At 69.5% G+C, this 107,889-nt stretch carries 114 protein-coding genes (2 of these 114 running past the window's edge); 46 read left to right on the top strand and 68 right to left on the bottom strand.

The window, feature by feature from the left end:
- From ACODR1_RS02820 to ACODR1_RS02775, 10 genes are all read right to left on the bottom strand, one after another.
- A protein-coding gene (locus ACODR1_RS02820; protein ID WP_488879096.1) for a hypothetical protein crosses the window boundary here: on the bottom strand, window positions 1–467 show its 5' portion. 361 nt of this gene lie to the left of the window's left edge; the window shows 467 of its 828 coding nt (coding positions 1–467); its start codon is at window positions 465–467; its stop codon lies off the left edge, out of view.
- A gap of 172 nt (window positions 468–639) precedes the next feature.
- Window positions 640–2,556 (bottom strand): hypothetical protein, encoded by a 1,917-nt coding sequence (locus ACODR1_RS02815; protein ID WP_488879095.1) that lies wholly within the window; start codon window positions 2,554–2,556, stop codon window positions 640–642.
- Entirely contained in the window at window positions 2,553–3,764 is a 1,212-nt protein-coding gene (locus ACODR1_RS02810) for a DUF7146 domain-containing protein (RefSeq protein WP_488879094.1), read from the bottom strand. The genes ACODR1_RS02815 and ACODR1_RS02810 overlap by 4 nt, the downstream gene beginning before the upstream one ends.
- Window positions 3,764–4,039: a hypothetical protein gene (locus ACODR1_RS02805; protein ID WP_488879093.1), complete on the bottom strand. Its 276-nt coding sequence runs from the start codon at window positions 4,037–4,039 to the stop codon at window positions 3,764–3,766. The genes ACODR1_RS02810 and ACODR1_RS02805 overlap by 1 nt, the downstream gene beginning before the upstream one ends.
- On the bottom strand, window positions 4,036–4,761 hold the full coding sequence (locus tag ACODR1_RS02800; protein WP_488879092.1) for a hypothetical protein: 726 nt from the start codon (window positions 4,759–4,761) through the stop codon (window positions 4,036–4,038). The genes ACODR1_RS02805 and ACODR1_RS02800 overlap by 4 nt, the downstream gene beginning before the upstream one ends.
- The gene (locus ACODR1_RS02795; protein WP_488879091.1) at window positions 4,758–5,249 is read right to left on the bottom strand and encodes a hypothetical protein; all 492 of its coding nucleotides are present in this window, start codon (window positions 5,247–5,249) and stop codon (window positions 4,758–4,760) included. Before ACODR1_RS02795 ends, ACODR1_RS02800 begins: the two co-directional genes overlap by 4 nt.
- Complete coding sequence (locus ACODR1_RS02790; protein WP_488879090.1) at window positions 5,246–5,617, bottom strand: hypothetical protein; 372 nt, start codon at window positions 5,615–5,617, stop codon at window positions 5,246–5,248. The genes ACODR1_RS02795 and ACODR1_RS02790 overlap by 4 nt, the downstream gene beginning before the upstream one ends.
- A 1-nt stretch (window position 5,618) precedes the next feature.
- The gene (locus tag ACODR1_RS02785; RefSeq protein ID WP_488879089.1) at window positions 5,619–5,975 is read right to left on the bottom strand and encodes a hypothetical protein; all 357 of its coding nucleotides are present in this window, start codon (window positions 5,973–5,975) and stop codon (window positions 5,619–5,621) included.
- Complete coding sequence (locus tag ACODR1_RS02780; protein WP_488879088.1) at window positions 5,972–6,511, bottom strand: hypothetical protein; 540 nt, start codon at window positions 6,509–6,511, stop codon at window positions 5,972–5,974. Before ACODR1_RS02780 ends, ACODR1_RS02785 begins: the two co-directional genes overlap by 4 nt.
- Window positions 6,508–6,765, bottom strand: a complete 258-nt coding sequence (locus ACODR1_RS02775; protein ID WP_488879087.1) for a helix-turn-helix domain-containing protein — start codon at window positions 6,763–6,765, stop codon at window positions 6,508–6,510. The genes ACODR1_RS02780 and ACODR1_RS02775 overlap by 4 nt, the downstream gene beginning before the upstream one ends.
- 54 nt (window positions 6,766–6,819) lie before the next feature.
- Between ACODR1_RS02775 and ACODR1_RS02770 the strand changes: the two genes are divergently transcribed.
- Window positions 6,820–7,488, top strand: coding sequence for an XRE family transcriptional regulator (locus ACODR1_RS02770; protein ID WP_488879086.1), 669 nt, complete (start codon window positions 6,820–6,822; stop codon window positions 7,486–7,488).
- Here ACODR1_RS02770 and ACODR1_RS02765 read toward each other — a convergent pair.
- Window positions 7,485–7,829: a hypothetical protein gene (locus ACODR1_RS02765; RefSeq protein ID WP_488879085.1), complete on the bottom strand. Its 345-nt coding sequence runs from the start codon at window positions 7,827–7,829 to the stop codon at window positions 7,485–7,487. The genes ACODR1_RS02770 and ACODR1_RS02765 overlap by 4 nt on opposite strands.
- A 319-nt stretch (window positions 7,830–8,148) precedes the next feature.
- Between ACODR1_RS02765 and ACODR1_RS02760 the strand changes: the two genes are divergently transcribed.
- Window positions 8,149–8,670, top strand: coding sequence for a helix-turn-helix domain-containing protein (locus ACODR1_RS02760; RefSeq protein WP_488879084.1), 522 nt, complete (start codon window positions 8,149–8,151; stop codon window positions 8,668–8,670).
- 1 nt (window position 8,671) lies between these two features.
- Here ACODR1_RS02760 and ACODR1_RS02755 read toward each other — a convergent pair whose 3' ends face one another.
- Window positions 8,672–8,923 (bottom strand): hypothetical protein, encoded by a 252-nt coding sequence (locus tag ACODR1_RS02755; protein ID WP_488879083.1) that lies wholly within the window; start codon window positions 8,921–8,923, stop codon window positions 8,672–8,674.
- A 74-nt stretch (window positions 8,924–8,997) separates the two neighbouring features.
- Here ACODR1_RS02755 and ACODR1_RS02750 point away from each other — a divergent pair, with 74 nt between their 5' ends.
- Genes ACODR1_RS02750 through ACODR1_RS02730 form a run of 5 tightly spaced genes read left to right on the top strand, consistent with a single transcriptional unit; the run spans window position 8,998 to window position 13,000 of the window.
- Window positions 8,998–9,339, top strand: a complete 342-nt coding sequence (locus ACODR1_RS02750) for a hypothetical protein (RefSeq protein WP_488879082.1) — start codon at window positions 8,998–9,000, stop codon at window positions 9,337–9,339.
- A complete protein-coding gene (locus tag ACODR1_RS02745) occupies window positions 9,336–9,845 on the top strand; it encodes a hypothetical protein (protein ID WP_488879081.1) in 510 nt (169 codons plus the stop codon). The genes ACODR1_RS02750 and ACODR1_RS02745 overlap by 4 nt, the downstream gene beginning before the upstream one ends.
- Complete coding sequence (locus tag ACODR1_RS02740) at window positions 9,842–12,148, top strand: ParB N-terminal domain-containing protein (RefSeq protein WP_488879080.1); 2,307 nt, start codon at window positions 9,842–9,844, stop codon at window positions 12,146–12,148. Before ACODR1_RS02745 ends, ACODR1_RS02740 begins: the two co-directional genes overlap by 4 nt.
- Complete coding sequence (locus tag ACODR1_RS02735; RefSeq protein ID WP_488879079.1) at window positions 12,138–12,560, top strand: hypothetical protein; 423 nt, start codon at window positions 12,138–12,140, stop codon at window positions 12,558–12,560. The genes ACODR1_RS02740 and ACODR1_RS02735 overlap by 11 nt, the downstream gene beginning before the upstream one ends.
- Window positions 12,560–13,000, top strand: coding sequence for a hypothetical protein (locus ACODR1_RS02730; RefSeq protein WP_488879078.1), 441 nt, complete (start codon window positions 12,560–12,562; stop codon window positions 12,998–13,000). Before ACODR1_RS02735 ends, ACODR1_RS02730 begins: the two co-directional genes overlap by 1 nt.
- Before the next feature lie 11 nt (window positions 13,001–13,011).
- Here the strand turns inward: ACODR1_RS02730 and ACODR1_RS02725 are convergent, their stop codons facing one another.
- Window positions 13,012–13,749: a hypothetical protein gene (locus tag ACODR1_RS02725; RefSeq protein ID WP_488879077.1), complete on the bottom strand. Its 738-nt coding sequence runs from the start codon at window positions 13,747–13,749 to the stop codon at window positions 13,012–13,014.
- A gap of 592 nt (window positions 13,750–14,341) precedes the next feature.
- Here ACODR1_RS02725 and ACODR1_RS02720 point away from each other — a divergent pair.
- From ACODR1_RS02720 to ACODR1_RS02695, 6 genes are all read left to right on the top strand, one after another.
- A complete protein-coding gene (locus tag ACODR1_RS02720; protein WP_488879076.1) occupies window positions 14,342–15,328 on the top strand; it encodes a tyrosine-type recombinase/integrase in 987 nt (328 codons plus the stop codon).
- Window positions 15,325–16,062: a hypothetical protein gene (locus ACODR1_RS02715; RefSeq protein ID WP_488879075.1), complete on the top strand. Its 738-nt coding sequence runs from the start codon at window positions 15,325–15,327 to the stop codon at window positions 16,060–16,062. Before ACODR1_RS02720 ends, ACODR1_RS02715 begins: the two co-directional genes overlap by 4 nt.
- Window positions 16,063–16,505: 443 nt before the next feature.
- Window positions 16,506–19,136, top strand: coding sequence for an Ig-like domain-containing protein (locus ACODR1_RS02710; RefSeq protein ID WP_488879074.1), 2,631 nt, complete (start codon window positions 16,506–16,508; stop codon window positions 19,134–19,136).
- On the top strand, window positions 19,133–23,146 hold the full coding sequence (locus ACODR1_RS02705; RefSeq protein WP_488879073.1) for a transglutaminase domain-containing protein: 4,014 nt from the start codon (window positions 19,133–19,135) through the stop codon (window positions 23,144–23,146). The genes ACODR1_RS02710 and ACODR1_RS02705 overlap by 4 nt, the downstream gene beginning before the upstream one ends.
- 14 nt (window positions 23,147–23,160) lie before the next feature.
- Complete coding sequence (locus tag ACODR1_RS02700) at window positions 23,161–25,740, top strand: RHS repeat-associated core domain-containing protein (RefSeq protein ID WP_488879072.1); 2,580 nt, start codon at window positions 23,161–23,163, stop codon at window positions 25,738–25,740.
- Between the two features lie 547 nt (window positions 25,741–26,287).
- Window positions 26,288–26,503, top strand: coding sequence for an RHS repeat domain-containing protein (locus ACODR1_RS02695; protein ID WP_488879071.1), 216 nt, complete (start codon window positions 26,288–26,290; stop codon window positions 26,501–26,503).
- Here the strand turns inward: ACODR1_RS02695 and ACODR1_RS02690 are convergent.
- Window positions 26,500–27,507, bottom strand: a complete 1,008-nt coding sequence (locus tag ACODR1_RS02690; RefSeq protein ID WP_488879070.1) for an AraC-like ligand-binding domain-containing protein — start codon at window positions 27,505–27,507, stop codon at window positions 26,500–26,502. The genes ACODR1_RS02695 and ACODR1_RS02690 overlap by 4 nt on opposite strands.
- 1 nt (window position 27,508) lies before the next feature.
- Window positions 27,509–28,750, bottom strand: a complete 1,242-nt coding sequence (locus tag ACODR1_RS02685; protein ID WP_488879159.1) for an MFS transporter — start codon at window positions 28,748–28,750, stop codon at window positions 27,509–27,511.
- A gap of 758 nt (window positions 28,751–29,508) precedes the next feature.
- Here ACODR1_RS02685 and ACODR1_RS02680 point away from each other — a divergent pair.
- Complete coding sequence (locus ACODR1_RS02680; protein WP_488879069.1) at window positions 29,509–30,696, top strand: OmpA family protein; 1,188 nt, start codon at window positions 29,509–29,511, stop codon at window positions 30,694–30,696.
- A 180-nt stretch (window positions 30,697–30,876) separates the two neighbouring features.
- Here the strand turns inward: ACODR1_RS02680 and mnmC2 are convergent, their stop codons facing one another.
- From mnmC2 to motA, 3 genes are all read right to left on the bottom strand, one after another.
- Window positions 30,877–32,661, bottom strand: a complete 1,785-nt coding sequence (mnmC2, locus tag ACODR1_RS02675) for a tRNA (5-methylaminomethyl-2-thiouridine)(34)-methyltransferase MnmC2 (RefSeq protein ID WP_488879068.1) — start codon at window positions 32,659–32,661, stop codon at window positions 30,877–30,879.
- 69 nt (window positions 32,662–32,730) lie between these two features.
- Window positions 32,731–33,036, bottom strand: a complete 306-nt coding sequence (locus ACODR1_RS02670; protein WP_116487454.1) for a hypothetical protein — start codon at window positions 33,034–33,036, stop codon at window positions 32,731–32,733.
- 156 nt (window positions 33,037–33,192) lie between these two features.
- Window positions 33,193–34,062 (bottom strand): flagellar motor stator protein MotA, encoded by an 870-nt coding sequence (gene motA / locus ACODR1_RS02665; protein WP_101717163.1) that lies wholly within the window; start codon window positions 34,060–34,062, stop codon window positions 33,193–33,195.
- Window positions 34,063–34,222: 160 nt separating this feature from the next.
- Here motA and ACODR1_RS02660 point away from each other — a divergent pair, with 160 nt between their 5' ends.
- Together ACODR1_RS02660 and ACODR1_RS02655 are read left to right on the top strand one after the other, a co-directional pair.
- Window positions 34,223–35,539, top strand: a complete 1,317-nt coding sequence (locus ACODR1_RS02660) for an MFS transporter (RefSeq protein ID WP_488879067.1) — start codon at window positions 34,223–34,225, stop codon at window positions 35,537–35,539.
- An 8-nt stretch (window positions 35,540–35,547) separates the two neighbouring features.
- Entirely contained in the window at window positions 35,548–36,423 is an 876-nt protein-coding gene (locus ACODR1_RS02655; RefSeq protein WP_488879066.1) for an alpha/beta fold hydrolase, read from the top strand.
- Between the two features lie 40 nt (window positions 36,424–36,463).
- Here ACODR1_RS02655 and ACODR1_RS02650 read toward each other — a convergent pair whose 3' ends face one another.
- Both ACODR1_RS02650 and rpoH read right to left on the bottom strand, forming a co-directional pair.
- Window positions 36,464–36,946, bottom strand: a complete 483-nt coding sequence (locus tag ACODR1_RS02650; protein ID WP_488879065.1) for an ASCH/PUA domain-containing protein — start codon at window positions 36,944–36,946, stop codon at window positions 36,464–36,466.
- A gap of 173 nt (window positions 36,947–37,119) precedes the next feature.
- Complete coding sequence (rpoH, locus tag ACODR1_RS02645) at window positions 37,120–38,007, bottom strand: RNA polymerase sigma factor RpoH (protein ID WP_488879064.1); 888 nt, start codon at window positions 38,005–38,007, stop codon at window positions 37,120–37,122.
- 329 nt (window positions 38,008–38,336) lie between these two features.
- Between rpoH and ACODR1_RS02640 the strand changes: the two genes are divergently transcribed.
- Window positions 38,337–38,699, top strand: coding sequence for a DUF805 domain-containing protein (locus ACODR1_RS02640; protein WP_488879063.1), 363 nt, complete (start codon window positions 38,337–38,339; stop codon window positions 38,697–38,699).
- 2 nt (window positions 38,700–38,701) lie between these two features.
- On the opposite strand, the gene ACODR1_RS02635 is transcribed toward ACODR1_RS02640, so the two are convergent.
- Window positions 38,702–40,834, bottom strand: a complete 2,133-nt coding sequence (locus ACODR1_RS02635) for a histidine kinase dimerization/phosphoacceptor domain -containing protein (protein WP_488879062.1) — start codon at window positions 40,832–40,834, stop codon at window positions 38,702–38,704.
- Window positions 40,835–41,043: 209 nt separating this feature from the next.
- On the opposite strand from ACODR1_RS02635, the gene ACODR1_RS02630 reads away from it, so the two are divergent.
- The gene (locus tag ACODR1_RS02630; protein WP_488879061.1) at window positions 41,044–41,400 is read left to right on the top strand and encodes a phage holin family protein; all 357 of its coding nucleotides are present in this window, start codon (window positions 41,044–41,046) and stop codon (window positions 41,398–41,400) included.
- On the opposite strand, the gene ACODR1_RS02625 is transcribed toward ACODR1_RS02630, so the two are convergent.
- The gene (locus ACODR1_RS02625) at window positions 41,397–42,173 is read right to left on the bottom strand and encodes a M23 family metallopeptidase (protein ID WP_488879060.1); all 777 of its coding nucleotides are present in this window, start codon (window positions 42,171–42,173) and stop codon (window positions 41,397–41,399) included. The two genes, ACODR1_RS02630 and ACODR1_RS02625, sit on opposite strands and share 4 nt — an antisense overlap.
- A 379-nt stretch (window positions 42,174–42,552) precedes the next feature.
- Between ACODR1_RS02625 and ACODR1_RS02620 the strand changes: the two genes are divergently transcribed.
- On the top strand, window positions 42,553–42,903 hold the full coding sequence (locus ACODR1_RS02620; RefSeq protein ID WP_488879059.1) for a UrcA family protein: 351 nt from the start codon (window positions 42,553–42,555) through the stop codon (window positions 42,901–42,903).
- Window positions 42,904–43,042: 139 nt separating this feature from the next.
- On the opposite strand, the gene ACODR1_RS02615 is transcribed toward ACODR1_RS02620, so the two are convergent.
- From ACODR1_RS02615 to ACODR1_RS02565, 11 genes are all read right to left on the bottom strand, one after another.
- A complete protein-coding gene (locus ACODR1_RS02615; protein WP_488879058.1) occupies window positions 43,043–44,461 on the bottom strand; it encodes an NAD(P)(+) transhydrogenase (Re/Si-specific) subunit beta in 1,419 nt (472 codons plus the stop codon).
- A gap of 23 nt (window positions 44,462–44,484) precedes the next feature.
- A complete protein-coding gene (locus tag ACODR1_RS02610) occupies window positions 44,485–44,805 on the bottom strand; it encodes a proton-translocating transhydrogenase family protein (protein WP_488879057.1) in 321 nt (106 codons plus the stop codon).
- A 23-nt stretch (window positions 44,806–44,828) separates the two neighbouring features.
- Complete coding sequence (locus ACODR1_RS02605) at window positions 44,829–45,971, bottom strand: Re/Si-specific NAD(P)(+) transhydrogenase subunit alpha (RefSeq protein WP_488879056.1); 1,143 nt, start codon at window positions 45,969–45,971, stop codon at window positions 44,829–44,831.
- 206 nt (window positions 45,972–46,177) lie between these two features.
- Window positions 46,178–46,408: an aa3-type cytochrome c oxidase subunit IV gene (locus ACODR1_RS02600; protein ID WP_488879055.1), complete on the bottom strand. Its 231-nt coding sequence runs from the start codon at window positions 46,406–46,408 to the stop codon at window positions 46,178–46,180.
- A gap of 62 nt (window positions 46,409–46,470) precedes the next feature.
- A complete protein-coding gene (locus ACODR1_RS02595; protein ID WP_488879158.1) occupies window positions 46,471–47,415 on the bottom strand; it encodes a glycosyltransferase family 9 protein in 945 nt (314 codons plus the stop codon).
- Window positions 47,416–47,480: 65 nt separating this feature from the next.
- Window positions 47,481–48,404 (bottom strand): alpha/beta fold hydrolase, encoded by a 924-nt coding sequence (locus ACODR1_RS02590; RefSeq protein ID WP_488879054.1) that lies wholly within the window; start codon window positions 48,402–48,404, stop codon window positions 47,481–47,483.
- 2 nt (window positions 48,405–48,406) lie between these two features.
- Complete coding sequence (locus ACODR1_RS02585; RefSeq protein ID WP_488879053.1) at window positions 48,407–48,880, bottom strand: PaaI family thioesterase; 474 nt, start codon at window positions 48,878–48,880, stop codon at window positions 48,407–48,409.
- Window positions 48,881–49,112: 232 nt separating this feature from the next.
- The gene (locus tag ACODR1_RS02580; RefSeq protein ID WP_488879052.1) at window positions 49,113–49,964 is read right to left on the bottom strand and encodes a pirin family protein; all 852 of its coding nucleotides are present in this window, start codon (window positions 49,962–49,964) and stop codon (window positions 49,113–49,115) included.
- Window positions 49,965–50,086: 122 nt separating this feature from the next.
- On the bottom strand, window positions 50,087–51,445 hold the full coding sequence (locus ACODR1_RS02575; RefSeq protein WP_488879051.1) for an ABC1 kinase family protein: 1,359 nt from the start codon (window positions 51,443–51,445) through the stop codon (window positions 50,087–50,089).
- 137 nt (window positions 51,446–51,582) lie between these two features.
- Complete coding sequence (locus ACODR1_RS02570; RefSeq protein ID WP_488879050.1) at window positions 51,583–53,373, bottom strand: M3 family oligoendopeptidase; 1,791 nt, start codon at window positions 53,371–53,373, stop codon at window positions 51,583–51,585.
- Window positions 53,374–53,434: 61 nt separating this feature from the next.
- Entirely contained in the window at window positions 53,435–53,851 is a 417-nt protein-coding gene (locus ACODR1_RS02565; protein WP_488879049.1) for a MerR family transcriptional regulator, read from the bottom strand.
- Window positions 53,852–53,919: 68 nt separating this feature from the next.
- Between ACODR1_RS02565 and ACODR1_RS02560 the strand changes: the two genes are divergently transcribed.
- Entirely contained in the window at window positions 53,920–54,675 is a 756-nt protein-coding gene (locus ACODR1_RS02560; RefSeq protein WP_488879048.1) for a MauE/DoxX family redox-associated membrane protein, read from the top strand.
- 149 nt (window positions 54,676–54,824) lie between these two features.
- Here the strand turns inward: ACODR1_RS02560 and ACODR1_RS02555 are convergent, their stop codons facing one another.
- Entirely contained in the window at window positions 54,825–56,573 is a 1,749-nt protein-coding gene (locus ACODR1_RS02555) for an acyl-CoA dehydrogenase family protein (protein WP_488879047.1), read from the bottom strand.
- A 196-nt stretch (window positions 56,574–56,769) separates the two neighbouring features.
- Between ACODR1_RS02555 and ACODR1_RS02550 the strand changes: the two genes are divergently transcribed.
- The 7 genes from ACODR1_RS02550 to ACODR1_RS02520 all read left to right on the top strand — a co-directional run bounded on the left by ACODR1_RS02550 (window position 56,770) and on the right by ACODR1_RS02520 (window position 61,526).
- Window positions 56,770–57,393 carry a YceI family protein gene (locus ACODR1_RS02550; RefSeq protein WP_101711541.1) on the top strand — a complete coding sequence of 208 codons (624 nt, stop codon included), beginning with the start codon at window positions 56,770–56,772 and terminating at the stop codon, window positions 57,391–57,393.
- Between the two features lie 24 nt (window positions 57,394–57,417).
- The gene (locus tag ACODR1_RS02545) at window positions 57,418–58,758 is read left to right on the top strand and encodes a YceI family protein (RefSeq protein WP_488879046.1); all 1,341 of its coding nucleotides are present in this window, start codon (window positions 57,418–57,420) and stop codon (window positions 58,756–58,758) included.
- Window positions 58,689–59,666 (top strand): L-threonylcarbamoyladenylate synthase, encoded by a 978-nt coding sequence (locus ACODR1_RS02540; protein WP_488879045.1) that lies wholly within the window; start codon window positions 58,689–58,691, stop codon window positions 59,664–59,666. The genes ACODR1_RS02545 and ACODR1_RS02540 overlap by 70 nt, the downstream gene beginning before the upstream one ends.
- Window positions 59,667–59,699: 33 nt before the next feature.
- A complete protein-coding gene (locus ACODR1_RS02535) occupies window positions 59,700–60,182 on the top strand; it encodes a hypothetical protein (protein ID WP_488879044.1) in 483 nt (160 codons plus the stop codon).
- A 140-nt stretch (window positions 60,183–60,322) separates the two neighbouring features.
- A complete protein-coding gene (locus ACODR1_RS02530; RefSeq protein ID WP_488879043.1) occupies window positions 60,323–60,835 on the top strand; it encodes a hypothetical protein in 513 nt (170 codons plus the stop codon).
- Window positions 60,836–60,948: 113 nt separating this feature from the next.
- Complete coding sequence (locus ACODR1_RS02525) at window positions 60,949–61,227, top strand: TetR/AcrR family transcriptional regulator (RefSeq protein ID WP_488879042.1); 279 nt, start codon at window positions 60,949–60,951, stop codon at window positions 61,225–61,227.
- Window positions 61,149–61,526: a hypothetical protein gene (locus tag ACODR1_RS02520; protein ID WP_488879041.1), complete on the top strand. Its 378-nt coding sequence runs from the start codon at window positions 61,149–61,151 to the stop codon at window positions 61,524–61,526. The genes ACODR1_RS02525 and ACODR1_RS02520 overlap by 79 nt, the downstream gene beginning before the upstream one ends.
- A gap of 130 nt (window positions 61,527–61,656) precedes the next feature.
- Here the strand turns inward: ACODR1_RS02520 and ACODR1_RS02515 are convergent, their stop codons facing one another.
- The 7 genes from ACODR1_RS02515 to ACODR1_RS02485 all read right to left on the bottom strand — a co-directional run bounded on the left by ACODR1_RS02515 (window position 61,657) and on the right by ACODR1_RS02485 (window position 67,823).
- Entirely contained in the window at window positions 61,657–62,418 is a 762-nt protein-coding gene (locus ACODR1_RS02515) for an ABC transporter permease (protein ID WP_058346989.1), read from the bottom strand.
- Window positions 62,415–63,341: an ABC transporter ATP-binding protein gene (locus ACODR1_RS02510; RefSeq protein WP_116487426.1), complete on the bottom strand. Its 927-nt coding sequence runs from the start codon at window positions 63,339–63,341 to the stop codon at window positions 62,415–62,417. Before ACODR1_RS02510 ends, ACODR1_RS02515 begins: the two co-directional genes overlap by 4 nt.
- A 79-nt stretch (window positions 63,342–63,420) precedes the next feature.
- Window positions 63,421–63,780: a hypothetical protein gene (locus ACODR1_RS02505; RefSeq protein WP_488879040.1), complete on the bottom strand. Its 360-nt coding sequence runs from the start codon at window positions 63,778–63,780 to the stop codon at window positions 63,421–63,423.
- A gap of 73 nt (window positions 63,781–63,853) precedes the next feature.
- Complete coding sequence (locus ACODR1_RS02500; RefSeq protein WP_488879039.1) at window positions 63,854–65,710, bottom strand: ATP-binding protein; 1,857 nt, start codon at window positions 65,708–65,710, stop codon at window positions 63,854–63,856.
- A 156-nt stretch (window positions 65,711–65,866) separates the two neighbouring features.
- Window positions 65,867–66,331: an NfeD family protein gene (locus ACODR1_RS02495; protein WP_488879038.1), complete on the bottom strand. Its 465-nt coding sequence runs from the start codon at window positions 66,329–66,331 to the stop codon at window positions 65,867–65,869.
- A 5-nt stretch (window positions 66,332–66,336) separates the two neighbouring features.
- Entirely contained in the window at window positions 66,337–67,296 is a 960-nt protein-coding gene (locus ACODR1_RS02490) for an SPFH domain-containing protein (protein ID WP_488879157.1), read from the bottom strand.
- An 80-nt stretch (window positions 67,297–67,376) separates the two neighbouring features.
- Complete coding sequence (locus tag ACODR1_RS02485) at window positions 67,377–67,823, bottom strand: TIGR02301 family protein (protein WP_488879037.1); 447 nt, start codon at window positions 67,821–67,823, stop codon at window positions 67,377–67,379.
- Between the two features lie 211 nt (window positions 67,824–68,034).
- Between ACODR1_RS02485 and ACODR1_RS02480 the strand changes: the two genes are divergently transcribed.
- The 6 genes from ACODR1_RS02480 (at window position 68,035) to ACODR1_RS02455 (ending at window position 72,564) form a co-directional block, all read left to right on the top strand.
- The gene (locus ACODR1_RS02480; RefSeq protein ID WP_101711549.1) at window positions 68,035–68,244 is read left to right on the top strand and encodes a hypothetical protein; all 210 of its coding nucleotides are present in this window, start codon (window positions 68,035–68,037) and stop codon (window positions 68,242–68,244) included.
- Window positions 68,245–68,314: 70 nt separating this feature from the next.
- Complete coding sequence (locus ACODR1_RS02475) at window positions 68,315–69,076, top strand: Crp/Fnr family transcriptional regulator (protein WP_488879036.1); 762 nt, start codon at window positions 68,315–68,317, stop codon at window positions 69,074–69,076.
- Window positions 69,077–69,283: 207 nt separating this feature from the next.
- A complete protein-coding gene (locus tag ACODR1_RS02470; protein ID WP_488879035.1) occupies window positions 69,284–70,420 on the top strand; it encodes a helix-turn-helix domain-containing protein in 1,137 nt (378 codons plus the stop codon).
- A gap of 128 nt (window positions 70,421–70,548) precedes the next feature.
- The gene (locus ACODR1_RS02465; protein ID WP_488879034.1) at window positions 70,549–71,331 is read left to right on the top strand and encodes a MipA/OmpV family protein; all 783 of its coding nucleotides are present in this window, start codon (window positions 70,549–70,551) and stop codon (window positions 71,329–71,331) included.
- 2 nt (window positions 71,332–71,333) lie between these two features.
- Complete coding sequence (locus tag ACODR1_RS02460; protein WP_488879033.1) at window positions 71,334–72,137, top strand: CPBP family glutamic-type intramembrane protease; 804 nt, start codon at window positions 71,334–71,336, stop codon at window positions 72,135–72,137.
- Window positions 72,138–72,303: 166 nt separating this feature from the next.
- A complete protein-coding gene (locus ACODR1_RS02455; RefSeq protein WP_101711554.1) occupies window positions 72,304–72,564 on the top strand; it encodes a YjhX family toxin in 261 nt (86 codons plus the stop codon).
- Between the two features lie 101 nt (window positions 72,565–72,665).
- On the opposite strand, the gene ACODR1_RS02450 is transcribed toward ACODR1_RS02455, so the two are convergent.
- From ACODR1_RS02450 to ACODR1_RS02430, 5 genes are all read right to left on the bottom strand, one after another.
- Window positions 72,666–73,193, bottom strand: coding sequence for a hypothetical protein (locus ACODR1_RS02450; protein WP_488879032.1), 528 nt, complete (start codon window positions 73,191–73,193; stop codon window positions 72,666–72,668).
- Between the two features lie 18 nt (window positions 73,194–73,211).
- Window positions 73,212–73,748: a hypothetical protein gene (locus ACODR1_RS02445; protein ID WP_488879031.1), complete on the bottom strand. Its 537-nt coding sequence runs from the start codon at window positions 73,746–73,748 to the stop codon at window positions 73,212–73,214.
- 25 nt (window positions 73,749–73,773) lie between these two features.
- Complete coding sequence (locus tag ACODR1_RS02440) at window positions 73,774–74,436, bottom strand: RcnB family protein (RefSeq protein ID WP_488879030.1); 663 nt, start codon at window positions 74,434–74,436, stop codon at window positions 73,774–73,776.
- A 155-nt stretch (window positions 74,437–74,591) separates the two neighbouring features.
- A complete protein-coding gene (locus tag ACODR1_RS02435; protein ID WP_488879029.1) occupies window positions 74,592–75,401 on the bottom strand; it encodes a bestrophin-like domain in 810 nt (269 codons plus the stop codon).
- Window positions 75,402–75,407: 6 nt separating this feature from the next.
- The gene (locus ACODR1_RS02430) at window positions 75,408–76,424 is read right to left on the bottom strand and encodes a 2-hydroxyacid dehydrogenase (protein ID WP_488879028.1); all 1,017 of its coding nucleotides are present in this window, start codon (window positions 76,422–76,424) and stop codon (window positions 75,408–75,410) included.
- A 112-nt stretch (window positions 76,425–76,536) separates the two neighbouring features.
- Between ACODR1_RS02430 and ACODR1_RS02425 the strand changes: the two genes are divergently transcribed.
- Both ACODR1_RS02425 and ACODR1_RS02420 read left to right on the top strand, forming a co-directional pair.
- Complete coding sequence (locus ACODR1_RS02425) at window positions 76,537–76,932, top strand: hypothetical protein (protein ID WP_488879027.1); 396 nt, start codon at window positions 76,537–76,539, stop codon at window positions 76,930–76,932.
- Window positions 76,929–77,933, top strand: a complete 1,005-nt coding sequence (locus ACODR1_RS02420; RefSeq protein WP_488879026.1) for a L,D-transpeptidase — start codon at window positions 76,929–76,931, stop codon at window positions 77,931–77,933. The genes ACODR1_RS02425 and ACODR1_RS02420 overlap by 4 nt, the downstream gene beginning before the upstream one ends.
- Window positions 77,934–78,030: 97 nt before the next feature.
- Here ACODR1_RS02420 and ACODR1_RS02415 read toward each other — a convergent pair whose 3' ends face one another.
- Window positions 78,031–78,996, bottom strand: a complete 966-nt coding sequence (locus ACODR1_RS02415; protein WP_488879025.1) for an NAD(P)H-dependent flavin oxidoreductase — start codon at window positions 78,994–78,996, stop codon at window positions 78,031–78,033.
- A gap of 188 nt (window positions 78,997–79,184) precedes the next feature.
- Here ACODR1_RS02415 and ACODR1_RS02410 point away from each other — a divergent pair, with 188 nt between their 5' ends.
- On the top strand, window positions 79,185–80,267 hold the full coding sequence (locus ACODR1_RS02410; protein ID WP_488879024.1) for a hypothetical protein: 1,083 nt from the start codon (window positions 79,185–79,187) through the stop codon (window positions 80,265–80,267).
- Window positions 80,268–80,302: 35 nt separating this feature from the next.
- On the opposite strand, the gene ACODR1_RS02405 is transcribed toward ACODR1_RS02410, so the two are convergent.
- The 7 genes from ACODR1_RS02405 to yaaA form a co-directional block, all read right to left on the bottom strand.
- The gene (locus ACODR1_RS02405) at window positions 80,303–80,848 is read right to left on the bottom strand and encodes a surface-adhesin E family protein (protein WP_488879023.1); all 546 of its coding nucleotides are present in this window, start codon (window positions 80,846–80,848) and stop codon (window positions 80,303–80,305) included.
- Between the two features lie 441 nt (window positions 80,849–81,289).
- A complete protein-coding gene (locus ACODR1_RS02400) occupies window positions 81,290–81,430 on the bottom strand; it encodes a hypothetical protein (RefSeq protein WP_165260832.1) in 141 nt (46 codons plus the stop codon).
- 110 nt (window positions 81,431–81,540) lie between these two features.
- Window positions 81,541–83,514, bottom strand: a complete 1,974-nt coding sequence (locus tag ACODR1_RS02395; protein ID WP_488879022.1) for an alkaline phosphatase family protein — start codon at window positions 83,512–83,514, stop codon at window positions 81,541–81,543.
- Between the two features lie 136 nt (window positions 83,515–83,650).
- A complete protein-coding gene (locus ACODR1_RS02390) occupies window positions 83,651–84,082 on the bottom strand; it encodes an NUDIX hydrolase (RefSeq protein WP_488879021.1) in 432 nt (143 codons plus the stop codon).
- On the bottom strand, window positions 84,079–85,140 hold the full coding sequence (locus tag ACODR1_RS02385) for a patatin-like phospholipase family protein (RefSeq protein ID WP_488879020.1): 1,062 nt from the start codon (window positions 85,138–85,140) through the stop codon (window positions 84,079–84,081). The genes ACODR1_RS02390 and ACODR1_RS02385 overlap by 4 nt, the downstream gene beginning before the upstream one ends.
- Window positions 85,141–85,238: 98 nt before the next feature.
- Window positions 85,239–86,036: a 3-hydroxybutyrate dehydrogenase gene (locus tag ACODR1_RS02380; protein WP_116569056.1), complete on the bottom strand. Its 798-nt coding sequence runs from the start codon at window positions 86,034–86,036 to the stop codon at window positions 85,239–85,241.
- Between the two features lie 96 nt (window positions 86,037–86,132).
- Window positions 86,133–86,900: a peroxide stress protein YaaA gene (gene yaaA, locus ACODR1_RS02375; RefSeq protein WP_488879019.1), complete on the bottom strand. Its 768-nt coding sequence runs from the start codon at window positions 86,898–86,900 to the stop codon at window positions 86,133–86,135.
- A 155-nt stretch (window positions 86,901–87,055) separates the two neighbouring features.
- Here yaaA and ACODR1_RS02370 point away from each other — a divergent pair, with 155 nt between their 5' ends.
- Window positions 87,056–87,877, top strand: coding sequence for a hypothetical protein (locus ACODR1_RS02370; protein ID WP_488879018.1), 822 nt, complete (start codon window positions 87,056–87,058; stop codon window positions 87,875–87,877).
- 6 nt (window positions 87,878–87,883) lie between these two features.
- On the opposite strand, the gene map is transcribed toward ACODR1_RS02370, so the two are convergent.
- From map to ACODR1_RS02355, 3 genes are all read right to left on the bottom strand, one after another.
- A complete protein-coding gene (gene map / locus ACODR1_RS02365; RefSeq protein ID WP_488879017.1) occupies window positions 87,884–88,630 on the bottom strand; it encodes a type I methionyl aminopeptidase in 747 nt (248 codons plus the stop codon).
- Window positions 88,627–88,842: a ParD-like family protein gene (locus ACODR1_RS02360; RefSeq protein ID WP_101717213.1), complete on the bottom strand. Its 216-nt coding sequence runs from the start codon at window positions 88,840–88,842 to the stop codon at window positions 88,627–88,629. The genes map and ACODR1_RS02360 overlap by 4 nt, the downstream gene beginning before the upstream one ends.
- 68 nt (window positions 88,843–88,910) lie before the next feature.
- The gene (locus ACODR1_RS02355; RefSeq protein WP_488879016.1) at window positions 88,911–90,068 is read right to left on the bottom strand and encodes a lipase family protein; all 1,158 of its coding nucleotides are present in this window, start codon (window positions 90,066–90,068) and stop codon (window positions 88,911–88,913) included.
- 140 nt (window positions 90,069–90,208) lie between these two features.
- On the opposite strand from ACODR1_RS02355, the gene ACODR1_RS02350 reads away from it, so the two are divergent.
- Both ACODR1_RS02350 and ACODR1_RS02345 read left to right on the top strand, forming a co-directional pair.
- Window positions 90,209–90,517, top strand: a complete 309-nt coding sequence (locus ACODR1_RS02350; RefSeq protein ID WP_488879015.1) for a hypothetical protein — start codon at window positions 90,209–90,211, stop codon at window positions 90,515–90,517.
- Window positions 90,514–91,365 carry a hypothetical protein gene (locus ACODR1_RS02345; protein WP_488879014.1) on the top strand — a complete coding sequence of 284 codons (852 nt, stop codon included), beginning with the start codon at window positions 90,514–90,516 and terminating at the stop codon, window positions 91,363–91,365. Before ACODR1_RS02350 ends, ACODR1_RS02345 begins: the two co-directional genes overlap by 4 nt.
- On the opposite strand, the gene ACODR1_RS02340 is transcribed toward ACODR1_RS02345, so the two are convergent.
- The gene (locus ACODR1_RS02340) at window positions 91,340–92,761 is read right to left on the bottom strand and encodes an FAD-binding oxidoreductase (protein ID WP_488879013.1); all 1,422 of its coding nucleotides are present in this window, start codon (window positions 92,759–92,761) and stop codon (window positions 91,340–91,342) included. The two genes, ACODR1_RS02345 and ACODR1_RS02340, sit on opposite strands and share 26 nt — an antisense overlap.
- Window positions 92,762–92,892: 131 nt before the next feature.
- Between ACODR1_RS02340 and ACODR1_RS02335 the strand changes: the two genes are divergently transcribed.
- A complete protein-coding gene (locus tag ACODR1_RS02335; RefSeq protein WP_488879012.1) occupies window positions 92,893–93,186 on the top strand; it encodes a hypothetical protein in 294 nt (97 codons plus the stop codon).
- Between the two features lies 1 nt (window position 93,187).
- Window positions 93,188–93,754, top strand: a complete 567-nt coding sequence (locus ACODR1_RS02330) for a type II toxin-antitoxin system VapC family toxin (protein WP_488879011.1) — start codon at window positions 93,188–93,190, stop codon at window positions 93,752–93,754.
- 116 nt (window positions 93,755–93,870) lie between these two features.
- Here ACODR1_RS02330 and ACODR1_RS02325 read toward each other — a convergent pair whose 3' ends face one another.
- Both ACODR1_RS02325 and ACODR1_RS02320 read right to left on the bottom strand, forming a co-directional pair.
- Window positions 93,871–94,719, bottom strand: coding sequence for a prephenate dehydratase (locus ACODR1_RS02325; protein ID WP_488879010.1), 849 nt, complete (start codon window positions 94,717–94,719; stop codon window positions 93,871–93,873).
- An 8-nt stretch (window positions 94,720–94,727) separates the two neighbouring features.
- The gene (locus ACODR1_RS02320; RefSeq protein ID WP_488879009.1) at window positions 94,728–95,462 is read right to left on the bottom strand and encodes a 3-deoxy-manno-octulosonate cytidylyltransferase; all 735 of its coding nucleotides are present in this window, start codon (window positions 95,460–95,462) and stop codon (window positions 94,728–94,730) included.
- A gap of 169 nt (window positions 95,463–95,631) precedes the next feature.
- Here ACODR1_RS02320 and ACODR1_RS02315 point away from each other — a divergent pair, with 169 nt between their 5' ends.
- Both ACODR1_RS02315 and ACODR1_RS02310 read left to right on the top strand, forming a co-directional pair.
- A complete protein-coding gene (locus ACODR1_RS02315) occupies window positions 95,632–96,336 on the top strand; it encodes a c-type cytochrome (protein WP_101717224.1) in 705 nt (234 codons plus the stop codon).
- Between the two features lie 110 nt (window positions 96,337–96,446).
- Window positions 96,447–97,358 (top strand): hypothetical protein, encoded by a 912-nt coding sequence (locus tag ACODR1_RS02310; protein ID WP_488879008.1) that lies wholly within the window; start codon window positions 96,447–96,449, stop codon window positions 97,356–97,358.
- Between the two features lie 147 nt (window positions 97,359–97,505).
- On the opposite strand, the gene ACODR1_RS02305 is transcribed toward ACODR1_RS02310, so the two are convergent.
- A complete protein-coding gene (locus tag ACODR1_RS02305) occupies window positions 97,506–98,291 on the bottom strand; it encodes an enoyl-CoA hydratase (protein ID WP_488879007.1) in 786 nt (261 codons plus the stop codon).
- Window positions 98,288–98,746, bottom strand: a complete 459-nt coding sequence (locus ACODR1_RS02300; RefSeq protein WP_488879006.1) for a MarR family winged helix-turn-helix transcriptional regulator — start codon at window positions 98,744–98,746, stop codon at window positions 98,288–98,290. The genes ACODR1_RS02305 and ACODR1_RS02300 overlap by 4 nt, the downstream gene beginning before the upstream one ends.
- A 109-nt stretch (window positions 98,747–98,855) precedes the next feature.
- Here ACODR1_RS02300 and ACODR1_RS02295 point away from each other — a divergent pair, with 109 nt between their 5' ends.
- Complete coding sequence (locus ACODR1_RS02295) at window positions 98,856–99,131, top strand: hypothetical protein (RefSeq protein WP_488879005.1); 276 nt, start codon at window positions 98,856–98,858, stop codon at window positions 99,129–99,131.
- A gap of 7 nt (window positions 99,132–99,138) precedes the next feature.
- On the opposite strand, the gene ACODR1_RS02290 is transcribed toward ACODR1_RS02295, so the two are convergent.
- Entirely contained in the window at window positions 99,139–100,218 is a 1,080-nt protein-coding gene (locus tag ACODR1_RS02290; RefSeq protein ID WP_488879004.1) for an MBL fold metallo-hydrolase, read from the bottom strand.
- Window positions 100,219–100,370: 152 nt separating this feature from the next.
- On the opposite strand from ACODR1_RS02290, the gene ACODR1_RS02285 reads away from it, so the two are divergent.
- Window positions 100,371–101,705, top strand: coding sequence for a hypothetical protein (locus tag ACODR1_RS02285; RefSeq protein ID WP_488879003.1), 1,335 nt, complete (start codon window positions 100,371–100,373; stop codon window positions 101,703–101,705).
- Between the two features lie 179 nt (window positions 101,706–101,884).
- On the opposite strand, the gene ACODR1_RS02280 is transcribed toward ACODR1_RS02285, so the two are convergent.
- The 5 genes from ACODR1_RS02280 to ACODR1_RS02260 form a co-directional block, all read right to left on the bottom strand.
- Window positions 101,885–103,423 carry an acetolactate synthase large subunit gene (locus ACODR1_RS02280; RefSeq protein ID WP_488879002.1) on the bottom strand — a complete coding sequence of 513 codons (1,539 nt, stop codon included), beginning with the start codon at window positions 103,421–103,423 and terminating at the stop codon, window positions 101,885–101,887.
- 144 nt (window positions 103,424–103,567) lie between these two features.
- The gene (locus ACODR1_RS02275) at window positions 103,568–105,352 is read right to left on the bottom strand and encodes a feruloyl-CoA synthase (RefSeq protein ID WP_488879001.1); all 1,785 of its coding nucleotides are present in this window, start codon (window positions 105,350–105,352) and stop codon (window positions 103,568–103,570) included.
- Between the two features lie 30 nt (window positions 105,353–105,382).
- Window positions 105,383–106,612: an RNA polymerase sigma factor gene (locus ACODR1_RS02270; RefSeq protein ID WP_488879000.1), complete on the bottom strand. Its 1,230-nt coding sequence runs from the start codon at window positions 106,610–106,612 to the stop codon at window positions 105,383–105,385.
- Complete coding sequence (locus tag ACODR1_RS02265) at window positions 106,609–106,923, bottom strand: YciI family protein (protein WP_488878999.1); 315 nt, start codon at window positions 106,921–106,923, stop codon at window positions 106,609–106,611. The genes ACODR1_RS02270 and ACODR1_RS02265 overlap by 4 nt, the downstream gene beginning before the upstream one ends.
- Before the next feature lie 3 nt (window positions 106,924–106,926).
- Entirely contained in the window at window positions 106,927–107,274 is a 348-nt protein-coding gene (locus ACODR1_RS02260; RefSeq protein ID WP_488878998.1) for a YciI family protein, read from the bottom strand.
- A 181-nt stretch (window positions 107,275–107,455) separates the two neighbouring features.
- Here ACODR1_RS02260 and ACODR1_RS02255 point away from each other — a divergent pair, with 181 nt between their 5' ends.
- A protein-coding gene (locus ACODR1_RS02255) for a T6SS phospholipase effector Tle1-like catalytic domain-containing protein (RefSeq protein WP_488878997.1) crosses the window boundary here: on the top strand, window positions 107,456–107,889 show its start. 1,111 nt of this gene lie beyond the right edge of the window; 434 of the gene's 1,545 nt are visible here — the first part of the coding sequence; the start codon lies at window positions 107,456–107,458; its stop codon lies off the right edge, out of view.

The raw sequence follows: 107,889 nt of genomic DNA, 5'->3' as shown, positions 1-107,889 counted from the left end.
TGGTCTTCGGTTCGGGTCAGGGCGCCGCTCTCGACCAGGGTGAACAGGCCGTCGCGGCTCTTGATGCGCTTGGCCCCTACGTTGTTGAAGTCGCAGCCCTTGCCGTTGCCGCCTTCGGCCGCCCGGATCTCACGATCCAGGGTGCGGGCGGCGAGCAGGCCGGCCTCGCTGAGGTCGCCAGCCAAGCGCTGGCGGTCGGCTTTAAGCCCGGACAGGTGAGCGGCCGCATCGTCGGCCACCGAAGCGGCGGCGGCCGAGGAGATCTCGGCGTCGACCTGGGCGACCAGGGTGCGGGCCTGACGCACGGCGGCGGCTTGGGCGGCCTTGGTCGCGAACGGCCCGATGGTGAGGCGGTAGGCGGCCAGCAGGCGGGAGACCTGATCGTCCGACAGGGCCAGGCGACCGGCATGGCGCAGCAGGTGCTCGACCTGGGCTTCGCCGGGCTGGCGTTCCAGGGCGAAGGACACCTGTTCCACCGCGTTCCGGGCAGCGTTCCACTCTTTCTCTTTGAACTTATTCAAGAAAGAAGAAGGTGGAACGGCTGGAACGGGTGGAACGGACACACCACTCCCTGCACCTGCACGCTCATGCAGGAGAAGGGCGGCCGTTCCAGGCGTTCCACCCGTTCCGGGCGGCGGATTATCCTTCCCAGTCAACGGCTTCTCCTGGAACAGTGGGTGGAACGCTGGTGGAACGGTCGCCCGGCGACTGGCCGGCGAAGCGCTCCAACAAGGGGGTGAGGGGAATGGCCAGGCCGCGCTGCTTGACGCCCGCGCCATAGCGCATGGGCTTGGTCGCCCAGGTCTTGTGGTCGTCGCCGAGCTCGTCGAGGTAGGACAGCGACAGCCGCCAGTTGCCCCAGTGGGTGCCGGCATAGATCCGCTCAAGCGCCGGGTGATGGTTAGCGACCAGCAGCCATGGACCGGGCCGTCCGTCGGGCCCGACGTCCTCCCACATCTGAAGGCCGTAGCCCTTGAGCATCTCGACATAGTCGCGCTCGCCGGCCGCGAGGCGCTCGACCATGACCCCGATCGTCAGCCTTCGGTCGGATCGGTACTGGCTCGTCTCGGCCGCCATCAGGTGCGCGAAGGCGTCGGCGCCGGGGTTGGTGACGACCTCGGCGGCTTCCCGCTGGCTGATCAGCGGACGCCAGAAGACGACCTCGGCGTCAGCGCTGGCGTCGTCGAGCGGCTTGTCGTGCAGCAGCAGCCGCCGGCCCGCTGCGATCATGGCGATCAGGTCGGCGGCGCGGGGTTCCTGGCCGGCGCGGCGCAGGGCGGCCTTGATGGAGGCCACGTCAGCCTTGTAGCGCCTAGCCCCCAGCATCGCCCGGCCCAGCAACTTGGGGGTCAGCTTTTCGGCCTCGAGGCGCGCGGCCTCGATATCGTCATCGGTGACCTGGGGGCCGGGGCGCGGTGGCCCGCCGCCGAGGCGCAGCAGGCGCACCTCGACCATCCGCGTGCCGTCCTGGCTGGTCAGTTTGGGCGGGTTGATCGCGGCCATCAGGGCCGCGCCCACGGCCGTCTGGGTCATGGTCCCGCCGTCGCCGCCGCCCTGCTTGCGGGTGCTGCCCGAGCCCGTCGCCATGCGGCGCAGCAGGGCCAGCGCCTGCTCGACAACGCCGGGTCCAAAGGCGCTGGCAGAAGACTCGGCTTCGTCCAGCAGCACGGGACGAGCGTTGCCCGACAGGTCGCTGCGAAGACCCGCCTCCGAGAAGCTGTCGAGCACCGGCCCGGCCAGCGCCGACAGCAGGGCGTGGATGAAATGGACCAGGGTCGTCTTCCCCGACCCGGCCATGGCGTTGATGATCACGTGCCCCCGGAAGGGCGCGACCGCGCCCAGGAGAGAGGCCATCAGCCAGCCTGCGACCACGTCTGCCCCCGTCAGGCCGTCCAGGCCGATCGCCTCGAAGCGCCACATGTCGAGCCAGTCGCGCACCTTGGCCCCGTCGTCGGCGGTCGAGGGCTTGCCGGGGGCCGGGGCGGCGGGGCGCAGCTGATAGATCGCCGCCGTCTTCTCGCGCATCATTTCGGCGATCGACTTGCGCACGACCTTCTGGCCGCTCTGGAACTTCAGCACCTCGCCGCCCCGGTGCAGCATCAGCGCCCCGGCTTCGCCGGGCCACACGCCCAGGCCGCGCACGGGCCGCGCCGGATCCCACAGCCCAGCCTCGCGGCACTTGCGCACGAAGTAGATCGCCGCGGCTTCGCGCTGGAACTTGTCCTCGGCGTCACGCCAGTAGGTCATGAAGGCCGCGCCGGCCGGGCAGGCGAAGATGTCGGTGCGCAGCATCTGGCCAACCTTGCTGGCCTGCTCGCTGCGCAGCTCGCCCTCGGGCATGGCGAACACCACCTTGGAGCCGTAGAAGCCCAGGGGCACCACCGGGCTTCCCTTGATGTCGGGGTTGGGGAAGCCCTTAAGCTTGGCTTCCGTCCCTTCCGGCGCGTCCTCCATGCCCAGGTTCGGCGGGTCATAGTTGACCGGCTCGGCTGGGCGCTCGTCCATGCCGTCGTCCAGGATCTCGTCCCCGAACTCGTTGTCGACGTCATCGCTCACGCGCACTTACCCCCAAGGCGCGCCAGGTCGGCCTCGACCCGGCGGCGCAGTTCGTCGTTCCAATCGCTATTGATGGGCGGCAGGGCGGGACGCAGACGGCTCTGGCCGATCGCCCGCCATTGCTGGCGCACCAGGCTGGCGCACAGGATCGCCCTGGCCTCGCCGGCCAGCTTCATCGGCACGGGCTTGCCCCGGCCCGTCCGCGCCTTGATCGACCACTCGCCCATGTCGCGGTCGACGGCCACGATGACCTCCGGCCACGGTTGATCGCTGGGGCAGGGCCAGACGAAGGCGGTCGCCGCGGGGCCGACGAAGTCCGCCCGCTGCAAGGTCGCCTGGGGCTTGGCCAGGTCGATGCAACGATCGGCGTCCAGCGCCAGGCGGCCCTGCAGGCGATCCAGCGACAGGGCCGCCGCCGCGCGGGCGCGCCGGCCCTGCAGGCGGATGATCGAAACCAGCGAGAGCACCGTCTCCAGCCCCTCGCCGACCACCAGCGGGGTATTGTCATAACCCTGGCGCACCGGCCCGATCAGCCAGGCGCCGCCGGTCACGCCGTTCAGGTGCTGGGGCCCCCACATGCGTTTTCCCAGGGCCTTGTCGCGGCCCGAGCCGTCGCGCAGCAGGTAGGTGGCGTGAACGCCGCCCGTCGGCCCCTCCGGCGTCTCGATCCGCACCAGCAGCGCCGGCGCGCGCACCCAGTCGCCGCGCCTGTCGTCCCAGCTGTGCCGGGCGGCGGGGTGGTAGCGCATCGAGGGCGCGGCGTCGGCGATGACTGCCGGATGCACGCCCCGCCCCAACAGGTACTTCTCGGCCAGGCTGCGCAGCACGCCTGTCGCGCCGCCCCACATCTCGCCGGCGTAGCGCAGTTTTCGCGCCTCTGCGTCGTCGGGCGCCTTTTCATCCTGGGCGTCGGGGCGCGGGGGAGGGGCGTCGCGCCCCGCCTCACCCACCAGACGGCGCGCGGCCGTCACCACGTCGTCGCCGCGCAGCAGCTGCTCAAGCTCGATGACGTCGCCGTGTCGCCCGCAGCTGAAGCACTTGAAGCGCCCCTCGGCCGGCTTCACGGCGAAGGGGCGTTCCTTCTTCTTCTTCCCGCACTCGTCGATCGGGCACCAGCTGCGATTGCCGACCAGCTTGCAGCCCTGGGCCTCAACCAGCTGGGCGACGGAGACGGCCCGACGAGCGCGTTCGAACAGGTCGCGCGCCATCAGCCGACCCCAGGAATGCGAGCGCCGCTCGCACGGTCGGCCTCGGCCAGACCCTCGTTGTTCACCTCGAACACGACGCGTCCGGCCTGGCGATCACGTCGCGCCAAGCCGAACTGGACCAGCGCGGCCAGCGTGCCGCCGCCGACGTCTCGGCCGGGCGCGAGCGACAACGGCTGGGCATCGACCAGCGCCTTCAGGGCCGCCAGGTGATGCGACGCCAGCTTGTGTCCGGTCACGGTGACGTGGACGGTCTTGGGCGACTTGGGCAGCTTCATGCGGGCTCTCCGGCGAACCGTTCCACGTCTTCGGCGCGGTGCAGGTGATCGCGCGTGCCCGGAATGATCAGGGTCGACCACCAGCCGCCGGCCTCACGGCAGGCGGCCATGACGCCGCCGTACGGGGTCTGGGCCTCCGCATCGCGGCGCATCCAGACGAAGAGGGCGTAGGGGGTGGCGGTGGAAAGCTCGGGATCCCAGCGCCCCAGCCGCATCGAGGGCCGCTCGCAGAACGTCGCCTGGGCCGACAGCCGCATCAGCAGGGGATAGCGCTCGCCGCCCTGCTCGAAGGCCAGGCGGCACAGCAGGGCCACGCCGCGGCGCGCGCGCTTCAGGCCCAGCTGGGCGAACGTCTCGGCCAGGCGGAACGGCGGGTTGGTGATGATCCAATCGCACAGGCGCGGATCCTCGCCACGCATCTCCGGCTCGGTCGGCGCCAGGAAGTCGCGCACCTGGCCGTAGCCGTAGTCATGCACGTCGCTGGCCTTCACCTCGAAGGTCTCGGCCAGCGACGCGGCCATGTGCCCTTGGCCGCAGGCCGGCTCCCACACTGTGCGGGCGGCCGGGTCCAGGCGCTGAATGAACTGCCCGATCGCCCGACCCGTCCAGGGCGGCGTGGGATAGAACTCCAGGCGGCGATAGAGGGCGGTCAGGGCGTCGTCGCTGTCGACGGCGCCGCGATGGCGGCGCTCGACGATCGCGCGGTTGTCGCGGCGGCTCATGCGGGCGTCCGCAGGGCTTGGGCCAGGTCGTCGGCGTCGACGCCGAACAGGCCGGCGACGACCTCCAGGCTCCACCGCGCATCCAGGAAGCGGGCCGCCCAGCGACGGATGTTCGGCGTCACGGCCTTCAGCCGCCGCCCCTGCACCGGCCGCGCCAGGCGGCCAAAGTCGATCGCCGATAACGCGATCAGCGCGCGAAGCGCGAGGCGAACCTGGTCTTGTTCCAGATACGCAGGCGAGGGGGCCGCGACGACCGCAACCGGATCCGGCGCGCCTTCCTCTTCGGCGCAGGGGGCTTTGGCGTCGGGCGCGGGCGGCGACGGATCTTGATCATGGGCGGCCTCTTCGTGGGGCTCTGTAGCCAGCATGGCGAGCTCGCCGAGGCGGCGCTCGACGCGCGCCTCGGTCCAGCCCAGCAGCATGGCGATGGTCCTGTTGCTCATCTTGGCTTGCTTGAAGGTCAGAAGGTCTTGGTCGGCGCGGGTCATCGGCGGTCGCGCTCCATCAGCTCGGCCAGCAGTTCGGCCGCCGCCTTCAGCGGGGCCGCTGCGGCGCGGCGATCGTCCGGGCCGGCCGCCACGAAGGCGCGGGCGGCGGCGCGGAACAGGTCCAGCACGGCGGCGCGGTAGGGCGTCATCCGTGCGAACGGCGTGTCGTGCGCCTGGGCGTTGGCGCTGGCAAAGGCGATCAGGTCCCAGCGCTTGTCGCCGCCGGGATCGGGCGCTGCGCCGGTCAGCTCGCCCAGGGCGGCGGCGGCCTGCTGCTGGGCATGGTGCGCCAGCTTTCGCCAGCGCTTGGCGGGTGAAAGGTCTGCCTGACGGCGAACCTGCTCGACGGCGAAAGGGCGGCTGCGCATCTCAGTCGTCCAGATCCGCGCGGCGACGGCCCGCGCTCGTGGTTGCGAGAACCGCCTTCAGGCGGGCGGCCGAGTAGGCGAGGTCCTCGGCGTGGCGAGCGCGGTCGCCGATGGTCTGGCTTTCGTCGACCAGGCCCTGGGCCAGCCACGCGAACTCGCGGGCGTCCTCCCAGGCCGGGTACGGCAGCTTGGTCACGTCGATGGCGCGCACCTGCCCGCGCAGGGCCGACAGGCGCATGTCCAATCGGGGCGCGGCATGGTCCGCGTCGACGATCAACGAGGCGCGGAAGTCGACCGCCAGCGCGCTGGCTTCGTCGATCAGGGCCGTCCAGCGCTCCAGGCGCTCGGCGGGCGTCATTGGTCGGCCTCGTCGTCGCCGTCCGAGCCGCGTTCCCGCGACTCGGACGGCCGTGCTTCCATGGGCGTCGCGAAACCAGCCACGGAGCAACTGAAGTGAGCGAAGACGACGAACTGCTTATGGACGTCGTGACAGACGTCTACGCCCAGCTCGGGGCCCAGGAGCGCTTGCTCAAGACGCTGGCCGGGCTGGTGCTGCTCAAGGCTGATGATCCAGAGCGGACCTTCGACGCGCTGCGTCGAACCGCGATCGATCGACTGGATGCCGACATACGTCAGGCCGACATGTCCCAGCCCATGCTGAGGCACCTGGAACGAATGTTTTCCCAGATCGAGCATGCGGTGCATTCGCGCTGAGAACGAAAAGCCGATCGAGCTGACCGCGGCCGCCGAAGTGCGGATTTCAGCGATGCGGGCAAGAAGCTTGGCCGCTGCGGCCCCGTGCGCGTCGCGTGGAGGCGAGCGTTCGTCGTCGGGCTGGAGGAGCGCGAGGCAGGCTGCCACCCGCGACTTGAGCGCGTGCGCGGCGGGGGTCATTGACCGCCCTCGCCGTCGCTGGAGGACTCGGCGTCACCGGCAGGCTCGGCAAAGAACCAGTCACCGCTGAAGGGGAGGCCGCGCGCAATCGCCTCGGACCGCAGCCGCTTCATGAACCGGAACGGCGGGTCGTCCTTGCCGCCCTCATATCGCGACACGCGCGATCGGCTCACCCCGCCAATGGCGGCGATCTCCTCCTGGCCGGTCTTGAAGACCTGCCGTCGTACCCAGCGCAGCGGCGAATCATCGGACATGATCCGCATAATGTGCGTGAAACGAACATCATTCTAGTTTATGGCGTTCGTATTATGCACGTGCGCCACGCGAACATTGTGGACATACGTTTGGGCATGCCCGCCGCCCGACGCGCCCCACGACAGGCCCGAGAGGTCATCGATGAGACGACCCTAGCCGGTCGCCTGAAGGCGTTGCGTGCGAGCGCCGGCGGCACCCAGGACGACATGGCCGAAGTGGCCGGCGTCAGTCGCAGCCAATACACCAAGTACGAAGCTGCCGGACACGATCCGCCCGAATACGTGCTGACGCGCCTGGCGGCGCACTTCGGCGTCTCGCCGTCATTCTTGCGCTATGGTCCGTCGGACTCCCGCATGCTGCGGGTCTCCGGACTTGTCGGAGCCGGCGCTCAGATCGAAGCGGGCGAGATCTACAGTGACCGCGTCGTCGAGATCCCGGCCTCGTGGTCCGACGCCACGGCTTATGAGGTGCGCGGCCAGTCGTGCTGGCCGATCTATGACGAGGGCGACGTCATCGTCATTCGTGGCGAGCAGCGCTTCAATGAGCAGGAGTGCCTGGGCCGCATGTGCCTAGTCGAAACCACCGACGGCATTGGCTTGGTCAAGCGACTACGCAAAGGCGCGCGCGAGGGGCTCTTCACGCTGGAAAGCCCCAACGCGCCGCCCATCGACGACGTGGCCATCACTAGCGCCCGGCCGGTGAAGCTGCATCTGCAACGCTAGCGACCGTCGAACCGCTGCCCTGGAATGAGGGGCGGCATGTCGTCGACGGGCCTGGACGTGCGCGCTTGGTCGCCCACCTCGCTGCCGCCCGGCAGGCGGCGCTCGATATCAATAAGGCGGCGCTCGACCAGGCCGAACAGCTTCACCCAGAACCCAACGGCGATCAGTCCGCCGCCTAGAGCCAGCAGCGCCGTCGCAAAGACAGCCCCACCTTCGGCGTCGACTGAGCCGGAGGATCCAGCGCCGATGAAAACGGCCAGGGCGATGCTGATGCCGCCGCAGACGAAGTAGCCCGTTCCGGTTCCGATGCGCGGCGCGACCGCGCCCTCTTGTCTGGACATAAGCGCCCCCAAAATAGCGCCTGCGGCGCTCGATTACCTACAGCCTATGAGCGCGGACGCCTCATGTGCAACGTCTGTAAATGCGCCTAAGCGGTTGTTCAGCGAACATTTTTGCGGACGTGGAGGCCCTTGTGTTGAGCGGAATGTTCGCTAAACGCACTTTTTGGCCTTGACCATCGGTGCGTAAAACGAACATCTAATTCTCAACCCCGCGCCGACCCACGAGGCTCGCTCGCCTCGATCGGATCGCCCGACCGGCGCCCACCGACAGCCACGGTGAGGCGTGACAGGCGGTCGGCGCGGCGGTCGAGGACCCGACATGACGGCCACCCAAGCATCCGCAGACGCCAACTGCGGACGTACCCCCAACCCGATCGACCTGCATGTCGGCGCGCGGATCCGCATGCGCCGCAAACTGGTCGGCATGAGCCAGGAAGCCCTGGCCGACCACCTGGGCATCACCTTCCAGCAGGTCCAGAAGTACGAGCGCGGCGCCAACCGCATCAGCGCCAGCAAGCTGTTCGAAGCCGCTCGCGCCCTGAAGGTCACGGCCGCCTTCTTCTTTGAAGGCTTGGACGTCGAGGCCGAGCCCGGATCGGGCGACGCGCCGTCGTCGGCCGACCTGCTGATGGGCGTCGCCGGCGGCATGGAACTGGCGCGAGATTTCGTCACCCTGCCCCATGCCGACCGCCGCCTGGTGCTGGACCTGGCCGAGCGCCTTGCCGGGCTGCGCGAACGCTCCGCACGCCGGCCGGCCAACGAGAGCGGGGCGCAGGCTCCGATCGGCGGACGTTCGACCGGCGAGATCGTGGCCGACCTCGGAAACGTCCGCCATGCGTAGGTCAGCTAGGATCCGAAAGCCGGCTGCGCACGAAGGCCAACTGGCTACGCAAGCCCTTATGCCAGCCCTCCGGAAGCTGAGCGTATTGGGTGCCAGGGCCGGCGTTTCGAGCGACGCGGGCCTCGAGCTCCGCCAGCACGGCCGCGCCGTCTGGGATCGCGCGGTAAAGGGCTGCGATCAGCTCCGCGAGAGCCGCCACCTCGCCCATCTTCTCCGCCTCCCTCTCGCGCAGGCGTTCAATCGCTTCGGTCACTCGGGCTTCTCCTCGGTTGTGAAGTGCAACCTTAAGGCCGAGCTTGGCTTGCGCAAAGCGGGGACGGTCTAGCTATGGCCAGCCCCGCCGAGCTCGCCCAGGACACCCGCGTCGCCGAGGTCATGCTGGCCATCGACACGGCGGGGCGCCTGCCCATCCATTTCGCCCCGGTCGCGGTGATCACGGCCGATGCGCCCTCGCGCCCGGTCATCGGCTTCACCCTCGACGGCCGCCGGTTCGTCTTGTCGCGCGCGGACGCCGTGATCCTGGCCCGCGTCATGCGCATGCGCGCCGAGGCCGCTCTCGACTACCTGGCCGGGGCCCTCTGGCAGAACATTGGCTGCGCCGACCTCCTGGCCCTGCAGGGCGACCTGCGCCGGGTGATCGGCCCTTGCCCGGCAAGCATGCGCCCATGAGCGGCAAGGTCGTCAGCTTCGCCGAGGCTTTCCAGCGCCTCTCGCCCTTCGACGGCGTGATCACCCAGGTCACCGGCCCGGGCGTCGCCCTGGCCGAGGATCCGGGCCAGGGCCTGCCGTTCCGCGACGGCGACATCGTCCAGGTCGTCTATCGCGCCCGGGACGGCAAGCCCGAGATCCGCAGCGCGCTCTACGGCCCCACGGCGATCGAGGTGGGCAAGAAGCTGGCGCGCACCCTGGGCTTTGATCCGCGCGAGCTCGTCGCGGTCGAGGCGGGCAACCCTCGCCCGTTCGATCTGGCCTGGATCCACCGCTTCGACGGCGGCGGGCCCGCGGGCGAGCGGCTGGCGAGGGTGCGCGGCATCTCGGCCACCTGGATCAACTTCGGCCTGGGCCATCGCCCCTACGTCCGCGTGGACCTGCGCCGCCACTCCCCCGCCACGGCCACGCCAATGGCCGCGACCCTCGAAGACAACCCGTTTCTCTCGCTCGGAGACGACGAATGACGTCGAACCCCATCACTACGCTGGTCCTGTCGGCCGAACCGATCCTGCGCCTCCTCGCCGACAATGAGCAGCGCACCTCAGGCGAGATCGCCAAGGCGCTCGACCGCGACAACTCCAACGTCAACAAGACGCTGAAGGCCATGCTCGAGGCCGCCCTCGTGCTGACCCAGCCCCTCGACGGCAAGACGGTATATACCCTGGGCGGCGCCGGCCACCTGGGCCTGCAGGCGCTCGACCGGGCCGCGGGCGTCGGGCCAGTGGCTGGCCTGCCGCTGTGGCCGCACGACAAGATCGCTTCCAACCCCGACAACCCACGCAAGGACTTCCCCGACGAGCATATCGACGGCCTGGCCGACAGCATCGCCGAGGCTGGCGGGCTGCTGCAGAACCTGGTGCTCTATCCGGCCGATGCGAGCGGCGTTCGCATGCTGCACGCCGGCGAATGCCGCTGGCGCGCGATCGGTCGGCTGATCGCCGAGGACCGGCTTCCACCCGCCCTGCAGGAAGGCCTGCCCTTCGTCGAGCGGGCCGGTACGCGCGCCGAGGCCCTGTTCATCGGCCTGGTCGAGAACGCCCAGCGCGCCGACCTCAGCCCCTGGGAAGACGCCAAGGCGCTCGCCGCCTATCGCACCGAAACCGGCCTCTCGGCTCGCGCCATCGCCTTCAAGCTGGGCCGGGCCCGCGAAGGCAAGGAAACGGGCGTGCGGGCCGTGCAGGAGAAGATCCGCACCGTCGACAAGGCCAGCCCCGCCAACATCGCCCTGCATGAAAGTGGCGTGTGGACCTGGGAAAAGCTGCGCGACAGCACCACCCAGGCTAAGCCGGAGGCGGAACCGGAAGAGCCTGCGCAGGTCGAGGGCGAGGAGGCCGTGGCGGTCGCGACGGCGGCCACCGCGCCGGAGCCGGATCCGGACCTGGTGCTGGCGGTGATGGAGATCGCCCACCGTGCCGAGCGCTTCCCTGGACCGAAGTCTCCGATTGGTCCGTCGACCGAGATAACCACGCCGATCACGGCTGGGGACGCCGGCAACTATCCTGTGGCCCAGGCCCTGCAAGCGGCAGGGTTGGCGATCTTCGGGGCCAGCTACCCCTATCACGTGATCCTTACCCTCCCTGGCCGCGAGCTCGCCCAGCGGCAGGCATGGGTCTACCCCGAACTCGACGACCGGATCCGCTCGGCGCGCAAGTTGGCCGGGATCAGCGAAGAGGACATCGCCAATCTGGAGGAGGCGGCCGGCTATCATATCGAGTGGCTGAACAAGGCACCGCCGCCGAAGCCGACCGAGATCTCTGACGAGGACGCCCTGGTCCTGCTGGAAATCTACACGGCGTGGAAGCAGCAGGGCGGCGACGGCTACAACTACAACACCCCCGCTTACCACGGCGCGCAGGTCCAGCCGAACGCCGACCGCGCAGTGCTCGGCGACCTCGCCAAACGAAAGTTTCTCAGCCTCGCTCTCAACGAGCCGCAGCGTGATGGGTCCGTTCGGGTCAAGCCCACGACGTGGCAGACCCCCAACTGCGAGGAGGCCCTAAAGGGCCGGTGGCCCGAGCTCGGCAAGGCCAGCGAGCGGGCCAAGGCGCTACATCAGATCCGAACCCAGGTGCTGGGTGCCGACGAGGCGGACGCCTGCAAGAAGGAAAAGCGCTTCGCCACCGCCTGGCTGAACGGACCGTTCGAACTGACGGAACAGGCGAAGAAGGCCATTGAGGATGAAGCCCAGCGCAAGCGCGAGCAGGAAGATCGCGACCGTGCGCGGCAGGAAGCGAGTGCGATGGCCGAGGCCGAGATCGCGGCCATCGAGGACCACGGGAAGGCGCTAACGCTCGACGCACTTGGCAGCCGCCTCCGGGATTTGCTCACCGCCAGAGGCCTGCCTGCGCCCTTCACGCGACCAACTCAAGCCTACTACGGCCGTCAGGGCGAGGCGGGCAATGGCGCTAGCTTTGGCTATGACGCCATTCCCTACCGGCTGGGATTGCTCGCCCTCAACGCCCTCACGGGGTGCTGGCCCGCGCACGAGCTCGACGATGACCGCGAGGCCACCGATTGGGTCGAGTTCGGCGCGTGGATCGCTGGCCAGCTGATCAGCGAACATGAGGTGGCCCCCGCCGACGCTGAACGCTTCGCCGATCGCATCCGCGTGCGCCTGCAGGGAGAGGCAGAAGGCGAGCTCGACTTCACCCGCGCCGGAGCGCGTGAGGCCGCCGACGTCTGGGCCGAGGACCACCTCGAGGACGGCCAGTACGTCGACCCGGATCACCAGGATCTCAACGAAGGGGAGGAAGCCGATGCAGCCTGACGCCAGCCCAAGCAGCGACATCGAAACGACGATCGCCCACCTGAAGGGCGAGGCCGCCCGCTACGCGGTCATCGCCATGGCGCACGTAGAGCGCGCCGCAATCCTGGCCCTCGGCACCGATCGGATTCCGGCCGCGCCGCTGCGGGCCCAGCGCTTCGAAGCCTGCGCCCAGCAGGCCGTCAGCCTCGCCGAGAAGCACCTAACCTGGGCCAACACCCTGGCGGCTTTCACCTGGTCGAGCACCGCCATCCGCGCCGGCGACCTGGCCCTGCTGCCGGCCACCTTCCTGCGCCGCTGCAGCGACGAGGACTACCCCGGCGAAGGCTTCTTTCGCCTGTCGACGGGCGAGATCGTGCGAGCGCCGCTCGCACCGCGACCCAGCGCCGCCGACCCCGGCCAGGGCGTCGCCTGATGTCGCTCGGCTTCTACCCGCACGCGGCCGCCCTGGCCGCCGCCTACCGCCCCCGCGACCCGGCCCTGGCCGAGGCGCTCGCTTTCTTCCGGAGGATCCGCATGCCCGGCGACACCCGCTTCGCCCTCGTCCGCTATCCCAACAACCCCCTGTGCAAGCCGGTCGCCTATGCCACGGCTCGCGACCTGGCCCGCGCCATTCACCGCCATCGCGGTGACGCGGCCATTCAGCTGCGCGACGACCAGCCGCTCAACATCCACGGGCGGGGCGAAGTGCGCGGCGTCTCGATCTTCACCCTCGTCGACGGCGCCGAGCGCGACTGTATCGGCTGGGCCTGGCTCGACGGCGGCGGCCGCGCCGCCCTGGAGCGCGCCCTGGCGGCCGAACACAGCATCGCCCCGACGATCGGGAAGCATAGCATTAGGGAGCGGGCGGCTTGACCAAGATACCGCTACTCGCGGCCATGAGGTGTGGCGGGGAACGCGTCCGGTTCGGTCAAGGTCAGCTGGTCACGCATCTGGGTCCAGTCGAAACGTGGGCGACCGAGGGCGATGCACATTTCGTCTGCCAGGCCGGTGATGTTTTCGCACGCTTGGATTGCCGAGACCCGGCAATCCTCCAGATCAGGTCGACCGTCGTGTTGGAGCTTTTCCAGAACGCCGTCGAGCACGCTGTGAATGATCGTGATCCGCGACCACACGTCTATAGCCTCGAAGCTGGGCAAGTCATGGATGGGGAACCTATTCATCGCCGCCTTACCCGCCTCCAGGCCGCGAACGTGCGTTCCTGCGAAACTCCGCACGCGCCTCCGCCAACTCGTGAGCTCCAGGACGGCCTTACAATAAAGCGCTTGATGTCCGACGATCCCGATGATCGCGATGATGGCCGATGCAAGGCGCTCGGCGTCGGCATGGCGCTTAGCGCTGCTTCGGGCGTCGTCGCGCCGCTCCTTGGCAGCGGCCTCGCCAAGTTGGCGGTTAACGTTCCTCAGGGCGACAATCACACCAAGAGAGGTCGCTGTGCCCGAAAACCACGGAGCGAATTCTTTGTTGTCCTTGAGAAAATCGAACGGGCCGTAGACGCCAGGCAAGGGGTCGATCGCGCAGAACACGCCTATGACCATGCCCGCAGCGGTGACCGCAATCTCCAGCGCATCTCTGAGATCTCTGTTCAGCACCTGCTCCTTCATTGGGGGAGCGGAGATGGTCGCCGCTTGATCGCTTCAGTCAAGCTTAAGTTCATCAATGGGAGCGGGTGCAGTCCATGGTTGCTGTGAGGCGCCTTATGGCGCGGGTTGAGCATATGCCTGACCCGGCGGCCTGGGCCGATGATGACTGGATGACCCTGGCCGAGTACGTGGCGGTCTTCTGGCCGCGTGGGCCGGTCACCGTCTCGTCGCTGCGGACCGAGATCAGGCGCGGCCGATTGACCCCGGCCCGCATGAGGGGGCTATTGTGGGTCACTCCCGCGAGTGTGCGGGCTCTTTTCCAACCTGAACCTGCGAATTCATGTCCCGCCGCTCCAAGGGCCCGCGCCTCTACCTCCGCTCCGGTCGCCGCGACAACCGGTCGGGAAAGCCGCTGCCCGACCTCTATTACATCCGAGACGGACAGACTGAGATCAGCACAGGCTGCGGTCCTGATCGCCTCGCAGGCCCTGACGGCGCCGAAGCCCAGCTCGCAGCCTATATCGCCGAAAAATGGGCGCAGAGGTCCGCGACGGAAGAAGTTGCTGACGATCGCCAGCGCCGAAGTGATCCGTCTAAGGTCCTGATCGCCGAGGTGCTGGCGCTTTATCTGAAGGAGCGCGCGCCTCGGCTCGCCGATCCGAAGGCCACCAAGGTCCGGGTCGACGCCCTGATGTCGTTCTGGGGCGACAAGCGCCTCGACGACGTCCGACGCTCCGAGTGCACGGCCTATGTCGAGCTCCGCATCACTCAGCCGCTGAAGGCCGCCAAGCGCGGCGCCGCGCTCCATAAGCGTGTGACCGACCAGGGCGCCCGGCGCGAGCTCGAGGACATGTCGGCCGCCATCCACTACTGGAACGGCGAGTATCCGCTGATCGTCCGGCCCAAGGTCCACCTGCCCGAAAAGCCCGAGAGCCCGCGCGACGCGCTCACCCGCGGTCAGGCCGCGGCCCTGCTCAGGGCCGCGATGGGCTACCGCCTGGAGATCGCCGCCGACGGCGCCCGCTCATGGCGGCGCCTGAGCGGCAGCGCCCGCGCCAACCGCGCCCACCTTCGACGGTTCATCCTGATCGGCCTCTACACCGGCAATCGCCCGGCCGTGACGCCCCAGCTGCTCTGGGAAGAGTCGGCCACCCAGGCCTGGGTCGATATCGAGGACGGCATGGTCTATCGCCGCGGCAAGCGCGAGAAGGACCACAAGACCAAGCGCAGGCCGGTCGTCCGGATCCCGCATCGCCTCCTGGCGCACCTCCGCCGCTGGCGCCGGCTTGACCAGGCCAAGGCCGCCCAGCTGCTGGAGGCCGAGGACCTGGTCATGGCCAACACCGTGCTGCACCACGGCGGCGCGCCGATCGCCGGCCGGATCCGGCGCGGCTTCGAGGCCTGCGTCACCGACGCCGGCCTGGCGGCCGAGGTCTCGCCCCACTGGCTCAGGCACACCTGCGCAACCTGGCTGATGGAAGGCGACGTGGATGTCTGGGAGGCCGCGTCCTACCTCGGCATGAGCCCCAAGGCCCTGCTCGACAACTACGGCCACCACCGGCCGAGCCACCACGCACGCGCGCGAAAGGCGCTTGGATGACTTTCACGTATAAAGGGCCTGAAGCGCCAATGGGCGGGGCTGAACTTATTGTTGAGATAGCCAAACAAGTCGTCGAGCTATCCAAAGCGGCAGCATGGCCGATTGTGGTCGTCGTGATCGCATTGACCTTCCGCCGAGAAATCCGATCGCTGCTAAATCGCAAGTTCAAGTTCAGCGGACTTGGCGTCGAGGGGGAATGGGGAGACGTCAACCAGCAGGTCTCTGAACTGAAGGAGGAGGTTACCGAAGTTCAGAAGGAGAGCCCCCCAACTCCGAGTGTCGCCCTTAGCGCCAATGGGGTTAGCGGAGAGACGGCGATCGACGGGCAAGCCAGCTTAAAAGGCCCGCCGGGGGAGGGGAGCCCGCCCGAGGCTGAGCCAGCGCTCGGCACTCAGAGAGATAGCGGAGTGTATGCGCATATCTTGCCCAAACGCCCCTCACCTCGGCAACGCGTTCTAACGGCGTGGTCGCGCTTAGATACCACGGTCAATCAAGCCGCCGCACGCTATGGCGTAGACACGGGATTCACCCTTGAGACGCTCGGAAATCTTCATCTGAAGAGCGTGATCTCCGATGACACCCTTAGGATGGCCATGGAGGCGAATGCCATTGCGACGCAAGTTTCGGTGGCGGGCAGGATGATCAGCCATGTCGCTGCAAGAAAGTTCGAGGCGTCAATCACTGAAATCATAAATCGGCTCAAGATAGAGGCCAATTTGAAGACGGCGCCTTGAGCTGTCTTTATACCCCGCTTCCCAGAAACTTCCCGGAATGCCTGCGAACAGACGTGAACAAATCAGGGAAGTGGCGAACGCGACGCCCTAAAAATTCAATCACTTAGCGCCTTGCCCCTACGTTGACATCGTAGGGGTCACAGGTTCAATCCCTGTCGCGTCCACCATCCCCTCCCTCTCAGGTCTGGTTCCAGGGCTTGCGGCGTTTTCGCGCTGGCAGGGGGCTTGTCATTCTGTCGAAAGATCCTCGTGGCTGCCGGGGATGATCGTCGTCGCGGCGTGAGGGCGGTGGTCTCTGGGGTCGTCAGCGCGTCTCTCGCGATCCGGCATTGAGCGTTCTCCACAGCTTTTGCGAGTGGTCAGCTTGACTATGGGTTGACCTTGGTGCGGCGCCTTGCGAGTTCCGGTTGTGTCGCGAATTTAGCGGCCCCGGGGGCGGTTGCATGTTGCGTGTTGGAAGCCGGCTGGGGCTGGCGGCTTTGATGGTCTCGTGCCTGAGCGCGGAGGCCCTGGCCCAGACGCAATCAGTCACGTACCGCTACGATAGCCTGGGGCGGGTGGTTCAGGTCACCTATTCCAATGGCGCGTCTGTGACCTATGCCTACGATGCGGCTGGAAACAGGACCCAGCAGGCCTCCTCTCCCAAGACGCCGGCTCCAACCGTGGGCAATGTGGCGGCGAACGTAGCCTATAATACAGCGACCGCCGTCGCCCTGACGCCGTCGGGCGCCTACGCCAGCCTTTCGGTCGTCGCCTCTCCGACAAGGGGCTCGGTATCGATCAGCGGGACGACCGCGACCTACACCCCGACCAATGGAACCTACGGCGCCGACAGCTTCACCTACAAGGCCGTGGGGCCCGGCGGCGAGAGCGCCCCGGGCACGGTCAGCATTTCCGTGGCGACGCCGGCCGCGCCAAGCGTTGCGGCGGTGTCGGCGTCGACCGCCTACAACACGCCCACGACGTTCAACCTGGCGCCGAGCGGCGTCTACGCCAGCCTGTCGAAAGCCTCCAATCCCGCCCATGGTTCGGTCGTCGTCTCGGGAACGACGGCGACCTATACGCCGACGAACGGCTACTACGGCGCCGACAGCTTCACCTACACGGCCACCGGGCCGGGCGGGACCAGTGCTCCGGCGACCGCCAGCCTGACGGTCGGGCTGCCCGCGGCGCCCGGGGCGGCGGCGGTGTCGACCAGCACCGGATACAACACCGCCAAGAGCATCGCCCTGTCGCCGTCGGGCGTCTATTCGAGCCTTGCGGTCGTGGCTTCGCCGACCAAGGGGGCGGTGTCGATCAGCGGGACGACGGCGACCTATACGCCCAACACCAGCGCCTATGGCGCCGACAGCTTCACCTACAAGGCCGTGGGCCCCGGCGGCGAAAGCGCGCCGGCCAGCGTGGGGGTGACGATCGCCAATCCGCCCGCGCCTTCGGCGTCGGACATCGGCGTGTCGGTGGGCTACAACAGCGCGGCCAACGTCTTCTTCCCCGGCGGCGGCGACTGGGTGTCGCTGAACCTGGTGAGCCAGCCCTCGCGGGGCAGCCTGGGCGCCTGGACCTGGGCCAACGGCGGCTGGAACATTCCCTACACGCCGAACGCGGGCGTCTATGGCGCCGACAGCTTCGTCTACAATATAACCAATCCCGGCGGTTCGTCGGGCAACCGCACCGTCACCCTCAACGTCGCTACGCCGCCGGCGCCCGCCGCGAGCGACGCCACGCTCAGCGTCGGCTACAACAGCACCGCCAGCCTGAACCTGCCGATCTCGGGCGTGACGACGGGGGCCGCCCTGGACGCCGCGCCGGCCAAGGGGACGGTCTCGTTCTCCGGAACCACGGCCACCTACAAGGTCACCTGGCCCAACTACGGCTCCGACAGCTTCACCTATCACGCGACCGGTCCCGGCGGCTCGTCGGCGGTGCGCACCGTCAATGTCTCGATCGGCAATCCCCCGATCCCGTCGTCGGACAACGGATCGGCCTCGACGACCTACAACAGCGCCGTGACGATCACCTATCCGGTCACTGGCGATTACGCCGAGGTGGCGCTGGATTCGAACCCGGCCCATGGCAGCATTTCCACGCCCGGCCATGTCGCCGGCGTGGGCCACCAGTCGACCTATACGCCGCACGCCGGCTACTACGGGCCCGACAGCTGGACCTTCCGCGCCTACAACGCCGGCGGCTCGGGGCCGGTGAGAACCTTCAGCATCAATGTCGGCCTGCCGCCGGCGCCGACCGCCGCCGCCGCCAGCCTGTCGATTCTCTCGCTCACCAGCGGTTCGGTCCAGCTGCAGCCGGGCGGGGCGTATTCGGGCGTGGCGATCAGCGCCCAGCCGGCCCATGGTTCGGTGTCGCTGAACGGCGCGACCGCCACCTACACGCCCAGCGGGGCCTATGTCGGCGGCGACAGCTTCAGCTACGTGGCCTCAGGGCCCGGCGGAAGCAGCGCGCCGGCGACCGTCAGCGTCACCGTGCAGAATCGGGCTCCGACCCCGCAGAACGACGCGGTGAGCACGTTCCAGAACCAGGCGGTGACCTTCGACCCGCGGGGCAACGACTCCGATCCCGAAGGGCATGGGCTCTCCGTCTCGAACGCCTGGGGCGCCCCCAACGGCACGGCCCAAGCCAACGGCACGTCGGTGACCTATACGCCGGCGGCCGGCTTCGTCGGTACGGACAGCTTCTACTACAATGTCATCGACGGATACGGCGGCACGGGCACGGCTACGGTCACCGTCAACGTGCAGCCGACGCCCGTCTTCTCGGCCGGGGTCAGCACGCCCAGTTGGTTCGCCCAACGATACGGAACCGCGCCGATCACCAGCGATCCGGCGGTTACCGTCACGACGGCCAACGGTGTTGGACCTTACACCTACGCCTGGGAACGCGTCTCCGGCGACACCAGCACCACAGTCAATCCGTCGGGGGCGACGGCGACCTGGTCGCGCACGCTTTCGACCTACGGCCAATGGACCTCGGTCTGGCGCTGCAAGGTCACCGACGGGGCCGGACGCGTGGCCTACACCTCCACCGTCAGCGTCACCTTCCAACGTGAGACCGCTTCGTGAGCCGAACAATCCCGCTGGCCCATTACGTGAAAGCTTCGGTTTCGATGATCCCTTCCAGTTCTTCGCTGCGTTGTCGCGCACTGGGCGCGGCGAGCGCCGGCGTGCTGGCCCTGGCGCTCGGAGCGGGCGCCGCATCGGCTCAGGAAGGCACGGTTCCCGGCGTTCGCTTCGGCGCGGCCGACCTGATCGCGCCGAGCGCCGCGGAGGCCTACTACGCCTCCCAGCCCGCTACGGTCACCTATCCCTGGGCCAATGCGCGGCCGCCGGAGATCACCGAGGCGGCGGCGGCGCTGGGGAATGATCCAGGACGGATCTTCGTCTTCGTTCGCAACAACATCCGCATCGTGCCGATCTATGGCGTGCAGAAGGGCGCCGTCGGCGCGTTGGTCGATCGTTCGGGCACGTCCTTCGATCAGGCCCAGTTGCTGGTGGAGCTGCTCCGCGCCGCCGGCTACCCCTCGGCCCGCTACGTGCTGGGCGATCTCACGCTCACGGGCGCCCAGCTGGACGAGTGGCTCGGCGTCAGGACAGTGAGCGCGGCCACGGCCCTGCTGGCCAACGGCGCCATTCCTGCCTCCATAAGCGGGTCGGGCGATGTCGCCAGCGTCACGCTCGGCCATGTCCAGGTCCAGGTCGAGGTCGGGGGCGTGACGCGAACCTACGATCCCTCCTACAAGCCCAGCGACATGGGCCAGGCGATCGACGCCAAGACGGTCGCGGGCCTGTCGCGAGCCGGGTTCGTGTCCACCGCGCTGAGTGGGGCGACGGCGCAGAGCGAGAGCGGCGCGCCCTACGTCGCCGGCGTCAATATCGCCGGCATCGAGCAGACCCTGTCGACCTCGGCGACGACCCTGCTGACCCAGTTGCGCACGACCTACAAGGAACGCGGCAGCGACGACCTCACCGGTGCGCGGACCATCCGGTTCTCCGAGGCGCCCGAGGGCAGCCCGACGACCGGCGCGTTCAGCGCCCGGCAGAGCTTCACGGGCGGCATGCCCGATCGCTATCGCACGGTCCTGTCGATGGCCGCTGGATCCTGCGGCCGCAGCTTCTTTGTCGACGAGATCTATGGTCGCCGCCTGACGCTGCACCGCATGATCAGCTACGGCACGGCGGTCGGCGGCGTCTATGTGGACGGCGTCATCGTCGGCGCGGGCTGTGGCGACACCGACAGCCTGCAGTCCTACGCCATCAACCTGTCGGTCAATCACCCCTACGCCGCCGCCAATGGCGCCTACATGGACGCCAACGCCGTCAAGTACGTCGACCGCTATGAGGACGTGGTCATCGTTCACGGCTGGGGCGACACCGGAAGCGAGCTGCAGGGCAAGCTCGGGCAGGAGGCCAATCAGGAACGCGACGAGAAGATCCCCGATCCTGTCGAGGAATCGAACGTTCCCGACGGCACGGTCTTCGTGCAGTCGGACGCGGGCACCACCCAGGTCTCCGTCAAGTCCAAGCTGGGCGCCAGCTGGTTGGCCCAGGCCTCGCGGACGTCCGAGTTGCTGGAAACGGTTTCCGGCGTGGGGCTGCAGCATCACCACACCCTGGGCGTCTCGTATTCGCAGGCGCACTTCTTCGTCTACGACAGCAACAAGAACCGAATTGCCGATCCGAACGAGCTCCTTGGCGAAGCGCCTAAGGACAGCGGGATGCGGCTCGACCTGGATTCGGCCTACAGCACCTCGCGCGTGACCGGCGACGCCGCCGACGAACTGGCGACCCGGCACACGCTGGCGGCGGCCCTGGCCATGCTCGAAGGCAGCGTGATGGAGCAGCAGCTCGATGCGGTGGACACCGCCTCGACCGCCCAGCGCCTGCCCTGGGGGCAGCAGAACCTGGCCAGCACGATCCGCTATCACCTGTTCCCGGCCGGGATCGCGGCGCCCGCGGTGGCCACCTACAGCGCCGGCGCGACCGCCAGCGGCAGGGTCTGCGCGGGCTCCAACCTGACGACCCAGGGCTTTTCCGTGCTGCAGGCCAACGATCGCATGCTGGGTCCGGGCCAGGCCAATCCGGTGCCCAGCGTCTGGAGCAACCCCAACCCGTGGGTGCCCCAGACCGACGCCACCATGCACCGCGGCTGCGCCTGGGTCGCCTTCAAGGCCGACGGCAGCCACATCGCCCACATGGTCACCTCGCTCGACCGCGGCCTGAAGGGCGGCGGCACGGGCGACGACGCTGAAAAGAAGGAGGGCTTCAAGCCCGAGAAGCAGGCCGACCTGCTCAAGGACCAATATAAGGACCGCTCGTCGATCAACGGCGCGGACCTGCGCACGGGCGCCTTCACCTTCACCCCGCCGGCCGACCTGAAGGTCGGCGGTGGAGAGTTCCCCTACAGCCTGTCGTTCGAGCGGACGTTCCAGGCGGGCGGTCCGAAGTGCGCAGGTTGCAGCTTCGGCTGGACGCACAATTTCGACATCCGCGCTGCGGCTTCCGGCGGCGGCCTGGAGGGCATGGGGGCGACCAGCCCGCTGGCGATGGCCGGACCTCTGACCGCGCTGGAAGGGGCGTTCGCGCTCTATCGCGACAACCCCAACGCCGCCGGCAACCAGCTGGCGGGCGCAGCGGTGATGCGCTGGATGTCGCGCCAACTGAGCAACAACGTGGTGACGGTCACGCAAGGGCCGTCGAACGAGACCTTCGTTCGTCTTGTCGACGGCAGCTACGCCGCGCCGCGCGGCTCGGCGGCGGTGCTGACCCAGACGGGCGCCCGCCGGACGACGCTCGAGCCGGGTGCACGCAGCCTGACCTGGCTCTACGATCAGGTTTCCTATTCCCGACGCGCCAAGGGCGGCGACGTGCTGCAGTTCAACTGGCGGGAATGGAACCCCGGCTGGATGGGCTCGACCACGGTGCGCTATCCGAAAGCCAAGGCCTTCGGCTTCCCGGCCAGCACCTGGACCTTCCCCAAGGGCGTCTCGGTTACCTTCAGCTACTGCGACTCCCAACCGCTCATCTACCTGCAGCGGGTGTCGGCCTGCCGCGACCGGCTGACACGGGTCTCCAACAGCCTGGGCTACTATATCGACATCGACCGGCTGACGGCGACGGGCTCGGACGGCCGCGTCTCGTCGATGCCGATCCCGTCCACGCTGGCCAACATCCAGGACTGGGAAGCGCTCGAGCCGGAAACCCTGACGCAGGCCGGCGGGGGCGTCTGGAAGTTCGAATGGCGCCGGGCCGGAACGGGCGACCGACCCTCGCCCTATCCCTACCTGGCCAAGATCTACGCGCCCGACAACGCCACCGTCGCCCACCAGCAGATCGCCTATGATCGCACCAACCGCGTGCGCGAGGTCTACGACCGTCTCGGCGTCTCGGGGGCGCGGCCGTCGACCAAGGTCCTTGCACCGGGGCTCGGCCTGGGCCGCTCGATCGACGCCGCCGGCGGCGTGATCAGCATCATGTACGACAGCAACGACCGGGTCGTTCGCCAGAGCGACGAGCTTGGGCGCACGACGGCCACGAGCTACGACAGCCTGGGCCGGGTCTTCTCGCGCACGCTTCCCGAGCTGAACCGGATCGAGATGAAATACGACGACCGCGACAACGTCGTGGAGCTGCGGACCATCGCCAAGCCGAACACCAGCCAGCCGAACCTTGTGGCGCCGGATCTGGTGGTGAAGGCCGCCTACGATACGACCTGGAACAAGCCCCTGTGGATCCGCGACGCCCGCAACAACACGCCGGGCGACAGCGCCTATGACCTGCAGACCGACTACACCTACAAGGTCTCGGGCGGCGGCGCCGGCGAGGTCGAGACCGTCACCCAGCCGCCGGTCGGCGGCGTGCGCCCGGTCTGGCGCTACGAGTACGGGGGGCTGGGCCTGGTGACCAAGGTCACCGATCCGACCGGCGTGGTGACCACGACCGCCTATGACGCCAAGGGCAATCCGACCAGCTCGACGCTGGATCCGACCGGCGTGGCGGCGACGGCCTGCAAGATGTTCGACGGCCAGGGCAACGTGATTGGCGAGACCGATCCGCGGGCGGGGGTGTGTCCGTGAGCGGGGGCAAGACGATGACCGTGAAGGGACGCCGGACCGCCTTGTTGTGCGCAGGCAGCGCGATCTGTCTCGCCGGGGCCATGGTCGCCTCGGGGGCGTGGGCGCAGACCTATGCCGCGACCGACTATACGACGTACTACAAGTACGACAGCGCGCGCCGGCCGGTGCTCAAGGTCGGGCCCGATCCGGACGGTTCGGGTCCGCTCAAGCGCCGGGCGGAGCAGACGACCTATGACGCCATGGGGCGCGTCACCCAGCTCGACATCGGGACGGTCGACGGCGTGTCGGTCAGCGCCGGCGTGGTGTCGGTCAGCGGCCTGACGATCAATCAGTCGACGCTGACCCGCTATGATGCGGTGGGCAACAAGACCCAGGTCTACGCCTATCCGGGCACGGCGGCGGCGAGCCTGACCCAGAAGAGCTATGACGGCGCGAACCGGGAGCTGTGTTCCACGGTGCGCATGAACTCCGCGGTGTTCCAGAGCCTCTACAACGCCTCGGACCGGCCCGACGCCTGCGCCCTGCAAACCGAAGGTGCCGAGGGCCCTGACCGGGTGACCCAGACCGAGTACGACGCGGCTGGCCAGGTCGTGAGGGTGTTCGAGGGCGTCGGCACGCCCCAGGTGCGCCGATACAAGTTCAATGTCTGGCGCCCGAACGGAAAGCAGGGCTTGGTCTATGACGCCAACGGCAACGTCACCAGCTTCAGCTATGACGGCTTCGACCGCCTGACCTACACGCACTACTCGGTTCCCGACCGCGCTCCGCCGGGCCAGCTGACGCTCGCCAACGGCGCCGACTACGATCTTTTCGGTTATGACCCCAACGGCAATCGCCAGACTTGGCGCCGGCGTGACGGATCGACCATCAACTACGGCTTCGACGCCCTCAACCGCATGAGCGGCAAGAACGGCGCGCAGATTCCGACCGTCGGCTACAGCTATGATCTGGCGGGGCGCCCGGCCGCGACCTGGTTCCATACCAGCGGCCAGGGCGTCACCTATACCTACGACACGGCCGGCCGGCAGAAGACCGAGAGCACCTTCGGCCGCACCCTGACCTACGACTACGACAAAGCCGGCAACCGCACCAACATGCGCTGGCCCGACAACGCTTTCACCGCCTCGGCCTACTACGCCGACAGCAGGCTCTACTGGGTGGGCGACGGGACGAACTTCGGCGTCAACGTCAACCGTGACAACCTGGGGCGCGTCTCCAGCATCGGCAGCGTCAACAGGGTGTCGAGCTACGGCTACGACGCGGGCAACCGCCTGACCAGCCTGCAGCATGCCCTGTCGTCGGACGCCGCCTCGGGGGTGAACTTCGGCTTCGGCTACAATCCGGCCAACCAGACCACCGGCCAGTCGATGCAGAACGGCGCCTATGTCTGGGCCGGCGCCAACACCACCCTCAGCGCCACGGCCGACGGCCTGAACCGTGACGCGGCGATCGCCGCGGCGGGCGGCTACGATGGGCGCCAGAACCTGGTCAACGACGGCGCCGGGCGGGCCTTCGCCTATGACGGCGAAAACCGCCTGGTCACGATGAGCGGTTCGGCCAGCGCCAGCCTGGAATATGACCCGCTGGGCCGGCTTTCCAAGACGACGATCAACGGCGCCGTCACCCAGTTCCTCTATTCGGGCGACCAGCTGGTGGCCGAGTACGATGGCGCGGGGACGCTGCTGCGGCGCTATGCACATGGACAGGGCGCCGATATTCCGCTCGTCTGGATTGAAGGGGCGGGGGTTTCCGCCGCCGCGTCTCGCTATCTGCTGACTGATCGCCAGGGCTCGGTGATCGGCGTGGTCAACAACGCCGGCGTCGCCATCGCCAAATACACCTACGGACCCTATGGCGAGCCGGGCGACAACTGGGGCGCCGGCAGTCGCTTCCGTTACACCGGCCAGATCGCCCTGCCGGAACTCAAGCTCTATCACTACAAGGCGCGGGTCTATGATCCGGCGCGCGGGTGGTTCCTGCAGACCGATCCTGTCGGCTACGAGGATGACATGAACCTCTACGCCTATGTGGGGGGAGATCCGCTGAACAAGACGGATCCCACGGGGGCGTTCGCCGAGGACAAGAACCGCAATCTCGACAATGCCGGCAAGGCTGTCGACGCTGTCGACAAGGCGGCGACGGTCGCCGAAGGGGTCGCCAAGGCCTCGCAGGTCGGCGGCAGGCTTGCTGCAGACGCAGCCAAGGTGTCGAAGGTCACCGGTCCTCTTGGTGCGGGCATAAAAACCGCTCAGCGGATTGAAGCCGGGGAGAGGCCCGTAATCGCTGCCGCCAAGGAAGGGGGCGACTATGCCCTGGGCCAGGCGACCGGCGTCGTCGGCGCCGCAGTTGGCGCAGAGCTTGGCGCGGGCGCTGGCGCCATTGGCGGGGTCCCTGGCATGGTTGTCGGTGGGGCGGTTGGAGGAACCGTGGGATCTCTCTTTGGTGCCGACGCTCTAAAAGGCGGTGTTGCCGCTGCTAATTGGGCGTTCAATAAAGGCGTCAGCGCGTTCTCGAAGACCCCTGTGGCAAAGGGGGCTGCTCAATGGGCCAACGATTTGGTGAACAATGCCGTCAACAGACAGAAGAACTGGTAGTATTGAGGTGGGGGTGTGTCGCAGGAAGCCGCTTCCCATCGTCCTTTCCATATCAATTCTTCTCGTGGTTATGATTTCGTTTTCAGCATACTCGACAATGCGAGGATTTGAGCCAAACTCGTCCCCAGCCAGCCGGGCGACGTTTTTCTGGATGGCTGCGGCTATTGTCGTGTTTCCGGCTATTTCGATTGCCTATATTATAAAGTTGGTCAATTTTATTAGGTATAATTTCTACTGTATATCTTTCGTTGGCGATGACCGAATTCGCCTTGTCGCGACCCTATCCAAGGTGGTTGGGGTTGAACTTGTGCGGAAGATTGTTGTTGGTGGTGGCGCTGCCGTGTTTCATTTAAGGACGGGCGGAAAGGTCCATGTCGACATAAATTCGTCTTTTCAGGAGGCGGGTGATGTAGCCGATGCTCTTCGTGCGAGGCTGCCAAGCTGTGAGGTTGTTTTTAAGTAGTCTCCGCCTATCCAAAATCCCTTCGAGCATCGTGTGGCATCAATGAAAAACATCCGTTTCGGTCTTCTGTGCGCGGGTCTCGCGATGGCTGTCGCCGGTTCGGCGGCCGCTCAGGGCGTGCAGGTGATCTACGAGTACGACGCGCTGGGGCGTGTGACCAAGGTCACGAGCGGCGCCCAGATCACCACCTACAGCTACGACGCGGCGGGCAACCGCACGTCCCACAGCGTCACGGGCGGCAAGCCCGCGCCGGTGGTCGTGCTGCCGCTGCTGGGCGGGCTGGTCATTCCGCTGCGCTAGCCTAGCTCTCCCAGCCATCCGTCCCAGCGGCGCTTGCTGACGCCAGGGTCGTCGTGGGGCTTGTCTTCCAGGGCGGCGCGGTAGGCGGCGAGCGTGGCGCCATGGGTTTCGGCGAACAGGCGGGCCATCAGGGCGGGGCTGGTAAAGCCCAGGCGCTCGGCCAGGGCCGCGTCGTCGGCCGCGGCGGGGTCTCGGGCGTCGAGCGCGCGGCGCAGGGCGTCCAGGCGGATCAGCTGGATGAAGCGGGCCACGCCCCCCTGTTTCTCGAACAGGCGATAGAGCGACGAGCGCGAGACGCCGGCGCCGGCGGCTATGGCCTCGACCGACAGCGCCTTGTCGGCCAGGCGCGGCAGCACGAAGCGGCGCACGGCCTCGCGGCGCGAGAGGTCGCGGCGCTGGTCCTCGCGGCCGGCGCGCGCGGCGTCGCCGCCCACCGACGACAGGATGTCGACGAAGGCTCGGCCCAGGGCCGGCAGGGCCGCCGAGGCCAGGGTGTCGCCATGCCTCGCCAAGGAGGCGAGGAAGTCGGCCAGCACCAGGTTGTCGGGCGCGGCCAGCACCTGGCCGTGCAGGCGGCCCGCGGCGCCCAGGGCCGCCTCGACGACGTCGCGGGCGATGCTGGCGGTCAGGATCAGGGCGTCGTCGTGCTCGGTGCGCATCGGCCGCCGGGTGTCGAGCAGCACGCTCATGCCGGGCGTCAGCAGTCGCGGCGGGCCGGGGACCTGCAGCCGTACCTGGCCTTCCAGCACATGGGTCAGCACGAAGTGGTCGAAGCCGTCGCCGGCGATCCGTTCGCGCCGGGCATGGACGACGCCCGACAGGCGGCGCTCGAACAGCAGAACCTTGTCCAGCCGCCAGCCGCGCACGCGGGCGAAGAACGGGCCCTCGCCCCGGCTGACGTCGGAGCCGCGGGAATAGAGCCTGGCGTAGAGCGCGAAGGCCTCGTCGGCCGGATGGTCGTCGCTGGAGAAGCGGAAACTGTCTGCGGCGGCGCTCACGGGCATGTCAGGCGCTCGCGGTCTCGCGGGCCAGCCGCAGCCAGGGCGCGGCGCCCAGAGCGGCGGCCAGGGCCGCCAGGCCTGCGGCGAGGGCGGTGACCAGGGCCAGGGCCATGGCCAGGCCGTGCGGGCCGGCGAACAGGCGGTCGCTGACCATGCCCGTCAGCAGAGGGCCGAAGCCCAGGCCGGCGACGGTGACGAAAGCCAGGTACAGTCCGTTCATCGGCGGTCGCAGGGCGGCGGGGCTGAGCGGCTGCAGGCCGGCCAGGGCCGCCAGGGCCGCGCCGCCGCCGCCGGCGGTGATCAGGAACAGGGCGGCCGCCGCGACGACCGGCGTGCTCGCGCCCGCCAGCAGGGCCGCGCCCAGGACCGCGAGGGCGAGGCCGCCGGCCAGCACCAGGGCCGGACCGCCGCCGGCGGGCAGGCGGCGGTCCATCACCCAGCCGGCCGCCAGGTGTCCGCTCGGCGCGGCGACCAGCACCACGGCGCCGGCCAGCAGGGCGCTGGCCGCGGGCGGCAGGCCGCAGGCGCGGTTGACGATCGAGGGCGCCCAGGCTGCGGCGGCCTGCACCGCCAGGATCACGCCGCCGGCCGCCAGGAAGTGCAGGCCAAGGCTCGCCGGGCGGGCGGCGAGGCGGGCGAGGGCGGGAGCCAGGCCAGAGCCGTCGCCCTGGGCCGGCCGCAGTCCGCGCAGCCGCCAGGCCAGCAGGGCCACCAGCAGCAGGTTGGGCAGGGTCAGGAGGACGATGGCGGCGCGCCAGGGCGCGTGGCCGAAGGCGCTCAGCAGGCCGCCGGAGAACGCGCCCAGCGCCAGGCCGCCGGCCAGCATCGCGCCGCTGCGCCCCATCGAGGATCCCGAGGTGAACATCGACACCCAGCGCGACAGCCGCTCGGGCGGCGCGGCGGCGACGATCAGGGCCAGGGCCGCGGGCGCGAAGGCGGCCTGGGCCAGGCCCAGCACCAGCCGCGCCGCCAGAAGGCCCTCATAGGTCGTCGCGAAAGCCAGGGCGACGGTGGCGGCGGTCCACAGGACCGCCGCGCCGGCCAGCAGAGGGGCGGGCGGCAGGCGGTGGCCACGATGGCCGGCCAGCAGGGTGGCCAGGACGTAGAGCGCCACGAAGGCGGGGCCCTGCAGCGCGCCCAGTTGGGTGTCGGTGAGCTGGAACTGGGCCTTGAGCGCCGGCGCATAGACGCTGGGAACGGCCCGGTCCACGAAGGCCATGAAATGCCCCGCCGCCAGCAACGCCACCCCCGAGGCGTCGAGCAAGGGATACGGGTCTGTACGCGACCTCACGCTATTCAGGCGCCCAGTTCTCGTGATCCGCACCCCCGCGCGGATCTTGGTCCGTCGTAGTTAACCAAACGCCCGGGTCTGTCCAGCCCTGCGGGCCGGCGGCGGGCGGCCAATGTTCCAGTTTTGGGACGCGACAGGTGCCGCACTGCGGTGTTAGCGCTCGCACAACGCGTCCCGCCGTGCGGCGGGAACGGGCTCTCAGCGCCGCGAAGGGTCGTCGATCCCTCGAACCCCGGCGGCGCGAATGGGGGGCGGCTCGGCGTCGTCGCGCACTCCACAGGCGGGGGCGGCGTCGAGGCGAACCCGTCCTGAGACTTCGCCGCAACCTCCAACGCGGCGAGGACGTGAGGGTGGCCAGAGCGACAGGTCGTGGGGGCGATCGTCGTCCGGCCCGTGACCAGCGGTGCGCCGCTGGTCGCCTCCGCTCACGGCCAGAACACCGATCGATGGTCGTTGATATCTGAAATAATCGCCAGGGTTGATCTGGATTTCGCGGGCGAACTGCGCGACCATTGCTGCGGCGCCGAAGGCCTGCGCCTCGCGGCGGCCAACGTCCGTGTTCCGATCGTCGGAGGACCATTTTGTCGAGAATTCGACGAAACTCCCCCTCTGTGGCGCTGGCGCCACATCCGATTTGCGAAGTCGTGCGTTTGTCGTCATGGAAGCCGCCCCGCGGGGGGCGTCCAGGCTAACTTTATTAGAGGGTTCTCATCATGAAATTCGGGTTGCTGGCTGGCGTCGCAACCGTCGCGCTCTGCGCGGCGTCCGGCGCCTCCGCCCAAAGCGCGTTGAGCGGATGGTATGTGGCCGGCGACGTCGGTTACCACTCGACCGAGGGCGTTGAGGCGAGCTCGTCGGTGAACGCCACCGACGGCCGTCCTTACGACTGGACCTTCTCGACGGACGAAGACTGGGCGGCCTTCGCCCGCGTCGGTTACCGCATCTCGCCGAACTGGCGCGTGGAAGGCGAATACGGCTACCGCGGTGGCGACATCAGCGGCGTTCGCGGCGAGACCACCTCGCGTCCGCAACCGCTGGGTCTCTGCACCGCCGGTCCGATCCGCACCGCGACCAACCCGACCTGCGGCACGCCGAACGGTGAGCTGAAGGCCACCACCCTGATGGCCAACGTCATCTATGACTTCCTGCCCGACTCGTCGTGGCGTCCGTTCCTGGGCGCCGGCGTCGGTACGGCCTGGGTCCACAACAAGGTGTATGGCCAGCTGAGCGGCGTTCCCACCGGCGCTGCGCCCTACCAGAACACCAGCATCGACGACGTCGATCAGGCGTTCGCCTACCAGGGCCTGCTGGGCCTAGCCTGGGATGTGACCCCGAACTGGTCGATCGACCTCACGGGCCGCTACCTGGTGGCCAAGAACCTCACCTGGGGTTCGGTGACGAGCAATGTCGGCCCGGCCGGCGGCGCCGTGACGGACGTCGGCAAGTTCGAAGGCGACTACAAGGACACCTCGATCACTCTGGGCGTCCGCTACACCTTCGGCTCGCCGCCGCCCCCGCCGCCTCCGCCCCCGCCGCCGCCTCCCCCGCCGCCTCCGCCGGCGTACGAGGCCCGCGAGTTCGTGGTCTACTTCCCGTTCGATCAGTACGTGCTGACGCCGGAAGCCCAGGCCGTGGTGCAGCAGGCCGCCGACTACGCCAAGGGCGGCAACGCGACCAAGATCACGGTCGTGGGCCACACCGACACCTCGGGCTCGCCGAAGTATAACGTCCGCCTGTCGGAACGTCGTGCGAAGGCCGTGGCCGATGGTCTGGTCTCGGCCGGCGTGCCCGCCACGACCCTGGCGGTCGACTGGAAGGGTGAAACCGCCCCGGCCGTCGCCACCGGCGACGGCGTGAAGGAACCGCTGAACCGTCGTTCGACCATCTCGATCAACTTCTAAGATCGAGGTCGGACGGAAGTTCTAGGCTTCCCGACGAATGCGAAGGCCCCGGAGGAAACTCCGGGGCCTTTTGCTTTCTTGATCCTCCCCCGTGAAACGGGGGAGGAGTGAAGCAGTGCAGGGTGAAAACACCCCCCTCCGGCCCTTCGGGCTGCCTCACCCAGGAAGGGCGAGGGTCTGCTAGCCGCGGCTAGGTTCCACCAGCGCCGCCAGCTCGCGCGGCAGCGGCGAGGCGGCCTTCAGCACCAGCGAAATCACGTGTTCGGCCAGCAATGGCGCGGTGGCGAACCCTCGACCGCCCAGGCCGCCCAGCACGTAGAGGCCCGACGGCGCGCCGGGAACCGCACCCGCCAGCGGAAGGTGATCGGCGGTCGTGGCGCGCACGGCCGCGCGGCCGTCCAGCGGAGCCTCGCGCAAGCGCGCGGCCAGCGCGGGCCGGCCCTTGGCCAGGGCGGCCCGGTTGCGGTCGTGGTCGGCCTCGCGCAGGTCGCTGGCCGTCTCGCCCCGGTCGTGGGTGGCGCCGAACAGCACCCCGCCGTCCGGCGTGGGAACCGCATAGCCGCCGAAAGCCGCGGGGGTCACCGACAGGTCCGTCGGGCCGGTCCAGCTGGTCTGGCCGCGCACCGGGCGGATCGGCGCCTGCGGCCATAGCCGGGCCAGATCGGCCCCGCCAGCCAGGACGACGGCGTCGACGGTCGCCAGCAGCGCTCCGTCCGCGTCGAACAGCCGCCAGCCGTCGTCGGTCCTGTCCAGGCGCGAGACCTCGGTCTCCACGGCGTCGCCGCGCCAGGCGGCCAGCACGGCGGCGGGGTCGACCACCCGGGCCAGGTCCATGCGCAGGGCGCCGGCCGCCGGCTCGCCCAGGGCCGCGCCGGCTTCGTCGGCGCCAAGGACGGTCATTTCGTCGGTCGCGAACAGGTCCTGGCCGGTCACGGCGGCGAAGCGGTCGGGATCGCGCGGACCGGTGGCCAGGCGCAGCACGCCGCGCGCGAGCACCGCGCCGGGCAGGGCGTCATAGAGCGCGGCGGCGCGCGCCAGGGCCTGGGCGGGCAAGGCCGCGCGGGGACCGCCGCCGGCGTCGAGCGCCGGGGTGACCAGGGCGGCGGGGTTGCCCGAAGCCTTGGCCTGGTCGGCGTCGAACACGGTGACCGCCAGGTCCTCTGCGCGGGCCGCGCGGGACAGCGCCGCCGCCGCGATCCCGCCGCCGACAATGGCCAGGGACTTGGGACGCACGGGCGCCGAGACGTCACCAGGGAAGGCCGCCTCCAGCCGCTCGCGCTTGCGGCCGAATCCCGGACGCTTTTCCCAGGAGAAGCCGGCGGCGGCCAGGCCCCGACGCACGGCCCCCGCGACGGTGAAGGTGGCCGCGCGGCCGCCGGGCGCGGTGCGGGCGGCGACGGCGGCGAGGATCTCCTCGCTCCACATGGCCGGATTGAGGGCCGGCGAGAAGCCGTCCAGGAACCAGGCGTCGGCCAGGCCGCTCCAGGCCTCAAGGGCCTGTGAAACGTCCATGACGGCCAGGTCCAGGGTGGCGTCGAAGCCGGGCAGGTCGATGCGGTGAAAGCCGCGCGCCGCGCTGGGCCAATGGTCGAGCAGCACCTGGGCGGCCTCGCCCAGCTCCGGCCAGACGGCCAGGGCGCGGGCGGCCTCGTCGCGGGTGATCGGGTGGGCCTCGATCGAGAAGATGTTCAGCCGGGCGCCCCCCTTGGCGTCTCTGGCTGGCTTCTCGCGTCGCCACAGGTCGAGCAGGGCGGCGATGTTGAGGCCGGTGCCGAAGCCCAGTTCCCCGACCACGAAACGGTCGCGCCCGATCCAGGCGCCGGGCAGGCCGCAGCCGTCCAGGAACACCGCCCGGGTCTCGGCCAGGCCGTCGGCGCTGGAGAAGTAGACGTCGCCGTACAGCCGCGACTGCGGCAGGCCGTCCTCGCGCCAGACCAGCGGGGATTGGGAAGAGTCGGAAGTCATGGCGCCATCATAGAAGAAGGGCCGCCCTCGCGGACGGCCCTTCGGGATCTTTCGAAGGATCGAAACGCCTCAGTGGCCTTCGGTCTTCTTCTCTTCGGCCGGGGCGGCGGCGGGGGCGGTCCCCGGGGCCTCGGCGGCCGAGACGGCGTCCGGCTCGGCGGCGGCGTCGCTGGCGGCCTTGTTGGCGTCGGCCATGGCCTGGCCTTCGGCGCCGGCGGCGTCGGCGGCGGTCACTTCGCTGGCGCCGGCGGCGGCGGCCGCGGCGGCCTTGTCGTCGGCGGCGGGAGCCTCGTCCTTCTTGCCGCAGGCGGCCAGCGACAGGGCGGTCATGGCCGCGCCGGCGATGAGGATCTTGCGGAGGACTTGGGTGGTCATCGGGGGCATCCCTTGCGACTGGCCTTGCAGCCTGAAATGGCGACGGCCCGGCGTCGAGGCCGGGCCGCACCAAGGCAAGGAACCGCTTTTCACGCGCCGTTGCAAGCCAAAGATCACGGCGGCGTGATCATGACGTGTACGGATCGGGCGCGAGGATCAGGCCTCGTTCGGGATCTGGGTCAGGGCCTCTTCCAGCTCGATGAAGCTGGGCTGGTGGACGCTCGGAACGTTGCCGCGGCCGATCTCGACGCTGATCTGGGCGGCGTTGCCGTGCAGGTGGGCGACCAGGACGGCCTGAATGATCTTGTAGAAGGCGCCGTCCTCGTTGACGACGGCCTGCAGGCGGGCGGCCATCGGGCCGACCAGGCCATAGGCCATGAACACGCCGAGGAAGGTGCCGACCAGGGCGCCGCCGATCATGCCGCCGAGCACGGCGGGCGGTTCGGTGATCGAGCCCATGGTCTTGATGACGCCCAGCACGGCGGCGACGATGCCCAGGGCGGGCAGGGCGTCGGCCATCGACTGCAGGGCGTGGGCCGGCTCGAGCGCCTCGTGGTGGTGCTTCTCGAGCTGCTTTTCCATCGCGTCCTCGACCTGGTGGGGATCCTCCAGGTTCATGGTCATCATCCGCAGGGTGTCGCAGATGAAGTCGACGGCGAAGTGGTCCTTCGAGATCTTGGGATAGCGCGAGAAGATCGAGCTCTCGTGCGGCTTTTCGATGTGGCTTTCCAGGGCGATGACGCCCTTGGACTTCATCGTCTTGGTCAGCAGGAACAGCAGGGAAAGCAGGTCGCGATAGTCGCTGGCCTTCCACTTGGGGCCGGCGAAGATCTTGCCGAAGCCCCCGGCCGTGGCTTTGATCACCGTCATCGAGTTGGAGATCAGGAACGCGGCGATGCCCGCGCCCAGGATGGCCATCAGTTCGTGCGGCGCGGCGTGAAGGATCACGTCCATCTTGCCGCCGCCCATCAGGTAGCTGCCGAACACGAGTGCGAAGAGCAGCACGATGCCGATGATCTGGAACATGACGTCAGGGAGCCCCGGGGATTTCAGCCGGCATCATCGCCGTTAATGCTTAATCCAAGGTATCGGGCCGGACCTGCGAATCCGCGACCGGATGGCGCGGCGCCTCGCGGGTGCAAGCGAGGCCTTCCCCTGTGGGCAAACCCACTCTAACGTTTGTTCGATGTCTGCCGCCGCTCAAGATCAACAGGTCAACCGGCGGGCCTTCGCCATCCTGTTCGGGGTGTCGGCGGCCACGGCGCTGGGCAATACGGGCATGCTGTCCGTCCTTCCCGCCATCGGCCGGCAGATCGGCATTCCCGACGCCATGGTGGCGGCGATCTTCTCGCTGTCGGCGCTGCTGTGGGCGATCTCCTCGCCGTTCTGGGCCAAGCGGTCGGACGTGCGGGGGCGCAAGCCCCTGATCCTGCTGGGCCTGGGCGGGTTCTGCGTATCGATGACCCTGTGCGCCTTCGTGGTCAGCGCGGGTCTGCACCAACTCATGCCGCCGATGGTGGTGTTCGTGCTGTTCCTGCTGGCGCGGGCGCTGTTTGGCCTGTTCGGCTCGGCCGCCAACCCGGCCACCCAGGCCTACCTCGCCGATCGCACCAGGCGGGAGGAGCGCACCCAGGCCATGGCCACGCTTGCGGGGGCGTTCGGGCTGGGGACCGTGGTCGGGCCGCTGCTGGCGCCCTTGTTCGTGCTGCCGGTGGTGGGGCTGGCCGGGCCGATGTTCGCTTTCGCGGGCCTGGCGGCGGTGATGATGTGGATCGTCAAGCGGGGCCTCGACGAAAGCACGCCGCCGGCCACCGCCGGCGAACCGCAGCCACGGGCGCGGCTGGCCTTTCCGTCGCTGCGGCGGGGCGACAGCCTGTGGCGCGATCCGCGCCTGGCCCCGTTCCTGCTGTTCGGCTTCCTGGTCGCCACCTGCCAGACCGCCCAGACCCAGACCCTGGGCTTTCTGATCATCGACAAGCTGGGCGTGGCGCCGGTCAAGGCTCAGGGCTTCATCACCCTGGCCATGGCGGTCGGCGCGGTCGCCGGCCTGCTGGCCCAATGGGGCCTGATCCGGATGTTCTCGATGGGCCCGCGCGAGCTGATGCGCTGGGGCGTGGCGGTGGCGGCGCTGGGAAACGTGGTCGTCGCCTTCGCGCCGGACTATGCGGCGGTGGCCATCGGCTATGCGGTCTCGTCGCTGGGCTACGGCTTCGCGCGGCCAGGCTTCACCGCCGGCGCCTCGCTGTCGGTCGACGCCAAGGACCAGGCCGGCGCGGCCGGGGCCATCGCCGCCATCAACGGCCTCAACGTGGTGGTCGCCCCGCTGTTCGTGCTGCTCTACGAGGCCGTCGGCTGGGCGCCGTTCGTGCTCAACGCGCTGATCCTGGCGGCCATGCTGGCCTATGCCCTGCGCCAGGCGGTGCTGCGCAAGGTCAGCGACGCCGACGCGTCGGACGAGGCGACCATCGCGGGGCTCGAGCGCGGCGACGAGGGCGGGGTGTAGGAATGACGATGCGCCGAATTCTCGCCCTGGCCGTGGCTCTGTCGGCGGCCTTCGCCGGTCGGGCCGTGGCCCAGGATGGACGTTTCGAGGTCGGCGGCGGGCGTATGATCCGCCTCTCCTGCCAGGGCCAGGGCGCGCCCACCGTGGTGGTCGACGCCGGTATGGGCCTCGCGCCGGTCGAGGACGAGGCTTGGCGCAGGATCGCGGCGCGGGTGTCTGAAACCACCCGGATCTGCCTCTACGATCGCGCGGGCCTGGGCGGCAGCGACCCGGCTCCGGGCGGGCCTCGCACCAGCGCCGACGCGGCCGCCGACCTGGAGGCCGCCCTGCGCGCGGCCAAGGTCGCGCCGCCGTTCCTGCTGGCCGGCCACTCGATCGGCGGCCTGCACGCCCAGGTCTTCGCCGCCCGCTATCCCGATGAGACGGCCGGGCTGGTGCTGATCTCCTCGACCCATCCCGACCAGATGGAGGCCTGGCTGGCCAGGCTGCCGGCCGCGACGCCGGACGAGCCGAAGGCGCTTTCCGACGCGCGCGGCTTTCTCACGCGGATGCCGCGCGATCCCAGCCTCAATCCGGAAAGTCTCGACGTCGCGGCCAGTAGCGCCCAGGCCCGCGCGCTGCGTTCGCTCGGCGACAAGCCGGTGGTGGTGGCCACCCACAGCCCGAAATGGCGGATGGTGCCCGAGCTGGGCGAACCGCTGGCGGCCGAGCTGGAGGCGGTGACCCAAGGCCTGCAGAAGCAGTTCCTGACCCTGTCGACCCGCGCGACCCAGACCATCGCGCCCACGGCTGGCCACGGCCTGCCGCACGAGGATCCCCGCTTCGTGGGCGAGACGATCCTGAGCGGCGTGAAGGCGGCGCGTGAGGGGCGGGGAGTAGAATGAGCCCTCTCTCTTCGAGAGAGAGAGGGGGGCGGTTGGCGCCTCAGCCCTTGCGGACGATGCGCGCGGCGGCGGCGTGGAAGGCCGCGTCGCTTTCGGCCAGCGCGGCCACGGCGCCGTGGCGGTCGGCGGCGACGCTCATGTTGGTCGCCACGTAGGACTTTGACACCCGGCGGGCCTCTTCGCCGCGCAGGGCGGCGTTGGCGGCGGCGGTTTCGTGCCACTCGGCCAGTTCGCTGGCGGTCAGCGGATGATCTTCGGCCGCGCTGGGGTGATGCACCACGTCGCCGAAGCCGATGGCCACGAAGCCGTGGATGACGCCGTAGTCTTCTTCCGACAGCAGGAAGGTGATCTGACGCTCTTCGGTCTGGCCGGTATAGACGTCCTGTTCCGGATCGAATTCGCGCAGAACCAGCACGTCGCCGACCTTGAATTCACGGTCGTTGCGGCGGATCTCGAAGCGCTTCTTGCCCGAGCGCACGGCGGCGAAATACTGCGGCCAGGTCTTCAGTTCGTGACGGGTCATGGGAAGTCTTTGAATTGGGGCCGGCAGGACGCCGGAAAAATCGGAGGCGAGGCTCTTAGAGCGCGTCGGCGGCGAGGAAAAGGCCGTTTGTGACGGTCCGGCGACGCCCGCGATACGAAAAGGCCGCCGCGACGCAGGTCGCGACGGCCTTTCTCTTATCAGATGCGAGGCCGTTACGCCTCGACCATGTTCTTGGCGATCGCCGCCTCGCGCATGGACTTCTGCAGCTTCTCGAAGGCGCGGACCTCGATCTGGCGGACCCGCTCGCGGCTGACGCCGTACTGGGCGGCCAGGTCTTCCAGGGTGGTCGGGTCGTCCTTCAGGCGGCGCTCGGTCAGGATGTGCCGTTCGCGGTCGGTCAGCTCGACCATGGCCTCCTCCAGGAGGGTCATGCGCAGCGACTTCTCCTCGTTCTCGGCGACCATGGTCTCCTGGCTGACTTGGTCGTCGTCGGCCAGCCAGTCCTGCCACTCGCTTTCGCCGTCGGCGCGCAGCGGCGCGTTCAGCGAGGCGTCGGGGCCCGACAGACGGCGGTTCATCGAGATGACCTCGCTGTCCAGCACGCCCAGCTTGGTGGCGATGGCGCTGACCTGTTCGGGGCGCAGGTCGCCCTCCTCGAAGGCGCTGATCTGGCTCTTGGCCTTGCGCAGGTTGAAGAACAGCTTCTTCTGCGCGGCGGTCGTGCCCATCTTCACCAGCGACCACGAGCGCAGGATGTATTCCTGGATCGAGGCGCGGATCCACCACATGGCGTAGGTGGCCAGGCGGAAGCCCTTCTCGGGCTCGAACTTCTTGACCGCCTGCATCAGGCCGACATTGCCCTCGGAGATCACTTCCCCGATCGGCAGGCCGTAGCCGCGATAACCCATGGCGATCTTGGCCACGAGGCGCAGGTGGCTGGTGACCATCTTGTGCGCGGCTTCGCTGTCCTGATGCTCTTTCCAGCGCTGGGCGAGCATGAACTCCTCGTCCTTCGCCAGCATCGGGAACTTGCGGATTTCGGTCAGGTAGCGCGACAGGCCGCCGTCCGGCGACATCACCGACAAGGAATTCACAGCCATGAGTTCAACATCCCCTGGGCTGGGCGCCAACTTGGCGTCCGGAGCCCACTTTCGAATGGGTGAGATAGGTACGGGTTGCGGCGAAGGTAAGGGCGATAACGCATTTGTAATGTCCGACAACCTGGCTCAGGTATTGGACATTTCGATGGCGGAATGAACGTTCATTCTCAAAAAAATGAACGATCATTCTCAAAATTGCAAGCGGGTTCGAAAGTCGCGATCCTGAACCAGCCTCATGATCTGCGGCCTTGTGAAGCGAGGGGTTAGACGGTAGCGATCGCTGACGGCAATTTCAGGTTGCGCCGTTCGGCGCGCCTCAGGGGGACGGGATGAAGGGCTGGTTCGACTTCAGGGGCCGCGGCGACCGGATCGATTTCCTCCGCACGGCCTGGCTGGTGTTCCCCGGCCTTGGCCTGTTCGGCGCGCCCCTGACCATGATGGGGATGGGCGGCGCCCAGCAGGCCGCGCTGCTGGTGTTCGACACGATCGCCATCTGCATGGGCCTGATCGCCGTCACCGTCGCCCTGGCGGGCGCGAGCCGTCGCCTGCACGACCTCGACCTTTCGGCCTGGTGGCTGGCGCTCGGCGTGCTGGTCCCGTTCGTCGGCATGGTCGGCCTGGTGGTGCTGGCCATGGTTCCGGGCCAGGCCCGCTCCAACGGCTACGGCCCGGAGCCGGCGCCCGCCGGCTGACCTCACCCCGCCGGCGCGTCCAGCTCGGCCCGCACGCCGGGATTGTTGTCGTGATAGGCCAGGGTTCCGGCCAGCTGCCGGACCATGGCGTCCATCATCTTGCTGCCGAAGCCGACGCGTGGGCCCTGCTTGCCGCCGCCCTGGTCGGCGACCGAGATGCGCACGCGGCCGCCCTGTTCGGTGAGGCCGATGTCGATCCGGCCGGGCCGGCCGCCATAGGCGTACTTCACCGCGTTGATCACCAGTTCGGTGACCACCAGGCCGATGGTCACGGCCTTGTCGGTCGAGACCGTGGCCGGGGCGGCGTCGACGCGGATCATCCGCGCCCATTCCTGGCCCAGGGACTCCACCAGTTCCTCGGCCAGTTCGACCAGGTAACGGTCCAGCGAGACGGTCTCCAGCTGGTCGCCGCGATAGAGCCGGCGGTGCACCAGGCCCACGGCGGTAAGACGGCGGCTGGCCTCCTCCAGCGGCGCGCGGGCGGCCGGATCGTCGATGGCCTTCATCTGGATGGTCAGGAAGCCGGCGGCCAGGGCCAGGCTGTTCTGCACCCGGTGGTTCACCTCGCGGAGAAGAAAATCCTTCTGCCGCAGCAGGTCGTCCTTGTCGTCGAGCGTGGCGCGCAGCTGGCTGTTCAGTTCGGCCGTGCGGCGGGCGCGGCGCAGGTCCAGCAGGTCCTGGCGCAGCCGCAGGGCGGCCTCGGTCTGGGAGGTGCTCCAGGGACGCGAGCGGCCGCGCACGGTCTCGGTCCAGGCGTCGAACGAGGCGCGCGGGGTCAGCGCGCCATCGCCGCCGGCCGCCTTGGCGGTGCGGTAGGGATCGCCGGCCCAGCGCACGACCTCGACTTCCTCGGCGCGGGTCCACAGCACCGCCAGCAGCGGCGTGCGCTCGACCACCACGCCCATCAGGCCCGAAGCCCAGCTCCTGAAGGCGCCGGCGCCGGGGAATACCGTCTCGCTTCGGTCGGTGGCGATCACCCCGCCGGCGTCGACGTCCAGCAGCCAGTCGCGCAGCATGGCCAGGGCCGTGTGCGGCGGGGTCTTGCCGGCGGTCTCGATGCGGTCGTCGCGGAACACCGCAACGCCGTCGGCCTCGCCCAGGGCCGTCAGGTCGGCGGCATGTTCCTCCAGCGCCTGGTCGCCGACGTCGGACTGGGCCAGCACGGCGGCCAGGTCGTCGCCCAGGGCGCGCAGCCGCAGCTTCTCGCGCCAGGTTTCGGCTTCTTCCTTGGCCCTGATCTGGCGGGCCAGCCCCCCGGCCAGGGCGCGGCAGGCGGCGCGGACCTCGTAGGGCAGCAGGCGCGGACTGTCGTTGTGGCAGGCGACAAGGCCCCACAGGCGGCCGTCCTTGACGATCGACACCGAGGCCGAAGCCGCGACGCCCATGTTGCGCATGTATTGCATGTGGACCGGCGAGACGCTGCGCAGGGCCAGGTCGCTCATGTCGAGCGGGATCTCCGGCGCGGGCTCCAGCGGGGCCGGCGTATAGGCGCAGTCGGGGATCACCCGGACCAGGTTGCGCACATAGAGCGCGCGGGCCTGCCTGGGGATGTCCGAGCCGGGAAAGCGGTGGTGGAGGAAGCTCTTGAGGTGGTGAGCGCGGTCCTCGCCGACCACTTCGCCGGCGTCGTCGTCGCCGAAGCGGTAGATCATGACCCGGTCAAAGCCGGTCAGGCGGCGGAACTCCAGCGCGGCGCGGTCATAAAGCGTCTTCAGGCCGGGACAGCGCTCGAAGGCCGCGGCGGCCGCCTCCAGGTGAGCCAGGATCTGCGAGCCGGCCATCGGCCGCTCGAGGCCCGGCTCGATCTCCAGCAGCACCAGGTCGCCCTGCACCGTGGCGCTGAGGTCGAGGTTGCGGCCGCCGCGAGGCAGCACGCCGATGAAGCCGCCGGCTGGGCGCGAGTTCGAGATCGCGGCGACCTGGGCCGCCAGTTCGTCGCCGATCAGGGCGCCGACCGACCGGCCGAGCCAGGCGTCGACCTGCAGCAGGCCCGCGACATCGCCGGCCGCCATGCGCACCGTCAGGCTGTCGCGGTCGAGGGCCAGCAGAGCGCCGTGCGGCTGGATCGCGCCGGGGATGTGGATCGGTTCGCGGTCGCAGGCCTGTATCTGTTCGGGTGTCGGCGCGACGGTCATGCCGTAGGCAGGTCCGATACGGTGACGCGCGAAAGGGAAACTGTGGTCACGGCGGCGGCTCCAAGCGGCCTAGGCCGGTGCTGAACAGTACGCCTCATTGAACAGGCTCACCGTCGTCTTGTCGACATTTCGCATGCTGGGACGCGAACGAGGCTTGTCTGCATCTTTCGCGGGCGTCAGGGTCGGCGCCGACTTCGGGGAGCTTTCAGATGACCGGCTTTCTCTTGCGTGCGCTGTTCGCGGGTCTTGGCCTATGGCTGGCCTCGCGCATCGTGCCGGGCATCCATGCCGCGGGCTGGCAGACGATCGCCATCGCCGCCCTGCTGCTGGGACTGGTCAATGCGGTGGTGCGCCCCGTCGTGGTGCTGCTGACCCTGCCGCTCACCCTGGTGACGCTGGGGCTGTTCCTGCTGGTGGTGAACGCCGCCATGCTGGGCCTGGTGGCCTACATCCTGCCGGGCCTGGCGGTGAGCGGCTTCTGGGCCGGGATCTTCGGGACGATCGTGATCGGGGTGGTCAGCTGGTTCGGCCATCTGCTGCTGGGTGAAGGCTCGGATCGGGACTAGCTGGCGGCGACCTCGATCCGCACCCGCACGCGGCCGTCCTCGCCGCGGACAGGCTGACTCTTGCCGGCGCGACGGGCGGCGACCTTTTCCTTCATGCCCTCGGGCCAGCGCGACACGTGGGCCAGGCGCACCTTGCGCGGCACGCGGGCGGCGGCCTTCAGCGGCAGGTCGTCGGCGCTGGCGAAGGTCCTGTCCAGGAAATGGGCGGGGTTGAGCGGCCGGCCCTTGCGGCTGATCTCGAAATGCAGGTGCGAACCGGTCGAGCGGCCGCTGTCGCCGACCACGGCGATCGGCGTGCCGCGCTTGACGTAGACGCCCTTCTTCATGCCGAGGTTGCGGCCCAGGTGCGCGTAGAGCGTGGAGAAGCCGTCCTTGTGACGGACCTCGACGAAGCGGCCGTAGCCGGGATCGGTCCCGGTGCGCGCGACGATGCCGTCGGCGGCGACCTTCACCGCCGTGCCCGAGGGGGCGGCGATGTCGACGCCCTCGTGCAGGCGGCCGCCTTCTTCCCACGGCAGCTGGCGCAGGCCGAAGGGCGAGGCGACCTCGCGGCCGGGCAGGGGCGCGTCGAAGGCATAGGCGGGCGGAGGCGGCGGAGCCGGCAGGGGCGTCGTGGGGGCGGCGGCTGCGGGCTCGGCGATCGGCGCCGGCGCGATCAGGTCGGCCAGGGCGCGGGCGGCCGGCACGGACGCCGCGGCGAGCGCCACGGCGAAGCCGAGCGTCAGCGCCAGGGCGTAGTTGCGAGCGGACGGGGCCGGGGTGTCTGGCGCCAAGGGGCGAAACCTCGTGGGGCGGTCGGATGCCTGGGGCGCCTCGTGGCGCAGTCCCGGCATATGGGGTGGGGCCTGCCGGTCGGCAGGCTGCGCGACCGGCGTCGTCTTTAGAGACTTGGCCTTTCGCGATCGTGAACGCGGCTCTTTGCCAGAGCGATCGGGCGGAAAGGCGGCAGCTTGGCCTTGGGGTTGTCGAGTGCGCGGCCGGGCGATGTCGCGAATTTGTCAAACATTACACGAATTTTAGAACATTAAATGCAAGCAATACTGTGAATACGGAGTCATGAACGACACTTAACGGGACTCTTCAAGTATCGTTCATTACACCTTTGCTCATGGAGGCGCGGCGGACGCGCCCTGGAACAGAGGGAATACCCAGATGCGCAAGTTCATGATCAGCCTCACCACGATCGCGACCCTGACCCTGGCGGCGGTGCCGCTGATCGGCATCACCCAGGCAGCCCACGCCGGCGAGCGCCAGGTGACCGTGCGGGTCGGCGACCTGAACCTGGCCGACCCGGCCGACGCCGCCGAGTTCGACGCCCGCGCCACCGACGCCACCAAGCGCTTCTGCCGCGCCCGCGCCATGAAGGAACGCCTGGACCTGCTGTCGCGCCGCGCCTGCTCGCTGGAGGTTCGCGCCGAGATCAACGACAAGCTCTCGGTCAAGCAGCGCAAGGCCCTGGCCTCGGCCGGCGGCATGAAGCCGGTGACGGTGGCGTCCTTCTGAAGCGCCATCCATGCCGATCGATCCGCCGCGGAGGCCCCGGTGAAAACCGGGGCCTTTGCTTTGCCTGAAACGAAGGGCCTGAAACGAAAAAGCCCCGGCCTTGCGACCGGGGCTTTCGTCTGTGTGGAGCGCGGCGGGCTCAGAGGCCCTTCACGATGCCTTCGACCATCTTCTTGGCGTCGGCGAACAGCATCATCGTGTTGTCCTTGAAGAACAGCTCGTTCTCGACGCCCGCATAGCCCGACGACATGCCGCGCTTGACGAAGAGGACGGTGCGGGCCTTCTCGACGTCCAGGATCGGCATGCCGAAGATGGCGCTGGTCGGGTCGGTCTTGGCGGCCGGGTTGGTGACGTCGTTGGCGCCGATCACGAAGGCGACGTCCGCCGTCGAGAACTCGCTGTTGATGTCCTCCAGCTCGAACACCTCGTCATAGGGGACGTTGGCTTCTGCAAGGAGCACGTTCATGTGGCCCGGCATGCGGCCGGCGACGGGGTGGATGGCGTACTTCACCTCCACGCCCTCTTCCTTCAGCTTGTCGGCCATTTCGCGCAGGGCGTGCTGGGCCTGGGAGACGGCCATGCCGTAGCCCGGGACGATGATCACCTTGCTGGCGTTCTTCATGATGAAGGCCGCGTCGTCGGCCGAGCCCTGCTTGACCGGGCGCGTCTCGACCTTGCCGCCGGGGCCGGCGGCTGCGGCGTCGGCGCCGAAGCCGCCCAGGATCACCGAGATGAAGCTGCGGTTCATGCCCTTGCACATGATGTAGGACAGGATCGCGCCCGACGAACCGACGAGGGCGCCGGTGATGATCAGGGTGGTGTTTTCCAGGGTGAAGCCCAGAGCCGCCGCGGCCCAGCCCGAATAGCTGTTCAGCATCGACACCACGACCGGCATGTCGGCGCCGCCGATCGGGATGATCAGGGTGATCCCGATCAGCAGCGAGAGGGCGAAGATGCCCCAGAACGCCCACTTGGCCTGGCCGCCGGTGACGACCAGCACCACGATCAGGGCGACGATGGCGGCCGCGATCAGGATGTTCAGCAGGTGGCGGGCCGGCAGCAGGATCGGCGCGCCGCCCATGTTGCCGTTCAGCTTGGCGAAGGCGATGACCGAACCGGTGAAGGTGATGGCGCCGATGGCCAGGCCCAGCGACAGCTCGATCAGGCTGTTGAGGTGGATATGGCCGTCTTCGCCCACGATGCCGTAGGCGGCCGGGGTGTAGATGGCGGCGACCGCGACCAGGCAGGCGGCCATGCCGACCAGCGAGTGGAAGGCGGCCACCAGCTGCGGCATCGAGGTCATCGGCACCTTGCGGGCGATCACCGCGCCCACGCCGCCGCCGACGGCGACGCCGCCGACGATCAGGCCCAGGGTCACGGCGTCGAGCGCGCCCTGGCTCCAGAGGGTGGCCAGGGTGGTGACCACGGCGATGGCCATGCCGACCATGCCGTAGGTGTTGCCCTTGCGGCTGGTCTCGGGGCTGGAAAGCCCGCGCAGGGCCAGGATGAACAGCACCCCGGAGACGAGGTACAGGACGGCGGCGAGATTGGCGTTCATTGTCTTTGCTCCCCCTATCCCGCTTACTTCTGCTTCTTCTTATACATGGCCAGCATCCGCTGGGTGACGAGGAAGCCGCCGAAGATGTTGACCGCCGCGAAGGCCGCGGCGATCGCGCCGGCCCCCTTGGAGATCCACACCGAACCGGCGGCGGCTTCACCCGTAGCGCCGTGCGCGGCGGCGGCGAGCAGCGCGCCGACGATGATCACCGACGAGATGGCGTTGGTGACGGCCATCAGCGGGGTGTGCAGCGCGGGCGTCACGCTCCAGACCACGTAATAGCCGACGAAGATGGCGAGCACGAAGATCGCCAGGCGGAACACGGTGGGGTCGACGGCTTCCATGGGAGCCTCCCTTTCTATGCCGGTTAGGCGATCTTCAGGTTCGGATGGACGATCTCGCCGCCCTTGGTGACGACGGCGGCCTGCAGGATCTCGTCCTCGAAGTTGGGCGCGAAGGCGCCTTCCTTGTTCAGGAACAGGGACGACAGGGCGAACAGGTTGCGGGCGTAGAGCGCGCTGGCGTCGGCGGCGATGCGGCCGGGCAGGTTGGCGTGGCCGAGGATCTTGGCGCCGTTGGCCGTCACCACGGTCTCGTTCAGCTTGGCGCCCTCGACGTTGCCGCCCTGCTCGATGGCCAGATCGACGAGGATCGAGCCGGCCTTCATCGACGCCACCTGGGCGGCGCTGACCAGCTTGGGCGCCGGGCGGCCCGGGATCAGGGCGGTGGTGATGACGATGTCCTGCTTGGCGATGTGGCTGGAGACCAGCTCGGCCTGCTTGGCCTGGTACTCGGCCGACATCTCCTTGGCGTAGCCGCCGGCGGTCTGGGCGTTCTTGAACTCCTCGTCCTCGACGGCGAGGAACTTGGCGCCCAGGCTCTCGACCTGCTCCTTGGTGGCGGGGCGGACGTCGGTGGCGGTGACCACGGCGCCCAGGCGGCGGGCGGTGGCGATGGCCTGCAGGCCGGCCACGCCCACGCCCATGATGAACACCTTGGCCGCGGCGACGGTGCCGGCGGCGGTCATCATCATCGGCAGGGCCTTGCCATAGGCCTCGGCCCCTTCGATCACGGCGCGATAGCCGGCGAGGTTGGCCTGGGACGACAGCATGTCCATCACCTGGGCCCGCGTGATGCGCGGGATGAACTCCATGGCGACGGCGCTGGCGCCCGCCTTGGCCAGCGCGTTCAGCGTGTCCTTGTCCTGGTAGGGATTGAGGGCGGCCGCGACGATCGCGCCGCTCTTCAGGGCCGCGATCTCGGCGGCTTCGGGCGCGCGGACCTTGAACAGGACGTCGGCGTCCTTGATCGCGTCCTTGGCGGTCTTGGCGAGCTTGGCCCCGGCCGCCTCGTAGTCGGCGTCGAGGTAGGAGGCGGCGGTTCCGGCGCCGACCTCGACCACCAGCGAAAAGCCGGCGGCGGTCAGTTTCTTGACGGTCTCGGGCGTCGCGGCGACCCGCGTCTCGCCTGCGCGGGTCTCTTTCGTGACGGCGATGACGGCCATCGGCATACCTCCCCCGGAGCGTTGTTCGCTCTCCGAGCCGGCGCGTTTCGCATCGGCCCAAGATCCCAAAGTTGAAACGACGTTCGACGAAAAGCTAACACTTTCGTCGAACGTCGCTCCAGCAGCTTGGAGCGCTCTTTAGGGGAGGTTCTTGCCCTTTGTCGAGGATTGTCCACGCATCGGGCGCAAAAAATTGCCGATGTCTACCGGTGTCAGTGAGCCGGTGCGGCCTTTTCCCGAAGGAACACAACGCCCAGCGCGGTCATCACGACAGCGACGCCGGCCGCGGCGATGAAGCCGGCCGGGGTGCAGAACAGCAGGGTGAAGAAGGTGACGAGCACGGCGACAGCGAGCGAACCCCACTTGGTCATCTTGCCGAACGCGTCGTAGGTCGCGGCCTGCTCGTGGATGTCCATTTCACCGCGGTGGTAGTCGCCGGCCATGTCGCTTCGTCCCTGTGGCAAGATTATTGGCATATCGCCGATACAACGGCGTGGCCCGGGGCTCAAGCGTCCACGACGGACCGATTGTCCCAGGCCTCGGTCGCGAAGCGGGCGCGCACGGCCTCCACCGCCTGGTCGACCGTGATGTCGGTGATGCGACCTTGGCCGCCGTCGAGGATCGACAGCCAGCGCGAATAGGCGGGCACGGGGCTGGTGCCCATCAGGCCCACGGCGGGCGTGCCGACGGCGGCGGCGACGTTCAGCGGCCCCGAGTCGTTGCCCAGGAACCCGGCCGACAGCGCGATCAGCGCCGCCGACTGGTCCAGTTTCAGGTCGCAGGCCACGACGTTGCCGGGCAGGTCGCTGATCGCCGCCTTGGCGGCTGGCGCCTCGTGCGGGCCGCCGATCCAGAACACCGTGCCGAAGAGATCCGAGAGCGCGGCGGCGGCTTGGGCGAAACGCTCGGCAGGCCAGGTGCGCGGCAGCTCGCTGGCGCCGATCCCCAGGGTCAGCCACGGGCCGGGCCTGTCGGCGTAGCGGGCGGCGATGGCGGCCAGGGCGGCGGGATCCAGCTTCAGGTTCGGCTCGCGGCTGGTCACCGTCAAACCATGAGCCTTCTCGAAGGCTTCCAGCTTGTCGATCCGGTGGGCCGGCCGCATGGACTTGGGCAGATAGGGGCCGGTGTTCAGCCAGCCCTCCTGGCCGTGGCCCAGGCCAAAGCCGCGCCGCTCGGGCACGCCGGCCAGGGCCGCGGCGATGGCGGGGCGGTCGATCTTTTCCAGGATCCACACCGCGCGGGGCTTCTCGGCCCGGCAGATCTTCCAGAAGTCGATCACCTCGCGGACGCCCTTGAGCCTGTCCTTGTAGTTGGGGGCGTCAACCACCTTGGCCACGGCCGGCTCGACGGCCAGCACCTCGGCGGCGCGGCTGGCGGGGCGGGCGGCCAGCACCACCTGGCCCTCGGGCGTGGTCGCCGCGATCGCGCGGATGGTCGGCAGGTGCCACATCAGGTCGCCGATGCCGCGATCGGGCGTGTAGACCAGCACCGGTCCGTTGGATTTCCCGCCCACGGTCAGGCCCAGGCGGCCAGCAGTCCGCGGAGCCCGGCGACGAAGGCCAGGGGCTGGTCGAGCATCACGTGGTGGTCGGCGTCGGGGATGGGCAAGCGCAGCACGTCCTTGGGCATCTGCGCGATCATATAGTCCAAGGTCTCGGCGTGCATAAGCCCGGACCGCTCGCCCCACATCAGGGCGGCGGGGCAGGCGATCTCGCCGAGCAGCAGGCCAAGGTCGGGCATCGAGAACCGCTGCCAGATGGCCGGGTCGAACTTCCACGTCCAGCCGCCCTCGACTTCTTTCAGCGAGCGGCGGGCGATGTGGTCGGCGATGTAGAGGTTCTCGCACGGCTGCGGCGGCGCCAGGCGGAAACGCGTCAGGGCCTCTTCCAGCGTGGGATAGACCTTGGTCCCGAAGCCCGAGCGCGGCGGCGGACCCTTCCAGCGCTTCTCCGGCGGTTGGATCGAGGTGTCGACCATGATCGCCCCGCGCAGGCGCTCAGGGTAGCGGGCGGCGCAGAACAGGGTGGGAAAGCCGCCGAACGAGTGGCCGACGAAGATCGGCTTCACCCCGCCGGCCTCAAGTTGCGCCGCCTCGACCGCGGCGAAGGCCTCGGCCGCGAAGGTGTCGGCGCTGTAGGCCTCTCGCCAGCCGCTGCTCCCCATGCCCGCCCAGGAGATCGCCGCCACCCGCCAGTCCTTGGCGAAGGACGGCGCGATGAAGCTCCACCAATCGGCGTGGGCGCCGTTGCCGTGCAGGAACAGCAGGCCCGGTTTGCCGACCTCGCCCCAGGTCAGGAGCTCGATCTCCGCACCGGCGACCTCGATCATCCTGCGCTGTGGTTCGATGGCGATCGCCGCTTCGAACCAGGCGGGCGCCGGCGGCCGGGCGCCATTGAACGGGCCCAGCAGGGAGGCGGGCAGGCTGTGGTCGTCGGCCATGCTCAGGCCTCCTCGCGATAGGCGATCTCGCCGGGGCGTGGCTTGCGGGGGCTCAGCGCCTTGAAGATCCCCGTGCCGGTCATCAGGGTGCGCTCGCCGGTCCAGATCCGGCCGCGCACGGTGAAGATCCCATCCTCTTCGGCCAGCAGCTCGCCCCGGCCCTCGACGAACTCGCCCAGCTGCGCGCCCGACAGGAAGTCGGTCATCAGCCGCACCGTCACCCAGGAATAGGACTTCTGCAGCGAGATGATCCGGCCCCAGGCCATGTCGGCGAAGCTCATCAGCATGCCGCCGTGGCAGTTGCCCAGGCCGTTGGTGTGGTGCTCCTCGACGCGGAAACCCAGCGTGGCCTCGCCGGGGCCGTCGGCGCGCTCGTACAGCGGCCCGATCTGTCGGCCAAAGCCCCGCGTCCAGTTCAGCTGGGCGTAGCCGGGCGGGATGGCGGCGCTCTGGGCCTCGGTCAGGTCGTCGGACATGGGTGAAGTCTAACGGCCGTTTGAATGCCCCGGCAAGACCCTCTCCCCGTGGGAGAGGTGTCGGCGAAGCCGACGGAGAGGGGAGGGGTGATTAGCGTCCAGCTATTCGGAAGCTGAAAACGTCCCCCCTCCGGCCCTCCGGACCACCTCCCCCAGAGGGGGAGGATCTTCTGCGCTCAAATGCTCCCCCTCTGGGGGAGCTGTCGCGGAGCGACTGAGGGGGTCTTCCCCCCTAGACGGCGACCTCGCCGAACTTGCCCGCCTGATAATCCTGGATCGCCTGGATGATCTCTTCGCGCGTCGTCATCACGAACGGGCCGTGCGAGACGACCGGTTCACCGATCGGGTCGGCGTGGCCCAGCAGCAGCACGGCCCCGTCGGCCGAGGCCAGGTCCAGCCTGTCGCCGTCGGTCAGCTCCACCAGGTTGAAGGCGCCTGCCGTCTTGTCGCCGATCATGATCGACCCGCGCACCACGTAGAGGAACACCGCCCGCCCGGCCGGGATCGGCAGCGACAGGGCGGCGCCGGCTTCCAGCCGCACGACGCTCATGGCCACGCCGGTCAGCGACTGGATGGGACCGGTGATCCCGTCCGTCTCGCCGGAGATCAGTTCGATGGTCGCGCCGTCCTTCTCGACCTTCGGAATGTCGGGCGCCTGAAGGCCGACATAGCGCGGCGCGGTCATCTTCAGGCGGCTGGGCAGGTTGACCCACAGCTGCAGGATCTCCAGCGGCCCGCCGCTTTTCTTGAAGGCCTCGGGCGACAGTTCGGCGTGCACCAGGCCGCTGCCGGCCGTCATCCACTGCACGCCGCCCGCGTCGATGACGCTCTCATGGCCGCCGCTGTCGAGGTGCGACAGCTGGCCCTCGAGGATGAAGGTCACGGTCTCGAAGCCGCGATGCGGGTGCGGCCCGAACGGCAGGCCGCGATTGCCCGGCCGATAGGTCTGCGGGCCGTGGTGGTTGAGGAACAGGAACGGGTCCAGCTGGCCGATCGCCGGGCCGGGCAGGGGGCGGCGGGTGAGGAGGTCGCCGATGTCGTCGCGATAGGCGCCGTGCAGGCGGGCGATGGTGCGGGTGGTCATTCGAACTCCTTGGCCCGAAAACCTCGTCCTTCGACAGGCTCAGGAAGAGGGTTTCTACTCGGCGGTCTGCAATAGCCCTCATCCTGAGCTTGTCGAAGGACGAGGGCGGTTCCGCGTTCGGGTCAGCTGATCCCAGCCGCCCCCAGCACCTTGGCCTGCCGCTGCGCGAGCCCCTCCTCCGAGAACCCTTCCAGCGAGGCCTCGAACAGGGCGCGCCAGTTGTGGCGGGCGCCCAGGTGCAGGAAGGCGGCCCCCAGGCCGATGGCGGCGCGGTCCATGAACACGAACTCGCGCGGGATGACGATGCCGCCCACCGACTTCAGCGCCTGGCGCACCTTGAAGGCCTCGCGGCGGCCGTACTCGCCGGGCGGCACGTCGTCGGCCACGGTGCGCACCCGGTCGTCGAGCAACGGGCCGTAGATGAACCGCGCCCAGACGTTCAGCACGTCCACGAGCTCGTCGGTCAGGTTGGTGAAGCCCCAGCTGCGATAGGCCTCGACCTGGCCGGGGCGGTCGTCTTCGGAGAGGGCGCGATAGAGCCGCACGACCCCGCCCACGAAGCGCGGCGGGAACACCCGGATGCAGCCGAAGTCGAGCAGGTTGAGGTGCGCCGCGCCGTCGCTCCCCTCGGGGCCGCCGAAGGTGTAGTTGCCCAGGTGCGGGTCGCCGTGGATGACGCCGATGTGGGTCATCGGGCCCCACCAGGCCTCGAACAGCAGGGCGGCGATGCGGTCGCGGGTCTCCTGCGGGGCCGTCCTGAAGGCCATCAGGCCCTGGCCGTCGAGCCAGGTCATGGACAGCAGGCGTTTCGTGGAAAGCTCAGGAACGGGCTCTGGCGTCCTGATGTCGTCGCGGCCGGCGAAGAAGCCGCCATAGACGGCCATCATCCGGGCCTCGCGATCGTAGTCGAGCTCCTCGCGCAGGCGGTCGCCGACTTCCTCGATCATCTGGGTGGGGTCGATCGAGCCGTCCATCTTCCTGAACAGGCCGACCAGGGCCCGCAGCTGGCCAAGGTCGCTTTCGACGGCGCTCTGCATGTCGGGGTACTGCAGCTTCACGGCCAGGGCGCGGCCGTCGGGGGCGAGCGCGCGGTGCACCTGGCCGAGCGACGCGGCCGCGGCGGCCTCGTGCTCGAAGCTCTGGAACCTGCTGGCCCAGTCGGCGCCGAGCTCGGCGGCCATCCGCCGGCGTACGAACGGCCAGCCCATGGCCGGCGCGTTGGTCTGAAGCTCGGCCAGTTCCTTGGCGAACTCGGGCGGCAAGAGGTCGGGCACGGTGGCGAACATCTGGGCCGCCTTCATCAGCGGACCCTTGAGGTTCCCCAGCGCGGCCTTCAGCGCCTTGGCGTTGCGGGCGTCGGCGTCATCGCCGGCGAAGACGCGGTTGGCGCCGTAGCTGACGGCCGCGCCCGACAGGCCCGCGCCGACCTTGGCGAAGCGGGCGAGGCGGCCGGAGAGGCGGTCGCGTTCTGGGTCGGACATCTAAATCCTCCCCCTGAAGGGGGAGGTGGCGCGTAGCGCCGGAGGGGGGAGTGATTTCCCCGCCGGCCGAACTTCCCCCTCCGTCGGCTGCGCCGACACCTCCCCCTTCGGGGGGAGGATCTCTAGGGCGACTTCGCTCACACCAGCGCCTCGAACTCGTCCACCAGCCGCTCCAGCTGCCGGCAGCCGGCCGCCCAGAACGCCTTGTCGCGCGGGTTCAGGCCGAAGGGCTTGAGCGCCTCGACATAGGTCCGCGTGCCGCCGGCGGCCAGCAGGTCTTCGTAGAGCGGCGCGAAGCCTTGCGGATCCTCGCGGCGCTTTTCCATCAGGCCGCGCACCAGGAGGTCGCCGAAGGCGTAGGCGTAGACGTAGAACGGCGCGTGCACGAAGTGGCTGACATAGGCCCAGTAGTGCTCGTAGCCCTCGTTCAGTACGACGGCGGGGCCCAGGCTCTCGGCCATGGTCTCCATCCACAGCGCGCCGATCTGGTCGGGCGACAGCTCGCCGTCCTGGCGGGCGGCGTGAAACCGGCGCTCGAAGCGGTGGAAGGCGATCTGGCGGACCACCGTGTTGAGCCCGTCCTCGATCTTGCCGGCGAGCAGCCCCTTGCGATCGGCGGGCGTGGCCTCGGCCAGCAGGCGGTCGAACACCAGGCCCTCGCCGAAGATCGAGGCCGTCTCGGCCAGGGTCAGCGGCGTGTCGGCCAGCAGGGTGCCCAGCGGCGCACACAGGGTCTGGTGCACGGCGTGACCCAGCTCGTGGGCCAGGGTCAGCACGTCGCGCCGCTCGCCCATGTAGTTCATGAAGACGTAGGGGTGGCGGTCGGCGGTGACCGGGTGCGAATAGGCGCCCGACTGCTTGCCGGCGCGGGGGCGGGCGTCGATCCAGGGCTGGGCGAAGAAGGTCTGCGCGGTGTCGGCGAACTTCGGGGCCAGGGCCTGGAAGCTTTCCAGCACCACGTCCTTGGCCTCGGACCAGGGGTAGGTGCGCGGCTGGGCCGCGTCGAGCGGAGCATTGCGGTCCCAGTAGTCCAGGGTCTTGCGGCCCATGGCCTTGGCCTTAAGCGCGTAATAGCGGTGCGACAGGCGCGGATAGGCCTCGACCACGGCGGCTTCCAGGGCGTCCACCGCGTCGGCGTCGACCTCGTTGGCCAGGTGGCGCGAGTGGGCCGGGTCGTCATAGCGCCGCCAGCGGTCCTCGACCTGCTTTTCGAAGGCCAGGGTGTTCATCACCAGGGCCTGGGTGGAGGCGCGCTCCTGCAGGGCCTGGGCCAGGCCGTCGGCGGCGGCCTTGCGGCGGCGCACGTCCGGGTCGGAGAGGCGGTTCAGCGCCTCGGGCAGGGTCAGCTGTTCCTTGCCGACCTTTGCCGACAGTTTGGCCAGGGTCTCGTCGTACAGCCGCACCCAGTTGGCCACGGCCGGGCCGCGGTCGACGATGTAGCGCTCCAGCTCGGCCGACAGCTCGTGCGGGCGCGACAGGCGCAGGCGGCGCAGCCACGGCGTCCAGCGGCGGGTCGGCTCGTGCGCCTCCAGCGCCGCGTTCAGCTCGGCGTCCTCAAGCTGGTTCAGCTCCAGCGAGAAGAACAGGCTGTCGGCGGCGATCTGCGAGGAGCGGGCGCGGAGATCCGCTTCGAACTTGGCCCAAGCCGGGTCGTCGCGGGCAGTCGAGGCGGCCAGGCCCGCATAGGCGCCCACGCCCCACAGGCCGTTGACGGCCTCCTCGTAGAGCCGGATGCCGCGATCGAGCAGCCTGCCCAGGCGCGCAGGCTCGCCGCGAGCCTCGAGGAACATGCCCTCCAGCGAGGCCAGTTCGTCGTTGGCGGCCTTGGCGGCGGCCAGGTCGGTTTCAATCTTCGGGTCCTCGCGGCCGGCATAGAGGTCGGCGAGGTTCCACTCGGGAAGGGCGTCGGGCTTGGAGGGCGCGTTCATGACAGCAAGGGATATGGCGTCTGGAGGGCGGGAGGCAATCGGGGGCGGCTGGTTTCTCCGCTCAGGTCTCGAACGCGGCGATGATCGGACAGGGTCCACGATCATCCGTGCTGCAGGTGTGGAGCAGGCGCGACAGGCCCGCGCGGGCGGCCTGCAGCTCCTCGATCTTGCGGTCGAGATCGGTGATGCGCTCGCGGGCCAGTTCGCGCGCCCGCACCCGGTCCTCGCCGGCGTCGAGCGCCAGAAGCTCGCCGATCTGCTCCAGGGTGAAGCCGGAACCTTGAGCCGCGCGGATGAAGCGCAGCCGCCGCACCGCCTCGTCGCCATAGCGCCGCACGCCGCCCGAAAGCCCGGAGCCCTCGCCGCGCTCGGGCGTCTCCAGCAGGCCCCGGCGCTGGTAGTAGCGGACCGTCTCCACGCCCACGCCGCCGGCCCGGGCCAGGCCCGCGATCGTCGTCGCGCCGCTCGTCGTCGTCATCGCTTGACTCCGTACCATGGTACGGAACCCATATGAGCCCGGTCCCGCTCGCGTACAAGGAGACCGCCGTGACGTCCGTTGCTTCCACCGCCCCCAAGAAGGCCGTCCTCTACCGCATGGTGATGGACAAGCACGTCTGTCCGTACGGGCTGAAGGCCAGGCATCTGCTGCGGTCCAAGGGTTACGAGGTCGAGGACCATCACCTGACCACGCGTGAGGCGACCGACGCCTTCAAGGCCGAGCATGGCGTCAAGACCACGCCGCAGGTGTTCGTCGGCGGCGAGCGGATCGGCGGGTTCGACGACCTGCGCCGCTGGTTCGGCGCAAAGCCCCGCGATCCCAAGGCCAAGACCTACACGCCGGTGATCGCCCTCTTCGCCATGACCGCCCTGATGGCCTTGGCGGCGACCTACGCGGTGGATGGAACGCCCTTCACGGCGCGGGCGGTGGAGTGGTTCATCAGCTTTTCGATGGTGGTGCTGGCCATCCAGAAGCTGCGCGACGTCGAGAGCTTCTCCAGCATGTTCCTGGGCTACGACCTGCTGGCCAAGCGCTGGGTGCCCTACGGATATGTCTATCCGTTCGCCGAGGGCCTGGCGGGCGTGCTGATGACGGCCGGAGCGCTGACCTGGTTCTCCGCGCCGCTGGCCCTGGTGATCGGCGGCATCGGCGCGGTGTCGGTGTTCAAGGCGGTCTATGTCGACAAGCGCGACCTGAAATGCGCCTGCGTCGGCGGCGACAGCAACGTGCCGCTGGGCTTCATCTCGCTGACCGAGAACGTGATGATGGTGGCGATGGCGGTGTGGATGCTGGCGAAGCACTAGGTCCCAAGTTCCTCCCCCGCTAAAGCGAGGGAGGAGCAGGGATTGGTCGGCGCAGCCGGCGGAGAGGGAAGGGGCGGCCAGCCTCCGCGGAAGCTGAAAACGTCCCCCCTCCGGCCCTCCGGGCCACCTCCCCCAGAGGGGGAGGATCTTTAGTGAACCCCCAGGGCCTCGGGCGTCACGGCCACGAGGTCGGCGTCGCCCAGGGTGACGGCGGCCAGTTGGCCGGGAACCTGGGCGAGCACGCTTTCGGCATAGACCCGCAGCAGCTGGCCGCGCAGGGCTTCGGCTTCCGGGGCCAGGGCGCCCTTGGCCAGCATCCAGCCGCCGACCGTGTCGCCCAGCAGTTTCAGATAGGCCGTGGCGCCCGACAGGGCGTCGGGCATGGCGCGGGCGCGGCGCTCGACCAGCCAGGCGGTGGCCGAGGCGGCGGCGTTGAGCGCGGCTTCCAGGCGGCCGGCGACCGGGGTCAGCGAGGCGTCGGCGGCCTTCAGGGCCTCGATGGTGTCGCGGATGTCGTCCATCAGGTCGGCCACGGCCTGGCCGTCGGCGAGGCCCAGCTTGCGGCCGATCAGGTCGATGGCCTGGATGCCGTTGGTGCCCTCGTAGATCGGGGTGATGCGGGCGTCGCGATAGTGCTGGGCTGCGCCGGTTTCCTCGATGAAGCCCATGCCGCCGTGGATCTGCACCCCCAGCGAGGCGACCTCGACGCCGACGTCGGTCGACCAGGCCTTGGCGATCGGGGTCAGCAGTTCCTCGCGCAGCTTGGCGGCCGCGCGGGTCTCCTCGTCGGCGGCGGCGTGGGCCAGGTCGGCGGCGACGGCGGTCGACAGGCAGATGCCGCGTGCGGCCTCGATCTTGGCCTTCATCAAGAGCAGCGTGCGGCGCACGTCCGGGTGGTCGAACAGGCGCGAGGGATAGGCGCCCGTCCAGGCCGAACGGCCCTGCACGCGTTCCAGGCTGAAGTTCAGGGCCTGCTGGTAGGCGCGCTCGGCGATGGCGGTGCCCTGGGCCCCGACCTGCAGGCGGGCGGCGTTCATCATCGTGAACATGTGCGCCACGCCCTGGTGCAGCTTGCCGACCAGCTCGGCCTTGGCGCCTTCGAACAGCATCACGCAGGTGGGCGAGCCGTGGATGCCCAGCTTATGTTCGAGCCCGCCGACGCGGACGTCGTTGCCGGCGCCCATCTTGCCCTCGTCGTCGACCAGCACCTTGGAGGCCAGGAACAGCGAGATTCCCTTCACGCCGGGAGGGGCGTCGGGGGTGCGGGCCAGAACGAGGTGGACGATGTTGTCCGTCGCGTCGTGGTCGCCCCAGGTGATGAAGATCTTCTGGCCCGACAGGGTGTAGCCGCCTTCGCCGTCCGGCGTGGCCATGGTGGTCAGGGCCGCGAGATCCGAGCCGGCCTGCGGCTCGGTCAGGTTCATGGTGCCGGTCCATTCGCCCGAGACCAGCTTGGGCAGGAACACCGACTTGTGGCGCTCCGTGCCATGCAGGGCCAGGGCCTCGATGGCCCCAAGGCTCAGCATCGGGCACAGGCCGAAGGCCATGTTGGCCGCCTGAACCATCTCCAGCGTGGCGATTTCCAGCGCTTTCGGCAGCCCCTGGCCGCCGTGGTCGGGCGAGGCGGCCAGCGAGGTCCAGCCGGCCTCGGCGAAGGCCTTGTAGGCGTCGGCGAAGCCAGGCGCGCTGCGCACCACGCCGTTCTCCAGCTTGGCGCCCACAAGGTCGCCCTGGCGGTTGATCGGGGCCAGCACTTCCGAGGCGAACACGCCGGCGGCTTCCAGCACGGCGTCGACGGTGTCGGCGTCGGCCTCGGGGTAGGCGTCGGCCAGGCGGCCGAAGTCGGCCACATGGCGCAGGGCGAAGGCGAGGTCGCGGACGGGGGCGCGGAAAGTCATGCGGGGGCCGATCTGTTCAAGCGTCGGGTTGGGGTATGTGATCCCTGTTTAGATCGCGCGGCCTATCGCGCCAAGGACCGCCTGTCGATCACGGCTTCGTGAGGAGACGCCCCTTCAACTGGACGGTGAAGTTCCTAAGTCGGGGTAATCAGCAACCGTCACTATGACAGTTTTGTCAGTTTGGAGATCTGAGACCATGGCTCGCCCCTTCGCCTACGCCATTCTGGCCGGCGCCCTTCTCGCCGCTCCCCTCGCGGCCCCGGTCGCCGCCCTGGCGCAACCGGCGACGGATCCCGCCGCCGCTCCGGCCGGGACCTGGGCCCTGGACAAGCGCCACGCCAGCCTGACCCTGCGCGTGAAGCACTTCGGCACCTCGAACTACACTTTCCGCCTGTCGGGCCTGGACGGCTCGTTCGCCTATGACCCGGCCAAGCCGCTGGACTCGAAGGTGTCGATCACGGTCGACCCGAAGTCGGTCGACACCGGCCTGCCGAACTTCAACAAGGAAATCTCGGACGATCCGAAGTTCTTCGACTCGGCCAAGTACCCGACCATCACCTTCGTCTCGACCAAGATCGAGCAGACCTCGGCGGGCAAGGGCAAGCTGACCGGCGACCTGACCTTCCGCGGCGTGACCAAGCCGGTGACCCTGGACGTCACCTACAACGGCTTCGCCAAGACCCCGTTCGGCTCGCAGATCATGGGCTTCTCGGCCACCGGCAAGATCAAGCGCTCGGAGTTCGGCTTCACCCACCTGGTGCCGATGGTCTCGGACGACGTCGATCTGGCGATCGAAGCCGAATTCAATCCGAAGAAGTAAGATCCTGAACTAAGGGACGGCCCAATGACCGCCGAGACGCTTTCCAAACCCGCCTCGGCGGCGGGTCCCGTCCGCTATTCGACGGTGGCGATCATCCTGCACTGGCTGATCGCCGCCGCTCTGATCTTCCAGGTGATCCTGGGCTGGCGGGCCGATGACGGCCCCAAGGGCGCGGAAACCTTCGCCCTCTTCCAGCTGCACAAGTCGATCGGCATCACCATCCTGGTGCTGAGCGTCGCGCGCCTGCTGTGGAAATTCACCCACAAGTCGCCGCCGGCTCCGGCCGGCCAGCCGACCTGGGAGAAGCTGGCCGCCAGCGCCGTGCACGTCGGCTTCTACGTGATCATGATCGGCCTGCCCCTGACCGGCTGGATCATCGCCTCGACCAGCCGCATCAACATTCCGACCATCCTCTACGGGCTCGTTCCCTGGCCGCACCTGCCGGGCCTGCCCGAGCTGGCGGCCGGGGCCAAGGACGCCTGGAACGACTTTGGCCACATCGGCCACAGCGTGCTGGTCAAGTTCACCTACGTGCTGCTGGCCCTGCACCTGGGCGCGGTGGCCAAGCACCAGATCCTCGACCGCGACGAGGTGTTCGGCCACATGGCCGCCGGCGCCAAGCCGGGCATCAGAGAGCCGCGCCTGTGGCTGGCCGCCGCCGGCTTCGCCGCCGTGGTCGCCGCCGGCTATCTCTACACGCCCGCCAAGGCCAAGGCGCCCCAGCCTGCGCCGGCCGAAAGCAGCGCCGACGAACTGGCCTTGCCGGAAGAGACGCCCGCCGCCGCTGCTCCGGCCGCGACGCCGGCCGGTCCCGCGACGCCGGCCGCGCCGGCCGAAACCGCGCCGCCCGCCGACAGCGCCCTGAAGGACCCGGTCGCCTGGGCCGTGCAGAAGGGCTCGCATCTCGACTTCAACCTGGCCTGGGCCGACACGCCGATCCAGGGCCGGTTCAGCCGCTGGACCGCCGACATCCTGTTCTCGCCGGAAGCTCTGGACCGCAGCAAGCTCACGGTCAGCATCGACCTGGCTTCGGCCGGCACGGGCGACGGCCAGCGTGACGAGAGCCTGCAGGGCCCCGACTTCTTCAACACCTCGGCCAACCCGAAGGCGATCTTCACGGCGACCAGGTTCCGCAAGACCGCCGAGGGCCGCTTCGTGGCCGACGGCACGCTTGACCTGCGGAGCGTGAAAAAGCCGCTCAGCCTGCCCTTCAGCCTGAAGATCGACGGCGACACGGCCACGGCGCGCGGTGTAACCACCCTCGACCGGACCGCGTTCGGGGTTGGACAGGGCGAATGGGCGTCGACGGATCAGATACCGGCCAAGATCAAGGTGAGCTTCGCCTTGACCGCCAAGAAGAAGTAGCCCGCGCGGCGCAGGCCCTCGCCGGCGGGGGCCTCGTCCTGCTGCCCACCGAAACCGTCTATGGCCTCGGGGCGGACGCTTCCGACCCCGCGGCCGTGGCGGCGATCTTCGAGGCCAAGGGCCGTCCGCGCTTCAACCCGCTGATCGCCCACGTCGCCGATATCGACACCGCCGGCCGCATCGCCGCCTTCGACGAGCGGGCGCGCGCCCTGGCCCAGGCCTTCTGGCCCGGCCCCCTGACCATCGTCGCCCCGATCGCCGACGTCTCGGCCGTCTGCGACCTCGCCCGCGCCGGGCTGGAGACCGTGGCCATCCGCGTTCCCGGCCATCCCGTGGCGAGGGCCGTGCTGGCCGCGTTCGGCGGACCGGTCGTAGCGCCTTCCGCCAACCGCTCGGGTCGTCCCAGCCCCACCACTTTCCAGGACGCCTTCGCCGAGACGGGCGACAAGTGTGCGGCCGTGCTCGACGGCGGGTCCTGCCAAGTGGGCCTGGAATCCACCGTCGTCGCCGTGCTCGACGGGCCCGTGCGGCTGCTGCGCCCCGGCGCCGTCACCCGCGCCCAGCTAGAAGCGGTGGTCGGGCCTCTCGCCGAAGCCGACGACGACGCCAAGCGCTCGCCCGGCCGCCTCGCCTTGCACTACGCCCCCGACGCCCCTGTGCGGATCAATGCCGAAGCGCCGAACGTCGGCGAGGCCTTCCTGGCCTTTGGACCGTGGCCTGAGGGGGAGGGGGTGTTCAACCTCAGCCCCACGGGCGATCTGGCGCAGGCCGCCGCCAACCTGTTCTCGTATCTACGGGCGGCTGACCGCATCGCGCCGACGACCATCGCCGTGGCGCCGATCCCTGACCAGGGGTTGGGTGAGGCGATAAATGACCGCTTGAAGAGAGCTGCGGGGTTTGTAGGCTAGGACTACGACTTCACCGATGCTTCGGGGGGGAGCATGAAAGTAGCGGATCTAACAGATGCGCAGCTAAGCGCGCTGATCGCCAACCATCAAAAGCAGGGCGCTTTTGACCAGCCGCTTTATGCAGAAGCCTTGGACGAGCTTCAGCGCCGAGATGGGCCCGCGTTGGACCTGGACGTTACTATCAGGTGCATCCTGGACGCGGCGGCTGGCGGCTCGTTTCTTTCATATGGTGACGTCGCTAAGGCGAACGGCTGCGAGTGGAACAAGGTTCGTCGCCAGATGCCGCGGCACCTGGATCGAGTTCTTGCAAAAGCACACGCCCGAAAGGCTCCTCTGATTACCTCGATCGTTGTCAACGACAAGAACCGTATGACGGGCGCTTTGGAAGAAAGCTCGCTCAATGGGTTCGTTGCGGGAGCGGAGAGACTTGGGGTCCGGGTCGAAGATCCCATGGATTTTCTGCGGAGAGAGCAAGAGGCGACGTTTCTTTTCGCTGAGCGTCACGGGGCGCTCTGATTTCAGTACGCACAACGGAATGGTGTCTCGCCGGGTTTAACTTTTGCTACCTGCAAAGGGGCTTCACCGTCGGCTAGGCAAGACCGCTCGGCCCCGGCTAGGGTCGCCTCGAATCTCTAGTCTGGGTTGATGGGGCGCGTATGGGGACGAAGGAACCGGTCGAGACGGACGTCGGGCGGGAGCCGGCGTTCTGGGGCCTGTGGCGCAGGCTGAAGAGCGACTTCTCCTGCTGGACCTTCATTCCGTCCTGGTTCTACACGCCCGGCGCCTGGGGCTATCTGGGCGTCGACTTCGTCAGCGGCTTTCGCAGGAACCCCTCGACGCTGCGCGCGCTCGACCTGTTCAAAGGCGTCGACGACAAGACCTTCGACGCGGTGGCGGCTCTGGCGGCGCTGAACGCCCGACGCCAGGAGCAGATGCTGCGAGCGGTGGTCATCACCTACCTGACCGTGCCGGTCTCGGTGACGGCCCTGGTCGCCGAGATCGTCGGCGACGACCTGGGCACCTTCGTGCGCGAGAACATGACCAACGTCATCGCCGTGGTCGTGACCCTGGCGATCGGCCCGCTCTCCTTCCTGTTCAGCAACTGGCGGGCCCGCCAGATCGTCGGGGTGCTGGACCTGGTCAGGATCGAGCGCGGCGCCGCCGACTGATCCCGACACGCGCCGGGGCGCAACGCATTTCACCCGCTGTCGAACGCTTGTAGGATCGGCCCGCGCCCGGCCGGACCGGCGCGCGTGTGGATAGGCGTAGGGGAGGGGCGAGGTTGGAGCGAGAGCGCAAGGCTTCCGCGCAGCGGCGCGACATCCTGATCGCCGCCACCGAGCGCGCCCAGGCGTCGGGCTTCCACACCACCACCATGGACCAGATCGCCCGCGGCGCGGGCTTGAGCGTCGGGCAGGTCTATCGCCACTTCGAGAACAAGGACGCGATCATCGGCGCGGTGGCCCAGGCCGGGCCCGCAAGGTGCTCGATCCGTTCGAGAACCACGCCCAGGGCGAGCCGGTGCTGGAGACCCTGCTGCGCGACGCGCCTTCGGCGCTGAGGCAGGCCCGCGACAGCAAGGTGGCGGCCCTGGACCTGGAGATCCTGGCCGAGGCCGAGCGCAACGCCGTGGTCGCCCAGGTGGTCCACGACGTCGAGGCCGCCCAGCTGGAGCGCGGCGTCGAGGCCCTGGCGCCGTTCCGCAAGCCGGACTGGACCGACGACGACCTGATCGCCCGCATCGCGTTTCTGGGGCTGATCCTCGACGGGCTGCAGTTGCGCGGGGCGCGGGGCTCCACCGCCGCGCCGGCGGCGATGGAGCGGGCCTATCGCGACATCATCGCCGCGCTGTTCGGCTGAGTTTGGGCGTCCTTCGGCAAGCTCAGGATGAGGACCATCTACAGGCCGGGAGCGTCGAAAAACCTCATCCCGAGCCTGTCGAAGGACGAGGTTTTCGTCCCAAATTCAGGATGTCGATCCGGCCGAGCGGCTAGTTCTTCAGGCGGTAGCCGGTCTTGAAGACCCAGGCGATGATCGCCAGGCACAGCAGCAGCACGCCGCAGGTGGCCGCCAGACTGACGCCGACCCCCACGTCCGACGTGCCGAAGAAGCTCCAGCGGAAGCCGCTGACCAGATAGACCACCGGGTTGAACAGCGAGATCGTCCGCCACACGCCCGGCAGCATGTCGATCGAATAGAAGCTGCCGCCGAGAAAGGTCAGGGGCGTGATCACCAGCAGCGGCACGATCTGCAGCTTCTCGAAGCTGTCGGCCCAGATGCCCAGGATGAAGCCGAACAGGCTGAAGGTCACCGCCGTCAGCACCAGGAAGGCGGCCATGAACAGCGGGTGCTGGATCTCGAACGGCACGAACAGGCGCGCGGTGGCCAGGATGATGACGCCCAGCATCAGGGACTTGCTGGCGGCGGCGCCGACATAGCCCAGCACGATCTCGAACGGCGAGACGGGGGCCGACAGCACCTCGTAGATCGTGCCCGACCACTTGGGCATGTAGATGCCGAACGAGGCGTTCGACAGGCTCTCGGTCAGGATCGACAGCATGATCAGGCCCGGCACGATGAACGCGCCGTAGGGCACGCCGTCGACGGCGGTCATGCGCGAGCCGATGGCCGCGCCGAAGACGACGAAGTAGAGCGAGGTCGACAGCACCGGCGAGGCGATGCTCTGCAGCAGGGTGCGGAAGGTCCGCGCCATCTCGAAGCGGTAGATGGCGGCGACGGCGTGGATGTTCATGGCCGGTCCTTCACCAGGCTGACGAAGATCTCCTCGAGGGAGCTCTGGCGGGTGTTGAGGTCGGTGAAGTCGACGCCCTCGGCCGACAGGCGGCGCAGCAGCGGGGCGATGCCGGTTTCGGCGGCCTGGGCGTCGAAGCTGTAGACCAGTTCGGTCCCGTCGGCGGTGAGTTCCAGTGCGTAGTCCGACAGGCCGGCGGGCACGGCTTCCAGCGGCGCCTGCAGATGCAGGGTCAGCTGCTTCTTGCCCAGCTTCTGCATCAGGGCGGCCTTGTCCTCTACCAGGATGATCTCGCCCTTGCGGATGACCCCCACCCGGTCGGCCATCTCCTCGGCCTCCTCGATGTAGTGGGTGGTCAGGATGATGGTGACGCCCGTCTCGCGCAGCTTGCGGACCATCTCCCACATGTCGCGGCGCAGCTCGACGTCGACACCGGCGGTGGGCTCGTCGAGGAACAGGATCGACGGCTCGTGCGACAAGGCCTTCGCGATCATCACCCGTCGCTTCATGCCCCCCGACAGGGTCATGATCTTGGCGTCCTTCTTGTCCCACAAGGACAGGTCGCGAAGGATCTTCTCGATCAGCGCCGGGTTCGCAGGCTTGCCGAACAGGCCGCGGCTGAAGGTGACGGTGGCGATCACCGTCTCGAAGGCGTCGGTGGTCAGCTCCTGCGGCACCAGGCCGATCTTGGTGCGGGCCGGACGGTACTCGCGGGCGATGTCGTGGCCGTCGGCGACGATCGTGCCGGTGCTGGGCCGAACGATGCCGCAGATGATGCTGATCAGCGTGGTCTTGCCTGCGCCGTTGGGGCCGAGCAGGGCGAAGATCTCGCCGCGATTGATGGTCAGGTCGACCTGCTTGAGGGCCTGGTGGCCCGAGGCGTAGGTCTTGGTCAGACCCGACACCGTGATGATGGGTTCCACCCGTCTGTTCCCTCTCGTCCGTGCGGTCCGCGCCCAGATGGGGGCGCGGGGCGAAAAGCGCCAGTGGCGAGCGATGCGCCTAGTTCGATCCCAGGGCGTCGGCCAGGTGGCACGACTTGCCCGCCTTCAGGCCCTCCAGGGCGATCACGTCCAGGGCGTTCCCGTCCTGGCCCTCGATCTCGACATACTGGCCGATGACCTCGACATAGACCGGCGCCTTCAGGGCCTTGAGGCTCTCGCGCAGCTTGGCGACCGGCTTTTCCTGCTCGCCGTCGCGGTCGCGCAGGACATAGCGGTTGGCGGCCAGGTCGCAGCGGGTGAGGATCACCCGCTCCTTCTGGACGTCCACCGTGCCGATATAGAGGTCCTGGGCGACAGCTGCGCTGGCGACCATGCCCAGCAGGGCCGCGCCGGCCAGCACGCAAAGCGATCTCTGCATCGAAACTCCGTCGGACTGGCCCTGGACAGCGGCCGGACTAGCCTGTCGCCGCGCCCGGATCTGTCAGCAGTCGTCAGCTGGAACGGCGGGCCGAGCGGAGCATGCGTCCAAGCTCGCTGATCGCATAGGGCTTTTGCAGCACCGGGAAGCCGTGGTGGGCGTCGTCGGCCAGCACCTGGCTGTAGCCGCTGGTCAGCACCACCGGCAGGCTGGGCCAGCGGGCGCGGATGCGCCGGGCCAGCTCCAGGCCGCTGATGCCGGGCATGACCACGTCGGTGAAGACGTAGTCGAAGGCCTCGCCGCGCTCCTCCAGCACGGCGATGGCGCGCTGGCCGTTGGCGACGAGGCAGGTCTCGTAGCCCAGGTCCTCCAGCAGCTGGCGCGCGAAGTCGCCGACCTCGGCGTTGTCCTCGACGATGAGGATGGCGCCGTGCGCGTCGATGGACGGCTCTGCGGCGTCGGCGGCCGCCGTCTCGGCCGGGGTGTCGACTTGCGGCAGGTACAGCGTGAAGGTCGAGCCTTGCCCCTCCCGGCTCATCACGTCCACGTCGCCGCCCGACTGCTTGGCGAAGCCGAACACCTGCGACAGGCCAAGCCCGGTGCCCTTGCCGACGTCCTTGGTGGTGAAGAACGGCTCGAAGATCTGGTCCAGCACTCCGGGAGACATGCCAGAGCCGGTGTCGGTGATCGAGACGGCGACGAACGGTCCTTCGTGGCCGCCTTGCCCGCGCAGCGCCGGCAGCGACGCGGCCTCGTAGGCGCGGATGACGAGGTCGCCGTCGCCGTCCATGGCGTCGCGCGCGTTCACCGCCATGTTGACCAGGGCGGTTTCGAACTGGCTGGCGTCGGCCTCGACGAAACATGGGGCCAGGCAGGGCTCGACCGTCAGGCGAATGCGGCCGCCCACGATGGCGCCCAGCATGTCGGCGACGCTGGCGATCCGCGCGCCGACGTCGAAGGTGGTCGGTTTGAGCGTCTGGCGGCGGGCGAAGGCCAGCAGCTGCGCGGTGAGCTTGGCTGCGCGGTCGGCGGTTTCGGCGATCGCATCCAGGTAGCGCTCGCGCTTGGCCTCGGGCAGCGAGGGGCGGCGCAGCAACTCGGCCGACGAGCGGATGACGGTCAGCAGGTTGTTGAAGTCGTGCGCCACGCCGCCGGTCAGCTGGCCGATGGCCTCCAGCTTCTGCATCTGGCGGACCTGGTTCTCGGCCGCCAGCAGTGCGTTGGTGCGCTGCTGGACATGGGTTTCCAGCGTCTCGTTGAGGCTGCGCAGTTCGCCTTCGGCCGCGCGCAGGGCGGTGACGGTGCAGGCCAGCTCCTGCTCGCGCATGCGCAGCGACTCTTCGGCGATCGTCCGCTCCAGAAGGTCGGCCGCCTGCCGCGCCAGGATGTCGAGCAGCCGCAGATCGCGTTCGGAAGGGCTGTGGGCCTTTGTCCAATGGGTCGAGATCATGCCCAGCAGGCTGCCGTTTCGCGAACGCAGGGGCGTGGTCTGGGCCGCGCGGATGCCGCTGCGGCGGAAGGCCTCCAGGTCTTCCGTGCCGGCGATCTCGTCCCAATGCTCGTAGTCGGGGATGACCGAGCGACGGCCCGTGCGCAGCGCCAGCGTGCAGCTGCTGTGGGCCGACGGACTGACCCAGCCCCAGAACGCCACGGCCTCAGGCGGCAGCCCGCGATAGGCCAGGAGCTGCAGTTCGCCGCCGTGGCCTGACGGATCGCCTTTGGGGCACAGCAGCTGCATGGTGCCGAACTGCGATCGCGTGATCGCGACCGCCGCGTCGACGATCTTGCCGTACAGCTCCACCCGATCCTGTTCGCCGATCAGCTCCAGGCTGATCCCGTGCAGGAGCTCGATGTCGGCGAAGTCGCTCACCGGCGCGATCGCGCGCTTGCGGACGAGGCGTGACGGTTCCGGATAGAAGGCGTCGAGCATGGCCGTTCCTGTGGGCGCGGACGAGTTACAGCACAGTCTGGCCGTGTCGGTCGTCTGCTAGACGACATAGCGGCCCGCGATACGTCCGCTTCGCCCCGAAGCTTCAGCATGCGTAGGCCCCTTAACGCATGAAGCGCGAAAGGCGCCGCCGGTTCCTCAACGAACCGTCAGCACCGCGCCGTGCACGCCCACCACCGAGACCCGCGCCCCGGTCTCGGGCGCGGTTTCGCCCTCGGCCCCGCCCTCCGTCTGGGCGGCCCATTCCTTGCCGTCGACGAACACCCGGCCGCGGCCGTTCTCGAAGGCGGCGACCACCTCGGCCGGGCGGCCGAGCAGGCGCAGGGTGGGATCGTTGAGATCGGGGTCGGGCCCGGCCAGGGCCGGCCGCAGGAAGCGGCGGGCGAAATAGGTGCTGGCGATGGTCAGCACGGCGAAGAGGGCGATCTCCACCGGCAGGTTGGTCGGCAGCAGCAGGGCTGCGACCCCCACCGCCGCCGCCGAGGCGGCGGGCCACAGGAGCCAGCCGGTGCCGGTGCCCACCTCGATCGCCAGGAACACGGCCGCAGCCGACAGCCACAGCCAGAAGGGATGAGCGATGTAGAAGTCGATCAGGCCGGTCATGGCCTTCAGCCTCCCTTGCGCGGCGTGCTGGTCGGCACGGCCGCGGAGCGCACGGGCGGGGCAGCGTCGGGTCCGCCCAGCGAGCGGATCAGTTCGCCGACCCCGGCCACCGTGCCGGTGATGCCGGCGAAGTCGGCCGGCACGATCACGGTCTTGGCGTTGGGCGAGCGGGCCAGGTCCCCGAACGCCTCGACGTATTTCTGGGCCACGAAGTAGTTGATGGCGTTGACGTCGCCGCGGGCGATGGCTTCCGACACGAAGGCGGTGGCCTTGGCTTCGGCTTCGGCTTCCCGCTCGCGGGCCTCGGCGTCGCGATAGGCGGCCTCGCGGCGGCCCTCGGCCTGCAGGATGGCCGACTGCTTGGCGCCCTCGGCGCGGGCGATCTGGGCCTGCTTCTCGCCCTCGGCCTCGGTGATGACGGCGCGGCGCTCGCGCTCGGCCTTCATCTGCCGGGCCATGGCGTTGGTGATGTCGGCCGGCGGAGTCAGGTCCTTGATCTCGATGCGGGCGACCTTGACGCCCCAGGGGCCGGTGGCGTCGTCGATGGTGGCCAGCAGGCGCGAGTTGATGTGGTCGCGCTGGGAGAGCACCTCGTCCAGCTCCATCGAGCCGACCACGGTGCGCAGGTTGGTCTGGGCCAGCTGGGTGATGGCGTAGATCAGGTTGTCGACGCGATAGGCCGCGGCGGCCGCGTCCATCACCTGGATGAAGACGATGGCGTCGACGGTCACCGACACGTTGTCCTTGGTGATGACCTCCTGCTTGGGGACGTCGAGCACCTGCTCCATCATGTTCACCCGCCGGCCGATGGTCTCGACGAAGGGCGTCAGGATGCTGATGCCGGGCTTCAGCGTGCGGGTGTAGCGGCCGAAGCGCTCGACGGTGAACTCGCGGCCCTGGGGCACGATCTTGATGACGTTGACGACCAGCAGGATCGCCAGCACGAGCAGGACCAGGGGAACCAGATAAGCGGCCAAGTCTACGCCTCCCGAACGGGCCGGCCCCGCGGCCCTCGCCGCAGGTCGCCTGCGCCCATGGGACGAGGTTAGCGCGGGGCTCGCCCGTCCGCCACGGAATCCGGCGAAGCTTGCGCGGGATCGTTGACCACCACGGTCTGCGACAGCTTGGAGGCGAGGGCGCGGCCGCGCTGGGCGGCCTGGCGTTCGGCGCGGCGGCTCTCTGGGGAGCAGCCTTCCGGATGGCCGGCCTGGCTGGCCGCGAAGCCGCCGTTGAAGCGGTCGCGCAGCCGGTCGGTGAAGCCGGAGTCGGACGCCTCCACGTCGATCAGGCGCATCATCCGGGCGCGCCAGAACTGGTCGCCCGCGCCTTCGCAGGCCTGGCGCAGGGCGTGGCTCTGGCCCAGCGCATAGGCCAGGTCGAGCAGGCGCTGGCGGTCGGCCGGATCGCGTTCCTGGGCGTGCGCCGACAGGGCCGCCGGAACGGTCAGCAGCAGGGCCGCCAGGGCTGGAACGAGAGCGCGCGCGCGAAGCATGGGGACATTATCGCCGCAAGCCTCGCGCCTGTCATCGCCGCGCCCGCAGCGGGCGAGCTCGGCCATTTCGTCCACAGCCGCGCTTGCCCATTTGGAGTCGAAACTTCGACTCTTCAGGGCCTTGCTATCAACAAGGATCGGCGTCAGGCTGTGGATAAGTCAGGGGCGGCGAGAAACGACCACTCCGACAGCGCAGAAGGGAGGACGTGTCATGGCCGAAGTGCATTACGGCGTCGTCCAGGTAGGCGACCGGTGGACCATCATCGGCGACCAGCTCCGGTTCGGGGCCTACCGCAACCGCCACGAAGCCGAACGCGCCGCCGCCCGGCTGGCCGAGCAGGCGACGGGCCTTGGGCTGCCGGTGCGCATGCACCTGCAGGACGAAACCGGACAGCTTCACAGGCCCACCCTGCTGAGCTGACGGCTTCACGCAACGAAAGGCGGCCTCCGCGCGCTTTAACGGTGAGCAAGCGCCGCCGTTGGATGCCGCCATGGCCGACTCCGCAGAACTGAACGACCGAGACGCCCGCGCCGAGCGGGTCACCCAGGCCTATGCGGGCAATCGCCTGCTGCTGGCCCTGCCCGACGAGGCGCGCGCCGCCCTCAAGACGGGCCTGTCCCTCACCGCCCTGGCGCGGGGGCAGGTGCTGTTCGACGTCGGCGAGGACGTGCGCAACACCTACCTGCCGTGCCGGCCGACCATGGTCGCCCTCCTGGTGGTCACCGCCGAGGGGCGCGAGGTCGAGGCCGCCACCGTCGGCTGGGAAGGCGCGCTGGGCGGCATCGTCAGCGGCGGGCTGAAACCCGCCTACGGTCGCGCGGTGGTGCAGGTGCCCGGACCGGCCTTCGTGGTGCCGACCGCGCGCCTGGACGAGATGCGCCAGCGCTTTCCGGGCATGGGCGACCTCTTCACCCGCTACGCCGACGCCATGATCGCCCAGATGATGCAGTCGGTGGCCTGCAACGCCCTGCACACCATCGAGCAGCGCTGCTGCCGCTGGCTGCTGTCCGCCCACGACCGCTCGGGCGAGGACGTCGTGCGCCTGACCCAGGAGGCCTTGGCCGACATGATGGGCGTGCAGCGCACCACCGTGACCGCCGCGGCCAAGGTGCTGCAGGGCGACGGCATCATCCAGACCCGCCGCGGTCGGGTGGAGATCCTCGACCGCCGCAAGCTCGAGCGCCGGGCCTGCGAGTGCTATGGCCAGGTCGAAGCGCACTTCGCGCGGCTGCTGCCCGAGATCAAGGACTAGGGGTCCGTATTCCCTGGCCATCAGGCTGCGAGCCTTCCGCTTCGTCCCAGTGATCGTCATCCCGGCTCTCCGCTTCGCTACGGCCGGGATAACGACCTCATTGATGCAAGCGAGGCCGATCCAAGCCGGCGGCGGCTCGCCCCGCGATTGCGTCGACCGGCGTTACGCGACACTCTCCGCGCCGTTTTCATCCGGGCGCTGGGCAAGATGGCCGACACAGTGGTGCTGATCCTGGCCTCGGCGGCGGCCGGCGTGGGGCTGTTCGCCGCCTCGCAGTTGGGCGTGCGGCGCGACTGGCGCACGGCGCCCTCCACCGCCCTGGCGGTGTTCCTGCTGCTCAGCGCCCTGTCGGGCCTGGACCTGATGCTCGACCGCGCCGGCGCCTATGCCGCCGCGCCCTGGGCGACGGGGATCCTGTGGACCACCTCGCTGGGCCTGGGTCCGTCGATCCTGGCCTATGTGCTGGCCATGACCGGCGATCCGGAGCGGGGCTGGACCATGGGGCGCGTCGCGCGCATCGGCTGGCCGGCGGGCGTCGCCATGCTGCTGGTCCTGCCGTTCTTCCTGCTGCCGGTTTCCACGCGGCTGGCGGTCTATACCGGCGCGGGCGCCGACGCCGACCCGCTGGCCGGACCGCTGCAACTGGTCTTCGTGGCGCTGTTCCTGGCCGTGACCCTGGGCTACCTCGCCGCCGCCTTCGCGGTGATGAGCCGCCACGTTCGTCGGGTGCGCGACCTGTTCTCCAACCTCGAGGACCGCACGCTGAGCTGGCTGCGGGCCCTGCTGCTGGTGATGCTGGCCGCCTGGATCTGGGGCGCGGTGAAGTCGGCCCTGGCCGCCGGCGCCGCCCACGAGGGCTGGCTGGACGCGGCGGCCGCCGCCGTCGAACTGGCCTGGACCGCCGCCATCGGCCTCTTTGGCCTGTCGCAGAAGCCGATCTACACGCCCCAGACCGAGACGCCGGAGGCGCTGCCCGCCGCCGGCAAGTATGCGCGTTCGGCCTTGCCCCAGGCGCGCCAGGTCGAGATCGCCGCCCGCCTGGAACAGGCCATGCGCGGCCAGGGCCTCTATCGCGACCCGCTGCTGTCGCTGAGCGGGCTTGCGGGCCGCATCGGCGTCACGCCCAACCACCTATCGCAGGTGCTGAACGAGCACCTGGGCCAGAGCTTCTTCGACTACGTCAATCGCTGGCGGGTGGAGGAGGCCGTGGCCCGCATCGGCGCCTCCGACGAGCCGATCCTGGCCATCGCCTACGAGGTCGGCTTCAACTCGCGCTCGACCTTCAACACAGCGGTGAAGAAGCACGCCGGCCGGCCGCCCAGCGCCTTCCGCCCGGCCGCCTGAGCCCCTCATCCACGTCCTGACCGGCAGGATCGGACGCCTTGCGGCTCCGGGCCTGCCCGTTCGGACGACGCCCAAAGCCGCACCGTCCAGGGTCGTGACCGTCCTCCCCTCGTTTCGAGAGAACCGTCATGATCGATCGCCTGTCCGGCGCCGCCCTGCTCGCCCTCTGCCTGCTGGTCGCCCTGTCCCCGCCCGCCCAAGCCGAGGAGTCCGAGCGATTGCTGCTACTCGGGGCCGGCGCCTATGTCGCTTCCAACCCCTATGAGAGCGCCAGGGACAAGACGCAGACCGGCGTGCTGCCGCTGTTCTTCTACCAGGACCGCCGCGTCACCGCCGACCTGAGCGGCCTGGCCGTGAAGGCCTATGCGACCGACCGCTTCACCCTGGAGGGCCGCATCGCGCCGCGCTTCCAGCTGGTCGATCCCAAGGAGACCCGCGACTACGCCTTTCTGGAACGTGACGTGGGGATCGACGTCGGCGGCCGGGCCAGCGCCGCCTTCGGCCCGGCCACGCTCAGCCTCGAGTACCTGGCCGACGTCTCCGGCGAGACCAAGGGCCAGGAGGTCAATCTCGACCTGACCCTGGAAGCTGCGCCGAGCGAGCGCCTGACCCTGCAGGCGGTGGCGGGCCTGTCGTGGAAGGACAAGAAGCTCTCCACCTGGCTCTATGGCCTGAAGGCCGACGAGGTCGGGGCGGCGCGGGCCTACGAGTTCGGCCGCACGCGCGGCGCGCCGTCGGGCGGGGTGGTCGTGCCGTCGCTGGGCGCCCAGGCCCGCTACCGCATCGGCGAGCGGGCCTATGTCATCGCCGCCGCCGAGATCGAACTGTTCGACGACGACATCACCAAAAGCCCCCTGGTGGCCAAGAAGAGCGCCGCCGCCGGCTTCGTCGGCCTGGTCCGCCGGTTCTAGGCATGATCCCCGTGCACGCGACCCTGATCTCGCCCGGCGTGCCGGCGCGGCTGGTCGCCGTCGGCCGGACGGCGGCGATCCTCTCGATCTGGCTGGCGGCCACGGCGCCGATGGCGGTGCTGGCCTGGGTCGTCGCGCCGCGGCTGATGGCGCCCGACGATCCGCTGCCCGGCCTCGTCTTCTGGTGGATGGTGGTGTTGGGCATGGCCTGGCAGCTGGTGCTGTCGCTGGTGGTGCTGAAGCTGGAGGGCGTCTCCCTGCGCTGGCCGGAGCTGCGTCGCCGGCTGTGGCTGACGCCGCCGGTCTGGCGCTCGACCGGACGGCCGTTTCTCGGCGCCTTCCTGCTGGTCCCGCTGTTCGTCGCCCTGGGCTTCCTGGGCGACGAGGCCGCCACCCTGCTGTTCCAGGCCACGCCCCTGGGCGAGCGGCTGGCCGGGCTGGCGCCGCCCTTTTCGATGATCGAGCACCTGATCACGCCGCAGGCGCGGGGACGGTGGGACATTCTGGGCCTCGCCCTCGTCTCCAGCCTGTTCAACTACGGCCTGGGCGAGGCGCTGCTGTTCCACGGCGTGCTCTTGCCACGCATGGAGCGGGCCTGGGGGCGGTGGGCGTGGCTGGGCAACGGCCTGCTGTTTTGCGCCTACCACGTGCACAAGTTCTGGCTGATGCCGGGCCTGGTCATCAGCTGCCTCTGCTATGCCCTGCCGGCCCAGGCCTTCCGTTCCAACTGGCTGGCGGTGGTCATCCACGGGGTGGAGGGGCTGGTGCTGATCGCCGCCGTGTTGGTGGTGATCCTGCAGCCGTGAGGTTGCGGCGAGCGTCGTTCTGCGGCATCAAGCCCGGATGTTCATGCCTGAGCTTGTCTGAACGGCTGCCGCACGCCTCCGGCGCGCGGCTCGCAGCCCGAACCTAAACGCCGCTTGACGCGGTGCGTTCGGGCTTGGCCGAACTCCAGACTGGCTTTTTCCCAAAATGAATATCTCGAGAGACGAGCAGCGCGTGCTGCACGTCCTGGCCCAGGGCGGCTGCGTGCGCGCCCATCGCGACGAGGGCCGTCGCATCACACGCGTCGAATGCGTCACCCGTGACGGGCTGGTGCTCGCCAGCTGCAACCTGGCGGTCTTCGGCAAGCTGAAGCGCAAGCGCCTGATCGAGTCCCGCGCGTCGGGGCCCTATCGCATCTCCCGTCGCGGCCGCGAGGCCGTGCGTCCGCAACTGGACAACAGGGGGTAGGGGCTGGGTCCTCGTCCTTCGACAAGCTCAGGATGAGGACCACACCGCAGCCCGTCCGATGGAAACCTCACCCTGAGCTCGTCGAAGGGCGAGGTTTCCATTCACGGCTTGGCCGGCGCCTCGGGCACCGGTGCGGTCAAGGGATCGCTCGGCTTTCCGGCGGCGAACAAATGGGTCTCCGAAGCGCCGCCCTTCACCTTGGCGGCGTCCTCGCAGAACTGCGCCTTGTCGTCGGCGTGCGAGCCGATCATCGCCCCGCTGGCCATGCCCAGGAACATGATCACGGCGTCGCGCTGGTGGGCCTTCTCGGCGTCGGTCTGCTCGGGCGGACCCAGGGTCAGGACGGCGTCGACGGCGCGGCCCATCTTCAGGGGATCGACCTCGAGGTCGGGGCACAGCGACGAGGCGGCCATGAAGTAGCCCATGTTGAGGATCCGGCCCTGCTGCTCGACCGTGAAGGTCGGCGTCATCAGGTCGGCCAGCAGGGCGCCGGTCTCCTGGCGGGCGGCGTCCTTGCCGACCGGGGCCGGCGCGGTGGCGGCGTCGGACTTGGCGGCGGGCTTGGGCGTGCAGCCGACGGCCAGGGCGGCCGTGGCCAGGGTGAACGTCAGGGTACGGAGGGTCTGCATGGTCTGGTCCTCCGGGCCCTAGTAGCGATAGCCGAATTCGCGCGACGTCCACGACGGCGAATAGCCGCGTCCGCGCTCGTAGCAGGCCCGCTGCGAAGGATAGCAGTCGACGCCCCGGGCCGGAGAGTAGGGCGGGTCGCGGCGGCGGCGGTCGTCGTCGTCGTCGCGGTAGCGGTCGTCCTCGTGCTTCTTCTTCGACGAGGCGGCGGCCGCGGCCAGGATGCCGATGGCCAGGGCCCCGGCGACGATGGCCCCGGTGTTGTCCTTCTTGCCGCCCTTGCCCGCATTGCATTCCGAGGCCGGCCGCCGGTCGATGGTGTCGTAGCGGCCGTCGTCGACGAACAGGTTGATGCATTCGCGGTTGCCCGGGTGCCACCAATACTGGACGCCGCCATCGGCGTGATCGAGCTGGTAGCCGCGCGAGCGCAGGCTGTTTTCGCCCTGGCCGGCGCGGGCGCCGATCAGGTCGCGGGGCTGGGCGACGGCGGCCAGCGAGGTCGCCAGCACGCCAAGGCCCGCGACGGCCGCCACGGCGGCCCTCGTCGTCCTGTTCATCAAGGTCTCCAGGCTGGAGGCGGGATCAGTAGAAGGCGCCGTAGATCACGTCGACGACGCGACCGGTGCGCCACTCGACCAGCAGCAGGTCGGGTCCGTACCGCACCCAGTGATAGCCGTAGGGCGGGCCGCCCAGGCCCAGGCGCCAGTAGTCGTCGAAGATGTAGCCCGACGACAGGAACAGGCCGGGCAGGATCCCGCCGATGGCCCAACGACGATAGCGCTGGCCGGGCGGATAGCGCCAGCGGCCGCCCTGGACCGGCCGGAAGCCGGGCGGGCGGCCCGCGCCGGGACGGTGCGGACCCATTGGCGGATTGGGACCGGGGCGGCCTGGCGGGCGATGGCCGGACGGCGGGCGGGTGGTCGGGGGCCGGGTGGTCGGCGGGCGCGACGGTGAACCGCCGCCGCCAGGGCGGCCAGGCTGCGAGCCTCCGCCGCCGGGATGTCCAGGTCCATGGCCGGGGCCCTGGCCCTGTCCGGGACCCTGGCCGGAGCCCTGTCCCGGAGGACGGCCGCCGCCCGATCCGGGGCCCGAGCCTTGGCCGGGGCGCTGCCCGGGCCCTTGGCCGCCGGGGCCGCCTTGTCCGGGGCCTTGACCGCCAGGGCCATGGTTTCCGTGGCCCTGGGCGTGCGCCAGGCCGGGCAGGACGGCCAGCAGGCCGAAGGTGAGAAGCTTGCGGCGGTCCATTGGCGACTCCTGCGGAAAGGGAGGAAGGACGTCTCGCGCCGGTCGATGCCGGGTACGGTCGCCAGGAAAGACCCAATCTGGCCCAGCTTCAACCCATGGCTTCAGTGTCGCCGCACGTTTTTGCGCGAAACGCTCAAGGCGTGGGGCGTATGCGTTCAATACGGCTGGGTCACCACCCGCTGGGCGGGCGGCAGGGCGTGCTCCAGCGATCGCACCAGGCGCTGCATCGGCCCCTGGTCGATGCGGATCGAGCCGCTGCGGGCCCGGTCGAGATCCAAAATCAGCGTCAGGGCCAGGGTCAGCAGCAGGAACAGCAGGCCCGACACCAGCCGATGCTGGTGATGCGGGGCGGGCAGGGTGTAGCCGAGCACGGCGGCCACCACGACGGCGTAGATCACCAGAACCATGATCACCGTGGTCGGCAGCGGCGCGTTGTGGGCGGCCTCGCGCTCGACGCCGACGGCCAGGGCGTCGTTGACGCCCTGCACCACCAGCGGCGCGAAGGGCCGGTCGCGCACGTTGCGGGCGGCGCGCAGGGTCTCGCCCTGGATCTCCTTGCGCAGCCGCGCCGACTGATCGGCGAGGGGCGGCTTGTGCGCGGCGTCGGCCTCGCCATAGGCCAGGCGCGCCTCGGCATAGGCGCGCACCAGTTCGACCAGCCGCCCCGACGCCGGCTGGTCCAGCAGCCTCACCCGCATGTCGGCGGTGTTCAGCGCCGCGGCCTCGGCCACCAGCAGGTTGTAGCGGGTCTCGTAGCGGTCCAGCGCCAGGCCGAAGGTGAAGGCGATCAGCAGGGCCAGCAGGCCCAGCACGCCCGACAGCACATAGCCGGACTCGCTGACCACGTGCCGCTGGCCCGACAGCCGGCGGGCCAGCCACGAGGCGCCCTCCCGCGCGGCGACCAGCAGCGCGAACAGGGTCACGGCGATGACGATCAGGGATTCCTGGTTGAAGAACCGGTCCATCGGCGATCAGCCCGCCGGCCTGACCAGCTCGGCGGTGACCCGGGTGGCCGGATCCTCGCCCGCCTCGATCTGGGACAGACTGGCCAGGGTGGTCTGCGCGATCGCCGACAGCGCCTCTTCGGTGAGGAAGGCCTGGTGGCCGGTGATCAGCACGTTGGGGAAGGTCAGCAGCCGCTGGAAGACGTCGTCCTGGACGATCTCGTTCGACAGGTCCTCGAAGAACAGGTCGGCCTCCTGCTCGTAGACGTCCAGCGCCACGCCGCCGATCTTGCGGCTCTTCAGGCCCTCGATCAGGGCGGCGGTGTCGATCAGCGCGCCGCGGCTGGTGTTGACGATGGTCAGGCCGTCGCGGGCGGCGGCGATGGCGGCGGCGTCGATCAGGTAGCGGGTGTCGGGCGTCAGCGGGCAGTGCAGGGTGACGATGTCTGCCTCTCGCAACAGGGCGTCGCGAGCGACGTACTCCACCCCTATGGCGACCAGTTCGGGGTCCTGGGCCAGGTCGCTGGCCAGCACCCGGCAGTTGAAGCCCAGGCGCAGCGTCCGAGCCACCAGGGCGCCGATGCGGCCCGTGCCGACCACCCCGACGGTGCGGCCCGACAGGTTGCGGCCCATCAGGCCGTCGAGGGCGAAGTTGTTCTCGCGCACCCGGCCCCAGGCGCGGGCGATGTTGCGGTCCAGCGCCAGCAGGAGGCCGACGGTGAATTCGGCCACGGCTTCCGGCGAATAGGCCGGCACTCGCACCACGGTGATCGACAGGCGCTCGGCCTCGGCCAGGTCGACATTGTTGTAGCCGGCGCAGCGCAGGGCCACCGCCCGCGTGCCGCCCGCCGCCAGGATGCGCAGCGCCGCTGCGTCGAGTCGATCGTTGACGAACACGCAAACCGCCGGATAGCCGGCCGCCAGGGCGGCGGTGGTCGCGTCCAGCCTGGCCTCGAAATAGTCGATGGCGTGGGCGCCGGCGGCGTTGGCCCGGTCGAGGAAGCGACGATCATAGGCCTTGGTCGAAAACACGGCGACGCGCACGGGCAAGCTCCAGACTGCGGAATGCGGCGACTATCGATGGTTCGTGCGATTGCGCCTAGCCCGGGGCTCAACCTATCCTCGCCTTGAGGCCTTCGCCGCCCAGGAGATCGACATGCTCGCCCGCACCCTCGCCGCGCTTTGCCTGCTCGCCGCCGTTCCCGCCATGGCGCAGGACGCCGCCCGCACCGAGACGGTGCACTTCGCCAAGGGGACCTCGTCCAAGACCATCAAGGGTTCGATCAAGGGCTATGCGTCCGTGAACTACAAGGTCGGGGTCGCGGCCGGCCAGACCCTGAAGGTCGGCTTCAAGACCAGCAACGCCTCCAGCTACTTCAACATCACCGCCCCCGGGGCCGATGCGGCGATGTTCGTCGGCTCGACCTCGGGCAACAGCGCTGCGGTCAAGATCCCCTCCAGCGGCGACTACACCGTGCAGGTCTACCTGATGCGCAACGCCGCGCGCCGCAACGAAACCGCCAGCTACACCCTGACCATCGCCGCCAAATGAGCCTTTCGAGACGCGAACTCGGTTTCGTCCTGGCCGTCGGCCTGCTTGCGCCCGGCGCGGCCCTGGCCCAGGGCGCAAAGGCCAGCTCGGCGGTGGAACTGGCCCGCACGGGCGAGACGCTGAAGCCCGGCCAATGGGTGTGGGCCCCGCAGATCGCGCCCAAGGGGCCGGTGGTCGTGCATGTCGACCTGTCGCGGCAGCTGGCCACGGTCTATCGCAACGGCGTGCGCATCGCCGTCTCCACCGTGTCGAGCGGCAAGGAGGGGCACGAGACCCCGACCGGGGTGTTCACGATCCTGCAGAAGGACGCCGACCACCGGTCTAGCCTCTACAACAGCGCGCCCATGCCCTATCAGCAGCGTCTGACCTGGGACGGAGTGGCGCTGCATGCCGGCGGCCTGCCGGGCTATCCGGAAAGCCACGGCTGCGTGCACCTGCCGATGGGCTTCGCCAAGCTCCTGTTCGGCATCACGCCGATGGGCGGCACGGTGATCGTGGTCGGCAAGGCCGGCGATCCGCCCGCCGCCATGCCGCAGGCGGCGGGGGTGCTGGGCATGCCGATGAACGCTGGCTTCGAAGAGGGGGCCGAGCCGCCGCCCTATGGCGAGGACTGGCGCTGGGCGCCGGAGGCCTCGCCGACGGGCCCCGTCACCATCATCGCCTCGCGCAGCGACAGCCGGGCGGTGGTGCTGCGCAACGGCGTCGAGATCGGCCGCGCCGGGGTCGTCTTTCCCGACGAGGACTTCCAGACCCACGTGCTGGTCTGCACCGGCGTCGAGGACGGCGTGCCGCGCTGGGCCTATGTCGGCGCTCCGGGCCACGAGGACGAGGCCGACCGGCCGCTCGATCCCGACCTGATGGCCAAGACCAGGATGCCCGACGGCTTCCGTGCGGCGGTCCGCAAGGTGATCGTTCCCGGCACGACGATCCTGGCCACCCGGTCGCCGCTGGCGCCCGACACGAGCGGCAAGCATCTGACGGTGCTGTCGTCGGGGCGGTAGTATCCTTCGACAGGCTCAGGATGAGGACCATTTCGAACGCGGCGGGTCATAAGAGAACCTCACCCTGAGCTTGTCGAAGGGCGAGGTTCTTCTCCCCTCAGGCCACCAGAGCTGCGCTCCGGCGGATCGCCGCCTCGGCCTCGGCGACCAGGTCGGCGACGATCTGGCCGGCCGGCAGCACCTGGCGGATGCCGCCGGCGCTCTGGCCCATGGCCAGGCACGAGCGTTCGGGGTCAAGGCCCTCGGTCTGGCCGCCGATGCCGCCCAGCACCCCGGCCTGGACGCTGGCCATGGCCTGCAAGGGGAAGGGCTGGATCTCGGCCGGCCGCGCCTCCCAGTCGTCGACATAGGGGTTGGCGCGCACCCGCATCGGCTTGCCCGAGTAGCAGCGGGTGCGGACGGTGTCCTCGTCGCGGGCGGCCAGCACGGCATTGCGATAGACCTCGCCGGCGTGAGCCTCGTGGCTGGCGATGAAGCGGGTGCCCATCCACACGCCCTGGGCGCCCAGGGCCAGGGCGGCGGCCAGGCCTCTGCCGTCATAGAGCCCGCCGGCGGCGATCACCGGGATGTCGACGGCTTCGACCGCCTGGGCGATCAGCGGCAGGGCGCCGACCAGGCCGGTGTGGCCGCCGCCCTCGCCGCCCTGGCAGATCACCGCGTCGCAACCGGCGTCCTGAGCCTTCTGGGCATGGCGCACCGTGCCGCAGACGACCATCACCTTCAGTCCCGCCGCGTGCAGCCGCGCGATGATCGGCGAGGGCACGCCCAGGCCCGCGACGAAGGCGCTGGCGCCCTCCTTGATGATGACGTCGACGCTGGCGGTCAGGGCGTCGGGCGTGGCGGCCAGCAGGTCGACGCCGAACGGCCTGTCGGTCAGCGCGCGCACCTGGCGCATCTGCTGGCGGATGAAGTCGGGCGAGGTCCCGGCCATGCCCAGCACGCCGTAACCGCCGGCCGCCGACACCGCAGCGGCGAGGGGCGCGTAGGACACTCCGCCCATGCCGGCCAGCAGGATCGGGTGCTCGACGTGCAGCAGGTCGCACAGCGGCGTGCGCAGGGCCATGACGGATCTCCCCATCGTTGCGGCGCAGCCCTCGATGGGGCCTTGGCGGCGAGTGTGCGCCCGCTGCGGCTGTCCGCAATCCTTCCGCGACGGCGCCTGGCTTGATGGGTGTGATTGCTCACTCACTTTTCGATGGTGCGTGAGCCCAGGTCGTGTTTTCCTCTCCAGGCTGTAGCTGGGAGGCTGGCATGAGCGGGCGGATCGGACTGTCGGCGGCCCTGGCCGGGCTGCTGGCCTTGGCGGGCGGGGCGCCGCAGGCGGCGGCCGGCGAGGCGGCGGTCGGCGACCTGATCGGGCTGTCGCCCGTCGAGGTGCGGGCCCGCCTGACCGGCGCGCCGTCCGAAACGCCGCTGACGCGTGGCTTCGAGGTCGCCGACGGCGGCGGGACGGACGCCTATTTCACCCTCGACCAGCTGCTCGCCGACCCCAGGCGCCTTCGCCAGCAGGCGGTCTGGCGCACCCATGGCGACGAGCTCCTCGACCCCGAGGCCCCGATCTGCCGCACGCGGCTGGCCTCCGGTCTGGATGGATCGAGGAGGGAGGGACCGGCGGCGGGCGATCCGGTCCTGGCGTTCCGCGACGGGCGGCTGGCGGCCGTGCTGCGCCCGGCGCCCGCTTCGCCTCGGCCGCCCGCGCCGTCTATCGAGGATCGAGAGACCTACGCGCGCTGGGTCCGCCAGACCCGGCCCTCGCCGTTCGCGGCGGCCTTTGGCCAGCTGCCGCTGGAGGACGGTCGGGGCTTTCTCGGACGCTGGTCGATGGACGCCGTGGATCCGGTCGCCCGGCTGTCGGCAGCCTGCGCGCCGGGATCGCGTCCGCCGAACGTGGGCAAGCCGGTCCGGCGCCGGGGACTCAGCAACAGCGACATGCAGGGCCTGGCTCTGCTGCCGTTCGCGGTGAAGCTGCCGGCCATGAACCGCGATCGCGAGCGGGCGCGCGAACTGGGGGCGGCGACCCTGGCGGGCCTCAGGGTGGGCCAGCGCCTGCCGCGGGATCCCAAGGCCTTGGCGCGCGATCAGGACGGCCTGCGCTGGCACGGTTCGGCGCGGGCCAACTATGGCGTGCTGACCGTCGACCTGGGCGGCTGGAAAAGCCGCAATCTCTCCGACAAGCGCGATGCGGCCCTGGTCGGGGTGGAAGACGGGGTGGTGACTTGGATCTCGCCGCCGGGCGGCGCGGGGCCGGACGCGGGCCTGCTGTGCGTCGACGGCGAAGGGCAGGCCGGCGCGCCGCGTCCCGGCTGCTGGGGCTGGGGGAACTACCGGCCGTAGGCGCGCCTAGGCCGCCCCGGTCTGGATTTCGAGCGTCAGGGTTGGGGCATGGGCAGCATCAGCGGCGCGCCGCGTCGCGCCGCGGCCAGGGCGCAGGCGGTGTTGATGATGGTCTCGCCGGTCGACATCGGCATGGGCCCCGTCCACTGGTACTCGGGCATCTGGTCGATGCGGTAGACGACCGCGCCGCCCAGATTGTTGTCCTTGTAGAATATGCCCTGCAGCTGCCGCGACTGAGGGCTGCGGCAGTTGATGTCGGTCTGGACCATGTAGGAGTTGGAATCCCAGCGGGGGCGATAGCGCTCCCCCCTCACCCAGACCCGGATCAGGTCGGGATACTGGCTGTCGTCGAACAGGCCCTGATAGATGAACATGGCCCGCTTCTCGTCGATGTTGCCGCCTGCGAAGGTCCAGCCGTTCACGCCGATGTTGGCGCGTACCCAGGTCAGCAGCTGGGCGATGGTCGGAGGATCGGCGTCGAGCGTCTCGACTGCTCCGGCCGGCGCGCCGGCCAGGAGCAGCGCAATGGCTGCGGCCGGGCCCGCCCATCGCTGGACCGCCGCACTGCAGGCGAGGTTCATCGGCCGCCCTGCGACCGTGCGGGCGAGGACGGGACCGGTGACGACAGTTGTGGAGAGGGCCTCAGGCGCGCGACCAGATCCGGCGTTTCGCAGGCGCAGCTGGGAATGACCGTGCAGCCGAACTGAGGGTGCGAGTTTCCCGCCTTGCAGATCGCGATCTTGCTGGCCGGGCAGGCGATGGAGCATCCCAGGCAATGCCCGACGCTGGAGGACGAGCAGGCTCTCGGCGAGGTGACGGTGGTCGAGCCGGCCTGGTTCTGAGCTGCGGCGGCCCCGGCCAGAGCTATGGCGGCGATCGCCGCCGCCGCGGTCATGACAGCGCGCAATCCGCCGCGCGGGCTAGTGAGCGTCCGCATGTTCATCCCCCCCCCAGGGCTTCAGTGTCGGAACGACCAACCCTAGACTGAAGATGGCGATTTCGTAAACCGATGGTTTGCGAAGCTAGCGGCGCTCGTCGTCGAGGATCCGTTCGGGGTCCATTTCCGGGGTCCAGAAGCAGGCGGCCATGGCCGACAGCATCAGCGCGATCATCGCCAGAAGTCCGCGCGGCGGGGCCAGGCCCACGATGTCTTGCGGGGTCATCTCTCTCGTTTCCTCGTGAGCCGGCGCCGCGCTCTGACGTCGAGGCTGCCGGTCACGAGGAAAGCGTCTCACCGAAGCTTTGGTTCGACAAGCGTATAAATTTCAATGCCTTATTCTGGACTTTCGGGTCCAGAAATCACCTCTGGCGGCTTGGGCGAGGCGAAGGCCGCGGCGGCGGCTTTCGTTTTCTCCATGCCGGCCCGCGCCGCGGCGGCCTTTGCGGCCACCTCGGCGGCGTAAGCCTCGGCCTCGCCCCGGGTCTTGATCGCCGCCACCCGGGCCTGGATCGCCGCGCCCGCGGCCGGGTCGCCATTGGCCAGGGCCAGGTCGGTCTTGGCCATGATGTGCAGGAAGCCGATGGTGTTGCCGTTGCCAGGAAGGGGTTGGGCCGCCACCTCGGCCGACATTGGAGCGGGGGTCGCGGAAGCGGCCACCGCCTCGGGCGCCGGATCGTCCAGCGTCACCGGGCAGTCGGTGCGCGCGGTGGCCAGCGACAGCAGCGGCAGCACGGTGCTGGCGTGCTGGTCGCGGGCCGTCATGTACGGCAGGCCCCATAGGGCCTCCAGAGTGGCCGGCACCGAGGCGTGATCGTACTGGGTATGGCTCACCGAGGCCTTGGGGATCAGCGGCGAGACGATCACGGCCGGCACGCGCACGCCGTACCGGTCGAACAGGAAGCCGCCCGAGTTGATCGCCACGTCCTGGGGCGAGCCGTCGTTCGGCGGCGTTGCGCCGTAGGGCGTGACGGCGTCGTGAAAGCCGCCGTGTTCGTCATAGGTGACGATCAGCAGACTGCGCTCCCAGCCCGGCGATTTGCGGATCGCCTCGTAGGTCGCCTTGATCAGGGCCTCGCCCTTGGCCATCGAGTCCATGGGGTGCTGCGAGGAGCCGCCCACATAGGTGCCGCCATAGATGTCGCCGTAGTTCGGCTCGATGAAGGTGTAGGGGTAGGGGTAGGGGCCCAGCAGGTCATCGGCGAAGCTGGAGAAAGCTTCGGTGTCGATCTTGTAGGTCACGCCCTTCAGCGACGACACCTGGGGAATGCCGCCCAGGGTGTTGCCTTCCTCGTCGACATAGATCCGCCAGTTCATGTGGGCGGTGTTCAGCCGGTCGTAGATCGAGGCGCCGCTGGGATAGGTGAAGCCGCTGACGGTCTCCCACTTGGCGATATAGCTGTCGCCCGGCGAGTCCGACCAGCCGGCCGACGAGGCGCCGTGCACGAAGAAGCGGTTGGGCCAGGTGGGACCGGGAAGAGACGACCACCAGCGGTCGCAGACCGCGAACTCGGTGGCCAACTGGTAGATCACCGGCAGCTGATTGGGCGTGTCGAAGCACAGCATGATGTCGCCGTACTCGGCCTGGGTCGGCAGGTAGGCGGGGTTGTGGTCCTTGAGCTCGCTGGTGCTGGTGGCGTAGTTGGCCACGAAGCCGGTCGCCGTGGGCGATCCGTAGCTCGACCAGGGGTTATGCACGGCGCCCTGGCCGCACAGCTGCTCGTAGACGTCGGCGAACTCGTGCCCGGGATCGGTGGGCATGGCGGTCGGGGCCGGCGTGGCGCAGAAATATTGGACGCCGTTGTATTCGTTCATGTTCTGGCTCGAGGAGCCGACGATCCCCGGGATGCCGGAAAAGGCGAAGATGTTGTCGAACGAGTGGTTCTCCAGCATCAGCACGAAGACGTTGTCGACCTGGGCCAGCGGCGAGGTCAGCTGCATCTGCGCGGACGTGCCGCCCGAGGGCAGGGGGATCTTCAGGGCGCCGGTGTCGACGGTCAGGGTGATCGACTGCCCGGCGTCGGGGGACTGCAGTTGGCATTCGGTCCAGTTGTCCGAGCCGACGCTGTGGAACACGCCATGGGCCGTGCCGCTCTCGACCACCAGCTTGACGGCCCAGTAGTCCTTCACGGTCAGCGAGCCGAGGCCGGTGTTGAAGAACACGCTCATCGGACCGACCTTGCCGTTGGGCGGGATCGTCCAGGTCTGGCTGGATATGCCGTAGTCGGAATTCTTGTGCCACAGCGTGACGATGGTCGGATCACCGACGTTGCTCTGGATGTAGATCTGGCAGGAATGTTTGGTGGACATCGACGCCTCCCCTTGGGCCGGGCGCCGTCAGGGCGCGGCCAGGCGAGGAGAAGCATCACGTCCAGCGAGTAGGGATCGCAACCTTAAATAGAATTTTTCTTTGTGCGATTATCACTTGTTCCGTGGCGCGATCGCCTTATCGCCGGAACAGGTCGTAGGTCTGGGCGATGACCTGGCGGGTCAGGTCCCATTCGACGGCGGCCATGGCCTCTTCCCGCGTGAAGAACCGGGCGTCGGCGGCGTCGTCGCCGGCGTGGGGCTCGCCGCCGGTCCATTCGGCGGCGTAGTCGAACATCACGAAATGACGGGTGGTCTCGCCGGTCTCGCGCGAGGTGAAGACGCCGTCGACGACGTCGATCAGGCCCAGCAGCCGGGCCTCGACCCCGGTCTCCTCGCGCAATTCGCGCAGGGCGGCGGCCTCGGCCGTCTCGCCGAACTCGATGCGCCCGCCCGGCAGGCTCCATTGGCCCAGGCGCGGGGGCGTGCCGCGCTTGATGAGCAGCACCTCATGCCCCCGCAGGCAGATGACGCCGGCGGTGGGGGAGGGGGTCGGGATGGGGGTAATCATGCGAAACCAGACTTCAGATCTACCGTCGAGCGCTCGCCCACCTGGGACATGCACTCGCCGAGCCAGTCTTCCGCCGCCTTGCGCCCGCGGGCCTTGAGGTCGGTCAGAAAGCTCCACTCGGTATTGAACTTGGACGCCAGCGACAGGTCGGCCAGCGGCCCGTCGGCCTTGATGGCGTGGACGAGCATGCGCCGATAGCGCCCCCGGGCATTGTCTTTCAAGAGGCCTTCGTCGAGCAGCTTCTGCACGAAGCCGATGGCGCGAAGCTCCGAGGACAACGCCGCGTTGAAGGTGATCTCGTTCAGGCGGTCCATGATCTCGCCCGGGCTCTTGGGCGTCTCGTCGCGGACGAAGGGGTTGAGGCTGACCAGCAGGATGTCGTCGGGTGTCTGGTCGTAGAACAGCGGCCACAAGGGCGGGTTGGCCAGGAAGCCGCCGTCCCAGTAGGGCTCGCCGTCGATCTCGACCGCCTGGAACACCTGCGGCAGGCAGGCGCTGGCCATCACGTGGCGGGCGGTCAGCTCGGTCTCGCGGAACACCTTGGCCTTGCTGGTGCGCACCGCCGTGGCGGCGATGTAGAGCTTGACCGGCGAGCGCTCGCGCAGGGCCGTAAAATCGATCGCCTCGTCGAGAATGTCGTGCAGCGGGTTCAGGTTGAACGGATTGAACTCGTAGGGGCTGAGCGACAGGGCGAGGGTCTCGGCCATCCGCCAGCCGGGGGTGTTCTTGATCCAGTCGGTCGCGCCCCCGAATGCGCTCGTCCAGATGCTGGTGTCGCCGAAGACGTTGCGGCCGCCCTTGCGGTTGACCTGCTTCCAGAAGTCGTCGAGCGAGGCCCTGGCCCCGTCGCGGCCGCCGGCGATCAGGCCCGAGGTGTAGGCCACCGCGTTCATGGCCCCGGCCGAGGCGGCGGTGATGGCCTGGATCTCCAGGCCTGCCTCCTCGAGCAGGCGGTCGATGACGCCCCACTCGAAGGCGCCGTGCGCCCCGCCGCCCTGCAGCGCCAGGCTGATCGGGCGCGGACCCTTGGGCTTCTTCCTCAGCGGCGCGATAGGCATGGGGCTTTGCCTCCGGAGTTTGAGCCTGTCGAAGGACGAGGTTTTCGTCTCAAGCGCCGGCTGTCGATCCGCCCCCGAACCGACCGACGTCCAACGTCCTACTGCGCGGTCCAGCCGCCGTCGACGGTGAAGGCCGCGCCGTTGGCCGAGGCGCCCAGGTCGCTGACCAGGTAGAGCAGCTGACCGGCCAGTTGCTCGACGGTGACGAACTGCTTGGTCGGCTGAGCGGCCAGGATCACGTCCTTCATCACCGCCTCCTCGCTGATGCCGCGGGCCTTGGCCTGATCGGCGATCTGGGCCTCGACCAGCGGGGTCTTCACGAAGCCGGGGCAGATGGCGTTGCAGGTGATGCCCTGTTGGGCCACTTCCAGCGCGATGGTCTTGGTCAGGCCCAGGATGCCGTGCTTGGCCGCGACATAGGCCGACTTGTAGGGCGAGGCGACCAGGCCGTGAGCCGAGGCGATGTTGACGATCCGCCCGCGGCCCTGCTCCTTCATGATCGGGATCGCCGCCTTGGCGGCGTGGAACGCCGACGACAGGTTGATGGCGATGATCAGGTCCCACTTGTCGTCGGGAAACTCGTCCACCGGGGCCACGTGCTGGACGCCGGCGTTGTTCACCAGAATGTCCAGCTCGCCGAACTCGGCCTTGGCGGCGCGCACCATGTCGGCGATCTCGACCGGCTTGGTCATGTCGGCGCTGTGGTACAGCACCTCGACACCGTGCTTCTCGGCCATCTCGGCGCGGGTGCGCTCGATGGCGTTCATCTCGCCAAGGCCGTTGAGCACGATGTTGACGCCCTGGGCGGCCATGGCGTCGGCGAGCGCGTGCCCGATGCCGCTGGTCGAGCCCGTGACGATGGCGACTTGACCCTGCAACCCGAAATCCACGGCCATCGGCGCGCTCCTGCTGTCCTGCCCGACTTGCTGCATTGCAGCATATAGCTCGCTATCGCGAAGAGCGAGCGCTTATAAATTCATCGATAGATGAAATTAGGGCTGCGGGCGAGCGAAAACCCAGTCGGCCTCCGTCGAGAGGTCGGGGCGGAAGCTGTAGCCGTCGAGATCGAAGGCCTTCAGGTCCTGCGCCTTCTCGACGCGGCCCTCGATGGCGTAGCGGGCCATGCGGCCGCGCGCCTTCTTGGCGTAGAAGCCCAGCACCTTCATCGTGCCGGCCTTCTCTTCCTTGAAGTGGCAGGTGACGACCGGCAGCTTCAGGGCCTTGGCGTCGACGGCGCCGAAATATTCCTGGCTGGCGAGGTTCACCAGCGTCGGATCGGCGTGATCGGCGGCCGCCTCGTTGAGGCTCTTGGCGATGGTCTCGCCCCAGAAGTCGTAGAGATTGGCGCCGCGCTTGGTCTTGAGGCGCGTGCCCATTTCCAGGCGATAGGGCTGCAGGGCGTCCAGCGGCCGCAGCACGCCGTAGAGGCCTGACAGGATGCGCAAGCGATCTTGCGCCCACTCCAGGGCCGGCCGGTCCAGTTCGCGCGCGGCCAGGCCCGCATAGACGTCGCCGTTGAAGGCGATCACGGCCTGGAGCCCGTCCTCGACCTCCGGGTCGAAATGCTGGAACCGCTCGCGGTTCAGGTCGGCCAGCTTCTCGGAGATGTGCATCAGCCGGCGCAGGTCGGCGGCCGTCAGCTTGCGGGTGACCTTGGCCAGTTCCGCGATCTGCGGCTTCAGGGCCGGGGTGGTCAGGGGCAGGACCTGATCCGGGGCGGTGAAGTCTAGCGACTTGGCGGGAGAGATGACCATCAGCATGGGGGTGCAGATAGAGGCTCCGGCCAGGCTTCGCCAGCACCTGTTGATCGATCATTGGCCCGTAAGGGTTCGAACCCTGCAAGCTTGACCGCTGGACAACCCCCGAGGGTTCGACCAGTTTCCGCCCGGTAGGGGCGTGAGTGCGGGGCGTACGGATGAAGAGCGTGATGAAGCGGGCGGCGGGGCTCCTGCTGGTGGCGGCCGCCTTGGCGCTGACGGGATGCAAGCCCCCGGCGCTGAAGGCCGATCCGGCGGCCGAGGCCGTGGCCAGGGCGGTCTATGACGACGTGGCCGCCGGCCGTGGCGAGGCTGTCCGGGCGCGGATGACGCCCGAGGCGCACGCCTCGACCTCGCCAGAGCAGATCCGGGCCCTGCGTCCGTTCGCGCGGCCGGCCGGCACGGTCGAGCGCCGGCTGATCAACATGCAGACGGTCTTCAACGGGGCTGGCCAGGCCGCGGTGCTCGTCTACGAGCTGTCGTTCCCCAACGAGGCGGTTCTGTACGAGGTGCGGATGGAGCGCGTCGGCGAGAATGCGCCCTGGCGTCTGCTGGGTCTCACGCTGAACCGCGCCTCGAACGCCGAGCTCGCCAAGGGCTCTCTCACCTTGACCGACCGCTCGCCGGGGCAGCTGGCGTTCCTGGCCGCGACGGTGCTGTCGCCGCTGCTGATGCTGTCGGCGATCGCCGCCGCCGTCATGGCCCCGGGCCTCAAGCGCAAGTGGCTGTGGGCGATCCTGGCCCTGGCCGGCGTCGGCGCCGCCAGCATGAACTGGACCACCGGCCAGGCGGGGTTCCAGGTCCTGAGCGTCAATCTGATCGGGGCCGGGATCTCGAAGATGGGCTTTTCGAACTTCTACGCCTGGATCCTCAAGTTCACGATTCCCGTGGGCGCGGTGATCGTCCATGTCGTGGCCTGGAAGGCGCGTCAGGCGGCCAAGGCGAAGGCGGCCGCCCCTGATCTCGACCAGGCGGCCTGAGACCGCTCACGCCAGGGTCAGCACCAGCGGTCCGTTCCGGGTAGCCACCATGGTGTGCTCGTACTGCACCGTGGCCTCGCGGCCCGGCGGGCGCAGCGTCCAGCCGTCGTCCAGTTCCTCGACCCAGTCGGCGCCCAGCGACAGGAACGGCTCGATGGTGAAGACCAGGCCCTCGGTGATCACCCGCCGGTCGCGCGGCTCATGCCAGGTGGGGATTTCCTTGGGGGCGTCGTGCAGCGAGCGGCCGACCCCGTGGCTGGCGAGGTTGCGCACCAGGCTGTAGCCGTTCTTGTCGGCGAAGGCCTCGATCGAGCGGCCGATCTCGTTCAGCCGGCCGCCGGGGCGGACCGCGCGGATGCCGGCCCACATCGCCCGCCGGCCGTCGCGGCACAGGCGCTCGATGCGCTTGGAGGTCGGCGGCACCGAGAAGCTCGCCCCGCTGTCGCCGAAATAGCCGTCCAGCTCGGCCGAGACGTCGATGTTGACCAGGTCGCCGGCCTTGATGATCGTGTCGCCCGGAATGCCGTGGGCGCAGTCGGGGCCCACCGAGATGCAGGTCGCGCCGGGAAAGTCGTAGGTCAGCTCCGGGGCCGAGCGGGCGCCGTCCTTCTCGAGCAGGGCGCGGCCGATGTCGTCCAGTTCGCGGGTGGTCATGCCCGGCTCCAGCGCAGCCCCCATGGCCGTCAGCGTGCGGGCCACCAGGGCGCCGACCGCGCGCAGCTTGTCCAGCTGGTCTTCGTTGTCGATGGTCATGCGCTGGTGGTCGCCGGCAGGTCGGGCGCGTCGACGCCGGCCTCCTTCAGCTCGCGGGCCACCAGTTCCTGGAAGGTCAGACCGGGGTTCAGCTCGCTGAGCATGCCGATCCTGATCCAGAACGCCGCCTGGCCGTTGATCGACCGGTACGAGGCCTTGCTGGCGCGGCGCAGCTGCTCGTGCAGCTCGTCCTCGATGTTGACGATGCCCATGGCCTCGCTCTCGCATATACGTTTCGTATATGTCTTATATGGTCGAGCGGTCGCCGGAGACAAGAACCCTATTGCGCCGCCTGGGCGACAGCGCCCTGGTTCTTGGCCGCCGCGGTCAGGCGCTTGGCGTGGGTCTGCACCTGACGCAGCGTGGCGCGGGTCATGGCCGCGGTGGTGTCGGTCAGGGCGTCGTCGACGCCGACATGGGTGGGATAGGCCGCCAGGTGATTGGCGACGATCAGGCCGAAATAGGCCTGCAGGCTGTCGTAATCGACGTCGGGAGGATCGGCCGCGAAGGTCTGGTGGGCGATCGGCTGGTAGGTGTTGAAGCCGATCAGGCCGTGGGCCAGGCCGTCCAGAGAGGCCAGCAGGGCGTCCATGGCCAGCTTGAAGGCGATGTCGCCGGTGTTGGTGAAGAAACCCGTCAGCTTCACGTCGTTCCAGGCCGTGGGCACGATGTCGTGGGCGTTGACCAGGTCGGTGTTGAACGGGATCGGCCCGCCGTCAGCCGAGTCCGGGGCCGGCGCCGGGAAGAAGTGGGTGTAGAGCGCGGCGAAGTCGGGATTGCCAGGCGTCGGGCCGGCGCTGGGCAGGGTCAGCGTGGTGGTGTCGGCGAACGGGCCGCCGTTCTGGCCCACGGCGGCCATGGCCAGGCTGGGCGAAAGGGCGCCGCCCAGGCTGTGGCCGGTGAAGATCACCGTCCCGCCGGGGTTGGCCTTGGTCCAGCCGGCGACGAAGGCCTGGACGCCGCCCGCGGTAGGATCGCGCAGGGCCAGCAGGGCGGCGATCCCGGTCGCCGTGGCGTGCGAGATCTTGGGCGCGGGCGCGCCGTCGAAGCCGCCATTGCCGTAGGGCCAGTCGATCTGGCGGACGATCGAGAAGTCTTCCGCCAGCCAGTCGTAGGCGTCGTCCTCGTTGGTGCCGGCCATGGCCACCACCAGGCAGGGCGCGCCGGCCACCGTGGCGGCGGCCGCATAGAGCATGTTGTCGGCGTAGTAGAGCGCGGTCGGATCGGCGCCTTCGTGGCTCGACGCCACCGGGCCCCAGGCGATCGACCAGTCGGCGATCTTGCCGGCGTTGTCGGCGAGGAAGGTCTCGACCGACTGGCGCACGTGGGCCTCCAGGTTGGCCAGGGTGTCGACCTTGTCCGAAGCGGCGTTCGACAGCCACGACAGGCAGAAGGCCTGTTGCTGCAGGGTCAGGCTGGTCGCGGCGGTCTGCGGCATGGTCGCCTCCTGGGACGGGTGGTTTCCGGGGGTCGAAGGCGACCCTATCACGGCTTCAACTTCAAGATGTGACCGGCCGCACATCCGTCCGGCGCATTGGAGGCTTGAGCTTGCGCGGGCGGTCGCTAGGAAAGGGAGCGATGACCGAAACGCTCGCCCTCGCGGCCGCCCTGGCCTGGCCGCTGCCGATGATCGTCGCCCTCTATTTCGTGGCCCGCACCAAGGCCCTGAAGCTGAGGCTGATCTGGGCCGTGCTGTGCTTCGTCGGCGTCGGCGCCTTCTGGATGCAGCCAGCCTCCGGCCGGTGGGGCTTCGTACCGTTCGCGGTCAACATCCTGGGCCCCGGCCATGCCGACGGCTTCCTGAAGGCGACCATCCCGGCGGGCGCGGCGGCGTCGCTGATCGCCGTCTACTTCGCCCGCCGCAAGGCCAAGGCTGAACAGGCATGAGCCTGGTCGTCGCCCTGGCCCTGTCTCTGGCGGCGGCGTCGGCCTGTCCGTCGGATCCGGATCTGGCCGCGCTTACGGCGGCGTCCGATCGCATCGTCGTCGGAACCTTCGCGACGCCGCAAGCGCTGGATCGCGAGGCGGCGCGTTCAAGCCCCGACTACGTCGCGCTGCCGCTGTCGGTCGCCCGAACGATCAAGGGCGAAGCGCCGGCTCCCGAGGCGATCTTCGTCTATCCGCAGACGGCGCCCTACCGGCCCGAGGTGGCCGCGCTGAAATCCCACGCCGGGACGCCGGCGATCCTGTTCATGAGCGAGGGCGAGGGAGGCTCCAAGGGCCTCCAGTTCGCCGGCTATACGCCTGAGGCCCTCCAGGCCGCGAGCCCGGGTCGCGTGGCGGCGGTGGAGGCCGAGGTCGCTCGCCAGAAGCGTCTGCTCGCGGACTGGAAGCCGGATCGCAAAAGTCCGCACTACAAGGAAGTTCGCAAGCTGGTCGCCAAGCTCGGCGCGGCCTCCGGCCCCGAGCAGCAGCAAGTGTTCGGCTACCTGGGAACGCTGGGGACGGGCGCCGTGCCGGCCATCGTCTCGGTCATGGACGACCGGCGGCGGGTGAAGTTCGGCTACATTTCCTTGTCGGACGTAACGCCGGACGGTTTTCCGATGTCAGAGCGCTACCGCGTGGACCAGGTGGTCGAGGCCCTGTCCGCCGTTCTCAGCCAGATCACCGGCGAGAAATACGGCAGGATAGGCGTGAGTTCCGACCGCGAGCGTGCGTTGACCGTGGACGCTTGGCGCGTCTACGCCGCCGACCTGCACTGCGCGACGCCTAGAACAGCACGCGCGGGTTCATGATCCGCTGGGGGTCGAGCGCGGCGCGGATGGCGCGCAGGGCGGCGACCTCGACGGGGTCCTTATAGGCCAGGGCCTCGGCCGACTTCATCGCGCCCAGGCCGTGCTCGGCGCTGATCGAGCCGTGGAAGCTGGCGGCGATGTCGTGGACGATGTGGGCGCCGGCCTCGCGGGCGGCGTCATGGGCGTCGTCGTCGCCGCCCTTGGGTTTCAGCACGTCGTAGTGGACGTTGCCGTCGCCCACGTGGCCGAAGGCGACGATGCGGGTTCCGGGATAGGCCTTCTCGATCGCGGCGTCGGCTTGGCCGATGAAGTCGGGGATCTTGGACACCGGCACCGAAACGTCGTGCTTCCACACCGCGCCCTCCGGCTTCTGACCGGCCGAGTGGCCCTCGCGGATGTGCCAGAAGGCCTTCATCTGGGTCTGCGTCTGGGCGACCGCCGCGTCGGCGATGAGGCCGCTTTCCAGGGCGCCGGCCAGCAGGCGTTCCAGCGCTGTCTCGGCCGCGCCGGGCTCGCCGCTGGCGATCTCGACCAGCACGTACCAGGGATGCTCCGTGGGCAGAGGATCGCGCAGGCCCGGCACGTTCTTGACGGTCAGGGCGAAGCCCAGGCGGCCCATCAGCTCGAAGGCCTCTACCGCGCCGCCGGTCTCGCCCTTGGCGCGGGCCAGCAGCTGGATGGCCTCGGCGGGGGAGGAAAGGCCGACGATCGCCACGGCTCGCGAGGCCAGCGGCGCGTGCAGCTTCAGGGCCGCGGCGGTGACGATGCCCAGCGTGCCCTCGGCCCCGATCAGCAGTTGCTTGAGGTCGTAGCCGGTATTGTCCTTGCGCAGGCGTTTCAGGCCATTCCAGATCTCGCCGTTGGGCAGCACCGCCTCGATGCCCAGCACCTGCTCGCGCATCATGCCGTAACGCAGAACGGCCGTGCCGCCGGCGTTGGTCGAGATCAGGCCGCCGATCGTGCACGAGCCTTCCGAGGCCACGCCCACGGTGAAGCGGCGGCCGACGGCGGCGGCCTGCTGGTGGGCCTCGTAGAGGGTGACGCCGGCTTCCAGCACCATCACGTCGTCCAGCGCGTCGACGTCGCGCACGGCGCGCAGCTTCTCGGTCGACAGCAGGATCTCGCCCTGCGGGATCTGGCCGGCGACCAGGCCGGTGTTGCCGCCCTGCGGGGTGATCGCCACGCCCTCGGCAGCGCAGATACCGACCACGGCCGCTACCTCGGCGGTGGAGCGCGGGGTGACCAGCAGCGGTGTCTCGCCCTTCCAGCGCCCGCGCCATTCGACCAGCTTCGGCGCCAGCCGCTCGGGATCCTGGCTCCATCCGCCCTCGCCCAGCACGGACTTCAGGCGCGAGACGACGCCAAGGAGTTTTGGGGCGGGAACGGGCTTGGTCATGGCCCGCAGGATAGGGCGGAACGGGGGAGGGGTGAAGGCTGCGCTGCCTTCAGGCGTCGTCAGTTTTGATGTATGTTGGACAAAATCGAATTTTGTTGGACGAGATCGGCATGGTCAGGCGTGGACGTGGAATGACGGAAGCTTCCAGCGCCGCTGCGCCCGTTGCGCCGCGACCGTCGAGCGGCCGGTTCGTGGCCGTGATGACCAGCGCTCGGCGCTCCGGCCTCATGACCGAAAAGGACGGTCGCATCGGCGGTCGTCTCAGCGCCGCGCTGATCGAGCAGGCCAAGGCCAATACCGGCATCGTCAGCGACACCGAGCTTCTGGAGTTCGCCCTGGCCAGCCTGGCCCTCGAAGATCGTTTCGCCGAGGCTTTCGAGGCGGTCGGGGCGACTGTGGATCCGGACCTGAAGCTGGGTTTCTGAGGTGGCGGCCTTCGACTTCGACGCCGCCCGCCGCTGGGCGCGCTTCGATCCTGGCCGCACTCTGGCGCGTCGCGACCATGCGCAGCTGCCCTTCGCCGACGAGGCCGAACTGGCCGGGGCGGCCCTTCTGCTCGACACCTGCGTCTATATCGACCGGATGCAAGGCCGCGCGCCGGAGGTCGTCAGCGGCCTGGTCGCGACGCGGCAGGTCAATCACTCGACCGTGGCCGTCCAGGAACTGATGCACGCGGTCGGGGTGCTAAGGCCCGACGATCCGCGCACGGCCGCCGCGATCGGCGCCATTGAGCGCCAGATCAAGGCCATGCCCGACCATCGCCTGTTCGAGCCCGACGCCGAGGTGCTGGGCCGCGCCGCCCTGCTGTCCGGGATGATGTGCCGACTTCAGGGCTATGACGGCGACGCCCGCCTCAAGGCCCTGCAGGACAGCGTGCTGTTCCTGCAGGCGCTTAAGCTGGGCCTGACCGTGCTGACGGCCAATGTGCGGGAGTTCGATATCCTGCTTCAGCTCGTCCCGGCGGGGCGGGTGCTGTTCTATCGCAAGGGGTGAGGGGCGAAAACCTCGTCCTTCGACAGGCTCAGGATGAGGTTTTTCAACTGCTCGGAGCCTGTAAATGGTCCTCATCCTGAGCTTGTCGAAGGACGAGGACCACGCACCGCGCCGCCCTACTTCCCGTCGCGGAACGGATCGGCCGGATAGACGCCCAGGATCTCGAAGCGCTCGGAGAAGAACTTCAGCTCGTCGAAGGCCAGGGCCAGGCTGCGGTCTTCGGGGCGGCCGTCGACCTCGGCGTAGAAGAAGGTGGCCGTGAAGGCCCCGTTCTCCATGTAGCTTTCCAGCTTGGTCATGTTGACGCCGTTGGTGGCGAAGCCGCCCAGGGCCTTGAACAGGGCCGCCGGCAGGTTGCGGACCCGGAACACGAAGCTGGTCACGCAGCGGTGGGTGAACGACGGGGCCGGCGGGGCCGGGTCGGCGGTCATCACGAGGAAGCGGGTGGTGTTGTGGCGCTCGTCCTCGATGTCGCGGGCCAGGATGTCGAGGTCGTAGATCTCGGCGGCCAGGGCCGGCGCGACGGCGGCGCGGGTCGGGTCGGGCTTGGCGGCCAGGGCCTTGGCGGCGCCGGCGGTGTCGCCCGCGCCCTCGGTCGAAAGGCCCAGGCGCTTCAAGCTATGCCGGCACTGGGACAGCGCGATCGGCATCGAGACGGCGGTCTTCACCGTGTCCAGCGTCACGCCCTTGTTGGTCATCAGCTGGAAGCGGATCGGCTTGAACCGCTCGCCGATGATCTTCAGGCCCGAGGCGGGGAGCAGGTGGTGGACGTCGGCGACGCGGCCGGCGATCGAGTTCTCGATCGGGATCATGCCCAGCTGCGCCGCGCCGGTCTTGATGGCCTCGAACGCCTCCTCGAAGGTGGCGCAGGGCAGGACCTGATAGTCGGGAAAGTAGGTGCGGCACGCCTCGTGGCTGTTGGCGCCGAGTTCGCCCTGGAAGGCGATGGTCTTGAGGGTGCTCATCTAACTCTTCAGTTCTTTTCGGCGTGGTCGCGGGCGGCCTGCAGGTCGGACGGATTGTCGACGGAGATCGGGGCCTCGTCCGCCACCGCCGCGCGAATGGTCAGGCCCAGTTCCATGGCCCGCAGCTGCTCCAGCTTCTCGCGCAGCTCCAGCGGCGACGGCGCGGCGGCGTTGAAGGCCTCCAGCGCCGCGCGGCGATAGCCGTAGATGCCGATGTGGCGCCACACCGGGGCGTCGCCGTAGAGCGTCGAGCGGGTGAAGTAGAGGGCGCGGCCGCCTTGGCCTGTGGCGTCCATGGCCAGCACGGCCTTGACCACGTCGGGGTTGGCGCGGTCGGCGGCCGAGGCTTCCGGCGCGACGACGGTGGCGATGTCGGCGTCGGGGTGGTCGGCCAGCTGTCCGGCGCAGGCGCTCAGCACGGCCGGGTCGACGAACGGCATGTCGCCCTGCAGGTTGATGACCACGTCGTGGGCGCCGGCCGGATCGAGCACCGCCAGGGCCGCCAGGATGCGGTCCGAGCCCGAGGGTAGGGCCGGATCGGTCAGCACGGCGCGGCCGCCGGCGGCTTCCACCGCGGCCACGATCTCGGGATCGCCGGCGGCCACGGCCACGGGGCCGATGTCGGCCGCCTGCGCCTGGCGCAGCACGCGCACGATCATCGGCAGGCCGCCGATGTCGGCCAGCGGCTTGTTGGGCAGGCGGGTGGCCGCCATGCGGGCGGGGATGAGGACGATCGGGTTCATGGTGTCACGTCTGGAAAGCGAAACGCGGTTCGCCCGGGTTGCGCACGGGGCGGTAGCGTGTCAGAGACCGGAGCGCAACACGCGCGTGGGGAGACCATGGGGGGACCCGCGCTCATAAATCGGCTCCGTCCACGCAAGACGGGTCTATAAAGAGGCTGACAAGGCTGAGATGAGCGACCTTACGTTCAACAAGATTTTCGGCGGCGTGCTTCTGACCGGTCTGGTCATCTTCGGTCTGCGCGAGGCGTCCGACATCGTCTTCAAGAAGCACGAAGTCGAAAAGCCCGGCTATGCGATCGCCGTCCAGGAAGACACCGGCGGCGAGGGCGCCGCGGCCGCCGAGGTTCCGCCCGACTGGGGTTCGGTCCTGCTGCTGCCGGCCAACATCGAGGCCGGCAAGGCCGTCTCGGCCAAGTGCGCTTCGTGCCACACCTTCACCTCGGGCGGTCCCAACGGCACCGGTCCCAACCTCTTCGGCACCCTGGGCAAGAAGCCGGGCACCCACCCGGGCTTCGGCTATTCGGGCTCGATGACCGACTTCGGCGGCCAGAACCCCGTTTGGGACTACGACCACGTCGACCAGTTCCTGAAGGCCCCAGGCAAATACATCTCGGGCACCAAGATGACCTTCGCGGGCCTGAAGAAGCAGGAAGACCGCATCGCCATCATCGCCTACCTGCACAGCCTGGGTTCGACCCTCCCGGTGCCGGCGCCCAAGCCCGCCGCCGCGGCCGCTCCGGCCGCCGACGCGGCTGCGGCCCCCGCTGCCGAAGGCGCGGCCGCTCCCGCTGCCGGCGCTCCGGCTTCAGCCGCCGCGACCGCCCCGGCTCCGGCCACGGCCGACAAGCCGACCGCGGCCCCGGCCACGCACTAAGGCCTGGCCGAACGATCGAAACGAGAAGGCCGCGGGGCTTTGGCTCCGCGGCCTTTTCTTTGCCCCCATGCGCGATAGGCTCGCGTGCGAAATCTCCGGGGATCCGCGTCATGCGTCGTCGACAGTTCCTGCTTTGCGCCGCCAGCATTCCCCTTGCCGGCGGCCTGACGGCCGGCCTCGCCCATGCCCGCCAGCAGGCGCCCGACCTCGATGTCGACACCTCCGTCGCCAGGCCGGCCTATCCGCAAGGTCGGGGGCCGCGCCTGGCCATCGACGGCGGGCACAACAACTTCCACACCGTGGACGGCCGCTTTGCGCCGTTCGCGGCGGTGGCCCGGGCCGACGGCTACCGGGTGTCGGGCCTGACCGCGCCGCTGTCGGCGGCGAGCCTGGCCGATGTCGACCTGCTGGTCGTGGCCAATCCGCTGGCGGCCGTGAACGTCGGCGACTGGAGCTTGCCGAACCCGGGCGCCTACACGCCGGAGGAAGCCGCCGCGGTGAAGGCCTGGGTCGAGGCCGGCGGCGCCCTGTTGCTGATCGCCGACCACATGCCCTTCCCCGGCGGGGCCGAGCCCCTGGCCAGGGCCTTCGGTTTCGAGTTCGACAACGGCTTCGCCCAGAAGACCGGCGGCGGGCCGGAGTTCTTCCAGCGCGCCGACAGCTCGATGCTCGACCATCCGATCACCAAGGGGATCGACCGGGTGCAGAGCTTCACCGGCTCGTCGTTCCGCGCCCCGCCGCAGGCCCAGCCGCTCCTGGTGCTGCGCGGCGGCTGGAGCGTGGCCATGCCGCAGAAGGCCTGGGAATTCGACGACAAGACCCCCCGTCACGACGGCGAGGGCCTGCTGCGCGGCGCGGCCTTGCCCGTGGGCAAGGGGCGGGTTGTGGCCATGGGCGAGGCGGCGATGTTCACCGCCCAGCTCGCCGGGCCCCAGAAGCGCAAGATGGGCTTCAACGCCCCGACCGCGCCGCAGAACAAGGCGTTCCTGCTGAACGTGTTGCACTGGCTGTCGGGGGCGTGATGCAGAGATGCTCCCCCTGAAGGGGGAGCTGTCGCGGAGCGACTGAGGGGGAAGTGATCGCCAGCCTTGCAGCCGCTCTGACTTCCGGAACTTCCCCCTCCGGTCCTTCGGACCACCTCCCCCTTCAGGGGGAGGATCTTGAAGCTATCACCCCGCCTTGCTGAAGTCGGGGGCGCGGCGTTCGGCGAAGGCCATGAAGGCTTCTCGGGCTTCGGCGGTCTGCAGGCGCTGCGCGAACAGGGCGCCTTCCTTGTCCATCAGGGCGGCGATGGCCTCGGCGTCGCGCATCAGGCCCTTGGTGACGGTCAGGGCGCCCAGCGGACGCTTGGCCAGCTGGTCGGCGGCGGCGCGGGCCTTGGCGCGCAGGTCCTCGGCCGGGACCACGGCGTTGGCCAGGCCCCAGGCGGCGGCTGTCGTTCCGTCCACCGCCTCGCCCAGGGCGAACATGGCGTAGGCGCGGGCGTGGCCGATACGGGCCGGCAGCAGCCAGCTCGACGCGGCCTCGGGGGCCAGGGCCAGGTTGACGAACGGCACGGTCAGGCGGGCGTCGGGCGCGACGAACACGAGATCGCAGTGCAGCAGCATGGTCGTGCCGACGCCGACGGCCTGGCCGTGGACGGCGGCGACCAGCGGCCGGGTGGCGTTGGCCAGGGCCTTGAGAAACCGCCACACGTGGCGCTCCTCGGTGAAGGCGCCGGTGGCCTGGGCCACGAAGTCACCCAGGTCGTTGCCGGCGCTGAAGCTGTCGCCGTCGGCCTGGAACACCACCACCCGGATCTCGGGATCGGTCTCTGCCCCCTCCAGGGCGTCGGCCAGGGCGCCGTACATGGCGTTGCTGAGCGCGTTCTTCTTCTCGGGACGCGCCAGGGTGATGGTCAGCACGCCGGCCTCGAGGCTGGTCTTGACCTGCTCGGTCTTGAGGGGCTCGGTCATACGGAATCTCCCTTGGGGAACTTGGTTTGCAGGCTCGCAAGCCAGCGGGCGACCACGGCGATCTCGTCGTCCGTGAAGCCCTCGGTGAGGTGGGCGTTGAGGTGGGCCAGACCCGCCTTGGCTTCGGCGCGGGCGGCGCGGCCATGGTCGGTCAGGTGCAGGCGCAGGGCGCGGCCGTCCCTGGGGTCGGGCCGGCGCTCGACGAGGCCGGTACGGGTCATGCGGTCGACGAGGCCGGTCATGGCCGACGGCGCCAGGTCCAGGGCCTCGGCCGCCTCGCCGATCAGCGCGCCGTCGGCGGCGCCCAGATAGAACAGCACCCCCGACTGGGCGGAGGTCAGGCCGGCGCCCTCGGTCGCGAGTTTGGACTCGATCCAGCGCTGCACGCGCCGATGGCCGGCGGCGAGCAGGAAGACGAGACGTCTGTCCGGAGCAGGGGCGGGGGGCGTCGACATACGGCGACTATATGCTTCGCGTGCGAAATATCAAACGGATGTTTCGGCGGCTTGCATCGACGCTCAACTTCCGCTTCCGATCACCGCCGGCTCGTGGAAGGGTGGCGAGATGAAAGCTGCACTTGTCTGCGTCGCCGCGATCGGCGTCCTGGCCTCCACCGCCTGCACCGAAAGCAAGCGCGCCCGCAACGACGCCACCTGGAGCGACCTGCCGGCCGACATCACCTGCTGGACCTACGGAACCGAGGTCTTCAAGGGCCGGTCCACGGGCAAGGTCTCGTACAACGACGGCGGGCGCATCTCGTTCGTGGACGCGGCCAACGGCCGCTACACGACGATCGATGGCGAGTGCCGCGTCGTCTACCTGCCGAAGAAGGCGGCCTGATCCGGCGCTAGACGGCCCGATACCACCCCACGCCCGCCTCATCGACCGTCCGCACCGCCTTGCCGCGGGCGATCAGGCAGTTGAGGTGGGCCAGGGCCTCGCCGGTGGCCATGCCCAGCAGGTCGGGGCCGATCGGTCGGGCGAACAGGGCGCCGAACGTATCCACCGCCCGGCGGGGCTCCTCCAGCTTGCCCAGCAGGCGCGAGAGGCCGCGCTCGTGGCCGGCGATCAGCTGGTCGATGCGGGCGTGCAGGCCCCGGAAGGGCGCGTTGTGGGCCGGCAGCACCAGCACCTCGTCGGGCACGGCCGCCTTGACCTTGGCCAGCGAGGTCAGCCAGTCGGCCAGCGGGTCGGCGTCGGGCTCGGTGGGGAACACCGAGACGTTGGACGAGATCTTCGGCAGCACCTGGTCGCCCGAGATCAGAAGGCCCAGCGACGGGCTCCACAGGCAGGCGTGGTCGGGCGAATGGCCCTGGCCGGTCACCACCGTCCAGTCGTGCTCGCCGATGCGGAAGGTCTCGCCGTCGGTCATCCGGCGATAGCTGTCGGGCAGGGCGTGGACGGCGCGGCCAAAACCGCCGAAGCGGGTCTTGTAGTTGTCGATGGCGTCGTCGTCCCAGCCGGCGGCGTGGAAGAACCGTACGCCGTCTTCGGGCGCCTCGCGGCCGGTGTCGGCGACCAGCATCCGGCACTGGAAATACTCCAGCCGCGTCATCCACAGCCGGCAGTCGAAGCGGCGGGTCAGCCAGCCGGCCAGGCCCACATGGTCGGGATGCAGGTGGGTGACGATGACGCGGGTGACGGGGCGGCCCTCCAGCGCACCGGCGAAGGCGGCCTTCCAGGCGGCGCTGGTGTCCTTGGTGGCCATGCCGGTGTCGACGATCGCCCAGCCCTCGCCGTCGGCCAGGGCCCAGACGTTGATGAAGCCCAGCGACCCGCCCAGCGGCTGGCGCAGCCACAGCACGCCGGGCGCGACCTCGACCGCCTGGCCCGAACCAGGCTCGGGCTCCACCTCGAAGGGATAGGCCAGACGCGGGCGGCGTGGGGTCTCGGCCTCGCCCGGTGTCTCCTCGAACCCGTCGCTCATCGCCGCTCACTCCCCTTTTGGCCGTCTCGCCAGCCCATTTTTCATGGTCAAGCCGCGCCATGATTGCGCCCCCGTCGGACGACATCTTGACCCTCGATGCAAGGGGGGGCTTAAGTCCGCCCCGAGGAATCCACCCCCAGGAGACTACAGACATGAGGCCATTCGCGATCGGCCTGACGGCCGCCCTCGCGGTCGCCGCGCTCGTTCCGGCCGCCGCCTTCGCGGCGCCGAAGGATGCCAAGCCCGCCGCCGCCGCCGTCGACGCCAAGTCGCGTGAAGCCGGTATGAAGGAAGCCCCGCCCCTGCTCACCCAGGCCGGCGTGGCGTGCCAGGTGTCGGACGCCCGACTGATCGGCGCCGACAAGAAGTCGAACACCTCCTACTACGAAGTGGCCTGTCAGGACGCCATGGGCTTCGCCCTGGTGGCCAAGAAGGACGCCCCGCCGCAGGCCTTCTCGTGCGTCGAGACCGGCCAGCCGGGCGCCGACGGCAAGGATTCGGGCCTGAAGTGCCAACTGCCGGGCAACGCCGATCCCAAGCAGGGCCTGAAGCCCTACCTGGCCACGGCCGGCGCCAGCTGCGACATGCAGAACGCCCGCGCCATCGGCACCGGCAACAACAACTCGTTCTTCGAAGTCTCCTGCGCCGGCGGCGCGGGCTACATCCTGCAGATCCCGGTGCCGATGAAGGTCGAGGGCACGGTGGCCAACAGCTGCCTGCTGTACGAGGAAACCGGCAACATCTCGTGCAAGCTGACCGACCGCGCCACCCAGCTGCAGGTCGTCGACACCCTGGCCGCCGCCGCCAAGAACAACTGCGCGGTCAAGGACAAGCGCTACATCCTGACCACCAAGACCGACAACTACTTCGAAGTCGCCTGCCAGGACGGCAAGGGCTACGTGCTGCAGCAGGCCACCGCCAACGGCGCCCTGGTCCGCGCCATCGACTGCGCCAACGCTCCCGGCGGCGCCGAGTGCACCCTGACCGACAGCCGCGCGGCCAAGACCGAGCAGGCCGGCCTCTACACCAGCCTGGCCAAGAAGGCCGGCTACGACTGCAAGGTCGAGTCCTACGGCCTGTTCCCGTCGAACGACCCCAAGAAGGAAGTCGTCGAGCTGAAGTGCTCGAACACGCCGCGGGGCGGCATCGGCGTCTTCTCGGCCGCCGACAACCGCGTCTATGACTGCGTCACCGGCGAGCTGAACGGCTTCCGCTGCAGCTACACCAAGGCCGACGTCGAGTTCACCCGCCTGTGGGACGACCTGAAGAGCTACAACAAGGCCGGCTGCCAGGTCTCGGGCGCGCGCATCATCGGCCGCACCGACACCAGCGGCTTCGTCGAAGTGGCCTGCGCCGACGGCCTGCCGGGCTGGGTGCTTTCGTACCCGCTGAACCAGGCTTCGCCGAAGCCGAACGAGCTCCTGTCCTGCCTGCAGGCCAAGGGCGTCGGTGGTGGCTGCAAGCTGCCGACCAACATCAAGAAGTAAGGGCTTTTCGGAGCTCTGACGAAGAACCCCGCCGGTGCGAACCGGCGGGGTTTTTTAATCCTCCCCCTTCAGGGGGAGGTGGCCCGGAGGGCCGGAGGGGGAAGCGGCAGCTGAGGCGCCGTGATCACTTCCCCCTCAGTCGCTCCGCGACAGCTCCCCCTTCAGGGGGAGCATCTTGCCTAAAGCGCCGCCTCGATCAGCCGCGGCCCCTTGGCCGCCATGGCCTGGGCGAGGGCCTCGTCGAAGGCTTCGGCGGTGTCGACGCGCTGGGCCGGCACGCCCATCCCCTGCGAGACCGCCACCCAGTCGATGCGCGGATCGCCAAGGTCGAGCAGCTTGCTGGCCGCGGGGCCCGGATTGCCCGCGCCCGTGCGGGAAAGCTCGATGCCGAGGATGCGATAGACGTGGTTGGCGAAGACCACGACCACGACGTCCAGCTGTTCGCGGGCGATCGTCCACAGGCCCTGCACCGTATACATGCCCGCCCCGTCGCCGGTCAGGGCCAGGACCTTGGCGCCCGGCCGGGCCACGGCCGCGCCGATGGCCAGCGGGATGCCCTGGCCGATCGCGCCGCCGGTCAGCGACAGCCAGTCGTGAGCGCGGGCGGCGCGGGTCTGGGTGAAGATCGGCAGGCCGGCGGTCACCGCGTCGTCCGAGATCACCGTGTCGGCGGGCATGTGGCGGGCGATGCTGGCGCCGATGGCCCAGGCGTCCAGCTTGCCGGCCGGCGCGGGGGGCGGGGCGTAGTGTTCGACGGGGCCGGCGGCGGGGGCCTCCAGGGCGTCGGCCAGGGCGTTCAGCGCGGCGGTCGCGTCGACCTCGCGGCCGCACAGCGTCTCCAGGCCGCAATGCTCGGGCACGAGCACGCTGGGGCGGTCGGGATAGGCGAAGAAGGCCACCGGCCGCTCGGTGGCGACCAGCACCATCAGGTCGGCGCCGTCGAGCTCCTTGAGGGCCTGCTCGCCGAAATAGGGCAGCTTGTCGGGGCGGAAGCGACCCTCGCCGCGCGCCTGTCGGGCGGTGAAGGTGTCGGTCAGCACCCGGATCCCCAGGGCCGCCAGACGCCCGGCGGCGGCGATCCCGTCCTCGCGGCAGGCGCCCGAGCCCAGCAGCAGCACCGGGGCCTTGGCCGTCTTCACCGCATGGGCGACGGCCGCCACGGTCTCGGCGTCGGGCGCGGCCGGGGCAGGGATCTCGGCGACGCCGCCGTGCACGGTCGCCGCGTTCCAGGCCGCGTCGGCCGGCAGGATCAGGCAGGCGTTTCCGCCCGGCGTTCCGTAACTGGCGGTGATCGCTTCGGCGGCCAGGGGGCCTACGCTGTCGGCGCATTCGGCCGACTTCACCCACAGCGAGTTGGGCGCGGCCAGGGCGGCGATGTCGCTGTTGAGCGGGGCGTCGAAGCCGCGGTGATAGGTGGCGTGGTCGCCGACCACGTTGACGATCGGGGTGAAGGCCCGGCGGGCGTTGTGCAGGTTGGCCGCGCCGTTGGCGTAGCCGGGGCCCAGGTGCAGCAGGGTGCAGGCCGGCTTGCCCGCGATGCGGCCGTAGCCGTCGGCGGCGCCGGTGGCCACCCCCTCGAACAGGCAGAGGATCGAACGCATCCGCGGCTCGCGGTCCAGGGCCGAGACGAACTGCATCTCGCTGGTGCCCGGATTGGCGAAGCAGGCGGTCACGCCGTTGTCGGCCAGGGTGGTGATCAGGGCGTCGGCGCCGTTCATTGTTCTCTCCCTACTCACTGAATGCTCCCCCTGAAAAGGGAGCTGTCGCGGAGCGACTGAGGGGGAAGCGCCGCCAGCTTCGTGGAAGCTGAAAACGTCCCCCCTCCGGCCCTCTGGGCCACCTCCCCCAGAGGGGGAGGATCTTTAAAACACCATCACGTCCTCGTCGGGGGCGATGGCGAACAGGCGCTCCAGCTCGGCCGGGCGGCGTTCGCGGGCCAGGGCCTGGTTGATGTAGCCCTTGTCGGTCAGCTCGCCGCTGGCTGCGTCGGGCGCGCCGGCAAGGATCAGGGCGCGGGCGACCTTGCCGGTCCCGCCCTTGCCCTGGGCGTTGAACCTTTCGAGGCCCGCGCGCACCGCCGCCCGGGCGGCGGCGGCCCCGCCCAGGGCCTCGCAGGTGCGCGGCTCCAGGAACAGCATCAGCCCGACCCCGTCGCGGCCCTCGCCGCAGACCACGGCGTCGGACGCCGCCCCGCCGATGGCCGAGATCGCCGCCACCCGCAGGGCGCCAGCGGCCACGAAGGCGCCGCTGGCCAGCTTGAAGTTCTCCACCAGGCGTCCGTCGAAGACCAGGCCGGCGGCGGGATCCTCGGGATCGGCCAGTCGGGCGGCGTCGCCCAGGCGGTAGAAGCCGTCCTCGTCGAAGGCCTCGCGGGTGGCTTCGGGCTGGTCGAGATAGCCGGGCGAGACCTGCGGGCCCTTGACCCGGATCTCCAGCTTCTCGCCGGCCGGAACCAGCTTCACCGCTGTGCCGGGCGTGGGCAGGCCGACCATGCCAGAGCGGGCGTTCAGCCAGTGGATGTTGCAGGCGGTCGGGCCGGTCTCGGTCGCGCCATAGCCGGCCGCGAAGGTGATGCGTTCGCCGGTCGTCGCCAGGGCCACGGCCTGCACGCGGTCGAGGATAGACTGGGCCATCGAGGCGCCGCCGTATTGCAGCACCCGCACGCGTGAGAAGAAGGTCTGGGCCAGCGCCGGGTCGCGCTCCAGCTCCCCGACCAGCAGGCCCCAGCCGGCCGGCACCATGTTGTGATAGGTCGGCGAGACCTCGTGCAGGTTGCGCAGCGTGTCGGCAAAGCGCCCGGGCACGGGCTGGCCGGCGTCGATGTGCAGCGTGCCGCCCCGGTGCAGCACCATGTGCAGGATGGCGTTGGCGCCCAGGCTGTGGCTCCAGGGCGCGGAATTGACCAGCACCGGCGGGTCGGGGTCGGCGTAGCAGGCCTCGATCTGGGCGGCGTTCAGGGCAATGTTGGCGTGGGTGCAGATCACCGCCTTGGGTCGTCCGGTCGAGCCCGAGGTCAGCAGCAGCTTGGCGATGTCGTCGCCCTGGGCCACGTCGGCCGCCGGCGGGCTGGCCAGAAGGGCTTCGAACGGCTGGTCGCCGGGACGCGGGTTACGGCTGGCGATCACCGGCAGGCCGTCCAGGCAGTCGTGGTCCAGGGCCTGGGCGAAGGCGGCGGCGTCGTCGACATAGACCGCCGACGGCTTGATCCGCTCCACCGCCTGGACGAGACGCGAGAGATCCGCGCCCAGCAGGCCGTACTGCGGCGAGACCGGCGCGGCCGGCGCGCCCAGGCTCATGGCGGCATAGGCGATCAAGGCGTGGTCGATCCCGTTGCGGGCCAGGATCAGCAGCGGCTTGCCACGCGACAGGCCCAGGGTCTCAAGGCCGCCGGCCAGGGCCGCCACGCGGGTCGCCGCCTCGCCGTAGGTCACGGTGCGCCAGCCGTCCTGCCCCTCGATCCGTTCGGCCAGCCAGACCCGGTCGGGGGCCTGCGCCGCCCAGCGGGCCAGCGGGGCGGTCACCGTCGTCACCGCATCGGAATAGGGCATGGGGTTGCGCAGGATCAGCGTATCGCCGCGACGTTCGACCTCCAGGGCGCGCGGGGCGTAGCGGGCGTCACGGAAGGGGGCGTCATCGAGGGATTCCATCCCCTTTTATGTCCCGCCGCAAACGCGCGTTCAATCCTCGCCGAGCGCCGTTCGGCGGCGTTCCAGCCACAGCCGCTCGGCCGGGGCGGGATCCAGCGCCAGGGCGCGGTCGTATGCGGCGCGGGCCTCGGCCGGGCGGGAAAGGCGGGCCAGCAGGTCGGCGCGCACGGCGTGGAATGGGCGGAAGGCGGCCAGGCGCTCGGCGTCCAGCTGGTCGACCTCGGCCAGGGCGGCCTGTGGACCCGCGACCTCGGCCAGGGGCACGGCGCGGTTGAGGCGAGCCACCGCGTCGTCGCGCCAGACCAGCAGGGCGTCGTAGAGGGCCAGCACCGCGCCCCAGCGCGGCGGCTCGTCCAGGCTTCGGCGACCGCACCAGACGGCGTGGACGGCGGCCTGAAGTTGGCGGGGGCCAGGCCTGTTCAGATCGGCGGCGCGGCGCAGATAGGCCTGCGCCTCGTCGATCAGCGGGCGGCGCCAGAGCGCGGGGTCCTGCTGGGAGAGCGGCGTCATGGCCCCGGTCTCGTCCAGCCGGGCCGGCCGCCGAGCCTCGGCGTAGCGGACCAGCGCGGCCAGGGCCAGGCATTCGGCCTCGCCTGGGGCCAGCTCGGCCAGCGCCGCCGTCAGGTCTAGGATCTCGCGGGCGTAGGCCGCGTGGGCCCCGGCGCCGGCGGCGTCCTCGTGGGCCTTGGAATAGGCGACCTCCAGCGTCGACAGCACCGCCGAAAGTCGCTCGGGCCAGGCCTCGGGGCCGGGGACCTCGAAGGCGACGCCCGCCTGGGCGATCTTCTTCTTGGCGCGGGTCAGGCGCTGGAACATCGCCGCCTCGGTCACCAGGAAGGCGCGGGCGATCTCCTGCACCGACAGCCCGCAGACCAGGCGCAGGGTCAGGGCCGCCCGCGACTCCGGGGCCACGGCGGGATGGCAGCAGACGAAGATCAGCCGCAGGCGCTCGTCGGGGATCAGCCGTTCGTCCGAGGTCAGGGCGTCCTCGATGGTCGGTTCCGGCTCTGGCGCGTCTGGCGACAGCCGCGATCGCACCGCCCGCCGGCGCAGGGCGTCCAGCGCGCAGCGGCGAGCGGCGGCGTAGAGCCAGGCGGCCGGCTGGCGCGGGACGCCGTCGCGCGGCCAGGTCGCCGCCGCCCGGGCGCAGGCCTCGGCGAAACTGTCCTCGGCCAGGTCGAGGTCGCGGAAGCTGGCGGCCAGGGCGGCGATGATCCGGCCGCCGGCCTCGCGCGCGGCGCGGTCGAGCTCGGGGCTCACGCCGCCTCGGCCAGCGGCCGCACCTCGACCGCGCCGTCGCCCAGCGGCAGGCGGCGGGCCCAGGCCAGGGCCGCGTCCAGGTCGCGGGCCTCGATCAAGTAGAGGCCGGCCAGCGGCTCGCCGGCCTCGGCGTGGGGGCCGTCGTGCAGGGGGCGGTCCCGCCGCAGGGTGGTGGCGGTGTCCGGGCTCTTCAGCGCCGCCTGCCCCCGCAGGACCCCCGCCGCCGAAAGGGCGGCGGCGAAGGCCCGGCGGACCGGCGCCAGCGCGGCGGCGGCCGCCTCGTCCTCATAGACCAGCAGGGCGTAGCGCACGGCCTAGCCGCAATTGTCGCCGGCGGGACGGATCTCGATCTTGCCGCCGGGCGACAGCGGGATCTTCCGCGCCCATTCCACCGCCGCGGCGTGGTCGGCGACGTCGACCAGGTAGAAGCCGCCCAGCTGCTCGTGGGTCTCGGCGAAGGGGCCGTCGTGCACGACGCCGTCCTGGGTCAGGGTCGAGGCCGCTTCGGTGGGGGCCAGTTCCGAGCCGCTCCAGTCGAGGCCGGCCGCCTGCAGTTCGTCGGTGAACCGCATGTGCCCGGCGATGACGTCGGCCAGCAGCGCCCGCCCGGTCTCGCCGGCGTAGTGGGCCTCGGTCTCGTAGATCAGCAGCATGTATTTCATGGCGGGTCTCCGTCCGGCGGACGCCCTGTGCGCCGCCTTCGAAGGAGAGACGCGCCGGACCGGCCGCATTCGACAGCGCCGGCGAAAAAAGTCGAGCCCCCAGGACCTGCCGCAAGCGCGTTTACCGATGGCTTCAATGCGGATAGCTTCGCGCAAAGATTGTGCCTTGGGGGAGGCGACCATGATCCGGCTGGCGGTATTCTGCGACGGCACCTGGAACGGGCTGCAGATGCAGAACCTGACCAATGTCGCCCGGCTGGCGCGCTCGGTGGTGCGCGATCCGCCCGGCCAGAACGGCAAGCCCGGCGTGCCGCAGGTGGTCTATTACGACGAGGGCGTGGGCACCGCGACCGGAGTCAGCCGCACCAGCGACCGCCTGGAAGCCATCCTCGGCGGGGCCTTCGGGGCGGGCCTGGATCGCAAGATCGAGCAGGCCTACCGCTTCATCGTCCTGAACTACAAGGAGCCGGACGACGAGATCTTCATCTTCGGCTTCAGCCGCGGCGCCTACACCGCCCGCAGCCTGTGCGGCCTGATCCGCAAGTGCGGCATCCTGCGTCCCGAGCACCTGCAGCGGGTGCCCGAGGCGATGGCGCTCTATCGCAACCGCAAGAT

Source organism: Caulobacter sp. FG7 (genome assembly GCF_057808875.1).
Note: the sequence above shows the minus strand (reverse complement) of the source record. Positions and strands in the feature narration are given on the sequence as shown.

Excerpts from the sequence above, each read along its gene's own strand:
- ACODR1_RS02810 (WP_488879094.1), bottom strand. The coding sequence starts at position 3,764 with ATGGCGCGCGACCTGTTCGAACGCGCTCGTCGGGCCGTCTCCGTCGCC.
- ACODR1_RS02805 (WP_488879093.1), bottom strand. The coding sequence starts at position 4,039 with ATGAAGCTGCCCAAGTCGCCCAAGACCGTCCACGTCACCGTGACCGGA.
- ACODR1_RS02800 (WP_488879092.1), bottom strand. The coding sequence starts at position 4,761 with ATGAGCCGCCGCGACAACCGCGCGATCGTCGAGCGCCGCCATCGCGGC.
- ACODR1_RS02795 (WP_488879091.1), bottom strand. The coding sequence starts at position 5,249 with ATGACCCGCGCCGACCAAGACCTTCTGACCTTCAAGCAAGCCAAGATG.
- ACODR1_RS02790 (WP_488879090.1), bottom strand. The coding sequence starts at position 5,617 with ATGCGCAGCCGCCCTTTCGCCGTCGAGCAGGTTCGCCGTCAGGCAGAC.
- ACODR1_RS02785 (WP_488879089.1), bottom strand. The coding sequence starts at position 5,975 with ATGACGCCCGCCGAGCGCCTGGAGCGCTGGACGGCCCTGATCGACGAA.
- ACODR1_RS02780 (WP_488879088.1), bottom strand. The coding sequence starts at position 6,511 with ATGACCCCCGCCGCGCACGCGCTCAAGTCGCGGGTGGCAGCCTGCCTC.
- ACODR1_RS02775 (WP_488879087.1), bottom strand. The coding sequence starts at position 6,765 with ATGTCCGATGATTCGCCGCTGCGCTGGGTACGACGGCAGGTCTTCAAG.
- ACODR1_RS02770 (WP_488879086.1), top strand. The coding sequence starts at position 6,820 with ATGCACGTGCGCCACGCGAACATTGTGGACATACGTTTGGGCATGCCC.
- ACODR1_RS02765 (WP_488879085.1), bottom strand. The coding sequence starts at position 7,829 with ATGTCCAGACAAGAGGGCGCGGTCGCGCCGCGCATCGGAACCGGAACG.
- ACODR1_RS02760 (WP_488879084.1), top strand. The coding sequence starts at position 8,149 with ATGACGGCCACCCAAGCATCCGCAGACGCCAACTGCGGACGTACCCCC.
- ACODR1_RS02750 (WP_488879082.1), top strand. The coding sequence starts at position 8,998 with ATGGCCAGCCCCGCCGAGCTCGCCCAGGACACCCGCGTCGCCGAGGTC.
- ACODR1_RS02745 (WP_488879081.1), top strand. The coding sequence starts at position 9,336 with ATGAGCGGCAAGGTCGTCAGCTTCGCCGAGGCTTTCCAGCGCCTCTCG.
- ACODR1_RS02740 (WP_488879080.1), top strand. The coding sequence starts at position 9,842 with ATGACGTCGAACCCCATCACTACGCTGGTCCTGTCGGCCGAACCGATC.
- ACODR1_RS02735 (WP_488879079.1), top strand. The coding sequence starts at position 12,138 with ATGCAGCCTGACGCCAGCCCAAGCAGCGACATCGAAACGACGATCGCC.
- ACODR1_RS02730 (WP_488879078.1), top strand. The coding sequence starts at position 12,560 with ATGTCGCTCGGCTTCTACCCGCACGCGGCCGCCCTGGCCGCCGCCTAC.
- ACODR1_RS02725 (WP_488879077.1), bottom strand. The coding sequence starts at position 13,749 with ATGAAGGAGCAGGTGCTGAACAGAGATCTCAGAGATGCGCTGGAGATT.
- ACODR1_RS02715 (WP_488879075.1), top strand. The coding sequence starts at position 15,325 with ATGACTTTCACGTATAAAGGGCCTGAAGCGCCAATGGGCGGGGCTGAA.
- ACODR1_RS02710 (WP_488879074.1), top strand. The coding sequence starts at position 16,506 with ATGTTGCGTGTTGGAAGCCGGCTGGGGCTGGCGGCTTTGATGGTCTCG.
- ACODR1_RS02700 (WP_488879072.1), top strand. The coding sequence starts at position 23,161 with ATGACCGTGAAGGGACGCCGGACCGCCTTGTTGTGCGCAGGCAGCGCG.
- ACODR1_RS02695 (WP_488879071.1), top strand. The coding sequence starts at position 26,288 with ATGGCTGTCGCCGGTTCGGCGGCCGCTCAGGGCGTGCAGGTGATCTAC.
- ACODR1_RS02690 (WP_488879070.1), bottom strand. The coding sequence starts at position 27,507 with ATGCCCGTGAGCGCCGCCGCAGACAGTTTCCGCTTCTCCAGCGACGAC.
- ACODR1_RS02680 (WP_488879069.1), top strand. The coding sequence starts at position 29,509 with ATGAAATTCGGGTTGCTGGCTGGCGTCGCAACCGTCGCGCTCTGCGCG.
- mnmC2 (WP_488879068.1), bottom strand. The coding sequence starts at position 32,661 with ATGACTTCCGACTCTTCCCAATCCCCGCTGGTCTGGCGCGAGGACGGC.
- ACODR1_RS02670 (WP_116487454.1), bottom strand. The coding sequence starts at position 33,036 with ATGACCACCCAAGTCCTCCGCAAGATCCTCATCGCCGGCGCGGCCATG.
- motA (WP_101717163.1), bottom strand. The coding sequence starts at position 34,062 with ATGTTCCAGATCATCGGCATCGTGCTGCTCTTCGCACTCGTGTTCGGC.
- ACODR1_RS02660 (WP_488879067.1), top strand. The coding sequence starts at position 34,223 with ATGTCTGCCGCCGCTCAAGATCAACAGGTCAACCGGCGGGCCTTCGCC.
- ACODR1_RS02655 (WP_488879066.1), top strand. The coding sequence starts at position 35,548 with ATGCGCCGAATTCTCGCCCTGGCCGTGGCTCTGTCGGCGGCCTTCGCC.
- ACODR1_RS02650 (WP_488879065.1), bottom strand. The coding sequence starts at position 36,946 with ATGACCCGTCACGAACTGAAGACCTGGCCGCAGTATTTCGCCGCCGTG.
- rpoH (WP_488879064.1), bottom strand. The coding sequence starts at position 38,007 with ATGGCTGTGAATTCCTTGTCGGTGATGTCGCCGGACGGCGGCCTGTCG.
- ACODR1_RS02640 (WP_488879063.1), top strand. The coding sequence starts at position 38,337 with ATGAAGGGCTGGTTCGACTTCAGGGGCCGCGGCGACCGGATCGATTTC.
- ACODR1_RS02635 (WP_488879062.1), bottom strand. The coding sequence starts at position 40,834 with ATGACCGTCGCGCCGACACCCGAACAGATACAGGCCTGCGACCGCGAA.
- ACODR1_RS02630 (WP_488879061.1), top strand. The coding sequence starts at position 41,044 with ATGACCGGCTTTCTCTTGCGTGCGCTGTTCGCGGGTCTTGGCCTATGG.
- ACODR1_RS02620 (WP_488879059.1), top strand. The coding sequence starts at position 42,553 with ATGCGCAAGTTCATGATCAGCCTCACCACGATCGCGACCCTGACCCTG.
- ACODR1_RS02615 (WP_488879058.1), bottom strand. The coding sequence starts at position 44,461 with ATGAACGCCAATCTCGCCGCCGTCCTGTACCTCGTCTCCGGGGTGCTG.
- ACODR1_RS02610 (WP_488879057.1), bottom strand. The coding sequence starts at position 44,805 with ATGGAAGCCGTCGACCCCACCGTGTTCCGCCTGGCGATCTTCGTGCTC.
- ACODR1_RS02605 (WP_488879056.1), bottom strand. The coding sequence starts at position 45,971 with ATGCCGATGGCCGTCATCGCCGTCACGAAAGAGACCCGCGCAGGCGAG.
- ACODR1_RS02600 (WP_488879055.1), bottom strand. The coding sequence starts at position 46,408 with ATGGCCGGCGACTACCACCGCGGTGAAATGGACATCCACGAGCAGGCC.
- ACODR1_RS02595 (WP_488879158.1), bottom strand. The coding sequence starts at position 47,415 with ATGTGGCACCTGCCGACCATCCGCGCGATCGCGGCGACCACGCCCGAG.
- ACODR1_RS02590 (WP_488879054.1), bottom strand. The coding sequence starts at position 48,404 with ATGGCCGACGACCACAGCCTGCCCGCCTCCCTGCTGGGCCCGTTCAAT.
- ACODR1_RS02585 (WP_488879053.1), bottom strand. The coding sequence starts at position 48,880 with ATGTCCGACGACCTGACCGAGGCCCAGAGCGCCGCCATCCCGCCCGGC.
- ACODR1_RS02580 (WP_488879052.1), bottom strand. The coding sequence starts at position 49,964 with ATGACCACCCGCACCATCGCCCGCCTGCACGGCGCCTATCGCGACGAC.
- ACODR1_RS02575 (WP_488879051.1), bottom strand. The coding sequence starts at position 51,445 with ATGTCCGACCCAGAACGCGACCGCCTCTCCGGCCGCCTCGCCCGCTTC.
- ACODR1_RS02570 (WP_488879050.1), bottom strand. The coding sequence starts at position 53,373 with ATGAACGCGCCCTCCAAGCCCGACGCCCTTCCCGAGTGGAACCTCGCC.
- ACODR1_RS02565 (WP_488879049.1), bottom strand. The coding sequence starts at position 53,851 with ATGACGACGACGAGCGGCGCGACGACGATCGCGGGCCTGGCCCGGGCC.
- ACODR1_RS02555 (WP_488879047.1), bottom strand. The coding sequence starts at position 56,573 with ATGACTTTCCGCGCCCCCGTCCGCGACCTCGCCTTCGCCCTGCGCCAT.
- ACODR1_RS02550 (WP_101711541.1), top strand. The coding sequence starts at position 56,770 with ATGGCTCGCCCCTTCGCCTACGCCATTCTGGCCGGCGCCCTTCTCGCC.
- ACODR1_RS02545 (WP_488879046.1), top strand. The coding sequence starts at position 57,418 with ATGACCGCCGAGACGCTTTCCAAACCCGCCTCGGCGGCGGGTCCCGTC.
- ACODR1_RS02540 (WP_488879045.1), top strand. The coding sequence starts at position 58,689 with ATGGGCGTCGACGGATCAGATACCGGCCAAGATCAAGGTGAGCTTCGC.
- ACODR1_RS02535 (WP_488879044.1), top strand. The coding sequence starts at position 59,700 with ATGAAAGTAGCGGATCTAACAGATGCGCAGCTAAGCGCGCTGATCGCC.
- ACODR1_RS02530 (WP_488879043.1), top strand. The coding sequence starts at position 60,323 with ATGGGGACGAAGGAACCGGTCGAGACGGACGTCGGGCGGGAGCCGGCG.
- ACODR1_RS02515 (WP_058346989.1), bottom strand. The coding sequence starts at position 62,418 with ATGAACATCCACGCCGTCGCCGCCATCTACCGCTTCGAGATGGCGCGG.
- ACODR1_RS02505 (WP_488879040.1), bottom strand. The coding sequence starts at position 63,780 with ATGCAGAGATCGCTTTGCGTGCTGGCCGGCGCGGCCCTGCTGGGCATG.
- ACODR1_RS02500 (WP_488879039.1), bottom strand. The coding sequence starts at position 65,710 with ATGCTCGACGCCTTCTATCCGGAACCGTCACGCCTCGTCCGCAAGCGC.
- ACODR1_RS02495 (WP_488879038.1), bottom strand. The coding sequence starts at position 66,331 with ATGACCGGCCTGATCGACTTCTACATCGCTCATCCCTTCTGGCTGTGG.
- ACODR1_RS02485 (WP_488879037.1), bottom strand. The coding sequence starts at position 67,823 with ATGCTTCGCGCGCGCGCTCTCGTTCCAGCCCTGGCGGCCCTGCTGCTG.
- ACODR1_RS02480 (WP_101711549.1), top strand. The coding sequence starts at position 68,035 with ATGGCCGAAGTGCATTACGGCGTCGTCCAGGTAGGCGACCGGTGGACC.
- ACODR1_RS02475 (WP_488879036.1), top strand. The coding sequence starts at position 68,315 with ATGGCCGACTCCGCAGAACTGAACGACCGAGACGCCCGCGCCGAGCGG.
- ACODR1_RS02470 (WP_488879035.1), top strand. The coding sequence starts at position 69,284 with ATGGCCGACACAGTGGTGCTGATCCTGGCCTCGGCGGCGGCCGGCGTG.
- ACODR1_RS02465 (WP_488879034.1), top strand. The coding sequence starts at position 70,549 with ATGATCGATCGCCTGTCCGGCGCCGCCCTGCTCGCCCTCTGCCTGCTG.
- ACODR1_RS02460 (WP_488879033.1), top strand. The coding sequence starts at position 71,334 with ATGATCCCCGTGCACGCGACCCTGATCTCGCCCGGCGTGCCGGCGCGG.
- ACODR1_RS02455 (WP_101711554.1), top strand. The coding sequence starts at position 72,304 with ATGAATATCTCGAGAGACGAGCAGCGCGTGCTGCACGTCCTGGCCCAG.
- ACODR1_RS02450 (WP_488879032.1), bottom strand. The coding sequence starts at position 73,193 with ATGCAGACCCTCCGTACCCTGACGTTCACCCTGGCCACGGCCGCCCTG.
- ACODR1_RS02445 (WP_488879031.1), bottom strand. The coding sequence starts at position 73,748 with ATGAACAGGACGACGAGGGCCGCCGTGGCGGCCGTCGCGGGCCTTGGC.
- ACODR1_RS02440 (WP_488879030.1), bottom strand. The coding sequence starts at position 74,436 with ATGGACCGCCGCAAGCTTCTCACCTTCGGCCTGCTGGCCGTCCTGCCC.
- ACODR1_RS02435 (WP_488879029.1), bottom strand. The coding sequence starts at position 75,401 with ATGGACCGGTTCTTCAACCAGGAATCCCTGATCGTCATCGCCGTGACC.
- ACODR1_RS02425 (WP_488879027.1), top strand. The coding sequence starts at position 76,537 with ATGCTCGCCCGCACCCTCGCCGCGCTTTGCCTGCTCGCCGCCGTTCCC.
- ACODR1_RS02420 (WP_488879026.1), top strand. The coding sequence starts at position 76,929 with ATGAGCCTTTCGAGACGCGAACTCGGTTTCGTCCTGGCCGTCGGCCTG.
- ACODR1_RS02415 (WP_488879025.1), bottom strand. The coding sequence starts at position 78,996 with ATGGCCCTGCGCACGCCGCTGTGCGACCTGCTGCACGTCGAGCACCCG.
- ACODR1_RS02410 (WP_488879024.1), top strand. The coding sequence starts at position 79,185 with ATGAGCGGGCGGATCGGACTGTCGGCGGCCCTGGCCGGGCTGCTGGCC.
- ACODR1_RS02405 (WP_488879023.1), bottom strand. The coding sequence starts at position 80,848 with ATGAACCTCGCCTGCAGTGCGGCGGTCCAGCGATGGGCGGGCCCGGCC.
- ACODR1_RS02400 (WP_165260832.1), bottom strand. The coding sequence starts at position 81,430 with ATGACCCCGCAAGACATCGTGGGCCTGGCCCCGCCGCGCGGACTTCTG.
- ACODR1_RS02395 (WP_488879022.1), bottom strand. The coding sequence starts at position 83,514 with ATGTCCACCAAACATTCCTGCCAGATCTACATCCAGAGCAACGTCGGT.
- ACODR1_RS02390 (WP_488879021.1), bottom strand. The coding sequence starts at position 84,082 with ATGATTACCCCCATCCCGACCCCCTCCCCCACCGCCGGCGTCATCTGC.
- ACODR1_RS02385 (WP_488879020.1), bottom strand. The coding sequence starts at position 85,140 with ATGCCTATCGCGCCGCTGAGGAAGAAGCCCAAGGGTCCGCGCCCGATC.
- ACODR1_RS02380 (WP_116569056.1), bottom strand. The coding sequence starts at position 86,036 with ATGGCCGTGGATTTCGGGTTGCAGGGTCAAGTCGCCATCGTCACGGGC.
- yaaA (WP_488879019.1), bottom strand. The coding sequence starts at position 86,900 with ATGCTGATGGTCATCTCTCCCGCCAAGTCGCTAGACTTCACCGCCCCG.
- ACODR1_RS02370 (WP_488879018.1), top strand. The coding sequence starts at position 87,056 with ATGAAGAGCGTGATGAAGCGGGCGGCGGGGCTCCTGCTGGTGGCGGCC.
- map (WP_488879017.1), bottom strand. The coding sequence starts at position 88,630 with ATGACCATCGACAACGAAGACCAGCTGGACAAGCTGCGCGCGGTCGGC.
- ACODR1_RS02360 (WP_101717213.1), bottom strand. The coding sequence starts at position 88,842 with ATGGGCATCGTCAACATCGAGGACGAGCTGCACGAGCAGCTGCGCCGC.
- ACODR1_RS02355 (WP_488879016.1), bottom strand. The coding sequence starts at position 90,068 with ATGCCGCAGACCGCCGCGACCAGCCTGACCCTGCAGCAACAGGCCTTC.
- ACODR1_RS02350 (WP_488879015.1), top strand. The coding sequence starts at position 90,209 with ATGACCGAAACGCTCGCCCTCGCGGCCGCCCTGGCCTGGCCGCTGCCG.
- ACODR1_RS02345 (WP_488879014.1), top strand. The coding sequence starts at position 90,514 with ATGAGCCTGGTCGTCGCCCTGGCCCTGTCTCTGGCGGCGGCGTCGGCC.
- ACODR1_RS02340 (WP_488879013.1), bottom strand. The coding sequence starts at position 92,761 with ATGACCAAGCCCGTTCCCGCCCCAAAACTCCTTGGCGTCGTCTCGCGC.
- ACODR1_RS02335 (WP_488879012.1), top strand. The coding sequence starts at position 92,893 with ATGACGGAAGCTTCCAGCGCCGCTGCGCCCGTTGCGCCGCGACCGTCG.
- ACODR1_RS02325 (WP_488879010.1), bottom strand. The coding sequence starts at position 94,719 with ATGAGCACCCTCAAGACCATCGCCTTCCAGGGCGAACTCGGCGCCAAC.
- ACODR1_RS02320 (WP_488879009.1), bottom strand. The coding sequence starts at position 95,462 with ATGAACCCGATCGTCCTCATCCCCGCCCGCATGGCGGCCACCCGCCTG.
- ACODR1_RS02315 (WP_101717224.1), top strand. The coding sequence starts at position 95,632 with ATGAGCGACCTTACGTTCAACAAGATTTTCGGCGGCGTGCTTCTGACC.
- ACODR1_RS02310 (WP_488879008.1), top strand. The coding sequence starts at position 96,447 with ATGCGTCGTCGACAGTTCCTGCTTTGCGCCGCCAGCATTCCCCTTGCC.
- ACODR1_RS02305 (WP_488879007.1), bottom strand. The coding sequence starts at position 98,291 with ATGACCGAGCCCCTCAAGACCGAGCAGGTCAAGACCAGCCTCGAGGCC.
- ACODR1_RS02300 (WP_488879006.1), bottom strand. The coding sequence starts at position 98,746 with ATGTCGACGCCCCCCGCCCCTGCTCCGGACAGACGTCTCGTCTTCCTG.
- ACODR1_RS02295 (WP_488879005.1), top strand. The coding sequence starts at position 98,856 with ATGAAAGCTGCACTTGTCTGCGTCGCCGCGATCGGCGTCCTGGCCTCC.
- ACODR1_RS02290 (WP_488879004.1), bottom strand. The coding sequence starts at position 100,218 with ATGAGCGACGGGTTCGAGGAGACACCGGGCGAGGCCGAGACCCCACGC.
- ACODR1_RS02285 (WP_488879003.1), top strand. The coding sequence starts at position 100,371 with ATGAGGCCATTCGCGATCGGCCTGACGGCCGCCCTCGCGGTCGCCGCG.
- ACODR1_RS02280 (WP_488879002.1), bottom strand. The coding sequence starts at position 103,423 with ATGAACGGCGCCGACGCCCTGATCACCACCCTGGCCGACAACGGCGTG.
- ACODR1_RS02275 (WP_488879001.1), bottom strand. The coding sequence starts at position 105,352 with ATGGAATCCCTCGATGACGCCCCCTTCCGTGACGCCCGCTACGCCCCG.
- ACODR1_RS02260 (WP_488878998.1), bottom strand. The coding sequence starts at position 107,274 with ATGAAATACATGCTGCTGATCTACGAGACCGAGGCCCACTACGCCGGC.